This is a genomic window from Georgenia satyanarayanai, assembly GCF_009193135.1.
Classification (GTDB): Bacteria; Actinomycetota; Actinomycetes; order Actinomycetales; family Actinomycetaceae; genus Oceanitalea; species Oceanitalea satyanarayanai.
The window spans coordinates 165,547-277,069 of sequence record NZ_VUKC01000002.1; the positions used below are offsets into that span (position 1 = coordinate 165,547).

The window sequence follows — 111,523 nt, forward strand, 5'->3', positions numbered from 1 at the left end:
CTGAAGTTCTACCATTGAACTACACCCGCGTGACAGGGGCTGAGCCGCTGCCGGAGTCGAGTATAGCCACGGCTCTCACGGGTTCGGAAACCACGTCCGGTCACCACCGGTCCGGCGGGTGGAACACACCGCCGTCCCGTAGCGTTGTCGAACTGTGAGCACCTCGCATGACGACCCCCCGCCTGCCTCCCTCGTCGCTGCCGACGAGAGGGAGGCCGTCAGTCGTGCACGTCAGATCCTGCGCAGCACCACGCCGGGCACGGACATGGCAGCGGTCTTCGAGCTCGACGTCGACTCCGGCGAGCGCGAGCAGGCGCGGCGCCTTCTCGTCGCCGGCGTGGAGGAGCTGACGGGCCTGCGCCTGGGCGAGCTGCAGACCCTCACCGCCGTCGCCGAGGGCGCGGACCACTACCGCACCGTCGCACGGCTCACCGGCCAGGCCGACGCCGCCGCTGACGCCACGGTCACCGGACTCGTGGACCGCGGCATGCTCGCGCGCCACCACCACCCCAACGAGCGCAACCGCAAGGCCCGGCCCACCCTCGTCCACATCACCCCCAAGGGGGAGGCGGTGCTCGTCCAGTCGGAGGCGATCCGCTTCCGCCTTCTCGACACCGTGGCGCAGACGTTCAGCGGGCCCCAGCTCGAGCACATGCGCGTCGCGGCGGACACACTGCGCGTCGGCACCGGCGAGCAGCTGCGGCGTCAGATCGGCGGCACGCCCGCCGCCTCGTAGGTCAGCGCACGCCCAGCCCGCGGCCGGTGCGCACGCGGCGGCCGGGCGGGCGGGCCCGGTCGAGGACCGGGGCGAGGATCCGGGCCAGCTCGGGCACGTCGTGGGGCGCGATGGCGTCGAAGACCAGCTCCCGCACGTCCCGCACGTGCGCGGGCGCCGTCTGCTCGACCTTCCCCAGACCCTCGTCGGTGAGGGTGGCGATCCTGGCCCGCGGGTTGAGCGGGGACCGCTCCCGCACCACCCACCCGTGCCGCTCGAGGCGCGTGAGCACGTGGGACAGGCGCGACAGCGAGCCCGAGGTGAGCTCGGCGAGCTCACTGAGCTGGAGGGTGCGGTCGGCCTGCTCGGAGAGCATCGCCATGACCATGTACTCGTAGAACGTCACGCCCGCGTGCTGCTGCAGGCGGGTGTCGAGGGCTCCCTGTAGCGTGGTGACGAGCTCGGAGATGCTCAGCCAGGTCTCCCGTTCCACGGGGGACAGCCAGCGCGGATCGCTCATCGGACTCCACCTCTCATGGTTGATCGTTCAAGTATCGGCCGCCATCGGCCGTCTGTCAACGCACCAGCTCCCACAGCCGGCCGGCGGCGACCCAGCTCGACGCGGCCAGGACGACGGTGAAGGACAGCGCCCACAGCGCCGCCGGCACCCGGGTGAGGCGCGCGAGCACCGCCGGGTCCGAGCCGCGGTCCGGAGCCCGGAGCACGGCGCCGAGGTGGCGCCAGGCCCCGAGCAGCAGCACGACGCCCGCGGTGAGCAGCGCCAGGCCCCGGACCCGCTCGTCGGCCGCCCACCACAGCCACCCCGTGAGGCCGAGCGCCGCGACCATGACGAGCACGGTGTAGACCGACCGGGAGCGCAGCAGGGCGAGCAGGAGGAGGAGCGCGAGGACGAAGGTGGCCGGGCCGGACCACCCGCTCGTCCCCGCGAGGACGAGCGCGAGACCGACGAGTGCCGGGCCCGGGTAGCCGGCCCACGTCGTCGCCACCCGTCCGGGACCGCGCGAGCGCCCCACCGTGACGGCGTGGCCCGACATGTCCGGACGCAGCACCAGCCCGGTGAACGAGCGCCCGACGAGGACGCCGACGACGGCGTGGCCGAGCTCGTGGACCACGGTGACGGCCACCCGCAGCGCCCGCCACAGCGGGCGCACGCCGACGACGAGCAGCCCCGCCGCGAGCGCCGCCCACACCACCGGGTCCGGGACACCGAGCCCGGCGAGGGGCGGGCCCGGGCGCAGCCGCGCGATCAGCGCCGTGAGGTCCATCCCGCCATCGTGCCGTGGCGGGCGCGGCAGCGGTAGCGTGCTCGCCGTGCCCACCCACCCCCGGCCCACGCCCTCCCCCGCCGACAGCCGAGTGACCGACGCCGCGGCACCGGCGTGGCCCGGTCGTCTCGTCGTCGCCGCCGCGATCCTCGACGACGTCGCGCGGCCGGCCCACCTCCTCGCCGCCCGCCGGTCCGGGCCGGCCGAGCTCGCCGGCCGGTGGGAGCTGCCCGGGGGCAAGGTCGAGCCCGGGGAGGACCCGGTGGACGCGCTGCACCGGGAGCTGGGCGAGGAGCTCGACGTGCGGGTCTCCCTGGGCGCCCTCGTCACCGGGCCCCTCGCCGGGGACTGGCCGATCACCCCGACGCTGCGCCTGCGGGTGTGGCGGGCGGGGGTCCGCTCCGGGACCCCGCGTCCGCTCCTCGACCACGACGAGCTCCGGTGGGTGGGGGCGGACGGCTGGGCGGGGCTGCCCTGGCTACCGGCCGACCTGCCGGTCGTCGCGGCGCTGGGGCTGCGCGGCTGAGCTCACATGCGCCCGCGGCACCACAGCAGCTCGCCCGGCGGGAACCTGTCCCCGCAGGTGTCGCCGTACTCCTCGTACTCCGAGCCGACCGGGGACTCGAGGTAGAGGTCGTCGCACGCCAGCGCGTCCCCGGCGGCGCACGCGTCCCACAGCCGGTCCAGCTCGGCGTCCTCGCCGTACGCCCGCCCGCCGCCCACGATGCCGACGAGCGCGGCGACGACGAAGGCGAGCGCGGCCAGGACGACGACCGCACCGATCACGATCCCGACGACGAGCCCCGTCCGGCGGCGGGGCGCGGGCAGCTGGTAGGCGTACGCGTCGAGGGGCGACCCTGTCGGCCCCGGGGGCGACGGCTGGTACGGGACCGGGTAGCCGGCCGGTCGGTACGGCCCGGGGGGCGGACGGTACGGGTCCACGGGCGCACGGGAGGGGTCGGCGGGTGGCGTCCAGGGGTCCTGGGGCGCTCCGGTCGGCGGGGGCGGCTGGCTCATCGCGCCGCGTGCTCGTGGACGAGCCCGACGACGTCCCGCAGGCGCGCGACGTCGACCTGCCCCGGCGCCGAGGCGCGGTCGACCGCGCCGAAGGTGACGGCGGAGCCGAAGACCTCCCCGCACAGCCGGCTCACCAGCCCCACCGGGCCCATCGCCATCGTGACGACGGGGACGTCGAGCTCCCGGTCGGCCGTGCACGTCGCCTCGAGCAGGGCGATGACGTCGAGCGGGTTGCGGGCAGTGACCGCGATCTTGACGATGTCGGCACCGGCCGCGGCCATCGCGGCGAGCCGGTCGGCCATCTCGGCGGCGGGCGGGGTGCCCCCGAAGTCGTGGCTCGAGACGACCACCCGGGCACCCGTCTCCCGGGCCTGGTCGACGAGGGCGGGCAGCACGGTGCCGCGGGCGAGCTCGAGGTCCACGGCGTCGCCGACGCCGTCGGCGAGGAGGGCCCGCACGGCGGCGGCGTACGCGCCGTCGTCGAGGGTGACCTCACCGCCCTCCTCCGCGGTGCGCACGGTGAGGAGCAGGGGCGTGGCGCCCAGCCGGTCGCGCAGCGCCGCCGGCAGCTCACCGAGCGGCGCGTCGGGACGTGCCGCCAGGAGGTAGTCGGCACGCCACTCGGCGATGTCGACGCCGGCGGCGGTCACCCGCCCGGCCTCCTCGAGGAGGCCCTCGGGGGTCGGGGCGCACAGCGGGGCGGCGATCTTGACGCGCCCCTCACCCACCGCCACGTCACGCAGCCGCACGACGCCGCTCATCTCACCCTCTTCTCGCTCGGTCCGCAGGGCACCCTACCCGGGGCGGGACCGTGGCGGCGCCGGTGCCCGTGAGCCGCCGTCGGTCAGGGGGCCAGGGAGGGGACGGGCCGGCCGAAGCGCTGCCGCAGCGCCCGGCGGGCGGCGTGCCAGCCGTTCATGCCGTGGACGCCCGGGGCGGGTGGCGCCGAGGACGAGCACAGGTACACACCGGGGATCCCGAGGGAGTAGGGGTCCCAGCGCCCGGTGGGGCCCCCGAGGACGCGGCGCAGCGTCACGGCGCCGCCGGCGATGTCCCCGCCGGCGAGGTTGGCGTTGTGCTCGACCATCCGCGCGGCCGGCACGCCCACGCTGTCGACGACGACGTCGCGGAAGCCGGGCGCGAAGCGTTCGATCTGGCGGGTGATCGCCTCGGTCATGTCGACGTCGGAGCCGGCGGGCACGTGGGCGTAGGTCCACAGGGGGCGCAGCCCGCCCTGCTCGCGGCCGGGGTCGGCCACGGCGGGGTCCGACAGGAGGACGCTGGGGTGCTCGGGCATGATGCCGCGGGCGACCTTCGTCTCGGCGTCGGTGACCTGCTCGCGGCTGCCGCCGACGTGGACGGTGAAGGCCTGACCGACCTCGGGCACCGCCCACGGGACGGGTCCGTCGAGGACGAAGTCGACCTTCGCGGCGCCACCGCCGCGCGGGGCAGTGCGCAGCCGCCGGGCGATGGCCGCGGGCATGCGGTCCCCCCAGATGCCGGCGGCCACCCGGGGCGTCGTGTCGAGGAGGTAGGTGCGGGCGCGGGGCATGTCGCGCCACGAGCGCACCCGCACCTCGGTGCGCACCTGCCCACCGTGGGCCTCGAGGTCGGCGACGAGCGCGTCGACGATCGCCTGCGAGCCGCCCACGGGGATGCGCCAGCCGACGCCGTGGGCGAGCGTGCCGAGCATGAGCGCCACGCCCGCGGGGGCGAGGCCTGGCAGCGGCGCGATGGCGTGGCCGGCGACGCCGGTGACCATGGCCGGGGCGACGTCGCTGCGGAACGGGAGGTTCCACAGGTGGGTGCCCTGGGTGAGCACCCGCAGGCCGAAGGCGACGGCGGCGCGCATGCCGCTCACCGACCGCAGCTCCGGCGGGATGCTGCGCATGTCCCCGAGCGTGGCACCGACGACCGCCTCCGGCTCGCGCGTGAGCGGCCCGAAGAGCCGCTGCCACGCCGGGCCGTCGGCACCGAGGCCGTCGACCGTCCGCTCGAGGTCCCGCCACGCGAGGCCGGCGCGGCCGCCGTCGAGCGGGTGGGCGTAGGACAGCTCGGGGGTGACGAGCTCCACCCCGCGGGCGGGGAGGTCGAACTCGGCGAGGAAAGGGCTGGCCGTCGCGAGGGGGTGGACGGCGGAGCAGACGTCGTAGCGCAGGCCGTCCCCGCCGGGCAGGTCGAGCGTACGAGCCCCGCCCCCGACGGTGGGCTCGGCCTCGAGGACGACGACGCCGAGCCCGGCCCGCGCCATCGTCACCGCCGCGGCGAGCCCGTTGGGTCCGGAACCCACGACGACGACGTCGGTCGTCTCCCTCGGTGTCGGCACCACCTCAGTCTGCACCCCGGCCACGCGGTCCTCCACACGTCGGGCCGGAGGCGCACCAGAGGAACTACCAGTTCTGGCCGCCGCCGAACCCGCCGCCGCCTCGCTCCTGCTGCTCCTGGCGGTCCCTCTCGGCCTCGCGGTTACGCTCCTCGAGCTCGTCACGGCGGGGGTCGTCGCTCGGTTCGTCGGTGGGGTCCTGCTCGCCCGGGTCCTCGCTGGGCTCCTCGCTGGGTTGGTCGCTCGGCTCGTCCGTCGGCTCGTCGCTCGGCTCGTCGGTCGGCTCGTCGCCCGGCTCACCGGAGGGCTGGTCCGAGGGCTGCTCCTGCGGCTCCTGCTGGTCCTCCCGTGCCTGCTGCTCCTTGTCCTTCTGCCGCTCGGAGCTCTCCTCGTTGTCCTGGGAGCTCGTGCAGGGCGCGATGACCTCCTGCGCCTCGGCGTAGTAGACCTCGGCCATGCCGGGGTCCTCGTCGTCGGTGGCCGCGACGTCGCCCATCGCCTCGATCGCCAGGGACAGGTTCGTCCGCACCCGGCACTCGGGCGCCTCCGGCGCCTTGCTGCCCTCCGGCCCGTCCGGCAGCGGACCCGCCTCGGGGACCAGGTCGAGCGCCACCCGCAGGTCCTCGACGGCGAGGAAGTGCTCCTCGGCTCGGTACTGGGCGGTGCCGCTGTTGAACCACGCCTTCCACGGCTCGGCGACGCCGGTCCAGCGCTGCTGCGCCTGGTACTGGCGCGCCGCCTCCGGGAAGCGCAGCGCGTCGAACTCCCGCGAGCCCAGCGCGGCGCCGAGCACCGTGCCCACGAGCAGGGACCCCGTGACGAGGAAGGCCAGCACCACCGGGGCGGACCACGCGAGCAGCCGCCGGCGACGGCGCAGGTGGGCGGGCAGGGGCGGGCGCTCGGCGCGCGGGGCGTCCTCGGCGGTCATGCGGCGCTCCCTCCTCGACGGGACGCGAAGGGACGGGGGAACCGGCGGGCGAGGTACCACGCCTCCCAGGCGAGCAGCACGGCGAGCACCGCGGCGGCCGGCCAGTAGACGTCCTCGTAGACGGACACCTCGCGACGGCCGTCCTCCGCCGCGATCGTCTCCGCGTCGATGCCGGCCACGAGGCCCGCGAGGTCCGTCGGCGCGGTCCGGTGCGTGTAGTCGACGCCGAGCTGCTCGGCGACGCGCCGCAGCTGGGTCTCGTCGATCCGCGAGACGGCGGGCGGGGAGCCGGGCTGCGTCTCGTCGAGGATCCACGGGGCGTCGGTGCCCGGACCCGTCCCCTCCGTGCCGTCGTAGTACCGCATCTGCCCGCCCTCGGCCGTGCCGTACCCGAGGACCGCGCCGCCGTCGACGAGCGGGGCCAGCTCCGCGTAGGACTGCGGCTCGCTGGCGCCGGCCCCGTCACCGAGGGTGTTCTCGCCGTCGGACAGGAGGAAGACGAGCCGGACGTTCTCGGGGTTGCGCTCGGCGGCGCCCTCGAGCGCGCTGCGCAGCGCCGGCAGCGGCCGGTCGACCGCCGAACCCGCCGAGTAGTAGGTGATCTCCTGGACGAGGGTCTCGGCCCACGTGCTCACCGCCCGCGCGTCGGTCGTGAGCGGCAGCTGCCGTGCGGCCTGGGAGTCGAAGGTGATGACGGAGTAGCGGGAGCCGGGCATCGCCCCGACGAGCGACTCGACGTCGTGCCGCACGCCCTCCAGGCGGGGACGTCCGCCGTCGTAGTCCTCCGCCGCCATCGACCCGGTGCGGTCGACGACGAAGAACATCTCGACGTTGGTCGCGACCGTCGTCGTCGTGCTCGGCACGGCCGGGCCCAGCGCGATCGCGGCGAGCGCGAGGACCATGCCGCCGCGGCGCAGCCACGCGGCGAAGGAGCCGTCCTCGGTGCGCCGGGCGCGCACGGCGGCGAGGACGCAGACGACGAGGAGGGGCAGGAGGACGAGGGCGACGACCCACAGCGGCCACACGAGACGCAGCGTCATGAGCGCAGCCTCCACGCGGCGAGGACGAGCCCGGCGACACCGGCGACGGCGATCCACAGGACGGTCTCGGGCCGGTCGGTGATGACGACCTCCGGCTCCGCCTCGAGCTCCACGGCCTGCTGGGCGGCGATGTCATCGATGATCGCGTCGACGGCCCCGGGATCGTCGGCGTTGTAGACGAGCCCACCGTGCCCGGTGATCACCTCGCGGAACTCCTCCTCGTTCTCCGGCGTGTACGCCTCCCGGGAGGCGGCGAACAGGCCGTAGAGCCGGACGTCGCGCTCGGCGGCGAGGTCGGCGGCCTCCTGGAGGCCGTAGATCGGCTCACCGAGCACCTGGTTGTCCGTCGCGATGATGATCGAGCGGGAGCGCTCGGTGTCGGTCTCGTCGAAGGCGTACGCGCAGGTGGCCAGGCCGTCGCCGACGAGCGAGGAGGAGTTCGGGTCCAGCGACATCGTCCCGGCGACGAACTCCTCGAGCCGGTCCAGCGCCTCCGGGGCGTGGACGAGGGCGTCGAGGTCGAAGTCGAGTGCCCTGGCGGCCGCGTCGAGCTCCTCGGTGACGAGCGCGTAGTCGTCGGTGAGCGGGAAGACGGTGCGGGAGGTGGAGTTCCACACCGACAGCGCGATGCGCTCCCCGTCGAAGCTCTCGACCATCTCGGAGAAGGTCTGGACGATCTCGGTGTCGAACTCGATCATCGAGCCGGACACGTCCAGGCACAGGACGATGTCGCGGGTCGCGAGGACCTCGGCGCGCACGTCCCTCTCGGCCGGGCGGGCGAGGAGCAGCGCGGCGCCGAGGGCCGCGACGAGCGCGAAGACGCCCACCCCGCCCAGGGCCGCCTGGTAGAGCCGCATCCGCCGCCGGTAGGTGGGCAGACGGCGCAGGTAGGCGGAGTTGGCCACCCATCTCACCGACCGGGTCTCACGGGAGGTCCGCGGCCGGAACCAGCCGAGGACCGCGGCCAGGAGCACGAGGCCGAGGACCACGGGGATGAGCCATGCCATGAGCATCACCACCGGCGGATCACCTCCCGGGCGCGCTGCACGGCCGTGTCGGCCTCCGCGTCGCTGCGCCGCGCGAAGGACGGCTCCTCCCACAGGCGCAGGAGGTCACCGAGCTGGGCCGTCGGGTCGTGGTCGGCGATCTCACCGGCGGTCCACGAGCGCACGTCACGCCCGATCCGCTCGGAGGCGAAGGCGCGCATGATGCGCGCGAGGTCGAGGTGCAGCGCCCGCAGGTCGCGCTCCCCACTCCGGTAGGCGGCCAGGGCCGCCTCGACGTCCTCCTCGAAACGGGCGCGGCCGTCCGGGCTCAGCGGCCCCGGCTCGCGGGGGCGGGCCGGGCGGCGGGTGGAGAGCAGGACGAAGGCGTACCAGGCCGCGACGGCGAGCAGCAGCACGCCACCGACGACGGGCACCCACGTGGAGTAGGTCTCGGGGGGCAGGAGGGACTCAGCTCCGGACACGTCGCTGCCTCCGGAACAGGTCGATGAGGGCGTCGACGACGTCCTCGGAGCTGGTGGCGACGACGTGCTCGACGCCGCGACGCCGCAGCATGTCGCGCACCCGCTTCTTGCGGTTGGCGACGGCGGTGGTCGCCGCGGCGTGCAGGCGGCGGTCGCGCTGGAGGAAGGGCGGCAGCACGAGGCCACCCTCGACGTCGGCGACGGCGCCCAGGCCCGGCGTCGTCGGCACGGCGTCGGCCACGGAGATCACCATGACGTCGTGGCGGGTGCGCAGGCGGCGCAGCGCGTCCTCGTCGCTGAGGGCGGGCCGCGCCTCGTCGGTGATGAGGACGACGAGCGTGCGCCGCGTCGCCGAGGTGAGGATCCGGTCCAGGACGCGGGACAGGTCGGAGACGGGCGCGTCGCGGGTGAGCTCGCGCTCGAGCAGCCGCAGGAGCAGCTCCATGTGCCCGGTGCCGCCCCGGGCGGGGACCTGGGTGATGCGCCGCGAGTCGCCGGCCACCAGCCCGACGAGGTCACCGCGGGCGCGCGCGAGGTAGGCGACGACGTCGGCGGCGAAGAGGGCGATCTCGGACTTGCGCTCCCCGCTGGGCGCGGTGGCGGCCATCGAGCGGCCGGTGTCCACGGCGAGCACCATCGCGAGGTTGGACTCGTGGACGAAGCGGCGGATGACAGGGTGCCCCGTCCGGGCCGAGGCCTTCCAGTCGATGTCGCCGACGTCGTCGCCCGGGTGGTACTCGACCATGTCGTCGAAGTCCTGCCCGTGACCCGTGAAGATCGAGCGGTGGTGCCCGTCGAGCAGGCCCGAGGCGCGCCGGACCGTGGGAAGGTCCAGGCGCGCACGGACCTTCGCCAGCCGGGAGGCGCTCGTCATCCGGGGCCTACGGGGCGGGGACGGCGGCGAAGACGGCGTCGATGAGCGCCTCGGGCGCGACGTTGTTCGCCAGGGCGTCGTAGGTGCGCACGAGCCGGTGGCGCAGGACGCTGTGGCTCAGCGCCTTGACGTCGTCGGGCACGACGTAGGTGCGGCCCTGCTGGAGGGCGTGCGCCTGGGCCACCCGCATGAGCGCGATCGCGCCACGCGGGCTGGCGCCCACCCGCACGTGCTGGGAGAACTTCGCCAGCGGCCGGGGCCCCCCACCGCGCGTGGTGTTGACGATCGCGACGATGTACTGCTTGATCGACGCGTCGACGTACACCTGCGCGGCGAGGCGCTGGAGCAGCACGACGTCGTCCAGGCCGATCGGGTCGCTGCGCAGCGGCGCCTCGAAGGAGCCGGAGCTGATGCCGTCGAGGACGCTGATCTCCTCGGTGGGCGTGGGGTAGGTGAGGACCTCCTTGACGAGGAACCGGTCCATCTGGGCCTCGGGGAGCACGTAGGTGCCCTCCTCCTCGATGGGGTTCTGCGTCGCGAGCACCATGAAGGGCCGGGGCAGCGGGAAGACCTCGCCACCGATGGAGGTCTGCTTCTCCTGCATCGCCTCGAGCATCGCCGACTGCGTCTTGGCGCTGGAGCGGTTGATCTCGTCGAGGAGGACGAGGTTGGCGTGGACCGGGCCGAGCTGGGTGCTGAACTGCCCGGTCGCGTAGTTGAAGATCTGCGTGCCGACGATGTCGTTGGGCATGAGGTCGGGCGTGCACTGGATCCGGTGGAAGGTGCCGGAGACCGAGGAGGCCAGCGTCTGGGCCGCGGTCGTCTTGGCCAGCCCGGGAACCGACTCGAGGAGGATGTGCCCGCCGGCGAGCAGCGTGGACACGAGGGCCGTGCGCAGCGCCTCCTGGCCGATCACCCGCTGACCGAAGATGGCGTTGACCCGTCCGAGCAGCTCCGCGGAGCGCTGGAGGTCGCCGTGCTCGATCGTGGCCGTGCTGGGCGCCAGCCCAGCGCCGCTCGGTGTCGTCATGGTTCCCCTGTCCTGGGGGCGGCTGCTGCCGCCCGGTTCGCGCCGTGTACCCGCGCGAGTATGCCACCCGAGTCTGGATCTACCCTGGAGAGGTGTCCGCGCCCGTCTCCCCGCCCCGCCCCCGCCCGGCCCTCGCCCTCCTCGGGGCCGCGGTCGCGGCGCTGGTGCTCGCGGTCGCCGGGCTCCTGTTCTCCGGGGCGGCCGAGCCGTCGGCAGTGCTCGACCCGGGCGCCGTCGTCCGCTGGGGCGTGCCGCTGGTCACCGTGGTCGCCGACGGCGCCGCCGCCGTCACCATCGGCGCCCTCGCCATGTGCGCCCTCGTCCTCCCGTACGCCGGACGCGGGGACGAGCGACGCCGCCCGCGGATCGCCGTCGACGGCGCGGCCTGGTCGCTGGCCGCCCGGGCCGCCGCCGTCGCGGCGGTCGTGTGGACCCTCGCGAGCGTCGTGCGCATCGTCCTCACCTACGCGCGCACCTCCGGGCGCGGCCTGGCCGAGCCCACCTTCGGGGCCGAGCTCGCCCAGTTCGTCACCGACATCCCCATGGGGCAGGCCCACCTCGTCGCCACGGTCATGGCCGCCGTCCTCGCCACCGTCTGCGTGGCCGTCACGACACCGACGGCGGCCGCGCTCGCCGGCGTCCTCGCGCTCGCCGCCGTCATCCCCATCGCGCTCACCGGCCACGCTGCCGGCGCGGAGGGTCACAACCTCGCCGTCTCGGCGATGTGGCTGCACATCGGGTCGATCAGCGTGTGGGCGGGCGGCCTCGCGGTGCTCTGCCTCGTCGCCCGCCGCCTGGGGGCCGACCGCGGGCCGGCCGTGCGCCGCTTCTCCACCCTCGCCCTGTGGAGCTTCGCGCTCGTCGGCGTCTCCGGCCTCGTCAACGGCTGGGTGCGCGTGGGCGGACTCGCGGGCCTGAGCACCGACTACGGGCTGCTGCTCGTGGCCAAGACCGTGCTGTTCGTCGTCCTCGGGCTCATCGGCTGGGCGCACCGCCGCGCCACCGTGCCCGTGGCGGCGGACCGCCCCGCCGCGTTCTGGCGGCTGGCGGCGGGCGAGGTCGTCCTCATGGGCGCGGTCCTCGGCGTCTCCGTGGCGCTCGGTTCCTCGGCGCCCCCCGTCCCGCAGGACCCGGTGAGCCGCCCCTCCCCCGTCCAGGAGATCACCGGCTACCCCGCTCCCCCGGAGCCCAGCGCCCTCGCGTGGGTCACCGAGTGGCGGCCCGACGTGCTCTTCGGCATCCTCGCGCTCGCCGGCATCGGGGTCTACGTCGGCTGGGTCGTGCGGCTGCGCCGACGCGGCGACCACTGGTCCCTGCCGCGCACGGCGTCGTGGGTGACCGGGCTCGTCCTCTTCGCGTGGGTGACGTCCGGCGGGCCCTCGGTCTACGGCGTCGTCATGTTCAGCGCCCACATGATCCAGCACATGCTGCTCGCGATGGTCGTGCCGATCTTCCTCGTCGTCGGCGCACCGGTCACCCTCGCCGTCCGTGCGCTGCCGGCGCGCGACGACGGCTCGCGCGGCCCGCGCGAGTGGCTCCTCGCGACCGTCCACTCCCGCTGGGCGCGGTTCTTCGCCCACCCGGGGACGGCCGCGGTGAACTTCGCCGGCTCGATGATCGTCTTCTACTACTCCCCGCTCTTCGAGCTGGCGCTGAGCACCCACGTGGGGCACATCGTCATGGTCCTCCACTTCACGGCGGCGGGGTACCTGTTCGCGGGCGCCCTCATCGGCGTGGACCCGGGCCCGAGCCGCCCCCGCTACCCGATGCGGCTGCTCCTCCTCTTCGCGACCATGGCCTTCCACGCGTTCTTCGGCGTCTCGGTCATGCAGGCCACCACGCTCTTCGCCGGGGACCACTTCGGCCGCCTCGGCCTGCCGTGGGGCGTGGACGCGCTCGCCGACCAGGAGGCCGGCGGGGCGATCGCGTGGGGGATCGGGGAGCTGCCCACCCTCGCGCTCGCCGTCGCCGTCGCGATCGCGTGGGCGCGGGACGAGGACCGCGTCACCCGCCGCACCGACCGCCAGGCCGACCGCGACGACGACGCAGCGCTCGCCGAGTACAACGCCCGGCTCGCGGAGATGGCCGAGCGGGACGGCGCATCCCGCTAGCCCACCCACGCCCCGAGCTCGACGTCGCTGCCCTCCAGGCGCAGCTCGACGGCGTCCCGGCCGACCTCGAGCCGGGTGGGGACCAGCCCCTCGGGGAGGCCCGGGATCTCGACGCGGACGTCGCCGAGGAGGTCGTCGACGACGGTGACGAGATCGCGGGGGACGGTCCCCCCGCCGACCGAGACCTCCCCGAGCTCGAGACCGATCGCCCCGTCGGCGAGGACCGGCTCGAGCACGACGGCGAGGTCCAGGCCGGCCACCTCGACCCCGAGCTGGAGGAGGCCGCCGGCGACGTCGACGCGCAGCGGGTCACCGGGCAGCTCGAGGGCACCGGCGAGCGCCGACTCCAGGGTCGCGGCGGGCACCTCGGCGTTGATCTCGACGTGGTCGGCCGGGTAGGGCTCCTCCGGCGCGACGCCGCGCAGCGCCACCCGGACGTCGTGCAGCTCGAAGCCCTCGAGGACGAGCGTGGAGCTGGTGCCGCGCACCTCCGCGAGCCGCCCGGCGAGCACCTGGGTGAGGAAGGGGAACCCGTCGATCTCGATGTCGGCGTCCTGCGCCAGCTCGAGCTCCTGACGCGCCTCGGCGAGGAGCCGGTCCTCGGTGCGGGCCACGGCCACGCGGTCGACCACCGTCCCGCCGACCGCGAGCACGACGAGCAGGACGAGGACCACGGAGGCGAGGCGGCGCATGGTGACAACCGTACGGCGGGGCCCCGGCAGCGGGGCTCCCGCCCTGCGGGTGGAGTGTTCGACCGCTGACGTCGAGAACTCCACACCCTGGTCGGGGCCGCCGCGTGAACGCCAAGATCCGGCAAAGGGAACGAAACCTCCGCGTCACCTCGCGGCAACGCCTCCTCCGTAACGTCCGGTCTCCCAGACCATCTGGACAACTCAGGGGGCAGCACCATGCACCGACGCAGGACCACCACGACGATCGCCGCCGCGGCGATCGTCCCGACCGTCATCCTCACGCTGCTCGCCGGCCCGGCGAGCGCCGCACCACCACCACCCGACGACAGCCTCGTCACCGAGGCGACCATCGCCTCCATCCACGAGGCCTTCGCGGACGGTGACATGTCGTGCACCGACCTCGTGCAGGCGTACGTCGACCGGATCGAGACCTACGACGCCGAGACGACCAACGCCGTCCAGGTCGTCAACGAGGAGGCGCTCGCCACGGCCGCGGAGCTGGACGCCGCGTACGCCGAGGACGGACTGAGCGGACCGCTCCACTGCGTCCCCGTTCTCGTCAAGGACCAGGTGGAGACGGCCGACATGCCGACGACCTACGGGTCGGCGATCTTCTCCGGCTTCGAGTCGGGCCGTGACGCCACGATCGTCGCCCGGATGCGGGACGCCGGCGCCGTCATGCTCGCCAAGACGAACATGGGTGAGTACGCGAGCGGCTGGGCCGGCTCGGCCTTCGGCGTGTGCCGCAACCCCTACGACCTCACCCGCGCGGCGAGCAGCTCCTCGTGCGGGACCGGCGCGGCGGTGGCCGCCAACTACGGGGCCGTCGGGATCGCGGAGGACACCGGAGGCTCCACGCGAGGGCCGGCCGCCTGGAACAACGCCGTCGGACTGCGCCCCACGACCCCGCTCATCAGCCGGTACGGGATGATGCCGGCCAACCCGAGCTACGACACCCTGGGGCCGCTCACCCGCACGGTCGAGGACGCCGCGATCGTCACCAGCGTCATCGCCGGGCCCGACGCGAACGACCCCCTCACCGCCCAGGCGGAGGGTCACGTCGCGGAGGACTACGCCGCGGACCTCAGCACCGACGCCCTCGAGGGCACCCGCATCGGCGTCATCCGCGAGCCGCAGTCCGCTGACACGGACACCGGCGCCCCCGACTACGCCCGCGTCCGGGCCGTCGTCGACGCGGCCTACGCGGACATGGAGCGTCTCGGCGCGGAGGTCGTCGAGGTCGAGGTGCCGAACCTGCGCGCCCTGCTGGCGGCGTACTCGACGGGCGGCGCCGAGACCGAGGCGGCGACCAACGCCTACCTCGCCGCCCTCGCCGAGATCGCCGACCCGCCGGTCTCGACCTTCGAGGAGATCGCCACCTCCCCGCTCGTCACCCCGACCCGGCAGGCGAGCCTCCGCGCGCTCCTCGGCCGGACCACCGAGGACGCCGACTACGTCGAGGGTGAGCAGATGCGCCAGCAGCTGCGGGACGCCGTCACCGCCGTCATGGAGGAGAACGAGCTCGACGCCGTCGCCTACGCCACCTTCGACCACGAGGCGCCCGTCATCCCGGCCGACCAGCTGACCAACCCCGACGCCATGGCCGGCGTCCGCCAGGGCAGCAACCGCAGCCTCGCACCGGTCACCGGCTTCCCGGCGCTCGCGGTCCCCGCCGGTTTCACCACCACGGGCCTGCCCGTCGGCATCGACCTCCTCGGGCTGCCGTGGTCGGAGAAGTCCCTCTTCGAGCTGGCCTACGCCTACGAGCAGGGCACCGGGCACCGCACGGCGCCCGTGGACTTCCCCGCGCTCGACGGGGAGCCGGGCACGACCCCCGCGCCGCAACCGAGCCGCTCGCCCGTCTTCCACCTGAGCAACGACTGGCGCGGCACGACGGCCGTGTCCTTCCCCTACGGCCGGAGCACCGACGAGGTGCTCATCGGCGACTGGGACGGGGACGGCACGGACTCCGTCACCGTGCGGCGCGGCAACCGGTTCCACGTCTCCAACGCCGCGCGCGGCGGGGACGCCGACGTCGTCCTCACCTACGGCCGCCCGGGTGACGTCGTCCTCGTCGGTGACTGGGACGGCGACGGCACCGACACCTTCGCGGTGCGCCGCGGGGCGACGTACCACGTGAAGAACAGTCTCCGTGGGGGTGACGCCGACACGGTCCTCTCCTACGGCCGAACCACGGACGCGGTGACCGTCGGTGACTGGGACGGCGACGGCACCGACACCTTCGCGGTGCGCCGTGGGGCGACGTACCACGTGAAGAACTCCCTGCGCGGCGGCGACGCCGACACGGTGTTCACCTACGGCCGCGCTGCCGACGTCACGCTGACCGGTGACTGGGACGGTGACGGCCTGGACACCTTCGCGGTCCAGCGGGGCCGGACCTTCCACGTGAGCAACGCCCTGCGGGGCGGCTCAGCGGACGTGGCAGTGACCTTCGGTCGCCTGGGCGACGAGGTGTACGTCGGTGACTGGGACGGCAACGGGACCGACACCCTCGGCATCCGCCGGACGCCCGGCTCGGCGGGCTGACGTCCCACGACCACGGGGGCCTGCAGCCGCACGGCTGCGGGCCCCCGTTCCGCTCAGCCCGCCCAGGCGTGACGCAGCGGGGAGGAGTCGAGGTCCTCGAGGATCGCGGCGACCGAGCGGTAGACCGCCACGGCCCCGGCCTCACGCAGCTCGGCCTCGCTGACACCGCCGGTGAGCACGCCGACGCAGGGCACGCCCGCGCGGGCCGCCGCCTCGACGTCCCACACGGTGTCGCCGACGAAGACCGCGCGCTCGGCGGGGACGTCGACGGCGCCGAGCGCCTTCTGGACGAGGTCCGGGTCCGGCTTGGCCTCCTCGACGTCCTGGGCGGAGGTGATGGCGTCGACGTCGTCGGAGATCTCGAGCAGCCGCTCGAGGATCTCCAGCTCCGCGGGGGCGGCGGAGGTGGCGAGGACGACCTTCGCGCCGCGTTCCTTCAGGGCGGCGACGAGCTCGACGACGCCCGCGAAGCGGTGCACCTCGCCCGCGGCCTGCGCGTAGTACTCGGTGTGCTTCTCCTTGGCGGCCTCGCCCAGCTCCTCGACCCGGTCCCCGAGCAGCTCGGCGAGGAGCAGCTCCCCGCCCATGCCGATGGAGCGGTGGATGCGCCAGGCGTCGACCGGGTGCCCGACCTCCCGGAAGGCGCGTGCCCAGGTGAAGGTGTGGACGTAGTTCGAGTCGGCCAGGGTCCCGTCGATGTCGAGCAGGACGGCACCGGGCGTGTCAGTAGGCATGGACCGTTGGTACCTCAGGCCGGCGCGTGCCGCATCCGCGCGGCTACCCCGCCTCGTCGGCGGCGTCCAGCCGGGTGCTCATGTCGCTGTACCAGGCCAGCGCGTCCATCCCCTCCAGGCCGAGCTCGGCGGCGACGGCGAGGAGCACCTGCTCCCGCTCGGCCTCGAGCGCGTCCCCGAGGGTGACGTCGGGACCGGCGAGCGCCTGCTGCAGCCGCCGCGTGAACCACTCGGCCACCTCGACCGCGACCGGTGAGGTGTGCTGCGCGGCCATGTGCTCGCCCTCGACGAGCACGAGCTCGACCGCCTGCACCGCCCGCCGCATGAGCTCGTGGTCCTCCAGGCGGGCGCGCAGGTCCTCGGAGACTTCCTGCAGCGCACGGGCCCGGCTCTCCGCGCGGACGTGGTCGAGCAGCCCGGCGAGGTCTCCCTCGGGCGGGAGGCCCAGCCGCAGCTGGGCGCGGCGCACCTCCCCCAGGCCGGGGATCGCGGCGACGGCGGCGTCGAACACCGGCACGACGGCCTCGACGGCCGAGCGCGCCCGCGTGAGGTAGACCTCGCGCACCCCCTCCGTCAGCCGGTCCCAGGTGTCGCTGCCCGCCGCCTCCCGCAGTGCGAGACGTCGGGCGGCCTCGGGGACGGTCTGCTCGACGACGTCGGCGAGGAGGCTTGCCGGGTCGTCGGCGCGCTCCTCGCGCGGCTCGGCGGCGAGCTCGCCGCGCAGCCGGTCCCGCTCCTCCCGGAGCCAGTGGATCTGACGCTGTGCCGCGGACAGGGCGCGGGCGAGCTCCGCCTCGACCGAGCCCACCGGCTCGGCGAGGAGCTCCTCCGGCTCCGGTGCGCCGTCGTCGACCGCCACGACGCCCACGCTAGCGGGCACCGGTGCCCCGCCGCGCGGGTGCGGGCGCGGCGAGTCGTCTCCCCTGGGCCCGCCGTGCCGGTCACCGCTACTGTGCGAGGCAGCGCAGACGGCGCTGCCCCGGTGAGGGAGCCGGGGCCACGACATCCGAGGGGGCTCCCGTGATCGAAGGTTGGACTCAGACGCTGGGGGCGGGACCGCTGCTGCTCATCGCAGCCGGCGCGATCGCCCTCATCCTCGTCCTCGTCATCGTCTTCAAGCTGCACGCGTTCCTCACGCTCATCCTCGTCTCGCTGCTGACCGCGTTCGTCACGGGGATCCCGGCGGGGGAGATCGTGCCGGCGCTCGTGACGAACTTCGGCGGCACCCTGGGGAACGTCGCCCTCCTCATCGCGCTCGGCGCGATGCTCGGCAAGCTCGTCGAGCACAGCGGCGGCGCCCGCGTGCTCTCGGAGAAGATGGTCAGCGTCTTCGGTGAGAAGCGGGCCCCGCTCGGGCTCGGCGTCGCGTCCCTCGCCTTCGGCTTCCCGATCTTCTTCGACGCCGGCCTCATCGTCATGCTGCCGATCATCTTCGCCGTCGCGCGCCGGATGGGGAACAACGTCCTCCTGTACGGCATCCCCGCCGCCACCGCCTTCTCCGTCATGCACGTCTTCGTGCCCCCGCACCCCGGCCCGGTGGCCGCCTCCGAGCTCTACGGGGCCGACGTCGGCCTGGTCCTCGTCGTCGCCATCGTGCTCGCCTTCCCGGTCTGGTACCTGGCGGGCTACCTGTGGGGCACCTTCGTCGGCAGGCGAGTCATCCTGCCCGTGCCCGCGCTCTTCGGCAGCACCGACGACGACCGTCAGGTCAACCCGCCCAGTGTCGCGACCGTCGTCGGGATCCTCCTCCTCCCGCTCGTCCTCATCTTCTTCAACACCGGCCTGGACTTCCTCGGCACGGCAGGTGTCGTCGACGAGTCCGAGACCTGGGTCCAGGTCCTCGCGTCCATCGGCACCGCTCCCGTCGCGCTGCTCATCTCGGTGCTCGTCGCCCTCTTCGTCCTCGGCAACCGCCGCGGCGAGCACGGCACCGCGCTGGAGAAGATCGTCGACTCGGCCCTCGGTCCGGTCGCCTCCGTCATCCTCATCACCGGTGCCGGTGGCATGTTCGGCGGGATCCTGCGCCTGTCCGGCATCGGCGACGCGCTCGCCGACGTGCTGGGGGACACCGGCATCCCGGTCATCCTCGCCGTGTGGCTCATCGCCGTGGTCCTGCGCGTGGCGCAGGGCTCGGCGACCGTCGCCCTCGTCACGGCGGCCGGCCTCATGGCGCCGGCCGTGGCCGCCGGGGGCTTCACCGAGATGCAGGTCGTCGCGATCACCCTCGCGACGGCGGCCGGCTCGGTGTTCGCCAGCCACGTCAACGACTCCGGGTTCTGGCTCGTCGGGCGGCTCATGGGGATGGACGTCAAGACGACCCTCAAGACGTGGACGGTCCAGCAGACCCTCCAGTCCGTCGTCGGCTTCCTCTTCGCCCTCGTCGTCTTCGCGATCTTCTGAGCCGGCGGCGCTCGTCGCCGCCTCAGCGGCGAGCGCCGTCCCGCAGCATGGCCTCGACCGACTCGTCGGCGAAGGCGGTGTCCAGGGCGACCCGCGCCGCGCCGTGGACGCCGGCCCGGACGCCGTCCTGGCTCGGCGCGATCTCGAGGGACTCGGTCGTCGCCGGCAGGCACGAGGCGTAGATCGTCGAGGTCACCGCGGAGGTGAAGGCGGCGGCGCTGCTCACCTGCCCGGCGAGCACGAGCAGCGAGGGGTTGAAGAAGCTGACGACGGTGGCGAGCACCGCGCCGACCCGCTCCCCGGACTCCCGGAGAAGGTTCGTCGCCAGCGGGTCGGCGTCGCGGATGAGCCGGACGAGATCGTCGGCCGTCTCGACGTCCCGGCCCGCCTCGCGCAGCGCCTCCATGAGCGCCGAGCCGCTGGCGACGACGTCCAGGCACCCGGTGCGCCCGCACGAGCAGGGCACCGCGGGTGAGCCGGGCACCGCCGAGTGGCTGATGTCCCCGGCCATCCCCCCGGCCCCCCGGTAGAGCGCGCCGTCGACGACGACGCCGCACCCGATGCCCGAGTCGATCTTGACGGCGACGACCTGGCCGCCCGCGTGCGGCCGCAGGGCGAGCTCGCCGAGGGCGACGAGGTTGGCGTCGTTCTCGACGACCGTGGGCACGTGGAGCCGGGCCTCGAGGAGCGCGCTCACGTCGGTACCGTTCCAGCCGGGCATCCGGGCCGCCGAGACGACGACGTCGCGCCCGGGGGCGACCGGCCCCGGCACCCCGACGCAGGCGGCCAGGAGCGGGCCCATCGCCGGCTCCCGCATCCGCTCGAGGTGGGCGGCCACCGCGCTGATCGTCGCCTCGGGTCCGTCGACGAGGTCCACGTCCACCTCCGCGAAGGCGGTGACTGCCCCGCCGGCGTCGACGAGGCCGAGCGTCGCCTGGTGAGCACTGAGGTCGACGGCCGCGACGGTCCCGAGCCCCGGGTCGAGGACGATGCGGCGGGGCCGCCGCCCGCCGCTCGACGGCCCGTCACCCTCCTCGCGCACGAGCCGGCGCCGGAGCAGGGTGTCCACCCGCGCCGAGGCGGTCGACGGCGACAGCCCGGACAGGCGGGCGATGTCGGCGCGCGACGTCGCGGCCCGGGACCGGACCAGGTCGAGCACGTCGCCGTACCCGCCCGGCCGATGGGTGCGAGGTGCGGTCGGCACGGTCATCCTCCTCGAAGTTAGTTCGAAAGTGTACATAGTTTTCCGCTGTTTTGGGAAAAGTGAGGGCACTTCTTCCCATACCTTCCACTAGTGTGAGCCGCCGACAGGCAAAGCCCGATGACGTGGAGGCCCGATGAGCGACGCCGGCAGGACCGGCGTGCCCCCGATGGTGGGGATGCGCCAGGTGAACAAGCACTTCGGGGACCTGCACGTCCTCCGCGACATCGACCTCGAGGTGCAGCGGCAGGAGGTCGTCGTCATCGTCGGCCCCTCCGGCTCCGGCAAGTCGACGCTGTGCCGCACGATCAACCGGCTCGAGCCCGTCGACTCGGGCGAGATCACGATCGACGGCGAGCCGCTGCCGCTGGAGGGCAGGGAGCTGGCCCGGCTGCGTGCCGACGTCGGCATGGTCTTCCAGTCCTTCAACCTCTTCTCCCACCTCAGCGTGCTCGACAACGTCACGCTCGCCCCGACGACCGTCCACGGCACCAAGCGCGCCGCGGCCCGGGACGAGGCGATGGCCCTCCTCGAGCGGGTCGGTGTGGCGAACCAGGCCCACAAGCGGCCCGCCCAGCTCTCCGGCGGCCAGCAGCAGCGCGTGGCCATCGCCCGGGCGCTGGCGATGCGGCCGAAGGTCATGCTCTTCGACGAGCCGACCTCCGCCCTGGACCCGGAGATGATCAACGAGGTCCTCGACGTCATGACCTCCCTCGCCCGCGACGGCATGACGATGGTCGTCGTCACCCACGAGATGGGCTTCGCGCGCAAGGCCGCGGACCGCGTCGTCTTCATGGACGCCGGCCAGATCGTCGAGGACGCACCGCCCGAGCAGTTCTTCTCCCACGCCAGGAGCGGGCGCGCCCGCGCGTTCCTCGAGTCCGTCATGTCCCACTCATGAGATCCGGAAGGAAGACCCCCACGATGACCCGACTGACCCACCGAGCACGCACCGTTGCGTGCGTCGCGGCACTCGCCGCCACCTCCCTCGCCCTCGCCGCCTGCGGCTCGGACGACGCCCCCGAGGCCCCCGCCGAGCTCTCCGGCATCTTCGCCGACGCCCCGGTGGCCGACGACTCGCTCATCGCCGACGGCTCGACCATGGCGGAGATCCGCGAGGCCGGCACCCTGACGGTCGCGGCCGCGCTCGACGCCCCGCTGCTCTCGCAGCAGAACCCCACCGACCCCGACGAGGTCGAGGGCTTCGACATCACCCTCGCCAAGCTCCTCGCCACCTACATCCTCGGCGAGCCGACGGTCGAGATCGTCCCTCCCGCGTCGGAGACCCGTGAGGCGCTGCTGCAGAACGGCACCGTAGACGTCGTCTTCAACACCTACACGATCACCGAGGAGCGCGCCGAGCAGGTCTCCTTCGCCGGCCCGTACTTCATGTCCGGCCTCGCGGTCGCCGTCGCGGCCGACAACGAGGACATCGCCGGGATCGAGGACCTCGGGGGCAAGACGGTCATCGTCGGGGCGAACACCCCGGCCGTCGAGGCCGTCCCCGAGCACCAGCCGACCGCCGAGATCGTCACCTTCGGCACCGACCCGCAGGCCGTCCAGGCCCTCGGCCAGGGCCGCGGCGACGCCTACGTGCAGGACTACATCCTCCTCGCCACCAACGCCGCGGCGAACCCTGACCTCAAGGTCGTGGGCCAGCCCTTCACCGAGGAGCCCTACGGCATCGGCCTGCCGCCGGAGGACCAGGAGTTCAAGGACTTCGTCAACGACTGGCTGCGGGCGATCCAGGAGGGCGGCCAGTGGGAGCAGGCATGGGCCGACTCGATCGGCACCGCTGTCGACTCCGCCGCCCCGACGCCGCCCGAGATCGGCTCCGTCCCCGGCTCCTGACCGACGGCTAGAAAGGGGCGGGCGATGGACGCACTGCTCGACAACTCCGACCTCATCCTCGGCGCACTGGGCACCACCCTGTACATCACCGTGGTCTCTGCGGTCGGTGCCCTCGTCGTGGGGGTGCTGACGACGGTGGCGAGGATCAGTCCGGTGCGGATCCTGCGCACCGCGGCGGCGCTGTACGTCCAGTACTTCCTCAACGTCCCCCTCCTCGCCCTGCTCCTCCTCGCGGTCTTCGCCCTGCCCGACGCCGGGCTGCTGATGCCGCTGCGCACGACCGTCATCGTCGTCCTCGTCGTCTACGAGGGCGCCTACGTGGCGGAGGCCGTGCGCAGCGGCGTCAACACCGTGCCGCCGGGCCAGCTCGAGGCCGCCCGCGCCCTGGGCCTGCGCTTCTCCCAGGTGGTGCGCAAGGTCCTCGTGCCGCAGGCGCTGCGCGCCGTCGTCCAGCCGCTCGGCAACGTCCTCATCGCGCTGCTCATGAACACCGCCCTGGCCGCGACGGTCGGCGTCGTCGAGCTGACGAGCGCGGCGAACCGGGTGAACAACGTCGCGGCCCAGCCGATCACGATCTACGTGGCCGTCGGCCTGATGTACATGGTGCTGGCGCTGGGCATCGGTCTCCTCGCCGGCCGTCTGGAGAAGAAGGTGGCGATCACCCGGTGAAGCACCACGAGATGAGCTACCTCTACGACGCCCCCGGGCCCCGGGCCATCCGGATGACACGCCTGGCCTCCGCGCTCAGCGCCGTCGTCCTCCTCGGCGTCCTCGGGCTGGCCCTGTGGCAGTTCGCCTCCCACGGGCAGCTCGACGCCGACCGGTGGCTGCCGTTCCTGTCCTGGGACATCGGCCGCTACCTCCTCGTCGGCCTCCTCGGCACCCTCCAGGCCGCGGCCGCCTCCGCCGTCCTCGCCTTCCCCCTCGGGGTGCTCCTCGCCCTCGGGCGCACGAGCACCGTCCGCGTCCTCCGCTGGTTCGCGACGGCGTTCATCGAGGCGTTCCGGGCCATCCCGGTGCTCCTCCTCATCTACGTCATGCTCTTCGCCCTGCCGCGGTACGGCTTCAACCCCGACGTCCTGTGGAAGCTCGTCATCCCGCTGACCATCGCGAACTCGGCCGCCATCGCCGAGATCGTCCGCGCCGGCGTGCTCAGCCTGCCGCGCGGCCAGCTGGAGGCGGGCCTCAGCCTGGGCCTGCGCCGCTACCAGGTGACGCGGAGCGTGGTCCTGCCCCAGGCCCTGCGCAACGTCACGCCCTCGCTCGTGAGCCAGCTCGTCAGCCTGCTCAAGGACACCTCCCTCGGGTACGTCGTCGCCTTCACCGAGCTGCTGTACCGGGCGCAGGTCCTCACGTCCTTCAACCGGCTCCTCATCCAGACCTACATCGTCGTCACGGTCGTCTACCTCATCGTCAACGGGAGCCTGTCCCGCTTCGCCCGCCACCTGCGCGAGCGGGCCGACGCCGAGGACCCCGCCGCCGTCGTCCCCGGCGCGCCCGTCGCACCACCGACCACCGAGCCCCACCCGCCCGCCGCCGTCACCACCCAGGAGCGCTAGACCATGCCCGAGCTCGCAGCCGTCCGCCGCGGAGGTTTCACCGAGAGCCGTCACGTGGGGACCGTCGTCGTCCTCGGTCGTGACGGCGAGGACCTCCTCGTCCTCGGCGACGGCGGGACGGCGATCCTGCCGCGCTCCACCGTCAAGCCCGTCCAGGCACTCGCCTGCCTCACCGCCGGCGCCCCGCTCGCCGGGGAGGAGCTGGCCATCGCCGCCGGCAGCCACACCGGTGAGGACCGCCACGTCGCGGTCGTCCGGCGCCTCCTCGAGCGCGCGGGCCTGTCCGAGGAGCACCTCGGGTGCCCCGTCGACTGGCCCGAGCACGAGGCCACGCGCGAGCGGCTCCTCGCCGCGGGGGCCGGACGGACCCGGGTGCGGATGAACTGCTCGGGCAAGCACGCGGCCATGCTGCTCGCCTGCGTCACCAACGGCTGGAGCGTCGAGGGCTACCTCGACGCCGACCACCCGCTGCAGCGTCACGTCGCGCGCACCCTCGAGGAGCTGAGCGGCGAGCCGCTCGCCCACGTCACCGTCGACGGCTGCGGCGCCCCCCTGTTCGGTCTGTCCGTGCGCGGCCTCGCGCGGGCCTTCCACCGCCTCGCCACCTCCCCCGCCGGGTCGCCCGAGGCTCAGGTCGCCGAGGCGATGCGCACCCACCCCTTCTTCGTGGGCGGCGAGCCGCACTCCAACTCCGACGCCATGCGCCTGGTCCCCGGGCTCCTCGCCAAGGGTGGCGCCGAGGGCGTCATCGGCATGGCCGCACCCACCGGGGAGGCCGTCGCGCTCAAGGTCGACGACGGCAACCCGCGGGCCACCACACTCGTCGCGCTCCACGCGCTGGAGTCCGTCGGGGTCGACGTCTCCGGCGCCGCCGAGCTCCGCGACCTGCCGGTCCTCGGCGGTGGGGAGCGGGTCGGGGAGATCGTCGTCGGCGCGGACCTCCAGCGGGCCACGAGGTGACGCAGGTCGAGATCTGCCTCGAGGACGTCGGTGGCCCGGCGTCCGCCCGCGCCGGCGGTGCGGGTCGGGTCGAGCTGTGCGCCGGCCTGAGCGAGGGCGGGACGACGCCGACCCTCGGCTTCGTGACCCACGCCCGGCGCGCGGCGCCCGAGCTCGACATCCAGGTGCTCGTCCGGCCGCGGGCCGGGGACTTCGTCTACTCGGCCGCCGAGCTGGACGTCATGGTGGCCGACATCGAGGCCGTCCTCGCCCTTCCCGCAACGGGGACCGGGGTCCTCGGTTTCACGCTGGGGGCGCTCACCGCCGCGGGGACGGTGGACGAGGCCGCCACGGCACGCCTCGTCACCGCGTGCTCGGGCGCGCCCGTCACCTTCCACAAGGCCTTCGACGCGGTGCCCGACAAGCGCGCCGCCCTGGACCTGCTCACGGCGCTCGGCGTCGCCAAGGTCCTTACGGCCGGCGGACCGGGGGCCGCGCTCGGGCACCTCGACGTGCTGGCCGACCTCGTCGACCACGCCGGGCAGGACATCTCCGTCGTCGTCGGCGGCGGGGTGCGGCCCGGCAACGCCGCCCAGGTCGTCCGGGAGACCGGCGCCCGCGAGATCCACCTCCGCGCGCCCGTCGAGGTGCGCACGGGCAGCGCGGCCGGCCCTTCGGACTACGACGTCGGCACCCGGACCGTGACGTCCGCGGAGCTGGTGGCCGCCGTCGTCGCCGCCGTGGCTCCCGGGGAGGGGTCGGCGTGAGCCCGCACGAGGCCGTCGTCGCCGTCGACATCGGCGGCACGACCACCAAGTCCGCCCTCGTGGGCGTCGACGGGCGGATCCTCGCGACCGACGTCCGCGCCACCGAGCACGGCGAGGCGGCCCAGCGCGCGGTGAGTGCCGCGACGGCCACCCAGGCGTCCCGGGCCCGCACGCTCGGGGCCCGGGTCGTCGGGGCCGGGGTCGTGTCACCGGGCATCATCGACGAGGCCTCCGGCGTCGTCCGGTACGCCTCGAACCTCGGCTGGCGCGGCGTGTCCCTCCGGGACCTCCTCACCACGGTGCTCGACGCCCCCGTGGGCGTCGGGCACGACGCGCGGTCCGCCGGCATCGCCGAGGGCGTCTTCGGGGCGGTGCGCGGGCAGGCGAGCTACGTCCACGTCTCCATCGGCACGGGGATCGCCGCCAGCCTCGTCGTCGCGGGCCGGGCGGTGAGCGGCCACGAGGGCGGGGCCGGCGAGCTCGGCCACACGCCCGTCCACCCGGGCGGCGAGCCGTGCCCGTGCGGGCAGCGGGGGTGCCTGGAGGTCTACGCCTCGGGCGCCGGCCTGGCGCGCCGCTACGAGCAGCGGACGGGGACGGCGCGGACGGCCGCGCAGGTCGCGGCCCGCCTCGAGGAGGACCGGGCGGCCGGTGAGGTCTGGTCCGAGGGCGCCAGGGCGCTGGCCCTGGGGCTGGCGACCTGCACCCAGCTGCTCGACCCCCAGACGATCGTCATCGCCGGGGGCCTGGCCCAGGCGGGCGACCTCCTCCTCGCGCCGGTCCGTGCCGGCCTCGCGGAGCTGCTGCGCTGGCGGGAGGCTCCGACCCTCGTCGTGACGACCCTCGGCACGGATGCGGCGAGGCTGGGCGCGGCGCTCGTCGCGATGCAGGCGGCCGGTCTGGCCGACCGGGCGGCCGCGTGGGACCTCGGTGCGACCGGGGTGCCGGCCGGGGCGGGCGCTGCCGGGGGCTGACTCGCGCCGGGCGTGATAGGACGGCTCCATGAGCTCGCTCTTCGACCTCACCGGCAGGCTCGCCCTCGTCACCGGCTCCTCCCGCGGCCTCGGCCTCGCGCTGGCCACCGGCCTGGCCCAGCACGGCGCCCGGGTCGTCCTGCACGGGCGCGACGAGGAGGCGCTCGCCCGCGCCCGCGAGCAGGTCGCCGCGGCCGGTGACGGCACCGCGGTCCCGACCGTCAGCTTCGACGTCACCGACGCCGCCGCCGTCCGGGAGGGTGTCGGCGCGCTCCTCGCCGAGCACGGCACACCGGACATCCTCGTCAACAACGCCGGGATCCAGCGCCGGGCCGCCTTCAACGACTTCGACCCGGCCGACTGGGACGACATCGTCGCCGCCAACCTCAGCAGCGCGTTCTACGTCTCCCAGCAGATCACCCGGGGGATGGCCGAGCGCGGCTCGGGGAAGGTCGTCAACGTCGGCTCCGTCCAGTCCCAGCTCGCCCGGCAGACCATCGCGCCGTACTCGGCGACGAAGGGTGGCCTGGTCATGCTCACCAAGGGCATGGCGGCGGACCTCGCCCGCTTCAACATCCAGGTCAACGCCATCTCCCCCGGGTACTTCGCCACCGAGATGAACCGGGCGCTCGTCGAGGACGAGGACTTCACCCGCTGGGTGGTCGAGCGGACGCCCGCGCGTCGCTGGGGGCGGGTCGAGGAGCTCGTCGGGACCCTGGTCTACCTGTGCTCGGACGCCGCGAGCTTCGTCTCGGGCCAGAACGTGTTCGTCGACGGCGGCATGACCGCCGTCGTCTAGGAGGGAGCCTCGTGCGCGCCATCGTCATCCACGGCAAGGAGGACCTCGAGCTCGTCGAGGTCCCCACCCCGGAGCCCGCCGCGGGGCAGGTGCGGCTGCGGATGGCTTACGCCGGCATCTGCGGCTCGGACCTCCACTACTACTTCGACGGCGCGAACGGGGCCTTCGTCGTGCGCGAGCCGCTCGTCCCGGGCCACGAGGTCTCCGGGACGGTCGACCTCGACCCCTCCGGCGAGCTGGCGCCCGGCACACCGGTGACCGTCCACCCCGCCACCTTCGGGCAGGTCCGGCCCGGCGTGGAGGACCGGCCCCACCTGTGGCCGGGCGGCGCGTACCTCGGCAGCGCCTCGACGTGGCCGCACACCCAGGGCGGGATGAGCGAGTACCTCCTCGTCGACCGTTCGACGGTCCGGGTGCTGCCCGCCTCGCTGCCGCTGCGGCGCGCCGCCCTCGCCGAGCCGCTCGCCGTCGGCATGCACGGCATCGCCCTGGCCGGCGGTGTCCAGGGGAGCCGGGTCCTCGTCACCGGCGCCGGGCCGATCGGGCTGCTCACCGCCGCCGCGGCGCTCGCCGGCGGTGCCGCCGAGGTGACCGCGACCGACGTCCTGCCCGGCCCGCTCGAGCGCGCCCGCGCGCTGGGCGTCCACGCGACCATCGACGTCAGCAGCGAGGAGGTACCGGCCGAGGCCTACGACGTCGTCCTCGAGTGCTCTGGCGTGCCGGCCTCGATCAACACCGCCTTCCGCGCGGCCCGGCGGGCCGGGATCCACGTCCAGCTCGGGATGGTGCCGGACGAGCCCAAGGGCCTCAACCTCGCCCCCGTCATCTCCAAGGAGCTCACGGTTCACGGCTCCTTCCGCTTCCGGGACGAGATCGACGCCGCGGTCGCGCTGCTCGACGCCCAGCCGGGCATCGAACAGGTCGTCACCCACGAGCTGCCCGCCGACCAGGCGGTCGAGGCCTTCGCCGTCGCCCGTGACTCCCAGGCCTCCGGCAAGGTCCTCGTCACCCTCTGGCAGGAGTAGCGCCGGCCGCCCCGCCCGCCCGGGTGGCGCGGGTCACGTGATAGGACAGGTCCGTGAGCGACACTCCCTTCCACGACCTCGACGACTACATCGCCCTGCCCCGCCTCGGGGGACTGGCGATCTCCCCCGACGGGCGGCGGCTCGTCACCACGGTGAGCACCCTCAGCGAGGACCGCACCCGCCACCAGCCGGCCCTGTGGGAGGTCGACCCGGCGGGCGAGCGCCCGGCCCGCCGCCTCACCCACGGCCCGAGCGGGGAGTCGCAGCCGACCTTCACCGCCGACGGCGACCTCCTCTTCGTCGCCAAGCGCGGCACCGACGACGACGCCCGCCCCGCCGTGTGGTCCCTGCCCGCCGCCGGCGGGGAGGCGAGCATGGTCGCCACCCACCCCGGCGGGGTCTCGGGGGTGAGCGCGGCCGCGCGTGCCGCCGTCGTCGTCGTCATGGCGGACGCGCTGCCCTCCGCCGGTGACGTCGACGAGGACCACCGCCTGCGCAAGGACCGCACCGAGCGCAAGGTGAGCGCGATCCTCCACAGCGCCTACCCGGTGCGGTACTGGGACCACGACCTCGGCCCCGACCTGCCACGGCTCTACGCCGCCGAGCCCACCGACGCCGAGCCCGCGGACGACGCCGCACCGCGCGGCAGCCACGCCCTGCGCGACCTCGTGCCCGCCGCGGGCGCCGCGCTCACCGAGGCGTCCACGGACCTGGCCGCCGACGGCAGCTTCGTCGCGACGACGTGGAACGTCCCGCAGGAGAAGGGCGCCGTGCGCACCCGGCTGTGCCGGGTGGACCTCGCCGACGGTGCCCGCACCGTCCTCGTCGACGACGCCGACGCGGAGGTCGGCGGGCCCCGGGTGAGCCCCGACGGCCGGTACGTCGCCTACGTGCGCGAGGCGCTGAGCACGGCCGAGCAGGCGCCGCGGATGTGGGTCGAGGTCGTCGACGCCACCGGGGGCGAGCCACGTGCGATCACCAGCGGGTGGGACCGCTGGCCCGCGCAGCTGTGCTGGTTGCCCGACTCCTCCGGGCTGCTCGTCGTCGCCGACGACGACGGCCGCTCGCGCCTCTTCCACGCCGCCCTCGACACCGGGGCGGTCACCCGGCTCACCGACGAGGGTGCGCTCAGCGACGTCGTCGTCGCCCCGGACGGGACCGCCGCCTACGCGCTGCGCGCCTCCTACGAGTACCCGGCCGAGGTCGTCCGCATCGACCTCGGCGACCTCACCGGCCCCGCCGGGGTGACGGCGCTGCGCGGGCCGGCCGAGCGGCCCGCGCTGCCCGGCACGCTCACCGAGGTGGAGACCACCGCCGCGGACGGTGCCCGAGTGCGGGCCTGGCTCGCGCTGCCCGAGGGCGCGAGCGCCGACGCGCCGGCGCCCCTGCTGCTGTGGATCCACGGCGGGCCGCTGGGCTCGTGGAACTCGTGGTCGTGGCGGTGGAACCCGTGGATCATGGTCGCGCGCGGCTACGCCGTGCTCCTGCCGGACCCGGCGCTGTCCACCGGCTACGGGCAGGACTTCGTCCAGCGCGGCTGGGGCGCGTGGGGGGCGGCGCCCTACACCGACCTCATGGACATCACCGACGCCGTCGAGCAGCGCCCCGACGTCGACGCCTCACGGACCGCCGCGATGGGCGGCTCCTTCGGCGGGTACATGGCCAACTGGGTGGCCGGGCACACCGACCGCTTCCGCGCCGTCGTCACCCACGCGAGCCTGTGGGCGCTGGACGCCTTCGGCCCGACGACGGACGCCGCCTGGTACTGGGGCCGGGAGATGTCCCCGGAGATGGCCCTGGCCAACTCCCCGCACCTGCACGTGGGCAACATCCGCACCCCGACGCTCGTCATCCACGGTGACAAGGACTACCGGGTGCCGATCGGCGAGGGCCTGCGGCTCTGGTACGAGCTGCTGTCCAGGTCGGGGCTGCCGGCGGACGAGAACGGCGCGAGCCCGCACCGCTTCCTCTACTTCCCCGACGAGAACCACTGGATCCTCACCCCCCAGAACGCCAAGGTCTGGTACGACGTCAACCTCGCCTTCCTCGCCGAGCACGTGCTCGGGCAGGAGCCGGGAGACCTGCCCCACACCCTCGGCTGACTGTGGGCGGCTCCGTCCCCCAGCGCCGGAGCCGCGTAGGCTGCGGGCGTGAACCACGACGACCCGGACCAGGCAGCGCTGGCCTTCCTGACCACGCTCCTGGACGGGTCGCACCGCGCCACGCCCGACCAGCTCGCCGCCGTCGTCGCGGACGCGGGGCGGCTGCTCGGCTGGGACCTCAGCGCACACCTCGTGACCTTCGACCAGCGGCGGCTGGTCCCGTTCACCGGCGGGCGGGAGGAGCTCGGTCTCGACACCCCTGCCGGGCAAGCCTTCCGCACCATGCGGACGGTCCACGACGGTGACACCTCCTGGGTGCCGCTGCTCGACGGCGTGGAGCGGCTCGGGACGCTCACCGCCGTCCGGCAGCCCGGCGGGCGGCGGCCGGCCGACCACGCCGCCACGCTGCGCTGGGCGTCCCTGCTCATCGGGCACCTCGTGGCTGTCATGACCCCCTACGGCGACACCATCACCCGGACCCGCGGCGGGACGGCCCGCACCGTCGCGGCCGAGCTGCTGTGGAACCTGCTGCCGCCGCTCACCTACGCCTCGGACGACGTCGTCATCACCGGGCTCCTCGAGCCCAGCGAGCGCGTGGCCGGGGATGCCTTCGACTACGCGGTCCACGGCACGCGCGTCGACCTCGCCCTCTTCGACGGCGCCGGTCACGACCTCACCTCCGGGCTGCTCACCTCGGTGGTCCTCGCCACCTACCGCAACCAGCGACGACGCGGCGCGGACCTCGGTGACTGCGCCGACGAGATCGACCGGGTCCTCGCGGAGCAGACCGACTCGGCGGGGTACGCCACCGGCGTGCTCGCCCGGTTGGACACCACCACCGGGGTCCTCCACTACCTCAACGCCGGCCACCCCCACCCGCTGCTGCTTCGCGACGGCAAGGTGCTGGAGGTCCTCGACCACTCCGGCCGTCCCCTGTTCGGGCTCGGCGGGCAGGAGGCCACGGTCGGACGCGCCCAGCTGCGCCCCGGCGACCAGGTGGTCCTCTACACCGACGGCATCACCGAGGCCCGCGACCACGCCGGGGTGTTCTTCGGCCTCCAGCGGCTCATCGAGCTCATCGAGCAGCACGACTCCGTCGCCACGCCACCGCCGGAGACGCTGCGCCTGGTGCTCCGGGACGTCCTGGACCACCAGCGCGGCCGTCTCCAGGACGACGCCACCCTCCTCAAGCTCCAGTGGGCGCCGGGCGGCGGCGCAGAGCTGCTCCCCGCCTAGCGCTCACGCGCGGGCCCTCAGGACCAGACGAGGCCCATGTCGGGGTTCTCGAGCACCCGGGCGACGTCGGCCAGCACCCGGGCCCCGAGCTCGCCGTCGACGAGCCGGTGGTCGAAGGACAGCGCGAGCTGGGTGACCCACCGCGGCTTGACCTTGCCCTTGTGGACCCACGGCTGCTGCCGGATCGCGCCGAAGGCGAGGATCGCCGACTCCCCCGGGTTGAGGATCGGGGTGCCCGTGTCGATCCCGAAGACGCCGACGTTCGTGATCGTCACGGTGCCGTCGGTCATGTCGCGCGGGGTGGTCCGGCCGGCGCGAGCCGTCGCGGTGAGCTCGGCGATCGCGGTGGCCAGCTCGTGCAGGTCGAGCCGGTGGGCGTCCTTGACGTTGGGCACGACCAGTCCCCGGGGCGTGGCGGCCGCGATGCCGAGGTTGATGTAGTGCTTGTAGACGATCTCCTGCGCCTCGTCGTCCCAGGAGGCGTTGATCTCCGGGTGGCGGCGGACCGCGAGGAGCAGCGCCTTGGCCGCGAGGAGGAGCGGGGTGACGCGCACGTCGCTGAAGGCGCGGTCCTCCTTGAGCCGCGCGACGAGCTTCATCGAGCGGGTGACGTCGACCGTGTGGAACACCGTGACGTGCGGTGCGGTGAAGGCGGAGCTCACCATCGCCTCGGCGGTGCGCCGGCGGACCGAGCGCACCGGCACGCGGGTCTGGCGCCCGTTGGCGGAGACGACGCCGTCGGCGAGCCACGGCTTGTCGTCGCCCGGGTAGGTGGCCAGCTCCTCGGCCTCCGAGCGCTTGGCGTGGGCGAGCAGGTCCTCGCGGGTGACGATCCCGCCGGGCCCGGTCGCGGCGACGGCGCTGAGGTCGACGCCGAGGTCCTTGGCGAGCTTGCGCACCGGCGGCTTGGCCAGCACGACGGGTGAGACCTCCGGGCGGTTCGCGGGCGGTGTGCCCTCGGCGCGCGCTGGAGGTGCCGCGGGTGCGGCCGGGACCTCCGGGACGCCCGGGGCGGCCGAGGGGTCCTGGGCGGCCGGTGCGCCACCCGCGGGAACGGTCCGACGCCGACGGCGGGCGGTGGAGCCCTCCTTCGTCCCGGAGCCGACGAGGACGTTACCGCTGGTCGACGCCGCGGCGGGGGCGCCGTCGTCGGCCGCCGGCCCGCCCGGGTCGACGTCGACGACGACGATCGGGGTGCCCACCGCGACCGTCTCGCCCTCCCGGGCGAGGAGCTCGGTGACGACGCCCGCCCACGGGACGGGCAGCTCGACGAGGGACTTGGCGGTCTCGATCTCGACGATCACCTGGTTGACGTCGACGGTGTCGCCGACGGCGACGCGCCACTCCGCGACGTCGGCCTCGGTGAGGCCCTCACCGACGTCGGGCAGCTTGAACTGCTGGTACTTCGGCACCGGTCCTCCTAGAACGCCAGGGCGCGGTCGACGGCGTCGAGCACGCGGTCGAGCCCGGGGAGGAACTCCTCCTCGTGCGCCGAGGCCGGGTAGGGCGTGTGGAAGCCGCCGACGCGCAGCACCGGGGCCTGGAGGCTGTAGAAGCACTCCTCAGTGATGCGGGCGGCGAGCTCGGCGCCGGGGCCGAGGAAGGTCGTCGCCTCGTGGGCGACGACGAGGCGGCCGGTGCGGCGCACCGAGTCGGCGACGGTGGTGACGTCGAGCGGGGACAGGGAACGCAGGTCGACGACCTCGAGCTCCTGCCCGTCGCCGGCGGCCACCTCGGCGGCGCGCAGCAGCGTCTTGACGGTGGGGCCGTAGCCGACGAGCGTGGCGTCGCGGCCGGGGCGGACGACGCGGGCGCCGTGGAGGCCGGTCGTCACGCCGGTCGCGCTGAGGTCGACGGGCGCCTCGACGTCGACGTCCTCCTTGTCCCAGTACCGGGCCTTGGGCTCGAAGAAGAGGACGGGGTCCGGGGAGGCGATGGCCTGCTGGATCATCGCGAAGGCGTCGGAGCTGGTGGCGGGCGTGACGACCCGCAGCCCGGGGGTGTGGGCGAAGAGCGCCTCGGGGGACTCGCTGTGGTGCTCGATCGACCCGATCCCACCGCCGTAGGGCACCCGGATGACGACGGGCACCTCGACCCGGCCCCCGGAGCGGTAGCGGAGCTTGGCCAGCTGGGTGGTGATCTGGTCGAAGCCGGGGAAGATGAAGCCGTCGAACTGGATCTCGCACACGGGCCGGTAGCCGGCCATCGCCAGGCCGATCGCGGTACCGACGATCCCGGACTCCGCCAGCGGCGTGTCGACGACGCGCTGGGGGCCGAACTCGGCCTGCAGCCCGTCAGTCACCCGGAAGACCCCACCGAGGGCACCGATGTCCTCGCCCATGAGGAGGACCGTCGAGTCGCGGCGCATGGCCGCGCGCAGCCCGGCGTTGACGGCCTTGGCGAGCGGGAGGGGCCCGGCGGTCGCCGTCGCCGTCACCGGGCCTCCTCCGCGAAGGACTGCTGGTAGTCGCTGAACCACGCGCGCTCGGTCTCGACCTGCGCGTGGGCGACGCCGTAGACGTGGTCGAACATGGTCTCCGGGCCGGCGGGGGTGAGCGCCCGGCAGTACTCACGGGTCGACTCGCCGAGAGCGTCCGCCGCGGCCGCGACCTCGGTGAGGAAGTCGTCGTCGGCCTGCCCCTGCGCGGTGAGGTGGGCGCGCAGGCGCGCGATCGGGTCGCGCTCGCGCCAGTAGTCCTCCTCCGCGCTCGTGCGGTAGCGCGTGGGGTCGTCGGCGGTCGTGTGGGCGCCCATCCGGTAGGTGTAGGCCTCGATGAGGGTGGGGCCGCCGCCGGAGCGGGCGCGCTCTAGCGCCTCGGCGGTGACGGCGTAGCTCGCGAGGACGTCGTTGCCGTCCACGCGCACGGAGGGGATGCCGACGCCGGCGCCCCGGCGGGCGAGCGGCACGGTGGTCTGGCCGCTGGCGGGCACCGAGATCGCCCACTGGTTGTTCTGGCACACGAAGACGACCGGTGCCTTGGTCACCGCCGCGAAGACCATGGCCTCGTGGACGTCACCCTGGGAGGTGGCGCCGTCCCCAAAGTAGACGACGACGGCGCGGTCGCGCTCGGCGTCACCGGTGCCGACGTCACCGTCGCGCTGGGCGCCCATGGCGTAGCCGGTGGCGTGGAGCGTGTGGGAGCCGATGACGAAGGTGTAGAGGTGGAAGTTGTGGGCCGCGGGGTCCCAGCCGCCGTGCTCCACACCGCGGAAGACCCGCAGCAGCTCGCGCATGTCCATGCCGCGGGTGTGGGCGACGGCGTGCTCGCGGTAGGAGGGGAAGGCGAAGTCCTGGAGGCGCATGGCGCGGCCCGAGCCCACCTGGGCCGCCTCCTGGCCGAGGCTCGGGGGCCACAGGCTGAGCTCGCCCTGGCGCTGGAGCGCGGTGGCCTCGGCGTCGAAGCGGCGCGCCAGCACCATGTCGCGGTAGAGCCCGCGCAGCTCGGCGGGGCCCAGGTCAGCGACCCACCGGTCGTAACGGCTGTGGTCGAGGCGTCGACCCTCCGGGTCGAGAAGCTGGACGAGCGTGTCGGGATCTGCCGGGCTGCTCGCCTCAGGTCGCGGTGTCAGTGTGTCCATGGTGGTGACCACCTCCATCGGTCCTGCCTCCTCTGCGCCGGGGGTCGGCCCCGAACCTACGCCAGCGTAGGCTACGGAACCGTAACTTAGGCTTGTAGGGGCTCTACAGAACCGGCCGCCGGCACTTGTGCGGCACCGGCCACCCGTTGCCGGAAGCCACAGCCCCACCCGCGCCGACAGCCGACTTCTCGCCGACAGCCGAGTTACCGCCGACAGCCGACTTCTCGCCGACAGCCGACTTCTCGCCGACAGCCGAGATACCGCCGACTGCACCGAGACCGAGAGCCGGGCAGATCTACGAGGCGCGGGTGCCGAGGAGGTCGAGCCACTCCCGCGCGAGGCTCAGGACGACGTCGTTGCCCTCGATCTCCCCGACGCTCACCCGCACGCCCTCGCCGTCGAAGGCACGCACCATCGCGCCGGCGCCGGCCGCCTCGCGGGCGAAGGCGGCGGTGTGACGGCCGATGGGGAGCCAGTAGAAGTTCCCGTGGGACTCGGGGACGCTCCAGCCCATCTCACGCAGCGCGGTCAGGACACGGCTGCGCTCGGCGACCACGCGGTCGCAGCGCTCGGCCACGGCGTCGGCCTCTCGCAGGGCGGCGAGGGCGGCGGCCTGGGCGAGGGCGTTGACCCCGAAGGGGGTGGAGGCGGTCCGCAGGCCGCGGGCGAGACGCGGCCGGGCGACGGCGTAGCCGACCCTCAGCCCCGCCAGGCCGTAGGCCTTGGAGAAGGTGCGCAGGACGAGGACGTTCTTGAGCTCGGCCGCGAGCGCCAACCCGTCCACGGCCTCGCCGTCGCGGACGTACTCGACGTAGGCCTCGTCGACGACGACGAGCACCTCGCGCGGCACCCGGGCGAGGAAGGCCCGCATCTCCTCCTCGTGGACGACGGTGCCGGTGGGGTTGTTGGGGGTGCACACGAGCACGACCCGGGTGCGGTCGGTGATGGCATCGGCCATGGCCTGGAGGTCGTGGCTGCCGTCCTCGCGCAGCGGCACCGGGACGCTGCGCGCGCCGGCGACCTGGACGGCGATCGGGTAGGCCTCGAAGGACCGCCACGCGTGGACGACCTCGTCACCGGGACGGCACGCGGCCTGGAGCACCGTCTCGAGGACGGCGACCGACCCGTTACCGACGACGACCCGCTCGGCGTCGACCCCGACGTGCTCGGCGATGGCGGCGGTGAGCGCGGTGGCCCCCAGGTCCGGGTAGCGGTTGAGGTCGGCGGCCGCGTCGATGACGGCGCTGAGGACCGCCGCGGACGGCGGGAAGGGGTTCTCGTTGGACGAGAGCTTGTACGCGGACCGTCCCGCTGGCGGGCGCTGGCCGGGGACGTAGGCCGGCAGGGAGTCGATGTCCGCGCGGAAGCGGAACGCTGGAGCCATGGCGCCATGATCGCACTCCCGCGGAGGCGCCCGGCGTGACACCATCGCCGCATGCGTTTTCTCGTGCGGCTCGTCGTCAGCTCCGTCGCCATCTGGCTCACCTCCCTCCTCCTCGACGGGGTGTCCCTCACCGAGGCCGAGGGGTGGGACCAGGTGCTCGTCGTGGGCGCCGTCGGCCTCGTCTTCACCCTGGTCAACCTCGTGGTCAAGCCGGTGGCCCACGTCCTCGCCCTGCCGCTGACCATCCTCACCCTCGGCCTGTTCGCCCTGGTCGTCAACGCCCTCATGCTCCTGCTCACGAGCTGGCTGACGAGCTTCACCGACTGGGGCCTGTTCGTCGACGGCTTCTGGTGGGCGCTGCTGGCGGCGCTCGTCATCTCGATCGTCAGTGGCATCCTCAACGCGCTCCTGCCCGGCAAGGACTGACTCATCCCCTCTCCAGGGTGAAGCGGGTGGCCGTCACGCGGTCGCCGGGCCCGCCCGTGACGGCCGCGAGCCGCTCCGCGAGGTGCGTGACCGACCGCTCGTCGGCCTCCAGCGCCAGCCGCGCCGTGCGGGTGTACTCGGTGATCGAGTGCGAGTCCGCCGGCGGCACCTCCAGGCGTGTCTTCCCCGTGGTTCCGGTGGCGAGCGAGCGGCTGACGGTCGTGCGCGCCTCCTCGGCGGGGTTGGAGGTGCCGTCGAGCCCGACGAACGGGTCCTCCAGGTGCTCGAGGTGGAGCACCTCGGTGCCTGCCGGCGTCGGCAGGTGGCCCACCGGTGAGCCCGCGGTGACGACGGTCGTGATGGTGAAGCGCTGCCGCACGAGCGGGTCGCTCGCCAGCCGCATGCCGGTGAGCCCGCCCTGGCTGAAGCCGATGACGGCGACCGCCTCGCCGGGCCGCACGCCCGCCAGCCGCAGCGCCTCCACGGCCCCGATCTCGACGTCGCTCACCAGACCGCCGTAGGTCTCGGCGTTCGTGAGGTTGTCCACGGGGTTGCTCCCGCCGGGGACCATCGCCTGGGTGCTCGGCAGCAGCAGGGTCCACGAGCGCGTGCCGTCGGCATGGTCCACGCGCCGCACCTCGAGCGTCCCCGGGGCGGCGCCGTGGTCCTGGTGGACGGCGCGGAGGCTGTCGACGACACCCGGAAGGTCGGCGGCCGGCTCCACCTCCCGGGAGCGGGAGACCGTGAGCGTGAGGTCGGCGGTGCCCGGACGGCGGCCGGTGAGGGCGTGGAAGGCGGCGACGACCGGGACGACGAGCCGCTGGGCCCCGGTGAGGGCGGCGGGGTCGATCTCCCGGCCGTCGTAGGTGAACGGCCCGGGGCGCAGGAACCACGGGACGACGTTCTGCCCGTGCGCCCCCAGCTCGCGGACCGCGACGTCCAGCGCGATCCCGTCCGGCGGGAGGTCGTCGTCGCCGTGGACGAGGTTGACGATCTCGCCGAGCGCGTCGAGGGCCTGACCGACCACGTTCGTGGGCTCGAAGCCCGGCAGCCGGCCCACGAGCGTGAGCCGGTCCGCGACGGAGAGGACGGCGTGCTGCGGTGAGAGGAGCAGACGCAGGAACCCCGTCCACGAGGGACGCGGCGCGGCGGCCCGGGACGCGAGCTCGGCCTCCTCGTACAGGAGCCGCGCGTAGCGCAGGGACAGGAGGAGCTCGAGGACCTCCTCGTCGAGGCGGCGCACGCCCCACCCGCCGTCGAGCGCCTCGGCGACGGCGGACTCGGCGGCGGCGGCGAGCGCCGGGGACCAAGAGGCGTCCAGGGCGAGCTCGCGCCGGGCGGCGGTGAGCGCGCTCTCCAGATGGCCGACGTCCCCGCGCACCGCGTCGAGGAGCGCGTCGATGGCCCGGAGCTCCTCGACGTCCACGCGCGTGGCCCCGACCCCGCCGCGCACGTGGACGGAGGTGCGGTGCCGGGTGTCTGCCACTGCGCCGTCGGCGTCGTGGCTGTGCAGCCGAGCGGTCACAGGTCCCACGCCTCGGCGACGGCCGCGGAGAGGGCGGCGGCCCTGTCCTGCGCCGTCGCGAGGAGCTCCTCCAGCCGGTGGGCGTGGTGGAGCAGGTCCCCGAGGCGGGCGGCGAACTCGTCCGCGGCGGGCGAGTGCCACCGCTCGGGGTAGGCCCCGCGCAGCGTGTCCTCGATGGCGGCGAGGACGCCCGCGGCGCTCATGACGCTCGCGCACCCGTCCCCGGCCCCGCCCCACCCGTCCACGACGACGGGGGTGCAGCTGCTCGTGCTCATCTCGCCCCTCCTGCGGTCGTCCTGCCCCGAAGCTAGGGCCGGCCGGTGACGACAGGACGGGCCGCCGTCGTGCGCTGGGGACGCACCGGCCCCGGCGGGGGGCTGTGGCGCACGCGGTGGCTTTCGCCCGGGGACCGGGTGAGAATGCGGTGATGTCCACCTTCACCGTGTCCTTCGTGTGCACCGGGAACATCTGCCGCTCCCCCATGGGCGAGGTCATCCTCCGCGACCTCCTCGAGCGGGAGGGCCTGGCCGACGAGGTGCGTGTCGTGTCGGCGGGGACGGGTGACTGGCACATCGGCGGGCCGGCCGACCCACGTGCCCTCAGCACGCTCAAGCAGTACGGGCTCGACGGCGAGAGCCACCGCGCCCAGCAGTTCGTCCGGGAGAGCTTCGCCGACGTCGACCTCGTGCTCGCGCTCGACCGGGGGCACGAGCGGGCCCTGCGCACCCTCGCCCCCACCCCCGAGGACGCCGAGAAGGTCCGGCTGCTGCGCAGCTTCGACGCGAGCGCCGTCGCCGCCGGTGAGCTTGAGGTGGACGACCCCTACTTCGGGGAGGACGGCGACTTCGTCACCACCTACGACGAGGTTCTGCCCGCCTGCGAGGGCGTCGTCGCCCACCTCAGTGAGCGTCTGGCCGCCACCCGCTGACCGCCGGCCGGGACGCCGCGTGGACGAGGCGGCTCCCGGCGCCCGGGCTCTGGGAGACTGAGGACCATGAGCGAGCAGCCCAGCACCACGTCGTCCGCCAGCCTGTCGGCCGGAGCCGCTCCGGGCCGACACCGCGTGTCCCTCGCGGACCTCGAGCCGCCCATCGCGCTCGGCCCGCTCGACGGCCGCTACCGGGGCGTCGTCGCCCCGCTCGTCGACCACCTCTCCGAGTCGGCCCTCAACCGGGCGCGACTCGACGTCGAGGTGTCCTGGCTCGTCCACCTCACCACCTCCGGTGCGCTGCCGGGGGCGCCGCAGCTGAGCGACGCGGACGTCGCCTACCTGCGCGGGGTCGTCGACTCGTTCGGGGCGGAGGAGATCGCCGAGCTCGCGGAGATCGAGCGCGAGACCCGGCACGACGTCAAGGCCGTGGAGTACTTCCTCAAGAAGCGCCTCGCCTCCGCCGCCGAGGCCGTCGGTCCGGACAGCCCCCTGCCCGCGGTCGGCGAGATCGTCCACATCTTCTGCACGAGCGAGGACGTCAACAACCTCTCCTACGCGGTGACCATCCGCGACGCCGTCCGCCAGGTGTGGCTGCCCGCCGCCATCGCGCTCGTCGGTGACCTCGCCGACCTCGCCCGTGAGACGGCCGAGGTCCCCATGCTCTCGCGTACCCACGGCCAGACGGCCACCCCGACGACGCTGGGCAAGGAGGTGGCGGTGCTCACCGCCCGCCTGCGCCGTCAGCTGCGGCGGGTCTCCGCGGCCGAGTTCATGGGCAAGATCAACGGCGCGACGGGGACCTACGGCGCGCACGCCGTCTCGGTGCCGCAGACCGACTGGCAGGCCGTCTCGCGCTCCTTCGTCGAGGGCCTGGGGCTCACGTGGAACCCGCTGACGACGCAGATCGAGCCGCACGACTGGCAGGCCGAGCTCTACGCCGACATCGCCCGCTTCAACCGGGTGCTGCACAACCTGTGCACGGACGTGTGGACCTACATCTCCCTCGGCTACTTCCGCCAGCGCCTCGCCGCTCAGGGCTCGACCGGCTCCTCGACGATGCCGCACAAGGTCAACCCCATCCGCTTCGAGAACGCCGAGGCGAACCTCGAGATCTCCTCCGCGCTCCTCGACACCCTCGGCGCCACGCTCGTCACCTCCCGGCTCCAGCGCGACCTCACCGACTCGACGACGCAGCGCAACATCGGCGTCGCGCTCGGGCACTCGTTGCTCGCGGTCGACAACGTCCGCCGCGGCCTGGCCGGGCTCGACGTCGACGCCGCCGCCATGGAGCGCGACCTCGACGACTCGTGGGAGGTGCTGGGCGAAGCCGTCCAGTCCGCCATGCGGGCGGCGTCCGTCGCGGGCGCCGAGGGCATGGCCGACCCCTACGAGCGGCTCAAGGAGCTCACCCGCGGGCGCCGCGTCGACGCCGAGGGCATGCGTGGCCTCATCGCCGGACTCGGGCTGCCCGCGGACGTCGAGCAGCGGCTCCTCGCCCTCACGCCGGCGACGTACACGGGCCTCGCGGCCTCTCTCGTCGCGCACCTCGACGACCTCGGCTGAGCGAGCGCCCCGCCGGCGTCGGTAAGTCGGCTGTCGGCGGTAAGTCGGCTGTCGGCGGTAAGTCGGCTGTCGGCGGGCGGGGGGCGGGGCGACCCGGGGACCTTGGTCCGTGGGACTTGTCCGGTTCGCGCCCGACGATGAGCGGGTGAACCTCACCGAGACGCGGCCGAGCCTGCGCCAGATCCGGCACACCGACGGCTGGATCTTCGGCACCATGCTCCTGTCGGCCTGCCTCAGCCTGACGGCCTCCTTCGTGCTGTCCATCGACGCCGTCGCCCTCGCGGCCGACCCGAACGCCCAGCTGACCTGCAACATCAGCTCCGCGCTGTCCTGCGGCGCGGTGGGCGTCTCCTCCCAGGCGAGCCTCTTCGGCTTCCCCAACGCCTTCCTCGGCCTCGTCGCCGAGCCGGTCGTCATCACGATCGCCGTCGCGGGTCTCGGCGGGGTCCGCTTCCCACGCTGGTTCATGTTCGCCGCGCAGGTCGTCTACGCGCTCGGCGTGATCTTCGCGTACTGGCTCTTCTACCAGTCGATGTTCCACATCGGCGCCCTGTGCCCGTGGTGCCTGCTCGTCACGCTCTCCACGACCCTCGTCTTCGCCACGCTCCTGCACTACAACCTGCGCGAGAACAACCTCTTCCTCACCCCGCGCGCCCACGAGCGTGCACTGGCCCTCATCCGCGCGGGCTGGGACGGGGCCGTCGTCCTGGCCTGGGTGGGCGCCGTCGTCGTCGCCATCATCCTCAAGTACGGCGCGGACCTGCTCCCGTAGACTCCTCCGCCGTAGCGGGAATACCCCTAGGGGGTATACCGTTGACGACGACGGAAGGGAGCACACATGGCCGGCTACAGCGGAACGAAAGAGGACTACGCCCGGCGCCTGCGGCGCATCGAGGGCCAGGTCCGCGGGATCGCCCGCATGGTCGACGAGGACACCTACTGCATCGACGTCCTCACCCAGATCTCCGCCGTCACCAAGGCGCTCCAGGCGGTCGGCATCGGCCTGGTCGAGGACCACCTCGGCCACTGCGTCGTCGACGCCGCCCGCTCCTCCCACGAGGAGGGCGCCGAGAAGGTCCGCGAGGCCAGCGAGGCCATCGCGCGGCTCGTCCGTTCCTAGCTCCCACCCACCCCAGGAGAACCCATGAGCACCGACCCGTCGCCCGTCGACCGCACCACCGTCCTCGAGGTCGAGGGCATGACCTGTGGGCACTGCGTGTCCGCCGTGACGCGCGAGCTCGAGGACGTCAAGGACGTCTCCAAGGTCAGCGTCATCCTCCGCAACGGCGGCACCTCCGAGGTCACCGTCGTCTCCGACGCCGTCCTCGACGAGGGCGCCCTGCGTGCCGCGGTCGACGAGGCCGGCTACGCCGTCACCGCCGTCCACGTCGACAACTAGGAGGCCACCGTGTCATCCCCCACCACCGGCACACCGTTCGCTGAGATCGACCTCGCCGTCGAGGGGATGACCTGCGCCTCGTGCGTCGCGCGCGTCGAGAAGAAGCTCAACGCGGTCCCCGGGGTCAGCGCCACCGTCAACCTCGCCACGGAGAGTGCGCACCTCACCCTCGACGAGCGGGTGCCCGACGGCGACCTGCTCGGCGCCGTCGAGCGGGCCGGGTACGCGGCCACCGTCACCCGCCGTCGCACCGCCGACGACGACGCCGACCACCACGGCGGCGAGCACGACGACGACGGTGAGCACGCGCTCGCCGGGCACAGCCACGGCGCCGGGGAGGACACCTCCTCCCCGGCCGAGCGGCGCCAGGCCGACCTGCGCCGGCGGCTGCGGGTCTCGGCCGTCCTCACCGTGCCGGTCGTCGCGCTGTCCATGGTCCCGCCCCTCCAGTTCGCGGGGTGGCAGTGGGTCGTCGCGCTCCTGTCGCTGCCGGTGGTCACCTGGGCCGCGTGGCCCTTCCACCGCTCGGCGGCCAAGGCCGCCCGGCACGGCGCCTCGACGATGGACACCCTCGTCTCCGTCGGGGTCATCGCCGCCACGCTGTGGTCGCTGTGGGCGCTGCTCCTCGGCGGCGCCGGGGAGATCGGGATGCGGATGACCCCGCACCTGTTCCCCGCCCAGGGCGCGCTGGGCGAGGTCGGGATGCCCGAGCTCTACTTCGAGGTCGCCGCCGTCGTCACGACCTTCCTCCTCGCGGGACGCTACGCCGAGTCGCGCTCACGCCGCCGGGCCGGTGACGCGCTGCGCTCCCTGCTCGCCCTCGGCGCCAAGGACGTCGCGCGCCTGTCCGTGGACGGCACCGGGCGGCGCACCGAGGAACGCGTGCCCGTCGAGCATCTCGCCGCCGGGGACCTCTTCGTCGTCCGCCCCGGGGAGAAGGTCGCCACCGACGGCGTCGTCGTCGAGGGCAGCTCGGCGGTGGACGCCTCGATGCTCACCGGGGAGCCCGTCCCGGTGGACGTCGGCCCCGGGGACACCGTGACCGGCGCGACCGTCAACGCCTCCGGGCGCCTGGTCGTCCGGGCCACCCGCGTGGGCGAGGAGACGACCCTGGCCCAGATCGGCCGGCTGGTCACCCGGGCCCAGACCGGCAAGGCCCCCGTCCAGCGGCTCGCGGACCGCATCTCGGCCGTCTTCGTCCCGGTGGTCTTCGTCATCGCGGTCGGCACCTTCGCGGTGTGGATGCTGTCGGGGGCCAACCTCCAGGCGGCCTTCACCGCCGCCGTCGCGGTCCTCATCATCGCCTGCCCGTGCGCGCTCGGACTGGCGACCCCGACGGCCCTGCTCGTCGGCTCCGGCCGCGCCGCGCAGCTCGGGATCGTCATCAAGGGCCCGGAGATCCTCGAGTCCACCCGCCGCATCGACACCATGGTGCTCGACAAGACCGGCACGGTGACCGAGGGCCGCATGGAGCTGGCCGACGTCAGCGCCGCGGACCGCGGCCAGGTCCTGCGGCTCGCCGGAGCGGTCGAGGCGGCCAGCGAGCACCCCATCGCCCAGGCCGTCGCGGCCGGTGCCCGCGCCGAGCTCGGCGACCTGCCCGAGGCCACCGGCTTCACGGCCCACGCCGGCCGCGGGGTCAGCGGCACGGTCGGCGGCCACGAGGTCCTCGTCGGCCGGCCCGCCTGGCTCGCCGAGCAGGGCGTCACCGTTCCCGACGGCGTGGCCCGCGACCACCGGGACGCCGAGCGGACCGGCGCGACCGCCGTCGTCGTCGCATGGGACGGCACCGCCCACGGCGTCCTCGCCGTCCGCGACACCGTCAAGGCCACCTCGGGCGCGGCCGTCGCGCGGCTGCGGGAGCTCGGGGTGCGGCCGATGCTCCTCACCGGTGACAACCGGGCCACCGCCGAGGCCGTCGCCGGCGAGGTCGGGATCCCGGCCGGGGACGTGATCGCGCAGGTGCTGCCGGAGGACAAGCTCGACGTCGTCGCCCGCCTCCAGCGTGAGGGCCGGGTCGTCGCGATGGTCGGGGACGGCGTGAACGACGCCGCGGCCCTCGCGCAGGCCGGGCAGCAGGGTCTGGGCCTGGCCATGGGCACCGGCACGGACGTCGCGATCGAGGCCAGCGACATCACGCTCGTCACCGGGGACCTGCGCGCCGCGCCGACCTCGATCGCGGTCTCCCGCGCCACCCTGCGGGTCATCAAGCAGAACCTCTTCTGGGCCTTCGCCTACAACGTCGCCGCGATCCCCCTGGCGGCTCTCGGGCTGCTCAACCCGATGATCGCCGGTGCCGCGATGGCCGCCAGCTCGGTCATCGTCGTGGGCAACTCCCTGCGCCTGCGCCGCGCCGGCTGACACCCCACCCGCCGAGTAGCGCCGACAGCCGGATTCCTCGTCGAGGAATCCGGCTGTCGGCGTATGCGGTGCGCCTCAGAAGGCGGGGATGATCTCGCCGGCGGGCCAGCGCTCGGTGATGAAGTCGCGGACCTCCTGGGAGTGCAGCGCCTCGTCCAGGGCGAGGATCGCCTCGCTCTCGGCGTCCTCGGAGCGCACGGCGAGGAGGTTGGCGTAGGGGTTGTCCTCGCCGGACTCGAGGACGATGGCGTCCTCGGCCGGGTTGAGGTCCGCCTCGAGGGCGTAGTTGCCGTTGATGACGGCGGCGTCGAAGTCCTGGAGGCTGCGGACGAGCTGGGCGGCCTCGAGCTCGGCGAGCTCGATGTTCTTCGGGTTGTCCGCGACGTCGAAGATCGTCGGGTCCTCGACGTCCTCGGCGAGGGTGAAGACACCCTCGGCGGCGAGCAGCTCCAGGGCGCGGGCCTGGTTGGCCGGGTCGTTCGGCACGCCGACCTGGGCGCCGTCGGGCAGCTCGTCGAGGGAGGTGAGGGAGTCGGAGTAGACGCCGTAGGGCTCGATGTGGACACCCTCGAAGTGGGCGAAGTCGTAGCCCTTCTCCGCGACCTCGGCCTCGAAGTAGGGCAGGTGCTGGAAGAAGTTCGCGTCGAGCTCGCCCTCGGCCAGCTGGACGTTGGGCTGGACGTAGTCGGTGTACTCGACGATCTCGAGGGTGAAGCCGGCGTCCTCGGCGAGGTTGTCCTGGACGAACTCGAGGATCTCGGCGTGCGGCGTGGGGCTGGCGCCGACGACGATCGTCGCCGCCTCGCCGTCGGCGGCCGGGCTCGTGCCCTCCGTGGCGTCGTCGGCGGCGTCGCCGCAGGCGGCGAGGGTGAGGGCGGCGACGCCGGCGAGGACGGCGATCCGCGTGGCGGTGCGGGTGGTGGTCATGGGGGTTCCTTTCGGGGGGACGCTCAGCGGTGGTCGACGAGTCGGGAGACCCGGTCTCCGAGCATCTGGACGAGCTGGACGAGGACGATGATGACGACGACGGTCACGACCATGACGTCGGTCTGGAAGCGGTTGTAGCCGTGGTTGATGGCGAGGGCGCCGAGGCCGCCGGCGCCGAGCGCACCGGCCATCGCGGAGTAGCCGATGAGCGTGATGACGGTGACGGTGATCCCGCCGACGATCGCGGGCAGCGCCTCGCGGACGAGCACCCCGCCGACGATCGCGAGCCGGGAGGCGCCGACCATCTGCGCGGCCTCGACCTTCCCGGCGCTCACGTCCCGCACGGCCGTCTCGACGAGCCGCGCGAAGAACGGGATGGCACCGAGGGTCAGCGGGACGACCGCGGACTGCCACCCGAAGGTGGTCCCGGTAAGCAGCCGGGTCAGCGGGAGGATCGCGATCATGAGGATGATGAAGGGGAACGAGCGCCCGACGTTGACGACGACGGCGAGCGCCGCGTTGACCACGCGGCTGGGACGCAGGCCCCCGGGCGCCGTCGCGACGAGCGCCAGGCCGAGCGGCAGCCCGAGGAGCACGGTGAGCAGCGAGGACAGCCCGCTCATGGAGAGGGTCTCGAGCGTGGCCTCCGGCAGCTGCTCGGTGATGACCCGGTTGGACAGCGCGTCCTGGAGCCAGCTCATGCCGCGACCTCCTCGACGTGGACCCCGACGGCGCGCAACCGGGCCGCGGCGTCGCCCGCGAGTCCCGCGGGGACGACGACGCGCAAGCGACCGACGCGGCTGCCGGCGAGCGTCTCGATGGTGGCGGAGGAGACGTCGACGTCCTCGAGGGCGGCGACGGCGGCGAGCACCCGGCCGACCGGCACCTCACCGGCGAAGGACACCTCGAGGGTGACCCGGCCGGTGGTCGGCGGCTCCGGCGGCAGGGAGACGAGGGCACGGGCGAGGCGGGAGCCGTGCTCCCCCGCGACCTCCGCGATGCTCCCGCTCTGCGCGACGCGCCCGCGGTCGAGGAGCGTCACCGAGTCGCACACCTCCCGGACCACCGACATCTCGTGGGTGATGATGAGGACGGTGATGCCGAGCCGGTCCCGCACGTCCCTGATGAGACCGAGGATCTGGCGGGTGGTGTCGGAGTCGAGGGCCGAGGTCGGCTCGTCGCACAGGAGGACGGCCGGGTCGGCGGCGAGCGCCCGGGCGATCCCCACGCGCTGCTTCTGCCCGCCGGAGAGCTGGGCGGGGTAGGCGTCGGCGCGGCCGGTGAGGCCGACGAGCTCGAGCAGCTCGCGCACCCGCCGGTCCCGCTCCGCGCGGGGGACGCCGGCCACCCGCAGCGGGTAGGCGACGTTCTGCGCCGTCGTGCGCGCCTCGAGCAGGTTGACGTGCTGGAAGACCATGCCGATGCGCCGGCGCTGGCGGCGCAGCGCGCGCTCGCCGAGGCCGCTCAGCGCGACCCCGTCGATGGCGACCGTCCCGGACGTCGGCCGCTCGAGGGCGGTGAGGCAGCGGATGAGCGTGGACTTCCCGGCGCCGGACTCACCGACGATCCCGTGGACGGCGCCGCGCGGCACCTCGAGGTCGATCCCGTCGAGCGCGACGACCTGCTGCCCACCCCGGCCGGGGTAGACCTTGCGCAGGCCGGTCAGACTGATCACGGGATCCTCCATCGGTCCTGGCGGGAGCACCCGTTGGAGCGGGTTGCTGCAGCGTCGACGAGCCAGGTCTCTCGGCTGCTCTGGATGGTTCGCCCATCGTAGGTTCCCGCGCCCGGGACGGGCGGTCCGCCGTCCGCATCGTGAGACGCCGCGCGGGGGGTGCGGCAGCGCCGGCTGCTATAACCGGCCCATGGAGACCACGCCCCGCCGGCTGCGCGCGGAGGTGTGGATCGTGCTGGGCCTGTCGCTGGGCCAGTCGGCCGTCTACGCCGTCGTCAACCTCCTCGCCCGGCTCACCGCCGAGACGCCGCTGCGGGACCAGGCCACCGCGCTCAACCCCTCCCGCTCCCCGCGGCCCTACCTCGACCTCACCTACCAGCTGCTCAGCCTCGGCTTCGCGCTCGTGCCGGTGGGCCTGGCCCTCCTCCTGCTCAGCGAGCCGGGCCGCCGCGCCACCACCCGCATCGGTCTCACCCTCAGCCGCCCGGGCCGTGACCTCGCCGTCGGCGCCGGTCTCGCCGCCCTCATCGGGATCCCCGGCCTGGGCCTGTACGCGCTCGGTCGGGCGCTCGGTGTCACGGTCGAGGTCCAGGCCGCGACCCTGGACGCCACGTGGTGGGCGGTGCCCGTGCTCGTCCTCGCAGCGCTGAAGAACGCCCTGCTCGAGGAGGTCGTCGCCGCCGGGTACCTCGTCGAACGGCTCGAGCAGCTCGGCTGGCGCGCCCCGTCCGTCGTCGCCGCGAGCGCGCTCCTGCGCGGTGCCTACCACCTCTACCAGGGCATCGGTCCCGGGCTCGCGAACGTCGCGATGGGCGTCGTCTTCGCGGAGTACTACCGGCGACGACGGCGCACCATGCCGCTCGTCGTCGCCCACACCTTCCTGGACGTCGTCGCGTTCGTCGGCTACGCCCTCCTGCCGACCGAGCTCCTCGCCGGCCTCGGGCTCACCTGAGCGCGGCTCCGGGGAGCGACCCCGGGGCACCGCCTACACTCGGGCGCATGACGGATCGGCCCGGTGAGCGCGCACCCGTGGCCGAGACCCCCACCCGGCAGTCGCCCCGCCGCAAGGTGCTGCTCGTCGACGTCCCGCAGGCGCGGGTGCACCGGCCCCGTGACCTCCTCGAGCTCGTCCTGTCCGTGCTCGGCATCGGCGTCGTCCTGCTCCTCGCGGTGTACGCCCACGCGACGGCCATCGGCGTCACCGAGGACGTCCAGTCCGCGGCCGCGCTGGTCCTGCGCGAGATCCTCCTCCTGCCCGTGACGGTCCTCGAGGGGGTCGTCACCTTCTTCCTGCCGCTGTTCGTCATCGTCATGCAGCTCGTGCGCCGCCGGTGGCGGGCGGTCGCCGAGGCCATCGCGGCCGCCGTCGTCGCCTGGGGACTGACGACCGCCGCAGTCCTGCTCCTCGACACCTACGGGCCCACCGCGCTGTCCGTGGGCCTGACGATCACCTCCGAGGGCGACGCGGTCATCGCGATGAACCCCCTCGTCGCGGCGCTCGCCGCCCTCCTGACGACCGTCGGCACCCGCGCCCACCGACCTACCGTGCGCTGGTCGTGGAACCTCCTGTGGATCGTCCTCGTGCTCACCGTCATCCGCGGCGCGCTCACCCTGCCCGGCGCCGTCGTCACCGTCCTCATCGGCCGTGCGATCGGCCTGGCGGGGCGCTACGCCGTCGGCGTCTACAACGAGCGCGCCGAGGGCATCGCGCTGGTCCAGGGGCTGCGGCGCGCCGGCCTCGACCCGGCCCGCGTCGTGCGCCTGGACAGCGCTGGCCAGGACGTCCAGGCGTGGACCGTGGCGACCAGCTCGCCGATCGGCTACACCGAGCGGCCCGGGGAGCCGTTGGACCCCGCCACCGTCCCCAGCTGGCCCGGCGCCTCCGGGCGCCCGGTCGACTCGATCGTCCCCGACGTGCTCACCGACCCGCGCGCCGTCGTCAGCGCCTCCGCCAGCCCCGACGGCGTCATCCTCGACCCCGTCGGCGCCCACCGCGTGTACTCGGTGTGGGACGAGGCGGGCCGGCGCTGGTACGTCACCGTGCTCGACGGCGACCGCCAGGTCGTCGGCTACCTCGCCTCCCTGTGGGCGCGGCTGCGCGTGCGCGGCCTGCACCGGCGCCGCGCGACGACGCTGCGGGACGCCGCCGACCGCGCGGCGCTCCTCGCCTACGCGACCGAGCGCGCCGGCGTCCACACCGCACCGCTCGCCGGGATGGCCGAGTCCCGCGACTCGGTGCTCATGGTGAGCGCCCACCTGCCCGGCGCACGCCGGCTCAGCAGCATCCCTGCCGAGGAGGTGAGCGACGAGCTCCTCGACGAGGTGTGGCGCCAGCTCTGCACGGCCCACGCCGCGGGCATCGCCCACCTCGACCTCAGTACCGACGCCGTCCTCGTCACGACCGACGGCACGGTCCTCCTCCTCGACTGGGAGGACGGGGAGATCGCCTCCTCCGAGCTCTCCCGCCGCCTCGACCTCGCCCAGCTCCTCGCAGCCACCGCGGCGCACGTCGGTGAGGACCGGGCGCTGGCCAGCGCCGCGCGCTCCCTCGACACCGAGGAGCTCGCGTCCGTGGCGCCGCTCCTCCAGCCCGTCGTCCTCACCGCGCACACGCGCGCGGCGGCGGAGCGGCCCCGCGAGCTGCTCAACTCGCTGCGGGACCGCCTCGTCGACCAGAACCCGGCGGCCGACGTCGAGCCGATGCGCCTGGCGCGGTTCAGCATGCGCACCGTCGTCATGGTGACGATCGCCGTCGTCGCCGTGTGGCTGCTGCTCGGCACGCTGAACTTCGAGCAGGTCGTCGACGCCACCCGGAACGCCAACCCGTGGTGGCTGCTCGCCACCCTCGTCTTCGGGGTCGTCACCTTCCTCGGCAGCGCCATGGGCCTGGTGGCCTTCGCACCGGAGAAGCTCGGGCTGTGGCGCACCACGCTCGTCCAGGTCGCAGCCGGCGTCGTCTCGCTCGTCGCGCCCGCGGGGGTGGGGCCCGCGGCCCTCAACCTCCGGTTCCTCAACCGCCAGCGCGTCGCCACCCCGCTGGCCGTCGCGACCGTCGCGCTCGTCCAGGTGTCCCAGTTCGTCACCACCGTGCTGCTCCTCGTGACGATGGCGCTGCTCACCGGCAGCGCCGGCACGCTGTCGGTGCCCTCGGGAGCCGTCAACGGGGTGGCGATCACCGCCGTCCTCATCATCGTCGTCGTCCTCGTCGTGCCGCCGGCGCGGACGTGGCTGTGGACGAGGCTCGGGCCGACCCTGCGCCAGGTGTGGCCCCGGGTGCTGTGGGTGATCGGCAGCCCGCGCCGACTGCTCGTCGGGCTGAGCGGCAACGTCATCATGACGCTCGGCTACGTCGCGGCCTTCGGCTGCGCGCTCGCCGCCTTCGGCTACACCCTGCCGCTGACGACGCTGTCGATCACCTACCTCACCTCCAACACCGTCGGGGCGGCCGTCCCCTCCCCCGGCGGCATCGGCCCCGTCGAGGCGGCCCTCACCGGTGGGCTCACCGTCGCCGGCATCCCCGCCGGCGTCGCCTTCTCCGTGGCGCTCGTCTTCCGGGTGCTCACCTTCTGGGTCCGGGTGCCCCTCGGGTGGGTGGCGCTGCGCCACCTCCAGCGCAAGGGAGCGGTGTGACGGCGACGGTCGCCACCAGCCGACGGGCACGGCTGCGGCAGCCGGAGGCGTGGGTGGTGGCGGGGGCCGCCGCTGTGCTCTACGTGCTCGTCGCGGTCCTCCAGTGGCGCCGGCTGGAGGCCCCCTCGTGGGACCTGGCGATCTTCACCCAGCTCGCCAAGGCGTACGCGAGCCTCGACGCGCCGATCGTGCCCATCAAGGGCGACGGCTTCAACCTCCTCGGCGACCACTTCCACCCGCTCCTCGTGCTCCTCGGGCCGGTGTACGCCGTCGCCCCGTCGGGACTGAGCCTGCTCGTGGTCCAGGCGCTGCTCGTCGCGGTGTCCGCGTGGCCGTTGACGGCGCTGGCCGTGCGCCGGCTCGGGCGGTGGCCAGGTGTCGCGGTCGGCGCCGCCTACGTCCTGTCCCACGGCATCCAGGGCGCGGTCCGCAGCCAGTTCCACGAGATCGCCTTCGCGCTGCCGCTCCTCGCTCTCGGGCTGTGCGCGCTGCTCGAGAGACGGTGGCGGGCGAGCGTCCTGTGGCTTGCGCCGCTCGTCCTCGTCAAGGAGGACCTGGGCCTGCTCGTCGCCGTCCTCGGGCTCGTCATCTGGTGGCGGGGCGCGCGCCGGGCGGGCCTCGCACTGGCCGGCTGGGGCCTGGCGTGGTTCGTCCTCGCGACGGCCGTCATCCTGCCCGCGCTCAACCCGCGCGGCCGGTACGACTACACCGACAGGCTCACGGTCGGCGACGTCCTCGGCGACCCGCTCGCCGCGCTCGCCGGCGTCCTGGGACCCGGGGAGAAGGTCGTGACGGTGCTCCTGCTCGTCCTCGCGGCGGGCGTGGTCGGCGTCCGCTCCCCGATCCTCCTCGCCGCCGTCCCCACCCTGGCGTGGCGCTTCCTCGGCGAGGTGTCGTTCTACTGGACGTGGGTCTGGCACTACGACGCCGTCCTCATGCCGCTCGCCACCGCCGCCCTGCTCGACGCGCTCGGACCGCGCCCCGTGGAGCCGGACCGGCGCCGGCCGCTGCGGACCGGCCTCGCGCTCGGCGCCGCGGGTCTCGCCGTCGTCCTCACCGCCCCGGACCTGCCCGTCGTGCGCCTCACCGACCCCGCGACGTGGCAGGCCGCACCGCGCACGGAGGCCGCCCGGGAGGCCGTCGACACGGTGCCGGAGGGCGCCGTCGTCGCCAGCGACATCTCCCTCCTCGCGCGTCTCGTGCCGACGACGACGGCGCTGTGGTCGGGCACGCCTGACAACCCGGTCGCGGACTACTACGTCATCGACCGGGAGGGCGGGGCGTGGGGTGACAACCCGCCGCAGGACGCCGCGCGGTACGCCGAGGAGAAGCACCCGGGGACCGACTACGAGCTCGTCCTGGACCGCGAGGGCTACCAGGTGGCGCGCCGCGTCGGCTGACCGGGACCCTGTCGGCCGCAGCCGGTCGTGTCGGCACCGAGGGCCACGTCGGTCACGCGGCCGACCAGATGGCAGTGGCGAGACCGAGCCCGGCCCAGGCGGCACCCAGACCGGCGGCGAGGCTGAGGAGGACGTTGCCCAGGGCGTAGAGGCGTGAGCCGCTCTCCGCCAGGCGCACGGTCTCGTACCCGAAGGTGCTGTAGGTCGTCAGCGCGCCACAGAACCCCACCCCGGCGCCGGTGACGACGGCGGGGGGCAGTCCTTCGACCGCCGCTGCACCGACCAGCACCCCGAAGAGCAGCGAGCCGATGACGTTGACGGTGAGAGTGCCCCAGGGGAAGACGGAGTCGTGGCGGGTCTGGACCGCCCGGTCGGTGTAGTAGCGCAGCGGTGCCCCGACGGCGGCACCGAGCGCGACCAGGACGACCGTCATGCCGGCTCCGGGGAGTCCCCGAAGTGGCGCACGACCTCGACCTCGTCGACGACGGCTACTCCTTCGCTGACGATCCCGTCGAGCTCGGGCAGGAACGCGCGGATCTTGTCCGCCTCGTCGATGATGACGATGCTGAGCGGGAGGTCCTCACTGAGGCTGAGCAGGCGGCTGGTGTGGATCGTGTGGAACCGGCCGAAGCCCTCCAGCCCGCGGAAGACCGACGCGCCGGCCAGGCCGGCGTCGCGGGCGCGGCGGACGATCTCGGTGTAGACGGGCCGGTGGTGCCACTGGTCGGTCTCGCCGACCAGCACCGTCAGGCGCAGGACCCTGCTTCCCTCTCTCATCGGTCACTCCCCTTCCTCGCGGCGCTGCGGACGGCCAAGCGGGTCGTCGCCATGCCGACCTCGACCGCGACGAGGGCCGCGGCCAGGGTGGCGAACAGGTACACCAGCGCGGTGTGGGGCGCGCCGGCCTGGAGCATCTGGTGGATGTCCACCGTGTAGGTGGAGAAGGTGGTGAAGCCACCGAGGACCCCCACCCCGAGGAAGGGGCGGACGAGCCGGTGGGGACGGCCGCCGAGCTCGGTGAGGAGAACCATGAGGACGCCGATCACCAGGCACCCGCTGACGTTGGCGGCGATCGTCGCCCACGGGAACGCACCGGGGACGTGCGGGACCCACAGGGCGATGCCGTAGCGGGCGACCGCACCGAGCGCGCCCCCCGCGGCGATGACCAGCGGCACGTCCAGCCCGGCCTTTGGCCGACGCCGGCGGCCGGCGGTGGCCTCTGCAACGCCGCTGTCGGCGGCGAGCCGCTCTCTGGGCCGGGGCATCGGTGGTCCTCCGATCTGGGTGCTGCAGGGACCGTTGGCGGAGGACCGCGGTTGGGGCCGGCGAGCCCCACCGCCGGATCCCGGCAGCCTAGTACCGCCGGGCCTGCCCGCCAACCGCGCCCCCCACGCGTCGGGCGACCTCGCCTGGACCCCGGCGCGGCGGCTCGACCGCCCCCGGTACGGGCGGTGGCGCCCCGCCGCCGGGCATCTGCCTAGCATGGGCCCATGACCACGATCGTTGCCGCTCGCCGTCGCGCCCGCTCCACCGCCCTCGTCCTGCTCGTCCTCCTCGGGACGATCGGGCTCGGGACGGCGGCCCAGGCCCACGACATGCTCGTCGCCTCCGACCCCGCCGAGGGGGCGGTGCTCGAGGCGCCGCCGGAGTCGATCACGCTGAGCTTCAACAACCCGCCGCTCGAGGTGGGCTCGGCGATCACCGTCGTCGACGCGGACGGCACGACCGTCGTCGAGGGTGAGGGCACGGTCGAGGGGACCGACGTCGTCCTCGCCCTCGACACCGCGCTGCCGGCCGGGCCGCTCGAGGTGCGCTGGCGCGTGGCCTCCAGCGACGGCCACCCGATCGACGGCGTCATCCCCTTCGAGGTCACCGCACCCGCCGAGCCGACCGAGCCCGCCACCACCGAGCCCGCCACCACCGAGCCCACCGAGCCCACCGAGCCCACGAGCGAGACGGTGACGAGCGAGCCGGCGGAGACGGTCGGTGACGTGTCCGGGCTGCCCACGGCCGCCAAGGTGGCCATCGCCGTCGCGGCGCTCGGCGCGGTCGCCGCGCTCATCGTCCTCATCGTCAAGCGGCAGCGCACCGACCGTCTGTGAGCAACCTCTCGCGACGTTCCGCCACGCCTGTCGCGGAGCTGTGCAGCGCGGGAGATCCGCGGAACGGCGCGGATCGGCGGCCGTCCGGACGCCGTCCGCAGCCATCGGGGACCTCCCGCGCGCAGGCATAACGTGGCCCGTATGACACGTCGACTCATCCTTCCCGCGGTCCTCCTGCTCGGCCTGACCGGCTGCAGCTCCAGCACGTCCGGCGAGGAGTCCGCCCCGGCCGCCTCCGCGTCGCAGAGCCCCGAGCAGGTCACCTGCGAGGCCTTCTACGAGGGCACCGGGACGCCGCTCGCCGAGCGCGCCGAGAACGCCCGCGCCGCCCTGTCCGGCGGCGAGGTGGTGGACGACGCCACCTACGTCGAGATCAACGCGCTGGAGCAGCGCCTCACCGAGCTGGGCCGCAACGCCCCGGCCGAGATCACCACGCTCCTCGAGGACGTCAACGCCCCGTTCACCGAGGCCGTCGCCGCCGTCAACGAGGCCCGCTCCCAGGCCGACCCCGAGACCGGCGAGGTCACCTTCCCCGACCTCACGCAGGTCGACGTCGCCGCCTCCGAGGCCGCGCAGGGTGAGATCGACAGCGCCTGCTCCGCCGCCGGCTACGAGGCCTGAGCCGCCCCGCCCGCACGCGCCGCTGCCGCCTCGAGGACGTCCTCCCGCAGCCCACCGGGCTCGCTGGGGTGGGCGATCGTCCAGGCGGCAGCGGTCGCTGCGTACTCCATGGCGGTGCGCGCGTCGCAGCCGCGCGCGAAGACGTAGTGGGCCAGGGTGGCGGCGTAGGTCGCGCCCAGCCCCGCCGGCCGCGGCCCCTCGCCCAAACGCCGGGCGGGTACGTGCAGCAGCTCCTCGGAGTGCTGGACCATCCCCACGGCCCCCCGGGCGCCGAGGGTGAGGACGACGAGCCGGGCCGCTGACCGGCGGCGCCAGGTCTGGACGAGGTGCTCCTCGTCGTGCCCGTCGTGGCCCATGACGAGCAGCTCGGCGCCGAGGTAGGGCTGCTGCTCGAGAAGCGGCGGCTGGCTCACCGTGCCGAGCGCCGCCGCCACCGGCACGCCCGTCGCCTGGGCCGAGGAGATGAGCGCGGCCGTGGGCAGCACGCCGTCGACCATGACGAGATCGGACGTCGCCAGCGCCCCGAGGTCGAGGTCGACACGGGCGCTGCGCGCGTCCCCGAGGTCGCGGCTGATGTGCCGCCGGCCGTCGCCCTCGAGGACGACGGCGCGGGGTGAGCGGGGCAGCGACCGCGGACACATCGCCGAGTTGACGCCGTAGCGGTACGCGGCGACGTCGACGGCCACGGCCTCGGCGTCCTCCCCGAGCGGCGCGGCGAGGTAGACCTCGTCGCCCAGGGCTGCGAGCGTGCGCGCCGCGGCGAAGCCCGACCCGCCGACGGAGGCGGAGATCGGGACGTCGCGCACCGCCCGGTACGCGACCGGGAAGGTGTCGACGGGCAGCGTGACGACGGCATAGGCCATGCCGACGACGACCACTCTCATCACGTCCCCCCTCATCCCGCGACTCTGCGGACCTCCAGCGAGCCTACCGCCGCGCCCCGCCGCGCACCTCGGACGGAGGGACGATCGGGCAACCCGGAGGACGGACCGGCCGGGACCGGGAGGGGGAGGACCGGTACCTCTCAGGTACCGCCCTGCGCAGCGATCGCGGCGGCCTCCGCCGCGGCCAGCCGCGGGTCGAGGTAGCGCCCTCCGCGGACGCGGGGGACGAGGCCGGGGGCGAGCTCGTACAGGAGCGGACGGGCGTTGGGGAGGTTGAGCTCGCGAAGCTCGGCGGGGCTGAGGTCGTCGACGAGCGCGCACAGGGCGCGCAGGGAGTTGCCGTGGGCGACGACGAGGACGTGACGTCCGGCGCGCAGCGCGTCACCGAGTGTCCCCTCCCAGAGCGGGCGCACCCGCTCGACGACGTCGGCGAGCGACTCCGTGGGCGCCAGCGCCTCGGCGGGCAGGCCGGCGAAGGGCGGCAGGGAGCGCCACAGCGCGACGGTGCGCTCGGGCAGGGGCTCGGGTCGACCGTCGAGGGAGCGGCGCCAGTGGACGAAGAGCTCCTGGCCGTGCCGCTCGGCGACCTCGCGCTTGCCGAAGCCGGTGAGGGCTCCGTAGCTGCGCTCGCCCAGCCGCCAGTCCCGCACGACCTCTCCCCCGACGGCGCCCGCGACGATGTCGGCGGTGTGCCAGGACCGGGTCAGCACGGAGGCGAGGACGAGGTCCGGGCGCCAGCCGGTGGCGTGCAGCCGGGCGGCGGCGTCGTGGCAGCTCCGCTCCCCGCGCGGGGTGAGCCCGACGTCCAGCACCCCGGTGAACAGGCCGAGGGCGTTGGCGGCGCTCTCGCCGTGGCGGACGAGGACGAGGGACCCGGGGGCTCCGGTCATGGGCGAGGGCGCGCGCGTCAGCTGGGCAGGCCGAGCTGGTTCGTGCCGAACTCGGTGAGGAAGCGCGGCCCGCTCGCCTCGAGCTCCCGGCCGTAGGCGGCGCTCCAGTGGCTGTAGGGGCTGGTGGCGAGGGCGTCGTTGGCGAACCGTGGGTCGTCGGTGACCTCGCTCAGGCAGAAGTCGGGGATCGCGAGGTCCGTCACGGGGCCACCGCGCTCGCACTCGGCGACGACGAGCGGCTCGTTGCGTCCGAGGAAGGAGTCGATGACCCAGCCGTCGGCGCCCAGCCACAGGGAGTAGCGCAGTTTGGCGACGAGGTCCCCGCCCAGCCGGACCATCGCCAGACCGGCGGTGATGTCCAGCTCCCGCTCGGCCTCGTAGCGGGTGCCGCCCACGGAGGGGCCCTTGGCGGTGAGGGCGCAGAAGGTGAAGGCGTCGGCCGCGGCCGCGAGGAGCTCGCGCTCGTCACCCCACGTCGGCAGCGACCCGGCGGGGGCAGGGCCCTGGAGCCGGATGCGCAGGGCGTAGCCGTCGGCCGCCAGGAAGTAGCTCTGGACGATGAGGACCGGGTGCGGCTCACGCAGGGCCGCGGTCGGCAGCTCGGGCACGAAGAACTTCCGCTCGAACTCGAAGTCGCCGTCGCTCATGCCCCGACCGTAGCGCGAGCCGCCCCGCGAGCCCAGCATTTGGCACGGGGGCGCGGCAGTGGCCTGCCGCGCCCCGTCGCCGCCCCGGTCAGCGGGGCGTGATGGTCGCGAGGTCGATGCCCGGCAGGTAGCCGGCGTCGCCGCCGTACGTCGCGGTGAGGATCGTGAGGAAGCGGACCGGCGGGAGCTGCACGGTCGCGGCACCGGCCGCGTCGAGCCTGACCCGGTCGACGACGCGGAAGCCCGCGGTCACCGTGACCGAGCCCGTCGGCACGGGGGCACCGCCCCGGCCGAGCACCTCGACACCGATCTGCGGGGAGCTGCCCCTCGGCACGCGGGAGTCGGCGTCGATGTCGACGCGCGGCAGCGCCGGGAGCACGACGTACGTCGCGGCGCGGCTCGTCGAGCCCGCGACGTCGGCGTTGCCGGTGAAGACCGCGGTGATCCGGTGGGCACCGGCGGCGACGTCGCGGGGCAGGGTGACCGTGGCGGTCCCGCTGCTCCCCTCCGCGGCGAGCTCGGCCGCGGCGAGGACCTCACCGTCCCGGCGGATCTCGACCGTGCCCGACGGCGCCGCACCGGCGGCGTCGACCGTCACCGTCGCCGTCGTCTCGGTGCCGTAGGTCGCGAGGGTGCGGGAGAGGCGGAGCGAGGTCGTCGACGCGGCCTGGCCCACGTCGACGGTGAGGGACGCGGAGACGGACGCCTCCCACTGCGGGGCGTCCGGCGTGAACGCGGCGCTCAGCGTGTGGGTGCCGGCCCCGAGGGTGACGACGGCGCTGGCGGTGCCGCCCTCGACGGTCGCGGTGGCGAGCTCGGTGTCCCCGTCACGGAAGCTCACCGTGCCGGTGGCGGCGGCGGGCTCCACGGCGGCGGTGAGGGTGACCTCGGAGCCGGCGGCCGGCTCCCCGTCGACCGTGAGGGTCGTCGTCGTCGGGGCGGCGACCACCTCGGGGACGGTGACGTCCACGACCTGGGCCCGGGCGCCGTCGGCGTTGTGGGAGTGCAGGACGAGCAGCGGCCCGGCGTCGCTGGCCTCCGGCGAGCGGTGGACGGTGATGTCCGTGCCCGAGGGGTCGAAGACGTCGTTGAGCACCCCGCCGCTGGTCCACAGGTCCGGGGCGAAGGGGTCGTAGGTGAAGGGCTCGACGCCGTCGACGATGTTGAGGCCGTTCGGGGCGTACCCGGAGAAGGTCCACACGCTGAAGGTCGGGACGACGCCCGGCCGGAAGAGGCGCAGCGGGATCGGGGCGACGAGGACGTTGTTGTCGTAGACGGTCGTGTCGACGTCGCCCCACGCGCCGTTCACGGCGCTCTGCGAGTAGGGCTGGCCGGTCCAGTAGTCGTAGGTGTAGGCGATCGTCACGTCGAGCGTCGGGTCGAGCTTCTGGACGGCGGTCTGGATGTCCGGGATGCCGTCACCGGTGACGTCGGTGTCGATGACCGGGACGGTCGTGGTGCCGAGCGTGGGCCACTGCCCCTGGACGGCGATGCCGATGCCGAGGTAGCCGAGTGCCGGGTCGTAGCCGGCCTCCGCGAGGCGTGGGCCCGTCGACATCGCGCCGACGTACCGGATGTCACCGGCGGCCACCTGGGTCGGTGAGGTGAGGTCGGCGTCGGCGTCCTCGAGCCGCGGGCTCGTCGCGACGAGCTCCAGCACCGAGGTGAGCGAGGTCCAGCCGCCGGAGTCGACGTGGCGCCCGGTGAGCTCCAGCGGCGCGGTGAGGGCGTCCGCCGAGGCGAACTCCACGGGCTGCGCCGTGAGCTCGGAGACGAGACGCGGGGCCGCGTGGACGGGGACGTGCAGGGTGGGCCCGGTGCCCGGGCGCGGCGGCTGGAGGACGAGCTGGCCCGACAGTGCCGCGACGTACTCGCGGGGCACACCGACACCGGAGTCGGCCGACTGGGTGGGGTCGATGTCGCGGGCGAGAGTCTCGGGGTCGGCCGTCAGCGTCACCGTGACGGTCCGGCTGCGGCCGGGCGGGACGGTGATCGAGGACGGCGTGGTCGTGATCGTCGCGCCGCCGGCGGTCGTCGCCGCCTCGAAGGTGGGGCGGAAGACGACAGGGCCGCGGTTCGCGAGGTTCTCCACGGTCACCGTGCGGCGCAGGGCGACGGTCTCGGCGCCGACGTCGACGACCCCGAAGGCCACCGAGACGGCGTCCGGCGCGCCGGAGTCGTAGGCGATGACACCGGTGCCCACGGCGGCGACCGCGTCGACACGTCCCGCGCCCACCCGCTCGGGGCCGTACACCGGGCCGCCGGGACCGGGCTGGGAGTACACCGGGTTGGTGGCCGTGTTCATGATGCCGGCCTTGACCTGCTCCGGGCTCCAGCCCGGGTGGGTGGCGCGGACGAGGGCGGCGATACCGGCGACGTGCGGGGAGGCCATCGAGGTGCCCGACAGCGTGTGCGCCGTCGTGCCGGCGCCGGCCGCGGCCGAGGAGATCCGGGTGCCGGGAGCCGCGACGTCGGGCTTGACGACCCCGAGCGAGCCGTGGGCGCCGCGGGAGGAGCCGGGGTTGAGGAGGTCGGCGACGGACTCGTCGGTGACGAAGGTGGCGTCGCGGTAGGACGGGCCCAGGCGCACGCTCAGCGTGCCGGCCTGGACCTCGGGCAGGAGGCGGTCGGTGGCGGCGGCGGTGAGCTGGGCGCCGGGGGTCTCGGCGTCACCGGCGATGCCCGCGGTGAAGATCGCGTTCTCGGTGCCGATGAGGACGCCGGCCGCGCCGGCGGCCGTCGCGTTCGCCCAGCGGACGCCGCTGCCGCACGCGCGGGTGTTGTCGTTGTCGTCCCAGTCCAGCCACACGATGGTGCCGGCGATCTGCTCGGCGTAGTCGGTGAGGGGCTGGCAGCCGTCGACACCGTCGCCGAGGTAGACGACCGGGCCCTCGGCGTCCTCACTGCCGGCGTAGGAGACGGTGTTCTGCGCGGCGTGGCGGCCGAGGAGGGACTCGTCCGCGGCGCCGGTGACCTCGACGGCGTCGTAGGTCATCGTGTCCGCGACGGAGTTCGCGACGGACAGCGCACTGCTCGCGTTGCCCGGCGAGCCGCCGATGTCGGTGACGTCACCGGCGTTGCCGGCGGCCATGACCGACAGGGTGCCGAGGTCGCTGAGCCGGTTGACGAAGAGGTTCTCGGGGTCGTCGACGGGCGCGGCGTCACCGCCGAGGGAGAGGTTGACGATGTCGAGGCGGTCGTCGAAGTCGAAGTCACCGTTGGGGTCGGCCGCCCACTCCAGCGCGTTGATCGTCACGCTCGTGGACCCGCCGTAGTCACCGAAGACCTTGAGGGCGTAGATGCCGGCCTCCGGGGCGGCGCCCGGGCCGACCTTCCAGTCGCTGATGTCCTCGAGCTCGCCGTAGTCCCCGCGGAAGGTCTCACCCTCCGCGGTAACGCCGTAGCCGGCCGCGCTGCCCGCGACGTGTGTGCCGTGACCGCCGTGGTCGCGGGTGTAGAGACCGTCGATGGGGTTCGGGTCGGGCTGCGGCACGGTGGTCGAGCCGGGCAGGTCGCCGGAGGCGTCGTAGTAGGTGCCGGCGAAGTCGTGGCCGCCGAGGAACTTCACGCCGTCGAAGGTGCCCTCGGGCGGGGGCGCGGTGCCGTCCTCTCCGTAGGCGGCGGCGTAGGCCTCCTCGGTGCCCGGGCCGCCGAAGTCCGCGTGGGTGTAGTCGACGCCGGTGTCGATGATGCCGATGCGCACGCCCTCACCCGTCTCGCCGTAGGACTCCCACACCTCCGCCGCGCGGGTGAAGAGGTCCACGCCCTTGTTCCTCGGCTCCTTGAGCGGGACGAGCGCCACGGAGACGACGTCGTCGGACTCCGCGAGCTCCCGCACCTGGGCGGCGTCGCCGGTGACGATGGTGCCGGCGACGAGGGTGCTCGTCACCGACAGCCGCTGCGGCCCGGCGCTGCGGGCGCGGGCACCGGCCTCGACGGGGACGACGTCCTCGGCGAGGCTCTCGACGTCCTGCGCCGCCTCGCCGGCATCCGCGCTGGACCCGCCGGACTCGACGACGTCGAGCGCCGCGGGCGCGTCGAGCCGGACGAAGGCGGTGACGGTCCCCTCGGCCACCTTGAGCGTCTCGCCCACCTTGTCGGTGAGCTCGAGGCTCGGCAGCGGTTCCGGCGCAGCGGGGTCGGCGCCGGCGGGGACGGCCCCCAGCACCCCGACCGCCCCGAGGACGAGGGCACTGGTGGCTGCGGTCAGTGATCGACGCATCGTCGCTCTCATTTCGTCGTTACCACCCGCGACGACGTCGTCACGGGAGCACCGGTGTGGTGGCGTGGGAAACGGTAGCGTCCGGCGCCGACATCGTCACCCAGCAGGTGGCGCGACCGCCTCGTCGCCGTCCCCGCCCGGGCGCGGTGTCACGGGTCGCGCGCCACTCGTCGCCCCGGCGGTCGCGACCGCGACGAGCCCGATCCCGACCAGCTCCGTCCCGCCCAGCCGCTGCCCGAGGACCAGCCAGCCCGCCAGGGCGGCGATGACCGGGTAGAGACTCATCATGACGGCGAAGTTCCCGGCCGTGACCCGCCGCATCGCGGCCATCTCGAGGGAGTAGGGGATGACCGAGGAGAGCAGCGCGACGGCCCCGCCGAGGGCGAGCACACGCGGGTCGAGCAGTGCGCTGCCCGAGGTGACCGCACCGAGGGGGACGGCGACGACCGACCCCACTGCCAGGGCCAGCGCCAGCCCCTGCGCGCCCGTGAACGCCCGCGCCACCCGCGCCCCGACGACGACGTACGCCGCCCACGCGGCGGCCGCGCCGAGCGCGAGGCCGACGCCGACGGGGTCGAGCCGCTCGACGCTCCCGCCGCCGAGCGCGGCGACCCCGGCGAGCGCCAGAACGGCCCACAGGAGGTTGCGCAGGCGGCGGCCGAGGACGACGTACAGGGTGAGCGGGCCGAGCACCTCCAGCGTCACCGCCGGCCCCAGCGGGATCCGGTCGATGGCGTGGTAGAGCAGGCTGTTCATCGCGACGAGTGCGAGCCCGAAGGCGACGACGAGCGCCCAGTCCCGCCGCGTGCGACCGCGCAGCGGGGGACGCAGGACGGCGAGCAGGATGAGGGCGGCGAACGCCAGGCGCAGCGCGACGACACCGGAGGGCCCCGCCGCGGGGAACACGAGGGCCGCCACGGCCGAGCCGAACTGCACCGACACGGCGGCCCCGAGGACGAGCGGGGCGGCCGGTCCGGGCAGCAGAGGACCGCGCGACTCGCTCACCGCTGCACCGTACTCCTCGCTCCGCGGGCCACGTCGACGCGGAGGAGCGGGTGTGCTCAGCGCCGAGCTCCGCCGGGCGCGTCCCGATCTGACCGAGGGCCGGTCAGCTCCGGCGCTCGTGGCGACGCGGCTTGAGCCGGTCCGGCGCGTCGGTCACCGGCGCTCGATCGGCGCGGCGATCGCTGTCTCGACGTCGATGCCGCGCGTCGTCACGCCTGCATGCTAACCAGGACCCGACGCGTCGGGGCCGGCCGCCCGCGCCAGGCGTGCCGACACCTCCAGGAGGTGGTGGCGCAGCGCGTCTGGTGCCTCGACGACGAAGTCGGCCTCGAGCTGGGCGAGGGCGGAGGCGAGCCACTGGACGCTGTCGCCGTCGAGGAGCAGCCGGCAGCTCGTCGCGTCGACGGGCCGGACCTCCCCCTCGGCCGCCCAGCGCCGCATGAGGTCGCTGTCGGCCGGCTCGTGGACGAGGACGACGGCCTTCTCGCGCCACAGGTCGCGCACCCGGCCGATGAGGTAGGACCCGGCGTCGTCCCCCGGCAGCTGGCGCGGGGTGAAGCGGCGACCGAGGGGGATGCGCGGGCGGAGCCGGTCGACGCGGAAGGTCCGCCAGTCCTCCCGGTGCACGTCCCAGGCGACGAGGTACCAGCGGCCGCTCCACGTCACCAGACCGTAGGGCTCGACCTCGCGCAGCGACTCGGTCCCGTCGCCGCGCACGTAGTCGAAGCGCAGGCACACGTGGTCGCGGCACGCCCCGGCGACCGTCATGAGGACCTCGGGCTCGACGAGGGAGGGCCCGGGGAGGTGGACGACGCTCGCCCCCAGCCGCTCCACGCGCCCCCGGAGCCGGGAGGGCAGCACCTGCTCGAGCTTGCCCAGCGCCCGCTGCGCCGCCTCGCCGACGCCGTGGACGTTGCTGCTCGCGGCGGTCGTGAGCGCGATCGCGGCCGCCACCGCCTCGTCACTGAGGAACTGCAGCGGAGGGAGCCGGCCCCCGTCACCCAGCCGGTAGCCGCCACCCCTGCCCTTGACGGCGTGCACCGGGTAGTCGAGCTCGCGGAGCTTGTCGACGTCCCGGCGCAGGGTGCGGTCGCTGACGCCGAGACGCTCGGCGAGCTCCCTGCCGGGCCACTCGCGCCGCAGCTGGAGGAGGCTCAGGAGCTCGAGCATGCGCCGGGAGGAGTCCACGTCCACATCATGGCCGGAGCAGCGGACACTCCGTGTCCGGTACGCCTCCTAGCGTGAGAGATGTCCGGTTCACCTGGAGGGACGTCCCATGGAACAGCACCTGCTCGACAGCTTCGCCGCCCACAGCGTCGGCACGACACTCGACGACTTCACCCGCCGCCAGCGCGTCCCGGCCGACCGCGTCCGTCGACCACCGGCTCGCCGTCACCGGGCCACCCTGGCGGTGAGCACCACGCTGGGCGTGGCCGCCCCGACCCTCACCGCCCTCGCCCTCGTCACCCGGTAGCGCGACGGGCACACGGCTCCTTGCGCAAGGGACGCTTAGGGTGGCCCCATGGCATCGCGCGAGCAGCAGCTCATCAACGAGCCCGAGCGCATCCGCGCCCTCTCCCACCCCCTGCGCCTGCGCCTGCTCGACATCCTCGGGGAGCGGGGCGAGCTCACCGCCACCCAGTGCGCCGAGCTCACCGGGGAGTCGGTGGCGAGCTGCTCCTTCCACCTGCGCATGCTCGAGAAGTACGGCTTCATCGAGCGGGCCGAGGCGCGCGGCCGGGAGAAGCCGTGGCGGACGGTGTCCCGTGGCGGCTACGCCACCGAGGTCGACCCCGAGGTCCCGGGTTCCGTCCAGGCGACCGCCGAGCTCGCGCGTCTCACCTTCCAGCAGCGCGCCCAGGGGCTGTGGGCGGCGGTGGAGCGGCTCGGTGACGAGCCCCCGGAGTGGATCGGCGCCACCCGCCTCATGGGCGGCAGCTTCTGGGCCACCGCGGAGGAGGCCGCGGAGGTGGCCGACCAGATCCAGGAGCTGCTCGGGCGCTTCGAGGAGCGCGACGACCCCGCGCTGCGTCCCGAGGGGGCGCGCCGGGTCCGCGTCATGTCGACGATCCACTCCGAGCCGCCCGCCCCGTCCGGCGCCTGAGCGCGCCCGCCCGAACTCCCGCCGCCTGCGGCCGGGAGCCTCTGCCATGCCGTCGCGCGTACACAACACACCTTGCACAAGATCCCTTGTGCAAGGTTCCTTTAGGGTCTAAAGTCGGTCGTGCCGGATCAAGAGAGAAGGACGGACCGATGGTCGAGCTCGCCAGCCCGCAGCGTCAGCGCGGCCCCGCAGCGCTGCGTCGGCCCGGCTTCCGGCAGCTCACGGTCGCGTGGGTCTTCACCAACGCCGCCGACAGCGCGCTGTGGCTCGTGCTCGCCGTGTGGGTCAAGGACCTCACCGGCTCCGACGGCGCCGCCGCCTCGGTCTTCGTCGCCCTCGGGCTGCCGACGCTCCTCGCCCCCTTCATCGGGCATCTCGCGGACCGCGTCTCCCGCAAGGCCCTGCTCGCCGCGGGCAACGGCCTCATGGTCCCGGCGGTCCTCGCCCTCCTCCTCGTCGGCGACGCCGGTGACGTCTGGCTCGTCTACGTCGTCACCTTCCTCTACGGGGCGATGGGCTACGTCACCGCCTCCGCCCAGTCCGGGCTCGTGCGCGACCTCCTGGACGACGACGAGCTCGCCGGTGGCAACGGTCTCCTCTCGACGGTGGACCAGGCCTTCCGTCTCGTCTCCCCGCTCCTCGGCACCGCGCTGTACGTCGTGGCCGGCCCGCTCGCCGTCATCGCACTCACCGGGACGTGCTTCGCGATCACCGCCGCGCTCCTCACCCGGGTCGAGGTCGTCGAGACGCCACCCGAGCCGACGACGGACACCCGGTTCTGGTCGGAGCTGGCAGGCGGCCTGCGCCACCTGCTCGCCACCGCGCCGCTCGGTGCGCTCACCGTCGCCCTCGCCGTCGCCACGGGTGCGACTGGGCTCGTCAACGTCGCCGTCTTCCCGCTCATGGAGCAGGGACTGGGCGTGGACCCGGCCCTGCTCGGGATCTTCGTCAGCCTCCAGGGGGTCGGCGCCGTCGTCGGTGGACTCACCGCCGCGCGGGTCCTCGGCCGCGTCGGCGAGGCGCGGGCCGTGGCCGGCGGGCTCGCCACCATGGCACTGGGCATGGCGCCGCTGCTCCTCGTCGGCGGCCTCGACGCCCCCGCGGTGGTGACGCTCACCGTCGCAGCCGCCGGCCTCGCCGTGCTCGGGCTCGGTGTCCCGTGGGCGATCGTCGCCTTCATCACCCTGCGTCAGCGGATGACGCCGGCCCGTCTCCAGGGCCGGGTGTCCGCCGCGACGAACATCGCGCTCAACCTGCCCCAGACCCTCGTCACGCTCGGCGCGGCGGCGGTGGTCGGTGCCGTCGACTACCGCGTCCTCGTCGCCGTGACCGTCGCCGGCGTCCTCGCCGCCTCTGCGCTCGCCCTGCGCGCCGCCCGCCCCACCCCCTGAGAGGAACTCGTCATGAACCCCCACCTGCTCCACGACCTCGCCGCCCACAGCTCGGGCCGGACGATGGCGGACTTCGCCCTCGTCCAGCACCTCGCCCCGAGCCGGCCCCGCAAGCCGCGCACGACCATCGGCTGGCCGGGCCGTCGGCGCCGCTGACGAAAATCCGTCATCCGGGCTCGCACCCGGCCACCACCCTGGCACCTCGGCCCGGACGACACCCTGAGGGCGCTCCAGGGTCGGACCAGGGTCACCCCGGATACCGACCACCGCCCACTCACGATTCGCTGGGACCATGCCGGACCTCATCACCGCGCTGCCCGAGGCGTTCAGCCCCACGCTCCTCGCCCTCGGCGCCCTGCTCGCCCTGGCCGAGTCCGTTCTCGGCCTGGGGGTGCTCGTGCCGGGCGAGCTCGGCGTGCTCGTGCTCGGCGCGGCGGCGCGGACACCGGTCCAGGTGCTCCTCGCGCTCGTCGTCGTCACGCTCGCCGCCTCCCTCGCCGACCACGTCGGCTACGTCGTCGGGCGGCGCTACGGCACCCGGCTGCGCGGCTCGCGCGCGGTGCGCCGGATCGGCACCGCGCACTGGGACGGCGCGGCACGGCTGGCACGGAGACGCGGTGCGAGCGCGCTCGTCGTCAGCCGGCTGCTCCCCCTCGTCCGGACGCTGATGCCGGCCGCGGCGGGTGCCGCCCAGATGCGCTACCACCGCTTCCTCGCCGGGTCGCTCGCCGGCAGCCTCCTGTGGGCCGCCCTGTGGCTGGGCGCCGGTGGGCTGGCCGGCCAGGCGCTGCCGGCGGTCGCGACCTCCCTCGGCACAGCGGGCTGGGTCGTGCTCGCGGCGATCGTCCTCACCGCGGGGCTGCTCGTGCTGCACCGCCGGACCCGCGCTCGTGTCCGTGCCCGTGCTGCGACGGTCACCGCGCCCGATCCGTGCCCGGCCGAGCCGGTGCCGGCCGAGCGGGTGCTCGAGGGAGCCTGCTGAGCTCAGCCGAGCTCGCGGACGAGGAGCAGCCCCGCACCGTCGGCGACGGCCCGCCGCGCACCGGTCCCGCGGTAGCCGAGGCGCTCGTAGAGGCGGCAGGCGTCGCGGTTGTCCCCCGCCACGACGATCGCGGCCGCGGTGCCACCGCGCTCGCGCACCCGTTGCTCGGCGGCCGCGACGAGCCGGCTGCCGATGCCCTCGCCGCGCCGCGTCGGCACGACCTCGAGCGAGCCGATCTCCGCGACGGGGCCGCGACCGTCGACGGGCAGCCCGGTCCAGCGGACGACGGCGGTCCCCACCGGCTCCTCCCCGTCCCAGGCCGCGAGGAAGGTCCGCCGCCCGGCAGCGGCGTTGGCGAGCTGGCGCGCGTGGTCACCGGGCAGCGCCCGCTCGAGCAGAGGCACGTCCGCGGGCATGACGTCGCGGACCTTCACGCGCTCCACGCCCGACTCGTTGTCCACAGGGACAGTGTGCCGGGCCTCGTCCACCGTTCGCACCGCCACCCCGCGTCCCCGGAGGACGACGTTGCCACCGTGGTGGGCATGGTGGCCAGCGAACCGACCGTGCCCTTCGACGAACAGGTCGGCCTGGCCCTGCGGAGCTACCGCCGGGAGCATGGCCTGAGCCAGCGCGCGTTCGCCGAGAAGATCGACGTAGCACCGGCGACGCTCGCCCGCCTCGAACGCTCGGCGCTCTCGTGCTCGCTCGAGACGCTCGTCCGCCTGCTGGCGGCGACCGGCCACTCGCTGGCCGTCGTCGACGCCGACGGACAGACGGTCACCACGTGGGACGAGACCGACCTGCGCGCCCGGGACCGCTCGGGTCGCCGCTTCCCCGCGAACCGGAAGGTCAAGCCGCTACGCGTGCAGTCAGCCGGCGGTCCCCAGTGGTGGCTCTACCACGAGTTCTTCGGCACCGGGGAGTGCGGTCCGCAGCCCCGGTGGACCGCCGAGGGCCTCAGCTCCAGCGCACGGTTCGGCAGGAAGCCACGACCCAGGGCGCCGGGCGAGGAGCCACGCTGGCGATGACCCGTCGCCGCGCCCAGGTCATCCAGCCCTGAGACGGCCTCCGGGACGGGGAGAGGGAGACGTGGTCGCGAGACGTGAGATTGCTCCGCCTCATGGTGCAATCTCACGTCTCCGGACAACGTCACCCCCGCGGGTAGCGCATGGCCGCCGCCGTGGTCTGCAGCGCGGCCGCGCGGGACGCCGAACTCGCGGCGCAGCGGGTCAGGCAGCACCGGGCGACCGGCACCCGGCGTCGGGGCCGGGCGTCGGGCGTCGGGCGCCCCTAGCGGGTGACGGCGTAGCGGGCGGTCATGGCGTGCCGCTCGCCCGGCGCGAGGGTGATCGCGGCGTCGAGGGCGTTGGCCGTCTCGACGCACACCATCGTCGGCCACTCGTCGTCGCCGTAGTCGGGCATCGTGGCGGCCTTCTCCGCCCACGGGTTCCACACGACGGTGTGGGCCGAACCGTCCTTGTCGATCCCGATGCGGCGGCCGGCGGGCTCGTCGACGACGACGGCGGTCCCCGCGCTGTCGTAGACGCGGTCCGTCTCGGCGGTGAAGGTGACGTCCCCGTGCTGGGTGACGAGCTCGGGGCCGCCGCCGGCCGCCTTGTCGAGGTAGGTGGCGCCGTCCACCCCCTGGACCGTCGTCGTCCGCGCGTCCGCGACGGCGAGGTAGGTGTGCAGCGCCTCCTCGTAGGAGATCTCGCTCTCGCCGGTGTTCTCCACGGTCAGCGCGAGGGTGAGCTCGCGGCCGAAGGTGACGGCGTAGGTGGCGGTGAAGGGGTGCGGCCAGGCCGCGGCGGCGGGGACGTCAGCGACGTCGGCGGCGGTGAGCTCGAAGGTGAGGGTGACCACGCCGCCGTCGTGCTCCTCGGCGCCGACGAGCCGCCACGGTGCCAGCCGCGCGAAGCCGTGCGCGGGCGGGGCGAGTCCCGGCTCGCGCCCGGTCCCGAACCACGGGAAGCAGATCGGCACACCGCCACGGATGGCCTGACCGGGCGTGAAGCGGGAGGAGCCGCTCACCCACAGGACGGGGTCGGCACCGGCGGGCGTCCACGCGGTGACGTGGGCGCCGTGGAGGTACACCTCTCCGGTGACGAGGGCGGTGGCCACCCGCAGGACGGGCAGGCCCCCCTCCCCATCGGCGGCGGTGACGGAGTCGGGCAGCGCGATGCTCATGGCCTGACGCTACCGGGCTCCTCCGTGCAGAAGCCCACGAGCTTGTGGCTGCCGTCGCACAGCGGCTTGATCGTCGAGGCCCCGCAGCGGCACAGCGCCACGGTCTTGCGGGTCCGCGGCATCGCCCGGCCCTCGACGTCGAGGATCGTCGCGTCCCCGCGCACGATGAGCGGTCCGTTGGGGTAGGCGGTGATCGTCACCTCGTCGTGCCCGTCGCGGTCACTCACGCGGCCGCCTCCCCGGCGAGCGGGCGGACGAGGGAGGACGCGCCGGCCTTCCAGGACCGGAGGATGTGCTCGCCCATCGCACCGTCGACGGCGAGGCATGCCGCGGCGCCGAACATGATGTCGGCGGTGAGCTCGGGCCGGTCCTCGGCCAGTGCCCCCGCGAGGTCGCGGGCGGCGATCTGCTCGTGGACGGCGTCGGCCTCCACGTGCTCGTCGAAGTAGTGGGAGACCTCCTCCGGGATGCCGTGGCGGCGCATGCCGTCGGCGTACAGGCGGCAGGGGATCGAGGCGGTCATCTCGTAGGCGGCGAGGTGCCCGACGATCGCGCCGAGGAAGCGGCGGCTGAGCCCGAACATCGACATGAGGTTGAAGGAGGCGAGGGTGATCGCCGGGACATGGTCGACGTAGGTGCCGTACTCCGCGCTCAGGCCCATCCCGCGCAGGGTGCGGGCGTAGAGGTGCTGGTGGACGCGCTCGGGGTGCCCGCCGCCGTACTCGTCGGCCTGGATCTCCACGAGCGCCGCCTTGGCGCGGCCGGTGAGCCGCGGGATCGCCCACGTGTGGGGGTCGGCCTCGCGCAGCGTGTAGACGCTGCGCTGGACGAGCATCTCGACGACCTGCTCGCGGCTCGCTCTCTTCGCCACGAACTTCGCCAGCGAGGGCCCGCTCGGCTCCGCGGTGAGGGCGAAGAGCGCGTCGGCGACGGCGGGGACCGTCGGCTCGGGGGTCGGTGGCACGGGGACCTGCTCGCGCAGCGCCGCCTCGAAGGCCGCCTCGAGGTCGCCGCGCAGGCGCACGAGCTCGGGGCTCCACTCGTGCTCGGCGCCGAGCTGGTCGAAGGTGCCGTAGCTCAGCGCGTAGAGGATGAGGAGGCTGAGCTGGATGTCGTCGTCACGCACGGCGTCGGTGGTGCGTGCGGCAGCCGCCCGGCCGAGGTTCTCCAGCGCCCCCGGGTCAGCCCCGCGCAGGAGCACGTCGAGGAGCGTCGCACTCACCGTGCCGCGGGGCGTGACGGGCAGGGCCGACGCCTCCGTCGCGGGCTCGGCGGGGGCGTACGACGTGACGGCGCTGTTCACCAGTGGGCTCTCCTTCGCGGGTCCACCGGGATCCGTCCCGGTGCGACCCGAGAGTGCCACCGGTGCCAGGTGCCTGCATCTTGTCAGCGGCCCGCCGCCCGGGCGGCCTCCCTCGCCACGGTCGCGGCGTCCAGGTCCGGCCGGCCACCGAGCCGGGTCACGGTGAGCGCGGCCGCGGCCGACGCCCACCACCCGGCGGTCTCCGGGTCAGCGCCGTCGAGCAGCGCACGCAGCAGCCCGGCGACGAAGGCGTCACCGCCGCCCGTCGCGTCGACCGGGTCCGCTCCCAGCCGCGGGAAGAGACGCACCCCGCCGTGCCAGGCGACGACGTTCCCCGCCGACCCCGCCCCGAGGGCGACGACGTCCGGCCCGCCGGCGACCAGCTCGCGCGCCGCGTCGGCGACGGCGTCGGTCCCCTCGGGCACGCTGCCGACGTAGGCGGCGATCTCGTCGTCGTCCGCGCGCAGGACCGAGACCCCGTCCCAGACGTCGGCGAGCGCGTCCGGGTCCTCCGGTGCGCCGTCGAGGACCACCAGGGCGCCCGCCGCGGCGCCGAGACGGACCGTCTCGGCGACGGCGTCGTCGGGCTGCTGGAGGTCGGCGACGACCGCGCGGGCGGCGCCGAGGAGCGGGGCGCCGGCGCGGACGTCGGCCGGGGTGAGGAGTGCCTCCGCGGGGACGTGCTCGAGGAGGCGGTGGGTGGCGTCGGCCTCGACGACGCCGACGACGAGGGGCGTGGTCGCGCCCGCCCGGCGGACGACGGCGGAGACGTCGATCCCGTCCCGGCGCGCCCGGTCGAGAACGAGGTCCGCCGCGGCGTCATGCCCCACGACGCCGACCAGGCCGGCGGACAGACCGAGCTGCCGCGCCGCGACGGCCTGGTTGGCGGCACCGCCGAGCGTCTCGATCCGCGTGCGCACCGGCACGGAACCGCTCGCCGGCAGCTCCTCCACGGCGACGACGATGTCCCGGCAGACCAGCCCCACGACGACGACGTCGACCATCTCGCACCCTTCTCCTCGCTCCGTCCGCCCGGCCAGGGTGCGGCACCGCGGACGCTGCCGCCAGCCCGCGGGTGTCTGTCGCGAATCTCACAGGCGTCGCGGGCCCTGCCGTGGAATCCCGGTGCGGGTCCCGCCGTTATGTCAGGTGACAGCAGGACCCGTACCCGGGAGGAGAACCGTGGCCCGCCGCAAGCATGTCGAGTTCGAGGACGACGAGGGCACGACGCTGCGCTACGTCCAGCACCCCAACGGAGGGGGGCTCGTCGAGCGCGGCGCCAAGGTGCACCCGACGGCCTGGGTCTCCCCCACCGCCTACGTCGACCCCGGCGCCCGTGTCGGTGCCGAGGCGCACCTCGACGACGGTGCCTGGGTGGACCGGGAGGCCGTCGTCGCCGCGCGCGCCAGGCTCGGCAAGAACACCCACGTCGGCCCGCGGGCGGTCGTCGGGCGCGGGGCGCGGCTGCGCGACGGCGCCAAGGTGGCCGGAGACGTGCGCGTTCCGGACTTCGCCGTCGTCGGCCCCGACGCCATCGTCCGCGCCGCCTGACCAGAAGGGACGTCCGTCGTCCGTCAGGCGCGCGCAACGCGGCCCGGTGACGGACCATTCCGCCGTGGCCCCCGCCCGGCGGGGGTGGTCGGCCCCCACTCCCGCTCGTGCACGCAGCGACGGCCCGCGCTCCAATGGGAGCCATGGCCCCACCCGAGCACGACCCGCGCGTCGGCGTCGTCGTCATCACCCACAACCGGCGCACCGAGCTCGACCGCACGCTGCGGCTGCTGCGCGAGCTGCCCGAGGCGCCGCCGGTCGTCGTCGTCGACAACGGCTCGAGCGACGGGACGGCGCAGGCGGTGCGGCGCGACCACCCGTGGGTGACGCTGCTCGCGAGCCGGCGCAACCTCGGCGCGGTGGGCCGCAACCTCGGCGTCCAGCTCCTCGACACCCCGTACGTCGCCTTCTGCGACGACGACACCTGGTGGGACCCGGGCAGCCTCACCGCCGCGGCCGACGCCCTGGACGCCCACCCGGACGTCGCCGTGCTCACCGCACGGATCGTCGTCGAACCCGCCGGGACGGAGGACCCGATCGTCGCCGAGCTGCGCGACTCCCCCGTCCAGGGCCGCCCGGGTCTGCCCGGACCGGCGCTCGGCAGCTTCCTCGCCGGCGCCTCCGTCGTCCGGCGCAGCGCGTTCACCGGCGTCGGCGGCTTCCACCCGCGCCTGTGGCTGGGCGGGGAGGAGGAGCTCCTCGCCGCGGACCTCGCCGCCGTCGGGTGGGAGCTGTGCTACCTGCCCACCGCCACCGTCCACCACCACGCCTCCACGGCGCGCGACACGGCCAAGCGCCTGCGCGACGGTGTCCGCAACACCCTGTGGTTCACCTGGCTCCGCCGCCCGCTGCCCGCCGCGCTGCGCCGCACCGCGGTGGTGCTTGGCCAGCTGCGCTCACGCCCGGCGCTCGAGGGGGCGCTCGCCGCGGTGCGGGGGGCGCCCTGGGTGCTCACGGAGCGGCGGGTGCTGCCGGCCTCCGCCGAGGCACGCTTCCGTGCCCTCGAGGACGCCCAGCGCGCGTCGACCGCCCGCCGGTACGGCTGACCGTCTGCCGCGCGACGGGCGCGGTCAGCCGAGGATCGCGCGCGTGACGGCGAGCTGCTCGGCAAGGACACCCCCGATGGTCGTCTGGGTGTCGTCGACACGCTCGACGACCGCCGAGATCTCGGCGATCGAGGCGATCACCTGACGCACCTGGCACTGGATCGCCCGCACCTTCTCGTCCACCTCTGTCGTGGCACGCGCGGTCTCCCCGGCCAGCTCCTTGACCTCACCCGCGACGACGGCGAAGCCCTTGCCGGCCTCGCCCGCCCGGGCTGCCTCGATGGTGGCGTTGAGCGCGAGGAGGTTCGTCTGCGCCGCGATGTCCTGGATCGTCTTGACGACCTTCCCGATGCTCGCGCTGGACTCCCCGAGCCCGGCGACCTCGACGTTGACACTGTCGGCGAGGTGCCGTCCCTCCCCGACGACCGAGGTCGCTGCCAGGACGTTCTGCTCGACCTCACCGATCGAGGTGAGCAGGTCCTGCCCGGCCCGGCGCAGGCGGTCCGCCCCGGCGAAGCGCTCGAGCGCCTGGCCGAGGAGGAACGCCGTGTTGCGCAGCGCCGCCTCACGCCCGGGCGAGAGTGCGATCGTCGTGGTCGTGAAGAAGTCCATCGTGCCGACGATGTCGCCGCCGACGAGGATCGGCAGGCACACCCCGGACCGCACGCCGGCACGCTTCGCGGCGGGCGCGCGCACACAGTCGGTGAGCTCGGCGAGGTCCTCGACGAAGACGAGGTCCCGCGAGCGCCACGCCCGCCCGGACAGGCCGACCCCCTCCCGGAAGGACGCCGCCAGGGTGACCTCGCGGAACTCCTGGCCCGCGGTGCCCGACTCCTGGGCGAACCGCAGGACGCCCTCCGTCGCGTCGACCCGCCAGAACGAGCCGTACACCCAGCCGAAGCCCGTCCGGATCGCGTCCAGTGCGCGGCTCAGCGCCTCCTCCTGGGTCGTGGCGGCGGACACGCCCTGCAGCACGCTCCGGACAGCCTCGATGTCCTTGAGGTCCTCCTCCTGCCGCTCCGCGGCCCGCACCCGCTCGATCGCCTGGGAGACGAGGACACCGATGGTCCGCAGCGTGTCGAGTCGCTGCGCGGACAGCTCGAGCCGTTCGGTGGCGAAGAAGTCCATCGTGCCGGTGACGACGCCACCCTCGAGGAGGGGGAAGCACACGCCGCTGCGGACCCCGGCCCGCTGTGCGGCGGGAGCCCGCACACAGTCGGGCAGGTCACCGAGGTCGTCGACGAAGACGAGACTGCGCGCGCGCCAGGCTCGCCCGGACAGGCCGACCCCCTCCCGGAAGGACGCGGACAGCGTGACGCTCCGGAACTCCGCCCCAGCGTCCCCGGACTCCTGGGCGAAGCGGAGCACGCCGGCGGACTCGTCGATACGCCAGTGGGAGCCGTACGCCCACCCGAACTGCTCGCGGACCGCGTCGAGAGCCGAGCTCACGGCCGCTGCCGACGTCGTTGCCTGCGCGAGGGCCGACACGACGGCGGTGACCGCCGCGACGTTGGCACGGGCCTCCTCGAGCTCGGGTGACACCGGGGCGATGTGGGGGCGGCGAGCCAGGCCGAGCACCATGTGATCCTCCGAAAGTAGAGCTAGACTCCTACTTCGGTAGGAATGTGCGCAACGTACGGCCCTGTCGGGTGGCGCGCACTCCCACGTGACGAATCTCACACGGTGGGAGTCGGCCGTCAGGCGACCGGCGCCTCGAGGTGCACCGTCTTGAGGACGGTCATCTCCGTGAGCAGGTCCGGCCCGTAGCCGGCGCCCGTGCCGCTGTCGCGCCGCGGGTCGGCCGAGCCGCCCGGCGCGCCACCGAAGACGCCGTTGACCTTGACGGTTCCGACCTCCAGCTCCTCCGCGGCGCGCAGCGCGCGGCCGAGGTCGGGTGTGAGCACGGTCGCGGCGAGCCCGTACCGGCTCTGCCCCGCGAGGGACAGCGCGGTGTCGAAGTCCGGCACCCGGACGATCGCGGCCACCGGCCCGAAGGTCTCCTCGGTGACGGCGTCCGCCCCCGGGGGGCAGCCGTCGAGCACCGTGGGCGGGTAGAAGCTGCCCGGCCGGTCGAGCGGCGCGCCGCCGGTCACCGCCCGGGCACCGGCGTTCACCGCCGCGCGCACGTGGGCGTCGACGACGGCGAGCTGGTCGGCGTCGACGAGCGGCCCGAGCGTCGTCGCCGGCTCCGCGGGGTCACCCACGACGAGCCCGTCGGCGACCTCCACGAGCGCCGCCACGACGGCGTCGGCGACGTCGTCGTGGACGTACACGCGCTCGACGGAGGTGCAGATCTGGCCGGTGTTGGTGAAGGCGCCCGTCGCGATCTGCTCCGCTGCCCAGCGCGGGTCGACACCGGAGTCGACGACGATCGCGTCGGCGCCGCCGTTCTCGAGCAGCACCTTCGCGCCGCGCGCACCGGCGACGGCGGCGATGCGCCGGCCGGCCGCCGTGGACCCGACGTGCGCGACGAGCGCGACCCGCTCGTCGGCGACGAGCGCGGCCCCCGTCTCGCCGTCGCCGTTGACGACGTTCAGCACCCCGGCGGGCAGCGCCCCGGCCACGAGCCGGGCCATCTCCCACCCGGGCAGCGCCGAGCGCTCCGAGGGCTTGTGGACGACCGTGTTGCCGGTGACGAGGGCCGCGGCGAGCAGGCCCGCGGCCGCCGGGAAGGGGTCGTTCCAGGGCGTGATGACGGCGACGACGCCACGTGGCTCGCGACGCACGACGTCCAGCGCCGAGGTCGCGCCGGCGAGCGTGCGGCCAGCCGCGCCGAGGCCCGTCGTCGCGGCCTCCTCGAGGAGGTCGGCGGCCACGGTGGCCGACTCGACCGACTGGCCCAGCAGCCGCCCGGTCGCGCCGGTGAGGAGCTCACCGAGACGCTCGGCGTCGGCGCGGACCGCGGCCGCGGCCGCCCGCAGCGCTGCGGCACGCTCCGCCGGTGCCGTCCGGCGCCAGGCGGTGCGTGCTGCCCACGCGGTGTCGACGGCGGCGGTGACCTCCTCCCCCGTCGCCGGCACGAGCGTCGTCACCGTCCCCGAGCCGCTCGGGTCCTCACGGTGCAGCCGCCGTGTCCCCGACGCCGGCGCGACCCGTCCACCCACGAGGTGGACGGCGAGCTCTGCGGTGCGGACGGACGCGGTCTCGGTGGTTGTCACGTGTGGGCCTCCTTGTCGACGTGCGAGAAGTGCTTCTCTCGGGCAGCGTGAGCAGCGAATCACCTATAGGTGACCTGGACCACTCGGAGGTCAGGCATGCGAGTTCTCGGCGTCAACGCCCTGTTCCACGACCCCTCGGCCACCCTCGTCATCGACGGGAAGGTGGTCGCCGCGGCCGAGGAGGAGCGCTTCAGCCGGCGCAAGCACGGCAAGCGCCCGGTGCCCTTCTCGGCGTGGGAGCTGCCCGAGCTGTCGATGCGGTGGTGCCTCGCGCAGGCCGGGATCGAGCCCAGGGACCTCGACGCCGTCGCCTACTCCTTCGACCCCTCCCTCGCGCGGCCCGCGCACGAGATGGGCCTGGACGACCCGTGGGACCACCTGCGCCTCACCTACGCCGAGCGCGCCCCGCAGTTCCTCGCCGCCGCACTGCCGGGTCTGGACCCCGAGAAGGTCGTCTTCGTCCCCCACCACGTGGCCCACGCCGCCTCCGGCGCCCTCGCCTCCCCGCACGCGAGCTCCAGCGTCCTCGTCCTCGACGGCCGCGGCGAGCACGCCTCCCACCTCGCCGGCCGCTACACCAGGGGACGTCTCGAGACCCTCGCCGGGCAGCAGCTGCCCCACTCCCTGGGCCTGCTCTACGAGTCGCTGACCGAGCACCTCGGCTTCCTGCGCTCCTCCGACGAGTACAAGGTCATGGCCCTCGCCTCCTACGGCAAGCCCCGCTTCCTCGAGGAGCTGCGCGAGACGATCCACGCCACCGAGGACGGCGGCTTCCGCGCCCCGGTCCCCGACTGGTCGCTCTGGGTCGAGCCGCGCATCGACGACGGCACCTGGGGCGGCCCCCACGCCGACCTCGCCTGCTCGGTCCAGGCGCGCCTCGAGGAGGTCCTCGTCGACCTCGCGAGCTGGCTGCACGCGCAGACCGGTGACACCGCACTGACGATGGCGGGCGGCACCGCGCTCAACTGCGTGGCCAACTCCCGCATCTGGCGCGAGACCCCCTTCGAGGACGTGTGGGTCCAGCCCGCCGCCGGTGACGCCGGCACCTCCCTCGGCGCGGCCCTCCAGGTGGCCGCGGACCGCGGCGCCGAGCCGCGTCCCATCGCGGGGGCGGACCTCGGCCGCGGCTGGTCCGACGACGACCTCGCCCAGTGGCTCACGACGGCGAAGGTCCCCTTCACCACCCCCGACGACCTTCCCGAGCAGGTGGCCGAGGTGCTCGCCGGCAACGGCGTCGTCGCGTGGTTCGACGGCCGCAGCGAGTTCGGGCCGCGCGCGCTGGGCCACCGCTCCCTGCTCGCCCACCCGGGCCTGGAGGAGAACCTCGAGCGCATCAACGACGTCAAGGGCCGCGAGCAGTTCCGTCCCGTCGCGCCGATGGTCCTCGCCGACCGCGCCGAGGAGATCTTCACCGACGGCCCGATCCCCAGCCCGTACATGCTCTTCGTCCACAGCGTCCGTCCGGAGTGGCGCGACCGGATCCCGGCCGCCGTCCACGTCGACGGGACCGCGCGCATCCAGACCGTCGACCCCGAGCGCCAGCCGCGTCTCGGCGCGACGATCGCGGCCTTCGCCGAGCGCACCGGCCTGCCCGTCGTCATCAACACGAGCCTCAACACCGCCGGCCGCCCCATGGTCGACGACCCCCGCGACGCCCTCGAGCTCTTCGGCTCCGCGCCGGTCGACCTCCTCGTCCTCGGGCCCCACCTCGTGCGCCGCTCCCAGCTCTTCGCCGCGCGCGAGGCGGCCGGGGATGCGGTGGCGCACGACGCCGCGGTGGCGGTCGCGTGAGCGACTACACCGTCGTCCTGCCGACGGTCGGCCGCCCCTCCCTCCGGGAGGTCCTCGTCGACCTGCTCGGCCAGGACGGGCCAGCCCCCGAGCGGGTCGTGCTCGTCGACGACCGCCCCCTCGACCAGGCCGAGCCCCTCGACCTGCCCGCGGGCGACGTGCCCGTCGACGTCGTCCGTTCCGGCGGCCGTGGCCCCGCCGCCGCCCGCAACGTCGGCTGGCGCGCCGCCACCACCGAGTGGGTCGCCTTCCTCGACGACGACGTGCGCCTCCCCGCGGAGTGGACCACCCGGCTGGCCGCGGACCTCGCGGCCGCCGGCCCGGACGTCGGCGCGACCCAGGGCCGCATCACCGTCCCGCTGCCCGAGCACCGGCGCCCCACCGACTGGGAACGCAACACCGCGGGCCTCGAGACCGCGCTGTGGGCGACGGCGGACATGGCCTACCGCCGCGCCGCCCTCGCCGCCGTGCACGGCTTCGACGAGCGCTTCCCGCGCGCCTACCGGGAGGACGCCGACCTCGCCCTGCGGGTGACGCAGGCCGGCTGGCAGCTGGTCCGCGGCGAGCGGGAGATCACCCATCCCGTCCGGCCCGCCGACGACGCCGTGAGCCTGCGCATGCAGGCCGGCGCGGCCTCCGATGCGCTCATGCGAGCCCTCCACGGGCCGGGCTGGCGGGAGATCGGCGGCACCGGGCGCGGCCGCTTCCGCTGGCACGTGGCGACGGTGGCCGCCGGGACCGCCGCGGCGGTCCTCGCCGTCGGGGGGCGGCGCAGCGCGGCCGGCGCGGCCGCCGCCACGTGGGCGGGGCTCACCGCCGACTTCGCGGTGCGCCGCATCGCGCCCGGCCCCCGGCCCGGGGAGGAGGGGTGGGCGGTCGAGTGGCGCCGGATGGCGTGGACGAGCGTGGCGATCCCCTGGTCGGCGGTGTGGCACCGGGTGCGCGGGGCGGTCAGGTTCCGCGACGTGCCCGCGTGGCCGCCGCCCGTGCGCGCCGCCCTCCTCGACCGGGACGGCACGATCGTCGAGGACGTGCCCTACAACGGCGACCCGGCCCGGGTGCGCACCGTGGCGGGTGCCGCGGAGTCCCTGCGCCGCCTGCGCGCGGCCGGCCTGCGCATCGGGATGGTGACCAACCAGTCCGGCGTCGCCCGCGGCCTCATCGGCGCCGACGACGTCACCCGCGTCAACGACCGCGTCCAGGACCTCCTCGGCTCCTTCGACGTCGTCGAGCACTGCCCGCACGGCCCGGAGGACGGCTGCACGTGCCGCAAGCCCGGTCCCGGCATGGTGCTGCGTGCCGCGCGCACCCTGGGTGTGGAGCCGCACGAGTGCGTCGTCGTCGGGGACATCGGCGCCGACGTCGGCGCCGCCCGGGCCGCCGGTGCCCGCGCCGTCCTCGTCCCCACGCCGGTCACCCGCACGGAGGAGGTCGAGCGGGCCGAGCACGTCGCCGCGGACCTCGCCTCCGCCGTCGACCTCGTCCTCGCGATGACGGGGGAGCCGCGATGACGACCCTCGCCGTCCGCCTCGACAACGACGGCGACGTCCTCCTCACCGGGCCCGCCGTGCGGGCCCTCGCCGCCCACGACGACGTCGACCTCCTCGCCGCGCCCACCGGCGCCGCGGCCGCGCGGCTGCTGCCCGGGGTGCGCGACGTGCTCGTCGTCGACGCGCCGTGGTCCGGCTACCGGCCGCCCGCCGTCGACCCGGCGGCGATCGACGGGCTCGTCGCCACCCTCGCGGACCGCCGCTACGACCGGGCCGTCATCTTCACCTCCTTCCACCAGAGCCCGCTGCCTATGGCGCTGCTCGCGAAGATGGCCGGGATCGGGCACGTCGCCGCGACGAGCGTCGACTACCCCGGCTCCCTCCTCGACGTCCGCCACCAGCGTCCCGAGGGGCTCCACGAGGTCGAGGCCGCCCTCGACCTCGCCCGCGCCGCCGGCGCCGGGCTCCCCGCCGGTGACGGCGGCCGCCTCGCCCTCCGCCGCCCCCTCCCCGACGTCACCCCCCTCCTCCGTGACAGCCGAGCCCCCGGTGGGGGCGCCCGGGGTCGGGCGGGGCGGCCGTACGTCGTGCTGCACCCCGGGGCGTCGGTGCCGGCCCGGGCGATCGCGCCGCAGCACGCGCGGGCGATCGCGGACGCGCTCGTCGCGGCCGGGTGGGAGGTCGTCGTCACCGGCGGGCCGGGCGAGCCGGCGCCCGCCGCCCGCCCGGGCGTCCACGACCTCACCGGCCGGACCGACCTGCCCCAGCTGGCCGCCGTGCTCGACGGCGCCGCGTGCGTCGTCGTCGGCAACACGGGCCCGGCGCACCTGGCGGCCGCCGTCGGCACACCGGTCGTCTCCCTCTTCTCCCCGGTCGTGCCCGCCGAGCGGTGGGCGCCGTACGGGGTGCCGACCGTCGTGCTCGGTGACCAGCTCGCCGCCTGCGCCGGCACCCGCGCCCGGGAGTGCCCGGTGCCCGGCCACCCGTGCCTCACCGGCATCCGTCCCGACCAGGTCGTGGACGCCGTCGTGTCCCTCGTCCCCCAGGAGGTCATGGCGTGAAGGTCGCCGTCTGGCACGTCCACGGGTCCTGGCTGACCCCGTTCGTCACCGGCCCCGACGAGTACCTCATCCCCGTGCTCCCCGACCGCGGGCCCGACGGCCTGGGCCGTGCCCGCACGTGGGACTGGCCCGCGAACGCACGCGAGCTCAGCCCGGCGCAGCTGCGGGAGGAGGGCTGCGACGTCGTCGTCCTCCAGCGGCCCCACGAGATCGCTCTCTTCGAGGAGTGGACCGGCCTGCGCCCGGGCCGGGACGTGCCGGCCGTCTACGTCGAGCACAACACCCCGAACGGCGACGCCGTGCGCACCCGCCACCCGCTCGCGGACCGCGACGACATCCCCGTCGTCCACGTCACCCACTTCAACGCGCTCGTGTGGGACTGCGGCCGGGCGCCGACGACGGTCATCGACCACGGTGTCCTCGACCCCGGCCCCCTGTACACGGGCGAGGAGGAGCGGGTCGGCGTCGTCGTCAACGAGCCGGTGCGCCGGTGGCGGGTGGCGGGCACCGATGTCGTCCTCGACCTGTCGCGCACCGTCCCGCTGTCCGTGTACGGGATGGGGATGGCCGCGCTCGCGGAGCACGCACCGCACCTGGCCGGCCACCTCCACGAGGACGTGCGCCAGTCCGAGATGCACCCGCTGCTCGGACGCCAGCGCGCCTACCTGCACCCCTACCGGTGGACCTCGCTGGGCCTCTCGCTCATCGAGGCGATGATGATCGGCCTGCCCGTCCTCGCCCTCGCGACCACGGCCGCTCCCGAGGCCGTCCCACCGGACGCGGGAGTCGTGTCGGCCGACCCGCGGGTTCTCGAGGCGGCCGCGCGGCGCTGGCTCGCCGACCCCGCCGAGGCTCGTGAACGCGGGCAGGCCGCCCGCCGCCACGCCACCGAGGCGTTTTCCGCCATCCGCTTCCTCGCGGACTGGCAGTCGTTGCTGAAGGAGGTCGTCCGATGAGGATCGCGATGGTGTCGGAGCACGCCAGCCCCCTGGCGGTGCTCGGTGGTGAGGACGCGGGCGGGCAGAACGTCCACGTGGCCGCTCTCGCGGCGGCGCTCGCCCGGCGGGGGCACGACGTCGCCGTCTACACCCGGCGGGACGGTCCCGACCTGCCCGAGCAGGTCGAGATGCTGCCCGGTGTCCAGGTGGTCCACGTCCCGGCGGGGCCGGCTCGGGTGCTGCCCAAGGACCGGCTGCTGCCCTACATGCCCGAGTTCGGCCGCTGGCTCGCCGAGCGCTGGGCACGGGGCCAGATCCCCGACGTCGTCCACTCACACTTCTGGATGTCCGGCCTCGCGGCGCTGGAGGCGGCCGAGCGGGTGCCGGTCCCGGTCGTCCACACCTTCCACGCCCTGGGCACCGTCAAGCGTCGCCACCAGGGCGACAGGGACACCAGCCCTGCCGGCCGGGTCGAGGCCGAGACACGCGTGGGGACCGCGGCGGACCTCGTCGTGGCGACGTGCAGCGACGAGGTCGCCGAGCTCGGGGCGATGGGCATCGACCGGTCCCGGGTGCGCGTGGTGCCCTGCGGGGTGGACGTGCAGCTCTTCAGCCCCGACGGCGAGGTGCACCCCCCGCCGGGCGACCAGCCCTTCCGGCTGCTCTCCATCGGGCGGCTCGTCGAGCGCAAGGGCGTGGAGACGGTCGTCGCGGCCCTCCCACTGCTGCCCGACGTCGAGCTGCTCGTCGCCGGCGGACCCGACCAGGCCCACATCCGCACCCACCCGGAGGCCAGGCGCCTGCACGCCCTCGCCGAGGAGCTCGGTGTGGAGGACCGGGTCCGGTTCGTCGGATCCGTGTCCCGCACCGACGTGCCGGCGCTCATCCGCTCGGCGGACATCGTCGTCGCGGCGCCCTGGTACGAGCCCTTCGGGATCGTGCCGCTCGAGGCCGCCGCCTGCGGACGCCCGCTCGTGGGCAGCGCCGTCGGGGGACTGCTCGACTCCGTCGCGGACGGCCGCACCGGCGCCCTCGTCCCCCCGCGCGACCCCGACGCGCTCGCCGCGGCCATCACCCGCCTCCTCGTCGACCCGCAGCTGCGGGCCCGCTACGGTGAGGCCGCCCGGGCCCGCGCGGAGGAGCGCTTCAGCTGGGAACGGGTGTCGGCCGCGACCGAGGCCGCCTACGCCGAGGTCCGCGTCGCCCGCACCGGGACCTCCCGGAAGGCGGCGACCGCATGAGCGCCCGGGACTGGATGGGCGAGCACCGGGCCGAGCTCGACTCCGCCCTCACCTTCCTCCAGGACCACGCCGGCACGGTCGAGCAGTGGGCGGCCGAGCTCGCCGGGCGGCTGCCCGGCGGCGCGCGGCTGCTCGCGGCGGGCAACGGGGGCAGCGCCGCGGAGGCGCAGCACCTCACGTCCGAGCTCGTCGGCCGCTTCCTCCACGACCGCCGCTCCTTCTCGGCGATCTCGCTGTGCTCGGAGTCCTCGAGCGTGAGCGCGATCGTCAACGACTACGGCGCCGAGGAGATGTTCGCCCGGCAGGTCGAGGGCCACGGGCGCCCCGGGGACGTCCTCGTGCTCCTGTCCACGTCCGGCACGAGCCCCAACGTCCTGCGCGCCGCCGAGCGCGGCCGGGCGCTCGGGCTCACCGTCTGGGGCCTGACCGGCCCGGCGCCGAACCCGCTGGCCGAGCTCTGCGACGACGCGCTGTGCGTCGCCGCGCCCTCGACCGCGGCGATCCAGGAGGGCCACCTCGTGGCCATCCACGCGCTGTGCGCCGCCCTCGACCGCCACCTCGGCGTCGGTAGGTCCGGGGCGGAGGAGTCCGCGGACTCCCGTTCCCGGCGGGAGGGGCAGCGTGCTCGCCGAGAGCCGGACTCCTCGCCGCACGTCGTCGTGGTCGGGGACGTCGTCCTCGACGCGGACGTCGACGGCGAGGTCACGCGCCTGTCCCCCGACGCCCCCGTCCCCGTCCTCGACGTGAGCACCACCCGCCACAGTCCCGGAGGGGCGGGCCTCGCGGCGCTCCTGTGCACGGGGCGCGTCACCCTCGTCGCCCCGATCGCCGACGACGAGCACGGCGACCGCCTCGTCGCCGAGCTCGAGGAGCACGTGACGGTCCTGCGCCTGCCCCACGAGGGCGCCACCCGCCGCAAGACCCGGGTCCGCAGCGGCGGCCAGTCCCTCGTCCGGGTGGACGACGGCGGCCCCGGCACCCCGGGCGACGACCTCCCGCTCGCCGAGATCGCGCAGGCGCTGGCGAGCGCCGACGCGGTCCTCGTCTCCGACTACGGCGCCGGCACCACCCGTCACCCCGAGCTGCGGCGCCTCCTCACCGACGCCGCGCGCCGCACCCGCGTCGTGTGGGACCCCCACCCGAGGGGTGGCAGTCCCGTCCCCGGCGCCGTGCTCGTCACGCCCAACCTCGGCGAGGCACGCGACGCCCTCGAGCGGCCCGACGCACCGGCCGACGTCGCCGCCGCGGCGCTGCGCACCACCTGGCAGGCCCGCGGGGTGTGCGTGACGGCCGGTGCGGAGGGCGCGTTCCTCGCCGCGCACGACGACGAGACGAGCTACGTCCCCGCCGTCGCCGCCCACGGCGGTGACCCCTGCGGGGCCGGTGACCGCTTCGCCGCGAGCGCCGCCAGCGCGCTGGCCTCCGGGGCGCTGCTGTCCGAGGCCGTCGAGTCGGCCGTCGTGGACGCGTCCGCCTGGGTGGCCGCCGGCGGGGCCGAGGGCTTCCGCGGCCGCCGCGAGCCGGTGGGCGCCGAGCCCCACGAGACCCCTGCCGGGCCCACCGACAGCGCCGGTGTCCTCACGGCCGAGCCGCACGCCCTGCGCGAGCTCGCCACCCGGCTGCGGGGCGACGGCGCGACGGTCGTCGCGACCGGCGGCTGCTTCGACATCGTCCACGCCGGCCACGTCGCGACCCTCCAGGCCGCGCGCCGGCTCGGTGACCGCCTCGTCGTCCTCATGAACTCCGACGCGTCGGTCACCCGCCTCAAGGGGCCGGGCCGGCCGGTCGTTCCCGCGGCCGACCGCGCCAAGGTGCTCGAGGCGCTGGACTGCGTGGACGCCGTCGTCGTCTTCGACGACGACGACCCCCGCGGCACGCTCACCCACCTGCGGCCCGACATCTGGGCCAAGGGCGGGGACTACGGCGGCAGGCCGCTGCCAGAGACGGAGGTCGTCCAGGAGCACGGCGGCCGGGTCGTCCTGCTGCCCTACCTGGGCGGCCGGTCGACGACATCGATCATCAACCGCTCCGAGCAGGCCGCCCAGGCCGCGGAGCACGCACGGTCAACCGGAGGAGCAGGGTGAACGACGCACGCGAGGTAGGAACGGTCTACGTCACCGGAGGCGCGGGTGGCCTGGGGGCCGCCGTCGTCGAGGCGGTGGCGGCGGCGGGCGGGCGCCCGGCCGTCATCGACCGGGTCGCGCCCGCCGGGGACGTGCCGCACGTCGTCGCGGACCTCAGCGACTGGGACGCCGCGACGGCGGCGGTCGCCTCACTCGTCGAGCAGGTCGGCCCGCCGACGGCGGTCGTCACGGCGGCCGGGACCGACGCGTGCGGGCCGATCCTCGAGATCGACCCGGCGGACTGGCGGCGCGTCATCGACGTCAACCTCCTCGGGACCGTCGCCGTCGTGCGCGCCGCGCTGCCCCACCTCGAGGAGAGCCGCGGCACGGTGGTCACCGTGTCCTCCACCCTCGGCCTCAGGGGCGCCGACGCCGCGACCGCCTACTCGGCCTCGAAGTTCGCGATCCGCGGCTTCTCCCAGGCGCTGGCCGCCGAGTACGCCGGGCGCGTGGGCGTCACCTGCCTCGTCCCGGGCGGGATGCGCACCGCGTTCTTCGACGGCCGCGACGAGCGCTTCAGGCCCGCCCCGGACCAGGACCTCAACGACCCGCGCCACACCGCGGGCACCGTGATCACCGCGCTGCGCCAGCCGGTGGGCTGCGAGATCCGCGAGATGCTCGTCATGGCCTCCGGCGAGCCGTCGTGGCCTTAGCCGGCCTCGGGCCCGGCGACGTCCTCGTCCTGCGGGCCCTCGGCCTCGGTGACGCGCTCACCGGGGTCGCGGCGCTGCGCGGAGTGCGCAGGGCGTGGCCGGGCCGGCGTGTCGTCCTGGCCGGCCCCGCGGCGGTCGGCGGGTGGTTCGTCCGTCTCGGGGTCGTCGACGCCGTCGTGCCCACCGTGGGGCTGGACCAGCCGCTCGCGGTGGGCGGGGCCGGCGGGCACGTGGCCGTCAACCTCCACGGCCGCGGGCCGCAGAGCCACCGGCTGCTCGCCGCGACCGCGCCCTCGCAGCTGGTCGCCTTCGCGTGCGCGGAGGCCGGGCACCCGGCGTCCGTCGCCCCGGAGTACCGCGCCGACGAGCACGAGGTGGCGCGCTGGTGCCGGCTCCTCGCCTCCGCGGGCGGGGAGTGCGGACCGGAGGACCTGCGTCTGCCGGTCGAGGCGGCCACCGACTCCGCGGACGCCGTCGTCCTCCATCCCGGGGCGGCCTCCGGGTCGCGCCGGTGGCCGGTGGAGCGCTGGCACGACCTGGCCCGGCGGCTGAGCGCGGCCGGGCACCGGCTGCTCGTCACGGGCTCCCCCGCGGAGGCGCAGCTGTGCGCGGAGGTCGCCGGCGACGTCGCGCGGTCGGTGGCCGGCGAGTGCGACGTCCCGGGGCTGGCGGCCCTCGTGGCCGGGGCACGCCTGCTCGTGTGCGGGGACACCGGGGTGGCGCACGTGGCCACGGGCGTCGGCACGCCCTCGGTGCTCCTCTTCGGCCCGACCGCGCCGACGACGTGGGGCCCGGCGCTCGACGAGGACCGGCACGTCGTCCTGTGGCACGGCGACGGCACGGGCGACCCGCACGCCGACGAGCTCGATCCCGCCCTGGCCGCCATCACGGTGGCGGAGGTGGAGCAGGCGGTCACCGCTCTCGTGGCCCGCCAGCCCGCTCGCTGACCTTCCCGGGACCGAGCGGGCGTGGGGCTGCGCGTGCTCAGCAGCAGGCGGCGGGACTGCTGCCGTCGTGGTGGGTGCGCAGGACGTCACCCAGCGTGTCGAGCGCCTGCGGGACGACGGCGTAATAGGCCCACTTGCCGCGCTTGTCGCGGGTGAGGAGGCCGGCGTCGGTGAGGACCTTGAGGTGGTGGGAGACGGTGGGCTGGGACAGGCCGACCGGCTCGGTGAGGTCGCAGACGCACGCCTCGCCTCCCGCGTGGGAGGCGATGAGGGAGAGCAGGCGCAGGCGGGCAGGGTCGGCCAGGGCCTTGAACATCGTCGCGAGGTCGCGGGCCTCCCCCTCGGCGAGCGGCTCGCGGGTGAGCGGGGCACAGCACGCCGCCCCACGGTCGGGGGCCTGCGGAATCACCGTCATGTCACCAGTGTCACCCACCGATTGACATCTGTCGATCCGTCCTGCCATGCTGCGGTCGTCTCATCGAGAATCATCAATGCGAGGGTGTGCTCACACCCTCCAGGGAGGGGTCAGCCATGTCCTCGACGACAACGACGTCATTACCGGTGGTCGTGATCGGTGCCGGACCGGTGGGCCTGGCAGCCGCCGCGCACCTCGTGGAGCGGGGCCTGGACCCGCTCGTGCTCGAGGCCGGTGACTCGGTCGGCGCGGCGGTGCGGCAGTGGGCCCACGTCCGCCTGTTCTCGCCCTGGCAGTTCAACGTCGACGGCGCCGCGCGCCGCCTCCTGGAGGCGGAGGGCTGGCAGGAGCCGGGGCCCAAGCGCCTGCCGACCGGCGGTGAGCTCGTCAGCGACTACCTCGAGCCGCTGGCCGCCACGGCCGCGCTTCGCGGGCGGATCGTCACCGGCGTGCGCGTGGTGGCGGTGAGCCGTGACGGCCTGGACAAGACCCACGGCCGCGGCCGCGCCGAGCGCCCGTTCCTCGTGCGAGCCTCGGTCGACGGCGAGGTCGTGGACTATCGCGCCAGGGCCGTGATCGACGCGTCGGGAACCTGGACGCAGCGCAACCCGCTGGGCACGGCCGGGCTGCCCGCCCCCGGCGAGGCCGACGCCGCACCCTTCCTCCTCGGCCCCCTGCCCGACGTGCTCGGGCGTGACCGGGAGCGGGCGGCGGACCGGCACGTCGTGGTCGTGGGCGCGGGGCACTCGGCGGCGAACACGCTGCTGTCCCTGGCCCGGCTGCGTCGTTCCGCGCCGGGCACCCGGGTGACCTGGCTGGTGCGCGGCCCCTCGGTCGAGCGGGCCTACGGCGGGGGTGACGCCGACGGCCTGCCGGCGCGTGGCATGCTCGGCTCCCAGCTGCGGCGGGCGGTGGAGGCGGGCGAGGTCGATCTCGTGCTCTCCACCACGATCACCGCCCTGCGACCGGTCGAGGACCGGCTGGAGCTGACGGTCGCCACCCCCCAGGGCTCGCGCCTCCTGGTGGCGGACGGGGTCGCGGGTGCGACGGGCTTCCGGCCGGACCTGGGGATGCTGCGCGAGCTGCGCCTGGGCCTCGACCCGGCGGTGGAGGCGCCCAGCCGACTCGCTCCGCTCATCGACCCCGAGCTCCACTCCTGCGGGACGGTTCCCGCCCACGGGGCCGACGTCCTGGCCCACCCGGAATCCGACTTCTACATCGCCGGCATGAAGTCCTACGGCCGCGCCCCGACGTTCCTGCTGGCCACCGGCTACGAGCAGGTCCGCTCGATCGTCGCCCAGCTGGCCGGTGACACGGCCGCGGCGAGCGCGCTCGAGCTCGAGCTGCCCGAGACCGGGGTGTGCTCCACCGCCGCCCCGGTCGTGGAGGCCGACGGCAGCGTGAGCATCGCCCCGGAGGCGGCCGGTGACTGCTGTGGGGCTCCGGCGGAGCCCGCGCTCCTCGGCTTCCCGACCGGCTTCGCCCACGGCCGCACCGCCCGCTGACACACGACACCACGACACCACACCAGCGAGCCCTGCCCTCCCTCACGACGGCGGGGCTCGCCCGCGCCACGGAAGGACACCAGACGGTGGCACCCTCACCCGACGCCAGACACGAGACCCTCGGCGCTCAGCCAGCGGCTCCCTCCTGCTCCACGGTCGGGGGTGCGCCGTGCTGCTAGCCGTCGGGATCTTCCTCGCCACCCTCGTCCTGGTGATCTGGCAGCCCAGAGGCCTGGGCATCGGGTGGAGCGCCCTGGGTGGCGCCGTCGCCGCGCTCGTCGCCGGGGTGGTCCAGCCCGGTGACATCCCGGTGGTGTGGGACATCGTCTGGAACGCGACGCTGACCTTCGTCGCGGTCATCATCATCTGCTCGATCCTGGACGAGGCGGGCTTCTTCGAGTGGGCCGCCCTGCACGTGTCCAGGTGGGCGCGCGGCAACGGCAGCGCCCTGTTCACCCTCATCGTCGTCCTCGGTGCCGCGGTCGCAGCCGTGTTCGCCAACGACGGCGCGGCCCTCGTGATGACCCCGATCGTCTTCCAGATGATCCTGGCGCTGCGGTTCACCCCCGCGGTGGCCTTCGGGCTGGTCATCGCCACCGGCTTCATCGCCGACACCACGAGCCTGCCCTTCGTCGTGTCCAACCTCGTCAACATCGTCATCGCCGACTTCTTCGGCATCGGTTTCGCCCGCTACGCCCTCGTCATGGTGCCGGTGACCCTGGTGTCGCTGGCCGCGAGCCTGGTAGTGCTGCGCCTGTTCTTCCGCAGGTCCATCCCCGGCCGCTACGACGTGAGCGCGCTGCGTCGCCCGGCCGAGGCGGTGACCGACCCGACGACGTTCCGCGCGGGTGTCGCCGTCCTGGGGGCGCTGCTGGTCGGTTACTTTGCCGCCGACGCGATCGGGATTCCCGTGGCCGCGGTCGCCTCCCTGTGCGCGGCCGTCCTGGCACTCGTCGCCGCCCGCCGTCCGCGCACGTTCTTCCGGCGCGCCGAGGTCCGTCCCGTCGCGACCGGCGACGACCTGGTGGGGGTGAGCGGTGGCGGCCGGCCGGTGGCCGGGTCCGCCCCGTCTCCGGGCACCGGGGCCGCCCGGACCGGAACCCTCACCACCGCCGAACCGACGATCGCGGTGTGGTCGGTGATCAGGTCCGCGCCGTGGCAGGTCGTGCTGTTCAGCCTGGGGATGTACCTGGTGGTCTACGGCCTGCGCAACGAGGGCCTCACCGACTCCCTCGGCCAGCTCCTCGCGGGGATCGCGGAGCACGGGAACCTGGCCACCGTGACCGGGACCGGGTTCCTCGTGGCCGGCATGTCCTCGGTGATGAACAACATGCCCACCACCCTCATCGCCGCCCTGGGCATCGAGGCCGCGGGGACCAGCGGGCTGACCGAGCAGATGATGGCCTACGCCGCCGTCATCGGCGCGGACCTCGGCCCCAAGATCACCCCCATCGGCTCCCTGGCCACCCTGCTGTGGCTCTCGGTGCTGGACCGCAAGGGCATGCACATCGGCTGGGGCACCTACTTCAAGGTCGGCATCGTCCTGACCATCCCCGTCCTGGCGGTCACCCTGCTCGCGCTCGCGGGCTGGCTCACCCTCCTCGGGCCGTGAGCCGCACTGGACAGGACGGCACTCGATCAGTCATCATTGAGTCAATGGCCACTGACCGGATCGACCTGGAGAGGCGGGCACGGCTGCACGCCGCGCTGGCCGACCCTGCCCGGTTGCGGATCGTGGACGTGCTGAGCCTGGGGGACGCCTCCCCCTCCGAGCTCGCGGAGATCCTCACCGCGCCCTCGAACCTCCTCGCCCACCACCTTGGCGTCCTCGAGCGCGAGGGCATCATCAGCCGCAAGAGGTCCGAGGCCGACCGACGCCGCAACTACGTCCGGCTCGTCCCCGGCGCCCTGGACCACCTCACCCCGCGCGACGAGCGCGCGGTGGCCCGCGTCGTGTTCGTCTGCACCCGCAACTCCGCCCGCTCCCACCTCGCCGCGGCCCTGTGGCGCCGCGCGAGTGCGGTGCCTGCCACCTCGGCCGGGACCCACCCCGCCGAGGCGATCCACCCGGTCGCCCTCGAGGTGGCCCGCCGCCACCGCCTGGACCTGCCCCGGGTCGCCCCCCAGCACGTCGACGGGGTGCTGGGCGCGGGCGACCTCGTCATCAGCGTCTGCGACCGTGCCCACGAGGAGCTCACCACGCCCATCGACATCCACTGGTCGGTGCCCGACCCCGTCCCCGCCGGCAACGCCGAGGCCTTCGACGCGGCACTGGACGACCTGACCCGCCGCGTCGCGGCCCTCGCCCCCCGCCTCACCCACGCCCCCTGAAGGAGACCCCCGTGTCCGACCGTCCCAGTGTCATGTTCGTCTGCGTCCACAACGCCGGCCGTTCCCAGATGGCCGCCGGCTTCCTCACCGCCCTGTCCGACGGCCAGGTCGAGGTGCGCTCCTCCGGCTCCGCGCCCGCGGGGACGATCAACCCGGTCGCCGTCGAGGCGATGGCCGAGGTCGGCATCGACATCTCCGACCAGCGGCCCAAGATCCTCACCCCCGAGGCCGTCCAGGCCTCCGACGTCGTCATCACCATGGGCTGCGGGGACGCGTGCCCCTTCTTCCCCGGCGTGCGCTACGAGGACTGGTCGCTCACCGACCCCGCCGGCAAGGGCATCGAGACCGTCCGCCAGGTCCGCGACGACATCCGCGGCCGAGTCGAGGCACTGCTGGCCGACCTGCTCCCCGCGAGGGCGGGATCCCGATGATCGAGCTGACCCCCCTCACCACGGCCAGCAAGCCCAGCGACCCGGGCCGGGTGCACGAGGTTGTCATCGTCGGTTCCGGCCCTGCCGGGTACACGGCCGCGATCTACGCCGCGCGCGCGAACCTCGCCCCGGTCGTCATCGCCGGCGCGGTCACCGCCGGCGGCGCGCTGATGAACACCACCGAGGTGGAGAACTTCCCCGGCTTCCCCCAGGGCGTCATGGGCCCCGAGCTCATGGACAAGATGCAGACCCAGGCCGAGAAGTTCGGCGCCACCGTCATCTACGACGACGCCACCTCCGTCGACCTCACCGGCGAGGTCAAGACCGTGACAACGGCCGAGGGCGAGACCTACCGGGCCCGGGCCGTCATCCTCGCCAACGGCTCGGCGTACAAGGAGCTCGGCCTGGAAGGGGAGAAGACCCTCGGCGGACGCGGGGTGTCCTACTGCGCCACCTGCGACGGCTTCTTCTTCCGCGACCAGCACATCGTCGTCGCCGGCGGCGGGGACTCCGCCATGGAGGAAGCCACCTTCCTCACCAAGTTCGCCTCACGGGTGACGGTCGTCCACCGCCGCGACGAGCTGCGCGCCTCCAAGATCATGGCCGACCGCGCCATGGCCAACCCCAAGATCGACTTCGCGTGGAACAGCGAGATCACCGCCATCCACGGCACCGACAAGGTCACCGGCCTCACCCTGCGCGACACCCTCACCGGCGCCGAGCGCGAGATGGACGCCACCGGCCTGTTCGTCGCCATCGGCCACGTCCCGCGCACCGACATCCTCACCGGCCAGGTCGACCTCGACGACAACGGCTACATCATCGTCACCCACCCCTCCACCGCCACCAACATCCCCGGCGTCTTCGCCTGCGGCGACGCCGTGGACCACACCTACCGCCAAGCCATCACCGCCGCCGGCACCGGCTGCGCCGCCGCCCTGGACGCCGAACGCTACCTCGCCGCCCTCGGCGAAGCCGCCGAACCCGCCACCGACGCCTCCCAAACCCCCCAGGGCGCCGTCTCCCTGTGAACGGGCCGGCGCGGGGAACGCGGTGACGTGCTCGGTGGAGCGCTCAGGCGGACCGGCTCAGGGCCCCGGCGAACCAGTCGACGGTCCTGCGCAGGCCCTCCTCCCACGAGACCCGCGGCTGCCAGCCCAGCTCGGTGCGGGCGAGCGTCGTGTCCGGGCGCCGCACCTCGGGGTCGTCGACCGGCCGCTCGACGAACTCGATGCGCGAGCGCCCGCCCGTGGCGGCGACGACCGCCTCGGCGATCTCAAGGACCGTCCGCTCCTGCGGGTTGCCGATGTTGACCGGTCCGGGGTGACCGCTGCGCGCCAGGGCGAGGATCCCGGCGACGAGGTCGTCGACGTAGCAGACCGAACGGGTCTGGCTGCCGTCGCCCGCCACGGTGAGCGGCTCGCCGGCGAGACCCTGGCGGATGAAGGTGGGGATCGCCCGCCCGTCGTAGGGGCGCATCCGCGGGCCGTAGGTGTTGAAGATCCGCACGATCCCGGTGTCCACGTCGTGCGCGCCGCGGTAGGCGGTGACGATGGCCTCGGCGTACCGCTTGGCCTCGTCATACACCCCGCGCGGCCCGATCGGGTTGACGTGCCCCCAGTAGCTCTCCGGCTGCGGGTGGACCTGCGGGTCCCCGTACACCTCGGAGGTCGAGGCCAGGACGAAGCGTGCGCCCTTGTCCCGGGCCAGGCGCAGCGCCCGCTCGGTCCCTACCGAGCCGACGCGCAGCGTCTCGATCGGCAGCTCGAGGTAGTCCACCGGTGAGGCCGGGGAGGCGAAGTGGAGGACGAGGTCGACGTCGCCCCTCACGTGCATGTTCTCGGTGACGTCGCAGTGGACGAGCTCGAAGCCGGGCCGCCGCGCGAGGTGCGCGACGTTCCCGGCCGCGCCGGTGAGGAAGTTGTCCAGCGCCACGACCTGCCAGCCGTCCTCGAGCAGGGCCTCGCACAGGTGGCTGCCGAGGAACCCGGCCCCGCCCGTGACGACCGCACGGCCGCCTCGCTGCACTGCTCTCATCGCTGTCCTCCGTCTCGGTGAGCTCGTCGAGCCGGCACGGGCGCGCGTCGCAGCAGCTCCGCCTGCGCGGCCACCCGGTGGGAGACCGTGCGACGACGGCGCAGGGCCCCCGGCAGGTCGGCGAGCGCGTCCCTGGCCCCGGCGCGCTGGACGGGGCCCGCGGCCACCGTCCGCCGGACCCGGGCGAGCGCGTCACGCGCGGGCAGACGCATGGTGCCGGTGAGGACGGCGGAACGGGCGAGGGCACGGCGGCGGGCGTCGGCGGACCCGCGCACCGGGGAGGGGTGGTGGTGCGCGACGACGTCGTCGAGGTAGCTCAGCTGCCAGCCGCGGTCGGCGAGGTCGAGCGCCAGGCGCTCCTCCTCCCCGGGGAAGCGCACGACGTCGTCGAAGCCGCCGGCCTCGAGGAAGGCGTCCACCCGCACGACCGCACCGCAGGCGATGAAGCCGAGGAGCGGGGCGCCCGGCACGTCCGGGGCACCGGGCAGCGGTGAGCCGGCCATGTCGGCGCACGTCGGGTCGAGCCGCTCCTCGGGGCCGACGAGGATCCGTGCCTGGACCAGCCCGAGCCGCGGGTGCGTGGCGAAGTGGTCGGCGGCGGCCGCGAGCGCCCCGGGCGCCCACCACGAGTCGTCGTCGGCGAACGCGACGAACGGGGTCCGCGCCCGCCTCACGCCGATCGTGCGTCCGTAGGCACCGGCGTTCCGGGCCAGCCGCACGACCTCGACGTCGGGGAAGCTGGCGCTCACGGCGTCGGCGCTGCCGTCCGTGGAGGCGTTGTCGACGTAGACGACGGGGGCCCGGTGGCGGGCGATCGAGCGCAGCAGCTCCTCGCGGCGGTTGTGGCTCACGACGACGACGCTCACGCGCTCGTCCTCGGACTCGCGCCCGGTGGTGGGATCCGTCACGCCGTCTCCTCTCGACGCCCCTCAGCATGGGGCGGCCGGGCGGGAGACGCACGCCGAGCGGCTCAGCCCTCCTGGGGTCCGCGGCGGAGGAGCGCCAGCGGCAGGGTGAGGAGCGAGACGGCCCCGGCGACGAGCAGCGCCGTGGTGAACGAGCTCCCCGCTGCCACCACCCCGACGGCGACGGCGCCCAGCCCGGTGCCGGCGTCGAAGCCGATGTTCCAGACCGCGCTGGCCGAGCCGTAGTGCGGCCGGCTCACCGTGCGGAAGGCGAGGACGAGCGTGAGGTTCTGCAGGCCGCCGTAGCTGACACCGACGAGGCCGGCGCCGAGCAGGAGCGGGAGCACGGCGGTGGCCTGCGGGTCGCGCACGGCCCAGGCGACCACGGCCATCCCGGCGGCGGTGAGGAGGACGAGGGGCCACAGGAAGGGCCGCGGCCCGAAGCGGTCGGCCAGGGCGCCCACCCGCCAGCGGGCGACCGCGGCCGCCACGGTGAGGAGGAGCAGCGCCACGGTGCTGAGGGCGGCGCTGCTGCTCATCGGCGCCATGAACGTGATGAGCGCGCCGCCGGCGAGCGTCACGGCGAGCAGGAGGCCCATGGGGTGCAGCAGCCGCCCGTAAGGGGCACGCTCCCGCGCCTCTGGGACGTGGTCGAGCCGCCGCGCGAGGAGGACGGCGGGCACGACGCCGAGCGCGGGCAGCAGCCCAAGGGAGAAGACCACCCGGTAGCCGAGCTGCTCGACGATCCACGGCCCGGCGGACAGGAGGAGGACCTGCGGGCCGGCGATCGCCAGCCCGTAGGCACCGATGGCCGCCCCCCGCCGCCGCGGCTCCACGAGCTCGGCGACGAGCGCGCTGCCCGTCACGGTGACGACCCCGAAGCCGAGCCCCCGGACCGCGGAGAGGACGAGGACGGGCAGGAGTCCGTCGCTCAGGGCCAGGGCCGCCGAGGGCAGCCCGAGCAGGAGCATGCCCGCCGCGAGCACCGGCGCCCAGCCGATCCGCCGCAGCGCCGTGGGCACGACGAGCTGGGTGAGCACCGTGACCAGCATGAGGACGCCGTTGACCAGCCCGGCGCCGACGGAGCCGGCGCCGCCGTGCACGGCCCACAGCGGGGCGACGGGCAGCAGGGCGGCGTAGCCGGAGAACGCGAGGACGGTCATCGCGACGAGCAGCGGCACGCCCGGTGCACGCCAGACCGAGCCGCTCACGGGCTCCCGCGGCGAACGTGACGGGGGCGGCGCGGCCGGGAGGGTGGACATGCTCGCAGGCTAACCGGACCGTCGTGCCCCGCCGGTCCCCGCGCGCCCCGGCCGCGGGGCACCTCCGGTGGCAGGCGGCACCCGCCGCTGGTAGGCAGGACGTCCACCCGTCACCGACCTCCAGGAGGTACGAGATGAGCCAGGTCCAAGAGTCGATCGACGTCGAAGTCCCGGTCAGCACCGCCTACAACCAGTGGACCCAGTTCGAGTCCTTTCCCCAGTTCATGGAGGGCGTCGAGTCGATCACCCAGGTGAGCGACACGCTCAACCGCTGGGTGACGACAGTCGGCGGCCAGCGGCGTGAGTTCAACACCGAGATCACCGAGCAGCACCCCGACGAGCGCATCGCGTGGCGCAGCGTCGGTGGGGACGTCCACCAGGCCGGCGTCGTCACCTTCCACCGGCTCAGCGACACGACCACCCGGGTGATGATCCAGATCGACTGGGAGCCCTCGGACGCCAAGGAGAAGGTCGGCTCCGCCCTCGGCTTCGACACCCGTCAGGTCAAGGCGGACGCCGCCCGCTTCAAGGAGTTCATCGAGAAGCGTGGCGTCGAGAGCGGCGCCTGGCGCGGCGACGTCGAGAACCCCAGCTAGCCACGTCTCCGACGCACCGACAGCCGGACCTCTCCTGGAGGAATCCGGCTGTCGGTGCGTCGGAGAGGGGTCTACAGCGCGGCGACGGCGTCCACGAGGGCCTCGTCGACGTGGGCGAGCTCGTCACGGTCGTAGGTGGACGTCGAGACCATGACCTCGTCGGCCCCGGTGCGCTCGGCGAGCGCCGCCAGCGACACCCCGACGGCGGTCGGTGTGCCGTACAGGGCCGCGGACAGGAAGCCCGCGATGGTCGCCCGCTGTTTGTCCGTGGGCTGGCGCCGTCGCACCGCCTCGACGGGCTCGAGCGGCGGGAAGGCCCCGGTGGTGCGCGACTCGGCCATCGCCCACGCCTCGGGGAGCAGGAGGTCGCGCGCGTGCGTGGTCGTCCGCGCGACCATGACCTCGAGGCTGACGACGACGTACGGTTCGGGGCAGGCCTCGCTCGGCCGGAACTCGCGCCGGTAGCGGGCGATCGCGCCGTCGTCGTCGGCCAGGGCCGGCCCGCCGACGACGACGGGCAGCCCGGCCCTGGCCGCGACCTCCAGGCCGCTGCCGGTGGCGAGGACGAAGACGGGCGGCGGGCAGGCCACGACCGGCATCGCCGTCACGGGTCCACGCCCGGTGAGGTAGTCGCGCACGGCCGCGAGATCGGCGGCGAAGGCCTCCGGCTCGTCCCGCGTCGTGCCGAGCGCCTCGCGGACCGGCGCCGTGAACCCGAGGGAGCGCCCCACGCCCAGGTCGATCCGACCGGGGTGCAGCGCCTCGAGCATGGCGAACTGCTCGGCGACGACGAGCGGCCGGTGGTTGGGGAGCATGACACCTCCCGAGCCCACCCGGACGCGGCTCGTGGCCGCGGCGACCGCCGCCGCCAGGACGGCCGGGGCGCCGCTCGCGATGCCGGGCACGGCGTGGTGCTCGGCGACCCAGAACCGGTGGTAGCCCAGCTCCTCGGCCCGGCGCGCCCGCTCGACCGTGGCCCGCAGCGCCACCGCGTGCTCCTCACCGGCGCGGGTGCGGGAACGGTCGAGGAGGGACAGGCGCAGACGACTCACCCATAGAGGCTAAGGCGGCCGGCCCTCACCGTCGCGGGATGCCGCCGCCGCCGAGCGACCGCACAGTAGGGGGATGGCCGATGCCTCCACCGCCCCCGGGTCCCGCGACGTCGTCGTCATCGGCGCCGGGCCGGCGGGCCTGTCCGCCGCCCTCGTCCTGGGCCGAGCCCGCCGCTCGGTCACGGTCGTGGACGCCGGCAGCCCCCGCAACGCCTGCTCCCCCGCCGTCCACGGCTTCCTCACCCGCGACGGCTCCACGCCGGCCGACTTCCTCGCCGCCGCCCGTCAGGAGGTGAGCGGCTACGGGGTGGAGCTCGTCGCGGACGAGGCGAGCGCCGTCGTCGTCGTCGAGGACCCCACGGCGCCCACCCTGCGGGTGGAGCTGGCCGGTGGCCGGCGCCTGCGGGCGCGGCGGGTGGTCGTGGCGAGCGGGATCGTCGACGAGCTGCCCGACGTCGCCGGCCTCGCCGAGCGCTGGGGCCGCGACGTCCTGCACTGCCCGTACTGCCACGGCTACGAGGTGCGTGACCGCCCGCTCGTCGTCCTCGCGGACAGCATCGAGGGCACCGTCCACCAGGCGCTGCTGCTGCGGCAGTGGACCGAGGACGTCACCGTCGTCGTCCACGACGCCGGCCCGGTCGACGAGGACGACGCCACGCTCCTGGCCGCCCGCGGGGTGCGGGTGGTGCCCGGGCAGGCACGCGAGGTGGTCGACGGTGAGGACGGACCCGTCGCCGTCGTCCTCGCCGACGGCCCCCGGGTCGAGGGCGGGGCCGTCTTCGTCGCCCCGCGCTTCCGGCTCAACAGCGCCGTCCTGGACGGCCTGGGCGCGCGCACCGTCACCGGCGACATGGGCACCGCCCTGGAGACCGACGACGAGGGCCGCACGTCCGTGCCGGGGGTGTGGGCGGCGGGGAACGTCGTCGACCTGTCGTGCCAGGTGCTCGGCGCCGCCGAGCTCGGCGCGCGCGCCGCGATCGGCATCAACGGCGAGCTGGCGCTCGTCGACGCGCACGCGGCCCGCGAGGCGGCTCAGCGCCGCCAGTAGGCGCAGCAGTCCACCTGGGACCTCGGCAGCCCGGCGACGGGCGACTGGGATGCGGCACCGGTGGCGGAAAGGCGCCGGATACGGTGGAATGACGGGCACTTCCGTGGAGGGAGTGCCATGCCGCGCTACGTCATCGGGGCCGACGTCGCACTGGAGCTCGGCCTGCGAGGGGTCCGCCCGGGCAAGGGCGCGCAGCTGGTGGCGCCCACGCTCCTGCGCTCGGAGCTGCTCTCGCTCCTGTACCGCTGCACGCGCGCCGGGGAGGTGAGCCGGGAGCAGGCGCAGGCGTGCTTCGACCACGTCCGCAGCCTCCGGATCCGGGTGCTCGGCGACCGGGTGCTGCTGCGGGCGGCATGGGAGGTCGCCGAGCGGATGGCGTGGGAGGACACGGGGACGGCGGAGTACGTCGCGCTCACCCGGCTGCAGGCCGACGCCTTCGTCACGCTCGATGAGCACGTGGCGCGGGAGGCCGCACGGGAGGTGCGGGTCGCCCCGTTCGAGGAGCTCCTGGGGCCCTGAGCCTCAGAGGTGCTCCTCGGGGTCCTCGGCGATGAGGACCCGGAGTCGGGCCTGGTCGATCTCGTGCTGCGCGAGGACCTTGTCGCGCCACGAGCCGGGGCGGTGCGCGGGTGCCTGCTGGTTCACCGTTGCGCTCACGCCGCCGCCTCCGTCCGGTCCGCCGGCGGTCTGCTGCCGGCTGTTGTCCAGACCATCGGCCGGACCGGACGGGATGTGAGGGACCGGGCGCTACACGTCCCGGGAGCGCGTGGCGGCGGCCAGCGCGTCCTCGACGACCGCGGCAGGCGCGGGCTCGGCGGTCCAGTCCGGGTAGGTGGTGCCGGGTGTCACGTAGACCATCCCGTAGGCGGGGGTGTCGCGCTGGAAGCGCCAGCCCTCGGCGAGCGGGCCCGCGTCGACGACGTCGAACCCGAGGGAGTCGAGGAGGACGGTGACCTGGCCCTTGGCGGCGGTGTCGTCGCCCGCGATCGGGAGCGCCGAGCGGTCGGGGCTGCCGGTGGGGCGCGCCAGCGGGGGGATGTGGGCGAAGTTGATGTTGTTGAAGGCCTTGACGACGTGCGACTCCGGCAGGTGCTCCTGGAGCAGCTCGCTGACGGTCGTCGACTCGTCGTCGAGCTCGGGGATGTGGCCGTCGCGCTCGTGGTAGTAGTTGTTCGTGTCGGTGACGACCTTGCCGCGCAGCGGCTCGACCGGCACCTGCCGGTAGGCGGTGAAGGGGACCGTCACGACGACGATCTCGCCCGCCGCTGCCGCCTCCTGCGCCGTCGCCGCCCGCGCGTTCGGCCCGAGCTCGGCGACGAGGTCGGCGAGGGTCTCCGGCCCGCGGCTGTTGCTCAGCACCACCTCGTGCCCCGCGGCGACCGCGAGTCGCGCGATGGCGCTGCCGATGTGTCCACTGCCGATGAGTCCGATCGTTGTCATGGGCGCTGCAACCGCGGCGCCGGTCGGGGCATTCCCCGCCGGCGCCGGCCGCGCGTGAGGCTGATCTGCGCACACGTCTCCGCAACGGCCCCGTCCACGACAGGTGTCCCGGCGTGTCGCGCGCGTGTCGCGGACATGTGCGCAGGACGGCGTCAGCCGGTGGCCTGCTGCCCGATCCGCTCGGCGCCGCGCGTGACGCTGATCTGCGCACAAGTCTTCGCAACGGCCTCGTCCACGACAGGTGTCCCGGCGTGTCGCGCGCGTGTCGCGGACATGTGCGCAGGACGGCGTCAGCCGGCGGGCTCCTGCCCGATCCGCTCGGAGATCAGCTCGTGGACGACGGCGAGCTGCTCGCGGGTGGAGGGGACCCACACCGTGCGACCGTCGCGCAGCTCCAGCTCGAGGCGGGTGCTCCAGTCGATCCGGCTGGGGATGTCGCCCCTCACGGTCGCGATCTCCTCGTACGGGATGCGCCGGGTGCGCGCGGCGGAGCGCAGCACGAGCTCGGTGTCGCGCAGCTCGACCCGCTTGGGCCGCAGCAGCGTGAGGACGAAGACCGCAAAGAAGACGGTGGCCGGCAGCATCGACAGGAGGCTGCCCGGCCGGTTCCTGGTCCCGATCCACCACACGACGGCGACCGCGGCGATCACCAGCACCGCCAGCATCACTGCCTCCCAGCGCCGCACCTCCTCACGCAGGAGGATGCGCGGCTGCTCCTCGCGCGGGTCGTGCTGCATGCCCGCAGCCTCTCAGGAGGCCCGGTGCCCTGTCCGCCGCACGGGCCGGTCAGCCGTCGAGCGCGTCGAGCCGCTCGAGGGCCGACTCCCACCGGTGACGACGCTCGTCCTCGTCCTGCTCCCACCACGGGGTGCCGCGCTCGCCGAGCCCGTGCTTGGCCAGGCCCACCCGCTCGCGAGCGGGGGCCGGGTCCTGCCCGGCCTTCTTCAGCGCCCGGACGCCCGAGCGTCCCCGGCCGAGGTGGGACAGCAGACGCTCGGCGACCTCCGGCGGCAGCGCCGGGTCCTGCCGCCGCCACCGCCGCCCGGCCACGACGAGCCAACGCTCGTCGTCGGTCGAGGAGTCCTCCTCCGCGTTCCGCGATCCCGTCATGATCGCCTCCTTGCACCACCCGCCGGTCCTCAGCACCCTAGACACCCGCCGACCCGGGCGCGCGGCGGCTTCCGCCGAGCAGGGCGCTCAGCCCAGCCTCGATCGGGTGGGACCTGGCAAGGCCGGGGAAGGCGGCGAAGCTCGCGTCGAGGGTCCGCACCTCGTCGATCCCCCCGTGCCGGCCGAGGAGCTGTCGGGCGACCTCGCCCGCGGGTCCCGGCTTGACGTACCGGGTCCCGGGCCATCTCCAGGCAGCAGCAGCACGCCGCCCGTGCCGGCGCGCGCCGGTGACGGAGCCGACGCGGCGGGCCGTCCCGGGCCGGCCCGGGGCGGCAGTGGCCGCCGGTGCGATGCTCAGCCGCCAGTCGAGCTCCGCGGTGAAGAACTCCAGGTGGCGCGCCTTGAGCGCGTGAACGAGCCGCGACAGCTCCGCGAGCCGAGGGTCCAGGTGGGCGAGCCGGCGGTGGAGCAGGCCGGTCGTCGCCGCGTCGAGCCAGCCGGCGGACAGGTGCCCGCTCGTGACGTCCGCGCCGAGGAGGTTGCTGCGCACGGCTCCGACCGTCGGGGCCACCCGCTCGTCCCACACTCGTCGCACGCGGCCCTGCCGCGAGTCCGGCGGTGGCTGGACGGCACGCCCGTTGACGGCGAGCACGCCGGCCAGGCGCTCGGCGAGGGCGTGCTGCTCGAAGGTCCACGTGATGAGGAAGGCGGTGACCCGGGCGTCGGCATGGGTCGGCGTCACGAGGACGTCACGGACCCGGTCGAGTGCGGCCCGCTCGACCGACCAGAGGTAGGCGACGGCGTCGACGGCGGCCTTCCGGAGCCCCGGCGGCTCGGGTGTACCCGACTCGCGCAGGTCGAGAGGGTCCCGCGTGTACGCCCGCACGTCGAAGGCGCTCATGCGGCCACCGTCCCGCGTGCGTCGACCGCGTCCGACACCAGACGCAGCCCGTCCAGGCCGGGCAGCCGGGAGAGGTGCCGGTCGATGGCCTCGACCTCCTTGCGGCCGTCCGGGCCCGAGAACAGGTGGGTGAGCACGAAGTCGACGTCCTCCTCCCGGGAGATGCCCGACCCGACGGGCTCCCACGCCGTACGGAGGGCCAGCCGCACGAGGCGCTGGGCCTTGACGTTGTCCTCGAGCCTCGCCCTGGCCTGCGTCGTGTAGAACGCGATGTGCTTGCTCTCCTGTGCGGCGATACGGCGCAGGAGCGTCTCGAGCACGGGGTGGGGCGTGAGAGCGGCGAGGCGCTTGTACCCCGCCGCGGTGGACCACTCGTTGAGAGCGCCCCAGGTCATGTGGACCGCGATGAAGTCCTTGCCGACGATGTTCGACAGCACCGACTGCCGCACGGGCGCGAGCCTGTCCCGCCAGCCCACCTTGATCCGCCGCGCCTTCACCTCGTCGAACTCGATGGTGATGCCGTGGAGCGCGAGCACGCGGGACAGCGCCTCCCCGTGCCAGAACTCCTCCCGGTTCCAGATCGTCATGAAGGTGCTCACCTCCCCGTCGCGACGAGAGGGGGTCACGAGCATGTCGCGGAGGTAGCACACCGTGTGGAACTCGACGTCGCACATGTACCGCAGCACCCGGAGGGTCTCGGGCGGGAGCGGGTCGCGCCGGAAGGCGTCCAGGTCGAGGTCCTCCCAGCGCAGGGCTTGTGACTCACGGGCGTAACGGTCGATGTCGAAGGCCATGGCCTCTCCCTCCGGTCGGTCGGGCGGCCTGTGCCACCACGACCGGGGTTCGGAGCCGGTCGCTCGGCGGATGGGTCGGCACACCAGCAGGCGTCTCCGCGGGCCGCACCGGATGATGGCGGCCATGACCGCTCTGCTGTGGCTGCGTCGGGACCTGCGCCTGCACGACCTGCCCGCCCTGCTCGCCGCCCACGAGGCGGGTGGGGAGGTGCTGCCTGTGTTCGTCGCGGACCCGGTGCTGCTCGCGTCGGCGGGGGCGGTGCGCCGGGCCCACCTCGCCGCCGCCCTGGCCGAGCTCGACGAGTCCTACGACGGTGCGGTCGTCGTCCGCGTCGGACGGCCGGAGGAGGAGATCCCCCGGCTCGTGCGCGAGGTCGGTGCCGGCAGCGTCCACGTCAGCCGGGAGACGACCCCCTACGGCCGCAACCGCGACGAGCGGGTCGGCCGCACCCTGGACGAGGTGCCGCTCGTCGCGACCGGCACGCCCTACGCCGTCGGGCCGGGGCTCGTGCGCAAGGCCGACGGCGGTCCCTTCCAGGTCTTCACCCCGTTCTCCCGCGCCTGGCGCGAGCACGGCTGGCCACGGCCCGCACCGCTGCCCGACGGCCTGCGCTGGCACCGCGGCGTCGAGTCCTCCCCCGTCCCCTGGGACGAGGAGGCGGACGTGCGCTGCGGCGAGGCGACGGCGCTGGCGCGGTGGGCGGACTTCCTCGAGAACGACCTGGCCGACTACGGCCGGGACCGTGACCGTCCCGACCTCGATGCGACGTCGCAGCTGTCCGTCCACCTCAAGTACGGCACCATCCACCCGCGCACCATGCTCGCCGACATCGCCGCCCACCCCGCCGGCCGGGGCGAGGGGGCCCGGCGCTTCGTCACCGAGCTGTGCTGGCGCGAGTTCTACGCCGACGTCCTGTGGCACCGCCCGGAGTCCGCCTGGGCGGACCTGCGGGAGGACCTGCGCGGCATGGAGTACGCCGACCCGGACGGCGACGCGTCCGACCACGTGCACGCGTGGCAGGAGGGGCGCACGGGGTACCCCTTCGTCGACGCCGGCATGCGCCAGCTCCTCACCGAGGGCTGGATGCACAACCGGGTGCGGATGGTCGTCGCGAGCTTCCTCGTCAAGGACCTGCACGTGTGGTGGGGCCACGGGGCCCGGTACTTCCTCGAGCACCTGCGGGACGGCGACGTCGCGTCCAACAACCACGGCTGGCAGTGGGTGGCCGGGACCGGCACGGACCCCGCTCCCTACTTCCGCGTCTTCAATCCCATCACCCAGGGGGAGCGCTTCGACCCCGACGGCGCGTACGTGCGCCGCTACGTGCCCGAGCTGGCCCACGTGCCCGGCCGCGCGGTGCACCAGCCGTGGACGGTGCCGGACGGGCTCTCGAACGGCTACCCCGAGCGCATCGTCGACCACGCCGCCGAGCGGCTCGAGGCGCTGCGCCGCTACGAGGCCGCCAAGGCGAGCAACGGCCCCGGGGGGTGACCGGCTGGCGGAGCCCGTAGCGTTGCCCCGACGCCGACACCGCCCCGCGAGGGGCAGAGGAAAGGACCCCCGTGACGATGCGCAGCGTGCCCCTGGGACCCACCGACACCCGTGTCCCCAACATCGTCGCCGGGATGATGCGCATCCGCGACAAGTCCGACGACGAGATCCGCGACCTCTACCGGGCCGCCCGCGACGCCGGTGTCACCTTCTTCGACCACGCCGACATCTACGGCGGGCAGATGCACGCCTGCGAGGAGCGCTTCGGCTCGGCGCTCGCCCTGAGGCCGGCGGAGCGGGAGGAGGTCGTCCTCCAGACGAAGGCCGGCATCGTGCCCGCGGAGGGGTCCTACGACTCCTCCCACGCGCACATCGTCTCCTCGGTGGAGGGCTCGCTGCGGGCGCTGCGCACCGACTACGTCGACGTCCTGCTCATCCACCGCCCCGACGCGCTCGTCGAGCCGGAGGAGGTGGCGCGGGCCTTCGACGAGCTCGCGCAGTCGGGCAAGGTGCGCGCCTTCGGGGTGTCCAACCACACGCCCCGCCAGATCGACCTCCTGCGGACCGCAGTGCGCCAGCCGATCGTCGCCAACCAGCTCCAGCTGTCCCTCTCGCACTCGTCGATCGTCACCCAGGGCCTCGCCGCGAACATGGCGGCGGAGGACGCCGTCGTCCGCGACGGCGGTGGCGTCCTCGACTACTGCCGCCTCCACGGGATCACCGTCCAGGCGTGGTCGCCGTTCCAGAGGAGCGACGGCAACGGCGTCCTCCTCGGGGCGGAGGACCTCCCGGACCTCACCGCCGAGCTGGACCGGCTCGCGGCGCGCCACGACGTCACGCCCACGGCGATCGCGACGGCGTGGATCACCCGGCACCCGGCCGGTATGCAGGTGGTCCTGGGGACGACGACGCCGGAGCGCGTCACCGCGGCCGCGGCCGGCTCGGACATCCCGCTCACGCGCGCCGAGTGGTACGGCCTGGTCCGCGCGGCGGGGCACGCCGTCCCCTGACCGACGCGCCACTCCCCGGGCGCTCACCGACCACGATCCCTATCCGCGCGTCGTGACCGGGGATATACTCGGGCGCTGCCTCTAGCGCAGCCGGCACGCCACTCCTTCGCGCGCTGCACCGTGAAAGGACCCGCCGGACGTGTCATCCCCCAGTCAGGGTCGTGGCGTGCGCCGTGGCTTTGTCCCCCTCCTAGCTCTGCTTCTCGCCGTCGTGGATCTCGCCGTCCCTGCCTCCGCCCTCGGTCGTACCGCTGACGACGTGGAAGCCGAGCTGAGCCAGGCGGTCTACGAACGCCTCGGCGCCGTGCGCGCCGAGAACTACAGCCCTCGTCTCGACCGGCTGGCGGAGCTCGACGCCGTCGCGCGGGGGTGGTCGCTCAGTCACGCCGCCGACGACGGCATCGGAACGAGCCCCGTCGCCCCACCGCCGTGGCCCGAGGAGCTGTGCTGGGGATCGTGGTGGATCTTCTCCGCCAGCGGCTCCAGCATCGACGAGGCATTCCAGAGCTGGCTCGACGACCCGTTCGACCGACGCCGGCTCCTCGACCTGGGCTACAAGCAGGTCGGTGTCGGTGTCGTCTCCACGGACTCCGGCCGCGTCTACGTCAATCTCGCCTTCGGGTACTGCCAGGAGACGAGCGACGAGCCCGTCGCGCCGATCTTCGAGGACAACGAGGGCAGCGAGAACGACTTCATCACGATCCCGGACGTGCGGGGTGTGCGCTACCGAACGCCCGGGGACCGGTGGTCCGCCGGGCGCTACCCAGCGGAGTACTTCTTCCTGCCCGGCGGCCGCGTCGTCATCCAGGCGGTCGGCTCGGACGACAGCTTCACGCTTCCGGGCGGCGAGCCGTTCGTCGAGTGGGAGCTCGACTTCGAGACAGACCTCGCCACCCCCGCCGACCCGGTGTTCCGCTTCGACGGGAACATCGAGATTCCCGAGGCGCCGGGCGTGAGGTACTTCCTCAACGATGTCGCGGTGTCCGCAGGCATCCACGAGATCGAGGGGTGCGAGGGCCTGGCGATGATCACCGTCGAGGCCACCGAGGGGTACACCCTCAGGCGGCGTCGGCCCAGCGTTCCCCCCACCTGGTACTGGGGCCGCTGGCTGACGAAGGAGTCGTGCTACCCCCCGGACGTCCCTGCGCCTCTCCCCGACCCGGCTCCGACACCCGGCCCGTCCCCCACCCCCACGCCCGCGCCTCCCTCCGCGGGGCATGCCATCCCTCACGACGACGGCTCGAGCACCGCGACCATCGACGACGGCGGCACCGGCGGCACCGGTCGGACGTACCACCTCAGCGACGGCAACCCGTCCGTCCCGGCGCGGGTCCTCCAGTACGGCAACGACGGAGGCCGCGTCTACGTCGGGGACTGGGACGGCGATGGCACCGACACCCTCGCCTACCGCATCGGGGCCACCTTCTACGTCACCAACACCAACGTCTCCGGTGGCGCCCACCGCGCCCTCACGTACGGCAAGCCCGGTGACAGGGTGCTCGTCGGGGACTGGGACGGAGACGGCAGGGACACCTTCGCGGTTCGGCGCGGAAAGGTCTACCACGTGCGCAACAGCCTCGGAGGCGGTGCGGCCGACCTCGTCGTCGCGTACGGCCGCGCCGCTGACGACGTCCTCGTCGGCGACTGGGACGGGGACCGGCGCGACACCCTCGCGGTACGCCGCGGGCGCGTGTACCACGTGAAGAACAGCATCTCGGGAGGCGCAGCGGACACGGTCCTCGCGTACGGCCGCGCCTCCGACGACGTGTACGTCGGCGACTGGGACGGCGACCGGCGCGACACCTTCGCCGTGCGCCGCGGGAACACCTACTACGTCACCAACACCACCCGGGGCGGGGCCGCCGACCGGGTGCTCACCTATGGTCGCACGACCGACACCGCCCTCGTCGGTGACTGGAACGGCGACTCGCGCGACTCGCTGGGGATCCGGCGCACCGTCCCCTGATTACAAGGACAGCAGCTGCCTGTCAGTGCGCCATGTCGTGGAAGCGCGAGTAGTGGCCCTGGAAGGCCACAGTGATGGTGTCGGTGGGACCGTTGCGGTGCTTGGCGACGATGATGTCGGCCTCGCCGGGGCGGGTCTCCCTGTCGTAGGCGTCCTCGCGGTGGAGGAGCATGACCATGTCGGCGTCCTGCTCCAGCGAGCCGGACTCCCGGAGGTCGCTCATCATCGGCTTCTTGTCGGTGCGCTGCTCGGGGCCACGGTTGAGCTGGGCGACGGCGATGACCGGCACCTCGAGCTCCTTGGCGAGGAGCTTGAGCGCACGGGAGAACTCCGAGACCTCCTGCTGGCGTGACTCCACCCGCTTGCCGGAGGACATGAGCTGGAGGTAGTCGACGACGATGAGGCGCAGGTCGTGACGCTGCTTGAGGCGCCGCGCCTTGGCGCGGATCTCCATGAGGGACATGTTGGGGCTGTCGTCGATGAACAGCGGCGCCTCGGACACCCGGCTCATCGCCGCGGCGACCTTGGTCCAGTCCTCGTCGCGCATGGTGCCCTTGCGCATGTTCTGCAGCGGCACGCCGGCCTCGGCCGAGAGCAGACGCATCGTCAGCTCGGTGCGGCCCATCTCGAGGGAGAAGATCACCGACGTGAGCCCGTGCTTGATGGAGGCGGAGCGGCACATGTCCAGCGACAGCGTCGACTTACCGATGGCTGGTCGCGCCGCGATGATGATCATCTGCCCGCCGTGCAGGCCGTTGGTGAGCGCGTCGAGGTCGTTAAAGCCGGTGGGGACACCGACCATGCCCTCGCCGCGGTTGGCGGCGTTCTCGATCTCCTCCATCGTGAGGTTGATCGTGTCGCGCAGCGGGACGTAGTCCTCGCTCGTGCGCCGCTCGGTGACGGCGTAGACCTCCGCCTGCGCGGAGTTGACAAGATCGTCGACGTCCCCGCCGTCGGTCGCGTACCCGAGCTGGGCGATGCGGGTGCCGGCCTCGACGAGCCGCCGCAGCACCGCCTGGTCCCGCACGAGCCGGGCGTAGTACCCGGCGTTCGCGGCGGTGGGCACCGAGGCGATGAGCGTGTGGAGGTAGGCCGCCCCGCCCACCCGACCCAGCTCCCCGCGCCGGCCCAGCTCGGCGGCCACGGTGACGGCGTCGGCCGGCTCCCCGCGGCCGTAGAGGTCGATGACGGCGTCGTACACGAGCTCGTGCGCGGGCCGGTAGAAGTCCGGTCCCCGCAGCTCCTCGACGACATCGGCGATGGCGTCCTTGGACAGCAGCATGCCGCCGAGCACACTCTGCTCCGCGGCGAGGTCCTGCGGCGGGGTGCGGTCGTAGAGCTCGCGCCCACCCGTACAGGACTCGAGAACCCGCTCGTCCAGATCAGTCATCGTCTTCCTCCTGCTCCTGGTCTACCGCGGACCTCCGACATTCCCCGGTCCGCGTTCGACCCGACGGGCCGGCGGCGCACCCGGGGGCGCGCCACGCGCGCGATGACCTGCTGGGTCACCGTACGGTGCTCCCGGCGCACGGAGCCATCCACGGGTGTGGACAAACCTGGGGACACATGGTGGATAGGGGTGGTCCCTCCGTGCACAGGCCGTGGACAATCATGTGGATAACACCCATGCAACTTCCGTCGAGCCCCGGAATCTCGCGGGTCGACTCGTGCACACAGTGTGGAAGGAAATTGGTCGGCACATTGGTGGACAACGCGGCGCGGACTGGGGACAGTGGGCGATCCCTCGACCGGCAGATCCTCTCCCTGGCCGTCCCGGCCCTCGGGGCACTCGTCGCCGAACCGCTCTTCGTCCTCATCGACTCCGTCATGGTCGGCCGCCTCGGCACCGGCGAGCTCGCGGGCCTGTCCCTGTCCTCCACGCTCCTCGTCTCCACCGTCGGCGTCTTCGTCTTCCTCGCCTACGCGACGACGGCGGCAACGGCCCGGCGCATCGGCGCGGGTGACCGTGCGGGCGCCGTCGGTGCCGGCGTCGACGGCATGTGGCTCGCCTTCGGCCTCGGCGCCCTCACCGCGGTGCTCCTCGGTGTCGGTGCGCCCTGGGTCGTCGGCGCCCTCGGCGCCGGGGACACCGTCGCGCCGCACGCCGTCGCCTACCTGCGCTGGTCGGCCGGTGGTCTGCCCGGCATGTTCGTCGTCCTGGCCGCCACGGGCACGCTGCGCGGCCTGCTCGACACGCGGACCCCGCTCGTCGTCGCGACGGTCGGGGCCGCCCTCAACGTCGCGCTCAACGCCACGTTCATCTACGGGCTCGACATGGGCGTGGCCGGCTCCGGGCTCGGCACCGCGGTCGCCCAGACGCTCATGGGCCTCGTCCTCGCCGTCGTCGTCCTGCGTGGCGCCCGCGGCCTGTCGGTCTCCCTCCGACCGCGCCCGGCCGGGATCTGGTCCAACGCCCGCGCCGGCACGCCGCTGCTCGTGCGTACGGTGAGCCTGCGCGTGGCCATCCTCCTCACGGTCGTCACCGCCACCGCCCTCGGGGCCGTCCCGCTCGCGGCCCACCAGGTCGTCAACTCGCTGTGGGGGCTGGCGGCCTTCGCCATGGACGCCCTCGCCATCGCCGCCCAGGCGATGGTCGGTCAGGGGCTCGGCGCGGGGAACACCGCCCGGGTCCGGGCGGTGCTGCGCCGCACGCTCCAGTGGGGGGTCGGAGCGGGCGCCGTCATCGGCGTCGCTGTCGCCGCCGGAGGGTGGTGGATCACCACCCTCTTCACCACCGACCCCGAGGTCCGGTCGGCCGCCGCGCTCGCGCTCGTCGTCACCGGCCTGCTCATGCCGATGGCGGGCTGGGTGTTCGTGCTCGACGGCGTGCTCATCGGGGCGGGTGACGGCACCTTCCTCGCGTGGGCCGGCGTCCTCACGCTCGTCGTCTACGTCCCGCTGCTCGCCGCGGTGTGGACGTGGGCCCCGCACGACGGCGTGGGCCTGGCCTGGCTGTGGGCCGCCTTCGCGGGGGGCTTCATGGCCGCCCGCGCGGTCACCACCGGCCTGCGCGCCCGCGGCGAGCGGTGGATGGTCCTCGGCGCCTGACCCGAGCCGGGTTTCCCTCCGTGTGGACCTTTCGACCTCCACGGCCGAGAAGTCCACACACAAGCACGAGGCGCCGGCCGGTGGTCTCCCACCGGCCGGCGCCTCGTCCAGCTAGGGCCTGGTCAGGCCTCGACGACCTGGACCGTGAGGTTGGCCTGGACGTCGGCGTGCAGGCGGACCTGCACGCGGTGCTCGCCGAGCGACTTGATCGGGTTGGTGACCTCGATCTTGCGCTTGTCGATGGACGGGCCGCCGGCGGCCTTGACCGCGTCGGCGATCTCGCCGGTGGTCACGGAGCCGAAGAGACGGCCGCCGGAGCCGGCGCGCACGGCGACGACGACCGACTTGGACTGCAGCGAGTCGCGAGCCGCGCGGGCGTCCTCGACCGTGGCGATCTCGCGGGCCTTGCGGGCCTTGCGGATCTGGTCGATCTGCTTCTGCGCGCCCTTGGTCCAGGCGGTCGCCAGGCCACGGGGCACGAGGTAGTTGCGGGCGTAGCCGTCCTTGACCTCGACGACGTCGCCTGCCTCGCCGAGGCCGGAGACCTCGTGGGTGAGAATGAGCTTGGCCATTGTGTGTCTCCCTTAGGTCAGCGAGCGGAGCTCGCGTAGGGCAGCAGGGCCATCTCGCGGGCGTTCTTGACTGCCTTGGCGATGGCGCGCTGCTCCTGGACGGACACACCGGTCACGCGACGCGCGCGGATCTTCCCGCGGTCGGAGATGAACTTGCGCAGCAGCGCGGTGTCCTTGTAGTCGATGCCCTCGACCTTGGCCGACTTCAGCGGGTTGGCCTTCTTCTTGCCGGGCTTGCGAAGTACGGGCTTCGCCATGATGTGCTCCTTGGGTTCTTCATGCGCAGCTCACGCCGCGCTGTACGTCTGATCAGAAGGGGGGCTCGTCACCGAACGAGCTCGACCCACCCGTGGCCCACGGGTCGTCGGCCTGGCCGCCGGCCGGCTGGCCGAAGCCGCCGCCCTGCTGGCCGCCGCCGAAGCCGCCGCTCTGCTGGCCACCGAAACCGCCACCCTGCTGGCCGCCACCGCCGAAGCCGCCGCCGCCGCCACCGCGCTGCGTGCGCGTGACCTTGGCCGTGGCGTAGCGGAGGGACGGAGCGACCTCGTCGACCTGCATCTCGACGACGGTGCGCTTCTCGCCCTCACGGGTCTCGAAGGACCGCTGGACGAGGCGCCCCTGGACGATGACGCGGTTGCCCTTGGCGAGGGACTCGGCGACGTTCTCCGCCGCCTCCCGCCACACCGAGCAGCGCATGAACAGCGTCTCGCCGTCCTTCCACTCGTTGGACTGCCGGTCGAACGTCCGCGGCGTCGAGGCCACGGTGAAGCTCGCGACGGCCGCACCGGAGGGGGTGAAGCGCAGCTCGGGGTCAGCCGTGAGGTTGCCCACCACGGTGATGACGGTCTCGCCT

111 protein-coding genes and 1 tRNA gene (2 of these 112 running past the window's edge) are annotated in these 111,523 nt (G+C 74.4%); 56 read left to right on the plus strand and 56 right to left on the minus strand.

Annotated elements, in window-relative coordinates; translation table 11 throughout:
• Positions 1–29: transfer RNA gene (locus GD632_RS03345), tRNA-Gly, on the minus strand; it reaches 42 nt to the left of the window's first position.
• A gap of 125 nt (positions 30–154) precedes the next feature.
• Between GD632_RS03345 and GD632_RS03350 the strand changes: the two genes are divergently transcribed.
• Positions 155–736 carry a MarR family winged helix-turn-helix transcriptional regulator gene (locus tag GD632_RS03350; protein ID WP_152188709.1) on the plus strand — a complete coding sequence of 194 codons (582 nt, stop codon included), beginning with the start codon at positions 155–157 and terminating at the stop codon, positions 734–736.
• Between the two features lies 1 nt (position 737).
• On the opposite strand, the gene GD632_RS03355 is transcribed toward GD632_RS03350, so the two are convergent.
• Positions 738–1,235, minus strand: a complete 498-nt coding sequence (locus tag GD632_RS03355; protein ID WP_152188711.1) for a MarR family winged helix-turn-helix transcriptional regulator — start codon at positions 1,233–1,235, stop codon at positions 738–740.
• A 55-nt stretch (positions 1,236–1,290) separates the two neighbouring features.
• The gene (locus GD632_RS03360) at positions 1,291–2,001 is read right to left on the minus strand and encodes a M50 family metallopeptidase (RefSeq protein WP_152188713.1); all 711 of its coding nucleotides are present in this window, start codon (positions 1,999–2,001) and stop codon (positions 1,291–1,293) included.
• Between the two features lie 46 nt (positions 2,002–2,047).
• Here GD632_RS03360 and GD632_RS03365 point away from each other — a divergent pair, with 46 nt between their 5' ends.
• Complete coding sequence (locus tag GD632_RS03365; RefSeq protein ID WP_226924499.1) at positions 2,048–2,527, plus strand: (deoxy)nucleoside triphosphate pyrophosphohydrolase; 480 nt, start codon at positions 2,048–2,050, stop codon at positions 2,525–2,527.
• A gap of 2 nt (positions 2,528–2,529) precedes the next feature.
• Here the strand turns inward: GD632_RS03365 and GD632_RS03370 are convergent, their stop codons facing one another.
• The 9 genes from GD632_RS03370 to GD632_RS03410 form a co-directional block, all read right to left on the minus strand.
• Positions 2,530–2,943: a hypothetical protein gene (locus tag GD632_RS03370; RefSeq protein ID WP_152188715.1), complete on the minus strand. Its 414-nt coding sequence runs from the start codon at positions 2,941–2,943 to the stop codon at positions 2,530–2,532.
• Between the two features lie 71 nt (positions 2,944–3,014).
• Positions 3,015–3,779, minus strand: a complete 765-nt coding sequence (aroD, locus tag GD632_RS03375) for a type I 3-dehydroquinate dehydratase (RefSeq protein WP_152188719.1) — start codon at positions 3,777–3,779, stop codon at positions 3,015–3,017.
• Positions 3,780–3,862: 83 nt separating this feature from the next.
• A complete protein-coding gene (locus GD632_RS03380; protein ID WP_405002520.1) occupies positions 3,863–5,347 on the minus strand; it encodes a phytoene desaturase family protein in 1,485 nt (494 codons plus the stop codon).
• 61 nt (positions 5,348–5,408) lie between these two features.
• Entirely contained in the window at positions 5,409–6,269 is an 861-nt protein-coding gene (locus tag GD632_RS03385) for a PT domain-containing protein (protein ID WP_152188723.1), read from the minus strand.
• Complete coding sequence (locus tag GD632_RS03390; RefSeq protein WP_152188726.1) at positions 6,266–7,309, minus strand: vWA domain-containing protein; 1,044 nt, start codon at positions 7,307–7,309, stop codon at positions 6,266–6,268. The genes GD632_RS03385 and GD632_RS03390 overlap by 4 nt, the downstream gene beginning before the upstream one ends.
• Positions 7,306–8,316: a VWA domain-containing protein gene (locus GD632_RS03395; protein WP_193311320.1), complete on the minus strand. Its 1,011-nt coding sequence runs from the start codon at positions 8,314–8,316 to the stop codon at positions 7,306–7,308. The genes GD632_RS03390 and GD632_RS03395 overlap by 4 nt, the downstream gene beginning before the upstream one ends.
• A gap of 5 nt (positions 8,317–8,321) precedes the next feature.
• Positions 8,322–8,777 carry a cytochrome c-type biogenesis protein gene (locus GD632_RS03400; protein ID WP_152188730.1) on the minus strand — a complete coding sequence of 152 codons (456 nt, stop codon included), beginning with the start codon at positions 8,775–8,777 and terminating at the stop codon, positions 8,322–8,324.
• Positions 8,764–9,651: a DUF58 domain-containing protein gene (locus GD632_RS03405; RefSeq protein WP_152188732.1), complete on the minus strand. Its 888-nt coding sequence runs from the start codon at positions 9,649–9,651 to the stop codon at positions 8,764–8,766. Before GD632_RS03405 ends, GD632_RS03400 begins: the two co-directional genes overlap by 14 nt.
• 7 nt (positions 9,652–9,658) lie before the next feature.
• Complete coding sequence (locus GD632_RS03410) at positions 9,659–10,681, minus strand: AAA family ATPase (RefSeq protein ID WP_152188734.1); 1,023 nt, start codon at positions 10,679–10,681, stop codon at positions 9,659–9,661.
• 92 nt (positions 10,682–10,773) lie between these two features.
• Here GD632_RS03410 and GD632_RS03415 point away from each other — a divergent pair, with 92 nt between their 5' ends.
• Positions 10,774–12,792, plus strand: coding sequence for a cytochrome c oxidase assembly protein (locus tag GD632_RS03415; RefSeq protein ID WP_152188737.1), 2,019 nt, complete (start codon positions 10,774–10,776; stop codon positions 12,790–12,792).
• Here the strand turns inward: GD632_RS03415 and GD632_RS03420 are convergent.
• Complete coding sequence (locus tag GD632_RS03420; protein ID WP_152188739.1) at positions 12,789–13,484, minus strand: LmeA family phospholipid-binding protein; 696 nt, start codon at positions 13,482–13,484, stop codon at positions 12,789–12,791. The genes GD632_RS03415 and GD632_RS03420 overlap by 4 nt on opposite strands.
• A gap of 216 nt (positions 13,485–13,700) precedes the next feature.
• Between GD632_RS03420 and GD632_RS03425 the strand changes: the two genes are divergently transcribed.
• A complete protein-coding gene (locus tag GD632_RS03425) occupies positions 13,701–16,031 on the plus strand; it encodes an amidase (RefSeq protein WP_152188741.1) in 2,331 nt (776 codons plus the stop codon).
• A 53-nt stretch (positions 16,032–16,084) separates the two neighbouring features.
• On the opposite strand, the gene GD632_RS03430 is transcribed toward GD632_RS03425, so the two are convergent.
• Positions 16,085–16,765 carry an HAD family hydrolase gene (locus GD632_RS03430; RefSeq protein ID WP_152188743.1) on the minus strand — a complete coding sequence of 227 codons (681 nt, stop codon included), beginning with the start codon at positions 16,763–16,765 and terminating at the stop codon, positions 16,085–16,087.
• Between the two features lie 43 nt (positions 16,766–16,808).
• Complete coding sequence (locus GD632_RS03435) at positions 16,809–17,624, minus strand: serine/threonine-protein kinase (protein WP_152188745.1); 816 nt, start codon at positions 17,622–17,624, stop codon at positions 16,809–16,811.
• 164 nt (positions 17,625–17,788) lie between these two features.
• Here GD632_RS03435 and GD632_RS03440 point away from each other — a divergent pair, with 164 nt between their 5' ends.
• On the plus strand, positions 17,789–19,165 hold the full coding sequence (locus GD632_RS03440; protein ID WP_152189300.1) for a GntP family permease: 1,377 nt from the start codon (positions 17,789–17,791) through the stop codon (positions 19,163–19,165).
• A 22-nt stretch (positions 19,166–19,187) separates the two neighbouring features.
• Here GD632_RS03440 and GD632_RS03445 read toward each other — a convergent pair whose 3' ends face one another.
• Positions 19,188–20,369, minus strand: coding sequence for an ROK family transcriptional regulator (locus GD632_RS03445; RefSeq protein WP_193311321.1), 1,182 nt, complete (start codon positions 20,367–20,369; stop codon positions 19,188–19,190).
• A gap of 133 nt (positions 20,370–20,502) precedes the next feature.
• On the opposite strand from GD632_RS03445, the gene GD632_RS03450 reads away from it, so the two are divergent.
• From GD632_RS03450 to GD632_RS03500, 11 genes are read left to right on the plus strand one after another with little or no spacing between them, the layout of a single operon-like run.
• On the plus strand, positions 20,503–21,267 hold the full coding sequence (locus tag GD632_RS03450) for an amino acid ABC transporter ATP-binding protein (protein WP_319633098.1): 765 nt from the start codon (positions 20,503–20,505) through the stop codon (positions 21,265–21,267).
• Positions 21,268–21,290: 23 nt separating this feature from the next.
• Positions 21,291–22,217, plus strand: coding sequence for a glutamate ABC transporter substrate-binding protein (locus GD632_RS03455; RefSeq protein WP_152188750.1), 927 nt, complete (start codon positions 21,291–21,293; stop codon positions 22,215–22,217).
• Between the two features lie 24 nt (positions 22,218–22,241).
• Positions 22,242–22,886 (plus strand): amino acid ABC transporter permease, encoded by a 645-nt coding sequence (locus tag GD632_RS03460; RefSeq protein ID WP_152188751.1) that lies wholly within the window; start codon positions 22,242–22,244, stop codon positions 22,884–22,886.
• Complete coding sequence (locus tag GD632_RS03465) at positions 22,883–23,776, plus strand: amino acid ABC transporter permease (protein ID WP_226924501.1); 894 nt, start codon at positions 22,883–22,885, stop codon at positions 23,774–23,776. Before GD632_RS03460 ends, GD632_RS03465 begins: the two co-directional genes overlap by 4 nt.
• A 3-nt stretch (positions 23,777–23,779) precedes the next feature.
• On the plus strand, positions 23,780–24,736 hold the full coding sequence (locus tag GD632_RS03470) for an asparaginase (protein WP_152188753.1): 957 nt from the start codon (positions 23,780–23,782) through the stop codon (positions 24,734–24,736).
• Complete coding sequence (locus GD632_RS03475; RefSeq protein ID WP_152188755.1) at positions 24,733–25,482, plus strand: copper homeostasis protein CutC; 750 nt, start codon at positions 24,733–24,735, stop codon at positions 25,480–25,482. Before GD632_RS03470 ends, GD632_RS03475 begins: the two co-directional genes overlap by 4 nt.
• Positions 25,479–26,456 (plus strand): ROK family protein, encoded by a 978-nt coding sequence (locus GD632_RS03480; RefSeq protein WP_152188758.1) that lies wholly within the window; start codon positions 25,479–25,481, stop codon positions 26,454–26,456. The genes GD632_RS03475 and GD632_RS03480 overlap by 4 nt, the downstream gene beginning before the upstream one ends.
• 28 nt (positions 26,457–26,484) lie before the next feature.
• Positions 26,485–27,255 carry a glucose 1-dehydrogenase gene (locus GD632_RS03485; RefSeq protein WP_152188760.1) on the plus strand — a complete coding sequence of 257 codons (771 nt, stop codon included), beginning with the start codon at positions 26,485–26,487 and terminating at the stop codon, positions 27,253–27,255.
• A gap of 11 nt (positions 27,256–27,266) precedes the next feature.
• Complete coding sequence (locus GD632_RS03490; protein WP_152188762.1) at positions 27,267–28,280, plus strand: L-idonate 5-dehydrogenase; 1,014 nt, start codon at positions 27,267–27,269, stop codon at positions 28,278–28,280.
• A gap of 53 nt (positions 28,281–28,333) precedes the next feature.
• Complete coding sequence (locus tag GD632_RS03495; RefSeq protein ID WP_152188765.1) at positions 28,334–30,382, plus strand: S9 family peptidase; 2,049 nt, start codon at positions 28,334–28,336, stop codon at positions 30,380–30,382.
• A gap of 48 nt (positions 30,383–30,430) precedes the next feature.
• Positions 30,431–31,618, plus strand: a complete 1,188-nt coding sequence (locus tag GD632_RS03500) for a PP2C family protein-serine/threonine phosphatase (RefSeq protein ID WP_152188767.1) — start codon at positions 30,431–30,433, stop codon at positions 31,616–31,618.
• Between the two features lie 17 nt (positions 31,619–31,635).
• Here the strand turns inward: GD632_RS03500 and GD632_RS03505 are convergent, their stop codons facing one another.
• From GD632_RS03505 to hisC, 4 genes are all read right to left on the minus strand, one after another.
• Positions 31,636–33,030, minus strand: a complete 1,395-nt coding sequence (locus GD632_RS03505) for a dihydrolipoamide acetyltransferase family protein (RefSeq protein ID WP_152188769.1) — start codon at positions 33,028–33,030, stop codon at positions 31,636–31,638.
• An 8-nt stretch (positions 33,031–33,038) separates the two neighbouring features.
• Positions 33,039–34,055: an alpha-ketoacid dehydrogenase subunit beta gene (locus tag GD632_RS03510; RefSeq protein ID WP_152188771.1), complete on the minus strand. Its 1,017-nt coding sequence runs from the start codon at positions 34,053–34,055 to the stop codon at positions 33,039–33,041.
• Positions 34,052–35,197, minus strand: a complete 1,146-nt coding sequence (gene pdhA, locus GD632_RS03515) for a pyruvate dehydrogenase (acetyl-transferring) E1 component subunit alpha (protein WP_152188773.1) — start codon at positions 35,195–35,197, stop codon at positions 34,052–34,054. Before pdhA ends, GD632_RS03510 begins: the two co-directional genes overlap by 4 nt.
• A gap of 295 nt (positions 35,198–35,492) precedes the next feature.
• Positions 35,493–36,581, minus strand: coding sequence for a histidinol-phosphate transaminase (gene hisC / locus GD632_RS03520; RefSeq protein ID WP_152188775.1), 1,089 nt, complete (start codon positions 36,579–36,581; stop codon positions 35,493–35,495).
• A gap of 51 nt (positions 36,582–36,632) precedes the next feature.
• Here hisC and GD632_RS03525 point away from each other — a divergent pair, with 51 nt between their 5' ends.
• The gene (locus GD632_RS03525; protein ID WP_152188777.1) at positions 36,633–37,007 is read left to right on the plus strand and encodes a phage holin family protein; all 375 of its coding nucleotides are present in this window, start codon (positions 36,633–36,635) and stop codon (positions 37,005–37,007) included.
• A 1-nt stretch (position 37,008) separates the two neighbouring features.
• Here GD632_RS03525 and GD632_RS03530 read toward each other — a convergent pair whose 3' ends face one another.
• Positions 37,009–38,532 (minus strand): hypothetical protein, encoded by a 1,524-nt coding sequence (locus GD632_RS03530; RefSeq protein ID WP_152188780.1) that lies wholly within the window; start codon positions 38,530–38,532, stop codon positions 37,009–37,011.
• Complete coding sequence (locus tag GD632_RS03535; protein ID WP_152188782.1) at positions 38,529–38,807, minus strand: hypothetical protein; 279 nt, start codon at positions 38,805–38,807, stop codon at positions 38,529–38,531. Before GD632_RS03535 ends, GD632_RS03530 begins: the two co-directional genes overlap by 4 nt.
• A gap of 152 nt (positions 38,808–38,959) precedes the next feature.
• Between GD632_RS03535 and GD632_RS03540 the strand changes: the two genes are divergently transcribed.
• The 6 genes from GD632_RS03540 to GD632_RS03565 all read left to right on the plus strand — a co-directional run bounded on the left by GD632_RS03540 (position 38,960) and on the right by GD632_RS03565 (position 44,786).
• Positions 38,960–39,460 carry a low molecular weight protein-tyrosine-phosphatase gene (locus GD632_RS03540; protein WP_152188784.1) on the plus strand — a complete coding sequence of 167 codons (501 nt, stop codon included), beginning with the start codon at positions 38,960–38,962 and terminating at the stop codon, positions 39,458–39,460.
• Positions 39,461–39,526: 66 nt separating this feature from the next.
• Complete coding sequence (purB, locus tag GD632_RS03545) at positions 39,527–41,026, plus strand: adenylosuccinate lyase (protein WP_152188787.1); 1,500 nt, start codon at positions 39,527–39,529, stop codon at positions 41,024–41,026.
• Positions 41,027–41,171: 145 nt separating this feature from the next.
• The gene (locus GD632_RS03550; RefSeq protein ID WP_226924503.1) at positions 41,172–41,798 is read left to right on the plus strand and encodes a vitamin K epoxide reductase family protein; all 627 of its coding nucleotides are present in this window, start codon (positions 41,172–41,174) and stop codon (positions 41,796–41,798) included.
• Positions 41,799–41,864: 66 nt separating this feature from the next.
• On the plus strand, positions 41,865–42,146 hold the full coding sequence (locus tag GD632_RS03555; protein WP_152188789.1) for a metal-sensitive transcriptional regulator: 282 nt from the start codon (positions 41,865–41,867) through the stop codon (positions 42,144–42,146).
• A gap of 24 nt (positions 42,147–42,170) precedes the next feature.
• Positions 42,171–42,425, plus strand: coding sequence for a heavy-metal-associated domain-containing protein (locus tag GD632_RS03560; protein ID WP_152188791.1), 255 nt, complete (start codon positions 42,171–42,173; stop codon positions 42,423–42,425).
• A 66-nt stretch (positions 42,426–42,491) separates the two neighbouring features.
• Positions 42,492–44,786 carry a heavy metal translocating P-type ATPase gene (locus GD632_RS03565; protein ID WP_152189308.1) on the plus strand — a complete coding sequence of 765 codons (2,295 nt, stop codon included), beginning with the start codon at positions 42,492–42,494 and terminating at the stop codon, positions 44,784–44,786.
• Positions 44,787–44,861: 75 nt separating this feature from the next.
• Here GD632_RS03565 and GD632_RS03570 read toward each other — a convergent pair whose 3' ends face one another.
• The 3 genes from GD632_RS03570 to GD632_RS03580 are packed head-to-tail and all read right to left on the minus strand — an operon-like array spanning position 44,862 to position 47,388.
• Positions 44,862–45,713 carry a MetQ/NlpA family ABC transporter substrate-binding protein gene (locus GD632_RS03570; RefSeq protein ID WP_152188793.1) on the minus strand — a complete coding sequence of 284 codons (852 nt, stop codon included), beginning with the start codon at positions 45,711–45,713 and terminating at the stop codon, positions 44,862–44,864.
• Between the two features lie 23 nt (positions 45,714–45,736).
• On the minus strand, positions 45,737–46,414 hold the full coding sequence (locus GD632_RS03575) for a methionine ABC transporter permease (RefSeq protein WP_152188795.1): 678 nt from the start codon (positions 46,412–46,414) through the stop codon (positions 45,737–45,739).
• Entirely contained in the window at positions 46,411–47,388 is a 978-nt protein-coding gene (locus tag GD632_RS03580; RefSeq protein WP_152188798.1) for a methionine ABC transporter ATP-binding protein, read from the minus strand. Before GD632_RS03580 ends, GD632_RS03575 begins: the two co-directional genes overlap by 4 nt.
• Positions 47,389–47,578: 190 nt before the next feature.
• Between GD632_RS03580 and GD632_RS03585 the strand changes: the two genes are divergently transcribed.
• Genes GD632_RS03585 through GD632_RS03595 form a run of 3 tightly spaced genes read left to right on the plus strand, consistent with a single transcriptional unit; the run spans position 47,579 to position 52,418 of the window.
• Complete coding sequence (locus GD632_RS03585) at positions 47,579–48,340, plus strand: CPBP family intramembrane glutamic endopeptidase (protein WP_152188800.1); 762 nt, start codon at positions 47,579–47,581, stop codon at positions 48,338–48,340.
• A gap of 47 nt (positions 48,341–48,387) precedes the next feature.
• On the plus strand, positions 48,388–51,018 hold the full coding sequence (locus tag GD632_RS03590) for a lysylphosphatidylglycerol synthase transmembrane domain-containing protein (protein ID WP_152188803.1): 2,631 nt from the start codon (positions 48,388–48,390) through the stop codon (positions 51,016–51,018).
• Positions 51,015–52,418, plus strand: coding sequence for a DUF2079 domain-containing protein (locus GD632_RS03595; protein WP_226924504.1), 1,404 nt, complete (start codon positions 51,015–51,017; stop codon positions 52,416–52,418). The genes GD632_RS03590 and GD632_RS03595 overlap by 4 nt, the downstream gene beginning before the upstream one ends.
• Before the next feature lie 52 nt (positions 52,419–52,470).
• Here GD632_RS03595 and crcB read toward each other — a convergent pair whose 3' ends face one another.
• Genes crcB through GD632_RS03610 form a run of 3 tightly spaced genes read right to left on the minus strand, consistent with a single transcriptional unit; the run spans position 52,471 to position 53,683 of the window.
• Positions 52,471–52,851 carry a fluoride efflux transporter CrcB gene (crcB, locus tag GD632_RS03600; protein ID WP_152188805.1) on the minus strand — a complete coding sequence of 127 codons (381 nt, stop codon included), beginning with the start codon at positions 52,849–52,851 and terminating at the stop codon, positions 52,471–52,473.
• A complete protein-coding gene (locus GD632_RS03605) occupies positions 52,848–53,195 on the minus strand; it encodes a DUF190 domain-containing protein (RefSeq protein WP_152188807.1) in 348 nt (115 codons plus the stop codon). The genes crcB and GD632_RS03605 overlap by 4 nt, the downstream gene beginning before the upstream one ends.
• Positions 53,192–53,683: a FluC/FEX family fluoride channel gene (locus GD632_RS03610; RefSeq protein ID WP_193311322.1), complete on the minus strand. Its 492-nt coding sequence runs from the start codon at positions 53,681–53,683 to the stop codon at positions 53,192–53,194. The genes GD632_RS03605 and GD632_RS03610 overlap by 4 nt, the downstream gene beginning before the upstream one ends.
• Positions 53,684–53,908: 225 nt before the next feature.
• Here GD632_RS03610 and GD632_RS03615 point away from each other — a divergent pair, with 225 nt between their 5' ends.
• Positions 53,909–54,520, plus strand: a complete 612-nt coding sequence (locus GD632_RS03615; protein WP_152188810.1) for a copper resistance CopC family protein — start codon at positions 53,909–53,911, stop codon at positions 54,518–54,520.
• A 141-nt stretch (positions 54,521–54,661) separates the two neighbouring features.
• On the plus strand, positions 54,662–55,141 hold the full coding sequence (locus GD632_RS03620) for a hypothetical protein (protein ID WP_152188812.1): 480 nt from the start codon (positions 54,662–54,664) through the stop codon (positions 55,139–55,141).
• On the opposite strand, the gene GD632_RS03625 is transcribed toward GD632_RS03620, so the two are convergent.
• The 6 genes from GD632_RS03625 to GD632_RS03650 all read right to left on the minus strand — a co-directional run bounded on the left by GD632_RS03625 (position 55,129) and on the right by GD632_RS03650 (position 63,959).
• A complete protein-coding gene (locus GD632_RS03625; RefSeq protein WP_152188814.1) occupies positions 55,129–56,040 on the minus strand; it encodes a carbohydrate kinase family protein in 912 nt (303 codons plus the stop codon). The two genes, GD632_RS03620 and GD632_RS03625, sit on opposite strands and share 13 nt — an antisense overlap.
• 125 nt (positions 56,041–56,165) lie before the next feature.
• Positions 56,166–56,915 carry a 2,3-bisphosphoglycerate-dependent phosphoglycerate mutase gene (locus GD632_RS03630; RefSeq protein ID WP_152188816.1) on the minus strand — a complete coding sequence of 250 codons (750 nt, stop codon included), beginning with the start codon at positions 56,913–56,915 and terminating at the stop codon, positions 56,166–56,168.
• Positions 56,916–56,932: 17 nt separating this feature from the next.
• Positions 56,933–57,562, minus strand: coding sequence for a CYTH domain-containing protein (locus GD632_RS03635; protein ID WP_152188818.1), 630 nt, complete (start codon positions 57,560–57,562; stop codon positions 56,933–56,935).
• Between the two features lie 88 nt (positions 57,563–57,650).
• Positions 57,651–61,784: a S8 family serine peptidase gene (locus GD632_RS16445; protein WP_152188821.1), complete on the minus strand. Its 4,134-nt coding sequence runs from the start codon at positions 61,782–61,784 to the stop codon at positions 57,651–57,653.
• A gap of 96 nt (positions 61,785–61,880) precedes the next feature.
• Positions 61,881–62,789 carry an EamA family transporter gene (locus GD632_RS03645; protein ID WP_226924505.1) on the minus strand — a complete coding sequence of 303 codons (909 nt, stop codon included), beginning with the start codon at positions 62,787–62,789 and terminating at the stop codon, positions 61,881–61,883.
• A 222-nt stretch (positions 62,790–63,011) separates the two neighbouring features.
• A complete protein-coding gene (locus GD632_RS03650; protein WP_152189314.1) occupies positions 63,012–63,959 on the minus strand; it encodes a WYL domain-containing protein in 948 nt (315 codons plus the stop codon).
• A gap of 106 nt (positions 63,960–64,065) precedes the next feature.
• Between GD632_RS03650 and GD632_RS03655 the strand changes: the two genes are divergently transcribed.
• The 5 genes from GD632_RS03655 (at position 64,066) to GD632_RS03670 (ending at position 67,266) form a co-directional block, all read left to right on the plus strand.
• Positions 64,066–64,263 carry a hypothetical protein gene (locus GD632_RS03655; RefSeq protein ID WP_152188826.1) on the plus strand — a complete coding sequence of 66 codons (198 nt, stop codon included), beginning with the start codon at positions 64,066–64,068 and terminating at the stop codon, positions 64,261–64,263.
• 48 nt (positions 64,264–64,311) lie between these two features.
• Positions 64,312–64,893: an ArsR/SmtB family transcription factor gene (locus GD632_RS03660; RefSeq protein WP_152188829.1), complete on the plus strand. Its 582-nt coding sequence runs from the start codon at positions 64,312–64,314 to the stop codon at positions 64,891–64,893.
• Positions 64,894–65,042: 149 nt separating this feature from the next.
• Positions 65,043–66,284, plus strand: a complete 1,242-nt coding sequence (locus GD632_RS03665; RefSeq protein WP_152188831.1) for an MFS transporter — start codon at positions 65,043–65,045, stop codon at positions 66,282–66,284.
• Positions 66,285–66,296: 12 nt separating this feature from the next.
• Positions 66,297–66,440, plus strand: a complete 144-nt coding sequence (locus GD632_RS15885; protein ID WP_193311323.1) for a hypothetical protein — start codon at positions 66,297–66,299, stop codon at positions 66,438–66,440.
• Between the two features lie 136 nt (positions 66,441–66,576).
• Entirely contained in the window at positions 66,577–67,266 is a 690-nt protein-coding gene (locus GD632_RS03670) for a DedA family protein (protein WP_152188833.1), read from the plus strand.
• Between the two features lie 2 nt (positions 67,267–67,268).
• Here the strand turns inward: GD632_RS03670 and GD632_RS03675 are convergent, their stop codons facing one another.
• Positions 67,269–67,727: a GNAT family N-acetyltransferase gene (locus GD632_RS03675; protein ID WP_193311324.1), complete on the minus strand. Its 459-nt coding sequence runs from the start codon at positions 67,725–67,727 to the stop codon at positions 67,269–67,271.
• Between the two features lie 81 nt (positions 67,728–67,808).
• Here GD632_RS03675 and GD632_RS03680 point away from each other — a divergent pair, with 81 nt between their 5' ends.
• Complete coding sequence (locus GD632_RS03680) at positions 67,809–68,294, plus strand: helix-turn-helix domain-containing protein (protein WP_152188838.1); 486 nt, start codon at positions 67,809–67,811, stop codon at positions 68,292–68,294.
• A 262-nt stretch (positions 68,295–68,556) separates the two neighbouring features.
• On the opposite strand, the gene GD632_RS03685 is transcribed toward GD632_RS03680, so the two are convergent.
• From GD632_RS03685 to GD632_RS03700, 4 genes are all read right to left on the minus strand, one after another.
• On the minus strand, positions 68,557–69,453 hold the full coding sequence (locus GD632_RS03685) for a D-hexose-6-phosphate mutarotase (RefSeq protein ID WP_152188840.1): 897 nt from the start codon (positions 69,451–69,453) through the stop codon (positions 68,557–68,559).
• A complete protein-coding gene (locus GD632_RS03690) occupies positions 69,450–69,680 on the minus strand; it encodes a CDGSH iron-sulfur domain-containing protein (RefSeq protein WP_226924509.1) in 231 nt (76 codons plus the stop codon). Before GD632_RS03690 ends, GD632_RS03685 begins: the two co-directional genes overlap by 4 nt.
• Entirely contained in the window at positions 69,677–70,759 is a 1,083-nt protein-coding gene (locus tag GD632_RS03695; RefSeq protein ID WP_405002521.1) for an iron-containing redox enzyme family protein, read from the minus strand. The genes GD632_RS03690 and GD632_RS03695 overlap by 4 nt, the downstream gene beginning before the upstream one ends.
• An 80-nt stretch (positions 70,760–70,839) precedes the next feature.
• Positions 70,840–71,760 carry a PfkB family carbohydrate kinase gene (locus tag GD632_RS03700; RefSeq protein WP_152188845.1) on the minus strand — a complete coding sequence of 307 codons (921 nt, stop codon included), beginning with the start codon at positions 71,758–71,760 and terminating at the stop codon, positions 70,840–70,842.
• 178 nt (positions 71,761–71,938) lie between these two features.
• Here GD632_RS03700 and GD632_RS03705 point away from each other — a divergent pair, with 178 nt between their 5' ends.
• Both GD632_RS03705 and GD632_RS03710 read left to right on the plus strand, forming a co-directional pair.
• Complete coding sequence (locus GD632_RS03705) at positions 71,939–72,307, plus strand: transferase (RefSeq protein ID WP_152188848.1); 369 nt, start codon at positions 71,939–71,941, stop codon at positions 72,305–72,307.
• 134 nt (positions 72,308–72,441) lie between these two features.
• A complete protein-coding gene (locus GD632_RS03710; RefSeq protein WP_152188850.1) occupies positions 72,442–73,353 on the plus strand; it encodes a glycosyltransferase in 912 nt (303 codons plus the stop codon).
• 24 nt (positions 73,354–73,377) lie between these two features.
• On the opposite strand, the gene GD632_RS03715 is transcribed toward GD632_RS03710, so the two are convergent.
• On the minus strand, positions 73,378–74,931 hold the full coding sequence (locus tag GD632_RS03715) for a GAF domain-containing protein (protein WP_319633099.1): 1,554 nt from the start codon (positions 74,929–74,931) through the stop codon (positions 73,378–73,380).
• Positions 74,932–75,050: 119 nt separating this feature from the next.
• Positions 75,051–76,511, minus strand: a complete 1,461-nt coding sequence (locus GD632_RS03720) for an aldehyde dehydrogenase family protein (RefSeq protein WP_193311325.1) — start codon at positions 76,509–76,511, stop codon at positions 75,051–75,053.
• A gap of 96 nt (positions 76,512–76,607) precedes the next feature.
• Between GD632_RS03720 and GD632_RS03725 the strand changes: the two genes are divergently transcribed.
• Genes GD632_RS03725 through GD632_RS03760 form a run of 8 tightly spaced genes read left to right on the plus strand, consistent with a single transcriptional unit; the run spans position 76,608 to position 86,755 of the window.
• Positions 76,608–78,302 carry a carbamoyltransferase family protein gene (locus tag GD632_RS03725; RefSeq protein ID WP_152188854.1) on the plus strand — a complete coding sequence of 565 codons (1,695 nt, stop codon included), beginning with the start codon at positions 76,608–76,610 and terminating at the stop codon, positions 78,300–78,302.
• Positions 78,299–79,813: an HAD-IIIA family hydrolase gene (locus tag GD632_RS03730; RefSeq protein WP_152188859.1), complete on the plus strand. Its 1,515-nt coding sequence runs from the start codon at positions 78,299–78,301 to the stop codon at positions 79,811–79,813. Before GD632_RS03725 ends, GD632_RS03730 begins: the two co-directional genes overlap by 4 nt.
• Positions 79,810–80,853 carry a glycosyltransferase family 9 protein gene (locus tag GD632_RS03735; RefSeq protein WP_152188861.1) on the plus strand — a complete coding sequence of 348 codons (1,044 nt, stop codon included), beginning with the start codon at positions 79,810–79,812 and terminating at the stop codon, positions 80,851–80,853. The genes GD632_RS03730 and GD632_RS03735 overlap by 4 nt, the downstream gene beginning before the upstream one ends.
• Positions 80,850–81,809, plus strand: a complete 960-nt coding sequence (locus GD632_RS03740; RefSeq protein WP_152188863.1) for a glycosyltransferase — start codon at positions 80,850–80,852, stop codon at positions 81,807–81,809. Before GD632_RS03735 ends, GD632_RS03740 begins: the two co-directional genes overlap by 4 nt.
• Positions 81,806–83,032, plus strand: coding sequence for a glycosyltransferase (locus GD632_RS03745; RefSeq protein ID WP_152188865.1), 1,227 nt, complete (start codon positions 81,806–81,808; stop codon positions 83,030–83,032). The genes GD632_RS03740 and GD632_RS03745 overlap by 4 nt, the downstream gene beginning before the upstream one ends.
• On the plus strand, positions 83,029–85,116 hold the full coding sequence (locus GD632_RS03750; RefSeq protein ID WP_193311326.1) for a PfkB family carbohydrate kinase: 2,088 nt from the start codon (positions 83,029–83,031) through the stop codon (positions 85,114–85,116). Before GD632_RS03745 ends, GD632_RS03750 begins: the two co-directional genes overlap by 4 nt.
• Positions 85,113–85,808, plus strand: coding sequence for an SDR family oxidoreductase (locus tag GD632_RS03755; RefSeq protein ID WP_152188867.1), 696 nt, complete (start codon positions 85,113–85,115; stop codon positions 85,806–85,808). The genes GD632_RS03750 and GD632_RS03755 overlap by 4 nt, the downstream gene beginning before the upstream one ends.
• Positions 85,799–86,755: a glycosyltransferase family 9 protein gene (locus GD632_RS03760; protein WP_152188870.1), complete on the plus strand. Its 957-nt coding sequence runs from the start codon at positions 85,799–85,801 to the stop codon at positions 86,753–86,755. Before GD632_RS03755 ends, GD632_RS03760 begins: the two co-directional genes overlap by 10 nt.
• Positions 86,756–86,792: 37 nt before the next feature.
• Here GD632_RS03760 and GD632_RS03765 read toward each other — a convergent pair whose 3' ends face one another.
• Positions 86,793–87,170, minus strand: a complete 378-nt coding sequence (locus GD632_RS03765) for an ArsR/SmtB family transcription factor (protein WP_226924515.1) — start codon at positions 87,168–87,170, stop codon at positions 86,793–86,795.
• Positions 87,171–87,286: 116 nt separating this feature from the next.
• On the opposite strand from GD632_RS03765, the gene GD632_RS03770 reads away from it, so the two are divergent.
• The 5 genes from GD632_RS03770 to trxB all read left to right on the plus strand — a co-directional run bounded on the left by GD632_RS03770 (position 87,287) and on the right by trxB (position 92,468).
• Entirely contained in the window at positions 87,287–88,675 is a 1,389-nt protein-coding gene (locus tag GD632_RS03770) for an FAD-dependent oxidoreductase (RefSeq protein ID WP_152188875.1), read from the plus strand.
• Positions 88,676–88,844: 169 nt separating this feature from the next.
• Positions 88,845–90,287, plus strand: a complete 1,443-nt coding sequence (locus tag GD632_RS03775; RefSeq protein WP_152188877.1) for an arsenic transporter — start codon at positions 88,845–88,847, stop codon at positions 90,285–90,287.
• A gap of 44 nt (positions 90,288–90,331) precedes the next feature.
• Entirely contained in the window at positions 90,332–91,006 is a 675-nt protein-coding gene (locus GD632_RS03780) for an arsenate reductase/protein-tyrosine-phosphatase family protein (RefSeq protein ID WP_152188879.1), read from the plus strand.
• A 32-nt stretch (positions 91,007–91,038) separates the two neighbouring features.
• Positions 91,039–91,437: an arsenate reductase ArsC gene (locus tag GD632_RS03785; protein ID WP_152189323.1), complete on the plus strand. Its 399-nt coding sequence runs from the start codon at positions 91,039–91,041 to the stop codon at positions 91,435–91,437.
• Positions 91,434–92,468 (plus strand): thioredoxin-disulfide reductase, encoded by a 1,035-nt coding sequence (trxB, locus tag GD632_RS03790; RefSeq protein ID WP_152188881.1) that lies wholly within the window; start codon positions 91,434–91,436, stop codon positions 92,466–92,468. The genes GD632_RS03785 and trxB overlap by 4 nt, the downstream gene beginning before the upstream one ends.
• Positions 92,469–92,511: 43 nt before the next feature.
• On the opposite strand, the gene GD632_RS03795 is transcribed toward trxB, so the two are convergent.
• From GD632_RS03795 to GD632_RS03805, 3 genes are all read right to left on the minus strand, one after another.
• Positions 92,512–93,474 (minus strand): UDP-glucuronic acid decarboxylase family protein, encoded by a 963-nt coding sequence (locus GD632_RS03795; RefSeq protein ID WP_152188883.1) that lies wholly within the window; start codon positions 93,472–93,474, stop codon positions 92,512–92,514.
• Positions 93,471–94,382 carry a glycosyltransferase family 2 protein gene (locus GD632_RS03800; RefSeq protein WP_152188885.1) on the minus strand — a complete coding sequence of 304 codons (912 nt, stop codon included), beginning with the start codon at positions 94,380–94,382 and terminating at the stop codon, positions 93,471–93,473. Before GD632_RS03800 ends, GD632_RS03795 begins: the two co-directional genes overlap by 4 nt.
• Positions 94,383–94,444: 62 nt before the next feature.
• The gene (locus GD632_RS03805; protein WP_152188887.1) at positions 94,445–95,641 is read right to left on the minus strand and encodes an MFS transporter; all 1,197 of its coding nucleotides are present in this window, start codon (positions 95,639–95,641) and stop codon (positions 94,445–94,447) included.
• 134 nt (positions 95,642–95,775) lie between these two features.
• On the opposite strand from GD632_RS03805, the gene GD632_RS03810 reads away from it, so the two are divergent.
• The gene (locus GD632_RS03810) at positions 95,776–96,237 is read left to right on the plus strand and encodes an SRPBCC family protein (protein ID WP_152188889.1); all 462 of its coding nucleotides are present in this window, start codon (positions 95,776–95,778) and stop codon (positions 96,235–96,237) included.
• 71 nt (positions 96,238–96,308) lie between these two features.
• Here the strand turns inward: GD632_RS03810 and GD632_RS03815 are convergent, their stop codons facing one another.
• On the minus strand, positions 96,309–97,280 hold the full coding sequence (locus tag GD632_RS03815) for an MsnO8 family LLM class oxidoreductase (RefSeq protein WP_152189325.1): 972 nt from the start codon (positions 97,278–97,280) through the stop codon (positions 96,309–96,311).
• An 82-nt stretch (positions 97,281–97,362) separates the two neighbouring features.
• Between GD632_RS03815 and GD632_RS03820 the strand changes: the two genes are divergently transcribed.
• Both GD632_RS03820 and GD632_RS03825 read left to right on the plus strand, forming a co-directional pair.
• Entirely contained in the window at positions 97,363–98,337 is a 975-nt protein-coding gene (locus GD632_RS03820; RefSeq protein WP_152188891.1) for an NAD(P)/FAD-dependent oxidoreductase, read from the plus strand.
• Between the two features lie 117 nt (positions 98,338–98,454).
• Entirely contained in the window at positions 98,455–98,856 is a 402-nt protein-coding gene (locus GD632_RS03825; RefSeq protein WP_152188893.1) for a hypothetical protein, read from the plus strand.
• A gap of 3 nt (positions 98,857–98,859) precedes the next feature.
• On the opposite strand, the gene GD632_RS16355 is transcribed toward GD632_RS03825, so the two are convergent.
• The 6 genes from GD632_RS16355 to GD632_RS03850 all read right to left on the minus strand — a co-directional run bounded on the left by GD632_RS16355 (position 98,860) and on the right by GD632_RS03850 (position 102,582).
• On the minus strand, positions 98,860–98,994 hold the full coding sequence (locus GD632_RS16355) for a hypothetical protein (RefSeq protein WP_264371875.1): 135 nt from the start codon (positions 98,992–98,994) through the stop codon (positions 98,860–98,862).
• Positions 98,995–99,084: 90 nt separating this feature from the next.
• A complete protein-coding gene (locus GD632_RS03830; RefSeq protein ID WP_152188896.1) occupies positions 99,085–99,777 on the minus strand; it encodes an NADPH-dependent F420 reductase in 693 nt (230 codons plus the stop codon).
• Positions 99,778–100,067: 290 nt separating this feature from the next.
• Positions 100,068–100,514: a PH domain-containing protein gene (locus GD632_RS03835; RefSeq protein ID WP_152188898.1), complete on the minus strand. Its 447-nt coding sequence runs from the start codon at positions 100,512–100,514 to the stop codon at positions 100,068–100,070.
• A 49-nt stretch (positions 100,515–100,563) separates the two neighbouring features.
• Entirely contained in the window at positions 100,564–100,887 is a 324-nt protein-coding gene (locus GD632_RS03840) for a 2-polyprenylphenol hydroxylase (protein ID WP_152188901.1), read from the minus strand.
• Positions 100,888–100,924: 37 nt separating this feature from the next.
• Complete coding sequence (locus tag GD632_RS03845; protein WP_152188903.1) at positions 100,925–101,788, minus strand: hypothetical protein; 864 nt, start codon at positions 101,786–101,788, stop codon at positions 100,925–100,927.
• Positions 101,785–102,582 carry a ferritin-like domain-containing protein gene (locus GD632_RS03850; protein WP_152188905.1) on the minus strand — a complete coding sequence of 266 codons (798 nt, stop codon included), beginning with the start codon at positions 102,580–102,582 and terminating at the stop codon, positions 101,785–101,787. Before GD632_RS03850 ends, GD632_RS03845 begins: the two co-directional genes overlap by 4 nt.
• Positions 102,583–102,706: 124 nt before the next feature.
• Between GD632_RS03850 and GD632_RS03855 the strand changes: the two genes are divergently transcribed.
• The 3 genes from GD632_RS03855 (at position 102,707) to GD632_RS03865 (ending at position 107,050) form a co-directional block, all read left to right on the plus strand.
• Positions 102,707–104,074: a cryptochrome/photolyase family protein gene (locus GD632_RS03855; protein ID WP_152188908.1), complete on the plus strand. Its 1,368-nt coding sequence runs from the start codon at positions 102,707–102,709 to the stop codon at positions 104,072–104,074.
• A 77-nt stretch (positions 104,075–104,151) separates the two neighbouring features.
• Positions 104,152–105,084 carry an aldo/keto reductase gene (locus tag GD632_RS03860; protein WP_152189327.1) on the plus strand — a complete coding sequence of 311 codons (933 nt, stop codon included), beginning with the start codon at positions 104,152–104,154 and terminating at the stop codon, positions 105,082–105,084.
• A 259-nt stretch (positions 105,085–105,343) separates the two neighbouring features.
• Complete coding sequence (locus GD632_RS03865; protein ID WP_193311327.1) at positions 105,344–107,050, plus strand: CAP domain-containing protein; 1,707 nt, start codon at positions 105,344–105,346, stop codon at positions 107,048–107,050.
• A 22-nt stretch (positions 107,051–107,072) separates the two neighbouring features.
• Here the strand turns inward: GD632_RS03865 and dnaB are convergent, their stop codons facing one another.
• A complete protein-coding gene (gene dnaB, locus GD632_RS03870; protein WP_152188912.1) occupies positions 107,073–108,440 on the minus strand; it encodes a replicative DNA helicase in 1,368 nt (455 codons plus the stop codon).
• Between the two features lie 311 nt (positions 108,441–108,751).
• On the opposite strand from dnaB, the gene GD632_RS03875 reads away from it, so the two are divergent.
• Complete coding sequence (locus tag GD632_RS03875; protein ID WP_226924519.1) at positions 108,752–110,098, plus strand: MATE family efflux transporter; 1,347 nt, start codon at positions 108,752–108,754, stop codon at positions 110,096–110,098.
• A gap of 122 nt (positions 110,099–110,220) precedes the next feature.
• On the opposite strand, the gene rplI is transcribed toward GD632_RS03875, so the two are convergent.
• The 3 genes in view from rplI to GD632_RS03890 are tightly spaced (at most 52 nt apart) and all read right to left on the minus strand, a layout consistent with a single transcriptional unit that may run on beyond the window.
• Complete coding sequence (rplI, locus tag GD632_RS03880) at positions 110,221–110,670, minus strand: 50S ribosomal protein L9 (RefSeq protein ID WP_152188916.1); 450 nt, start codon at positions 110,668–110,670, stop codon at positions 110,221–110,223.
• A 17-nt stretch (positions 110,671–110,687) separates the two neighbouring features.
• Positions 110,688–110,927: a 30S ribosomal protein S18 gene (gene rpsR / locus GD632_RS03885; protein ID WP_110853882.1), complete on the minus strand. Its 240-nt coding sequence runs from the start codon at positions 110,925–110,927 to the stop codon at positions 110,688–110,690.
• Between the two features lie 52 nt (positions 110,928–110,979).
• Positions 110,980–111,523: the 3' portion of a single-stranded DNA-binding protein gene (locus GD632_RS03890; RefSeq protein WP_152188918.1), read on the minus strand. The gene runs 5 nt beyond the window's last position; 544 of the gene's 549 nt are visible here — the last part of the coding sequence; the start codon falls outside the window, past its right edge; the stop codon is at positions 110,980–110,982.

Excerpts from the sequence above, each read along its gene's own strand:
- GD632_RS03845 (WP_152188903.1), bottom strand. The coding sequence starts at position 101,788 with ATGAGCGCCTTCGACGTGCGGGCGTACACGCGGGACCCTCTCGACCTG.
- GD632_RS03605 (WP_152188807.1), bottom strand. The coding sequence starts at position 53,195 with ATGAGAGAGGGAAGCAGGGTCCTGCGCCTGACGGTGCTGGTCGGCGAG.
- GD632_RS03565 (WP_152189308.1), top strand. The coding sequence starts at position 42,492 with ATGACCTGCGCCTCGTGCGTCGCGCGCGTCGAGAAGAAGCTCAACGCG.
- GD632_RS03610 (WP_193311322.1), bottom strand. The coding sequence starts at position 53,683 with ATGCCCCGGCCCAGAGAGCGGCTCGCCGCCGACAGCGGCGTTGCAGAG.
- GD632_RS03750 (WP_193311326.1), top strand. The coding sequence starts at position 83,029 with ATGAGCGCCCGGGACTGGATGGGCGAGCACCGGGCCGAGCTCGACTCC.
- GD632_RS03830 (WP_152188896.1), bottom strand. The coding sequence starts at position 99,777 with ATGACAACGATCGGACTCATCGGCAGTGGACACATCGGCAGCGCCATC.
- rplI (WP_152188916.1), bottom strand. The coding sequence starts at position 110,670 with ATGGCCAAGCTCATTCTCACCCACGAGGTCTCCGGCCTCGGCGAGGCA.
- GD632_RS03660 (WP_152188829.1), top strand. The coding sequence starts at position 64,312 with ATGGCATCGCGCGAGCAGCAGCTCATCAACGAGCCCGAGCGCATCCGC.
- GD632_RS03540 (WP_152188784.1), top strand. The coding sequence starts at position 38,960 with ATGTCCACCTTCACCGTGTCCTTCGTGTGCACCGGGAACATCTGCCGC.
- GD632_RS03470 (WP_152188753.1), top strand. The coding sequence starts at position 23,780 with ATGCCCGAGCTCGCAGCCGTCCGCCGCGGAGGTTTCACCGAGAGCCGT.
- GD632_RS03770 (WP_152188875.1), top strand. The coding sequence starts at position 87,287 with ATGTCCTCGACGACAACGACGTCATTACCGGTGGTCGTGATCGGTGCC.
- GD632_RS03735 (WP_152188861.1), top strand. The coding sequence starts at position 79,810 with ATGACGACCCTCGCCGTCCGCCTCGACAACGACGGCGACGTCCTCCTC.
- GD632_RS03425 (WP_152188741.1), top strand. The coding sequence starts at position 13,701 with ATGCACCGACGCAGGACCACCACGACGATCGCCGCCGCGGCGATCGTC.
- GD632_RS03395 (WP_193311320.1), bottom strand. The coding sequence starts at position 8,316 with ATGGCATGGCTCATCCCCGTGGTCCTCGGCCTCGTGCTCCTGGCCGCG.
- GD632_RS03410 (WP_152188734.1), bottom strand. The coding sequence starts at position 10,681 with ATGACGACACCGAGCGGCGCTGGGCTGGCGCCCAGCACGGCCACGATC.
- purB (WP_152188787.1), top strand. The coding sequence starts at position 39,527 with ATGAGCGAGCAGCCCAGCACCACGTCGTCCGCCAGCCTGTCGGCCGGA.
- GD632_RS03590 (WP_152188803.1), top strand. The coding sequence starts at position 48,388 with ATGACGGATCGGCCCGGTGAGCGCGCACCCGTGGCCGAGACCCCCACC.
- GD632_RS03560 (WP_152188791.1), top strand. The coding sequence starts at position 42,171 with ATGAGCACCGACCCGTCGCCCGTCGACCGCACCACCGTCCTCGAGGTC.
- GD632_RS03615 (WP_152188810.1), top strand. The coding sequence starts at position 53,909 with ATGACCACGATCGTTGCCGCTCGCCGTCGCGCCCGCTCCACCGCCCTC.
- dnaB (WP_152188912.1), bottom strand. The coding sequence starts at position 108,440 with ATGACTGATCTGGACGAGCGGGTTCTCGAGTCCTGTACGGGTGGGCGC.
- GD632_RS03405 (WP_152188732.1), bottom strand. The coding sequence starts at position 9,651 with ATGACGAGCGCCTCCCGGCTGGCGAAGGTCCGTGCGCGCCTGGACCTT.
- GD632_RS03785 (WP_152189323.1), top strand. The coding sequence starts at position 91,039 with ATGTTCGTCTGCGTCCACAACGCCGGCCGTTCCCAGATGGCCGCCGGC.
- GD632_RS03585 (WP_152188800.1), top strand. The coding sequence starts at position 47,579 with ATGGAGACCACGCCCCGCCGGCTGCGCGCGGAGGTGTGGATCGTGCTG.
- GD632_RS03635 (WP_152188818.1), bottom strand. The coding sequence starts at position 57,562 with ATGAGCGACGGCGACTTCGAGTTCGAGCGGAAGTTCTTCGTGCCCGAG.
- trxB (WP_152188881.1), top strand. The coding sequence starts at position 91,434 with ATGATCGAGCTGACCCCCCTCACCACGGCCAGCAAGCCCAGCGACCCG.
- GD632_RS16445 (WP_152188821.1), bottom strand. The coding sequence starts at position 61,784 with ATGCGTCGATCACTGACCGCAGCCACCAGTGCCCTCGTCCTCGGGGCG.
- GD632_RS03620 (WP_152188812.1), top strand. The coding sequence starts at position 54,662 with ATGACACGTCGACTCATCCTTCCCGCGGTCCTCCTGCTCGGCCTGACC.
- GD632_RS03700 (WP_152188845.1), bottom strand. The coding sequence starts at position 71,760 with ATGGTCGACGTCGTCGTCGTGGGGCTGGTCTGCCGGGACATCGTCGTC.
- GD632_RS03630 (WP_152188816.1), bottom strand. The coding sequence starts at position 56,915 with ATGACCGGAGCCCCCGGGTCCCTCGTCCTCGTCCGCCACGGCGAGAGC.
- GD632_RS03765 (WP_226924515.1), bottom strand. The coding sequence starts at position 87,170 with ATGACGGTGATTCCGCAGGCCCCCGACCGTGGGGCGGCGTGCTGTGCC.
- GD632_RS03835 (WP_152188898.1), bottom strand. The coding sequence starts at position 100,514 with ATGCAGCACGACCCGCGCGAGGAGCAGCCGCGCATCCTCCTGCGTGAG.
- GD632_RS03525 (WP_152188777.1), top strand. The coding sequence starts at position 36,633 with ATGCGTTTTCTCGTGCGGCTCGTCGTCAGCTCCGTCGCCATCTGGCTC.
- pdhA (WP_152188773.1), bottom strand. The coding sequence starts at position 35,197 with ATGGACACACTGACACCGCGACCTGAGGCGAGCAGCCCGGCAGATCCC.
- GD632_RS03535 (WP_152188782.1), bottom strand. The coding sequence starts at position 38,807 with ATGAGCACGAGCAGCTGCACCCCCGTCGTCGTGGACGGGTGGGGCGGG.
- GD632_RS03450 (WP_319633098.1), top strand. The coding sequence starts at position 20,503 with ATGAGCGACGCCGGCAGGACCGGCGTGCCCCCGATGGTGGGGATGCGC.
- GD632_RS03810 (WP_152188889.1), top strand. The coding sequence starts at position 95,776 with ATGAGCCAGGTCCAAGAGTCGATCGACGTCGAAGTCCCGGTCAGCACC.
- GD632_RS03355 (WP_152188711.1), bottom strand. The coding sequence starts at position 1,235 with ATGAGCGATCCGCGCTGGCTGTCCCCCGTGGAACGGGAGACCTGGCTG.
- hisC (WP_152188775.1), bottom strand. The coding sequence starts at position 36,581 with ATGGCTCCAGCGTTCCGCTTCCGCGCGGACATCGACTCCCTGCCGGCC.
- GD632_RS03655 (WP_152188826.1), top strand. The coding sequence starts at position 64,066 with ATGGAACAGCACCTGCTCGACAGCTTCGCCGCCCACAGCGTCGGCACG.
- GD632_RS03555 (WP_152188789.1), top strand. The coding sequence starts at position 41,865 with ATGGCCGGCTACAGCGGAACGAAAGAGGACTACGCCCGGCGCCTGCGG.
- crcB (WP_152188805.1), bottom strand. The coding sequence starts at position 52,851 with ATGACGGTCGTCCTGGTCGCGCTCGGTGCCGCCGTCGGGGCACCGCTG.
- GD632_RS03840 (WP_152188901.1), bottom strand. The coding sequence starts at position 100,887 with ATGACGGGATCGCGGAACGCGGAGGAGGACTCCTCGACCGACGACGAG.
- GD632_RS03685 (WP_152188840.1), bottom strand. The coding sequence starts at position 69,453 with ATGAGCATCGCGCTGCCCGACTCCGTCACCGCCGCCGATGGGGAGGGG.
- GD632_RS03420 (WP_152188739.1), bottom strand. The coding sequence starts at position 13,484 with ATGCGCCGCCTCGCCTCCGTGGTCCTCGTCCTGCTCGTCGTGCTCGCG.
- GD632_RS03805 (WP_152188887.1), bottom strand. The coding sequence starts at position 95,641 with ATGTCCACCCTCCCGGCCGCGCCGCCCCCGTCACGTTCGCCGCGGGAG.
- GD632_RS03855 (WP_152188908.1), top strand. The coding sequence starts at position 102,707 with ATGACCGCTCTGCTGTGGCTGCGTCGGGACCTGCGCCTGCACGACCTG.
- GD632_RS03385 (WP_152188723.1), bottom strand. The coding sequence starts at position 6,269 with ATGACCGCCGAGGACGCCCCGCGCGCCGAGCGCCCGCCCCTGCCCGCC.
- GD632_RS03460 (WP_152188751.1), top strand. The coding sequence starts at position 22,242 with ATGGACGCACTGCTCGACAACTCCGACCTCATCCTCGGCGCACTGGGC.
- GD632_RS03795 (WP_152188883.1), bottom strand. The coding sequence starts at position 93,474 with ATGAGAGCAGTGCAGCGAGGCGGCCGTGCGGTCGTCACGGGCGGGGCC.
- GD632_RS03745 (WP_152188865.1), top strand. The coding sequence starts at position 81,806 with ATGAGGATCGCGATGGTGTCGGAGCACGCCAGCCCCCTGGCGGTGCTC.
- GD632_RS03455 (WP_152188750.1), top strand. The coding sequence starts at position 21,291 with ATGACCCGACTGACCCACCGAGCACGCACCGTTGCGTGCGTCGCGGCA.
- GD632_RS03820 (WP_152188891.1), top strand. The coding sequence starts at position 97,363 with ATGGCCGATGCCTCCACCGCCCCCGGGTCCCGCGACGTCGTCGTCATC.
- GD632_RS03710 (WP_152188850.1), top strand. The coding sequence starts at position 72,442 with ATGGGAGCCATGGCCCCACCCGAGCACGACCCGCGCGTCGGCGTCGTC.
- aroD (WP_152188719.1), bottom strand. The coding sequence starts at position 3,779 with ATGAGCGGCGTCGTGCGGCTGCGTGACGTGGCGGTGGGTGAGGGGCGC.
- GD632_RS03360 (WP_152188713.1), bottom strand. The coding sequence starts at position 2,001 with ATGGACCTCACGGCGCTGATCGCGCGGCTGCGCCCGGGCCCGCCCCTC.
- GD632_RS03825 (WP_152188893.1), top strand. The coding sequence starts at position 98,455 with ATGCCGCGCTACGTCATCGGGGCCGACGTCGCACTGGAGCTCGGCCTG.
- rpsR (WP_110853882.1), bottom strand. The coding sequence starts at position 110,927 with ATGGCGAAGCCCGTACTTCGCAAGCCCGGCAAGAAGAAGGCCAACCCG.
- GD632_RS03680 (WP_152188838.1), top strand. The coding sequence starts at position 67,809 with ATGGTGGCCAGCGAACCGACCGTGCCCTTCGACGAACAGGTCGGCCTG.
- GD632_RS03575 (WP_152188795.1), bottom strand. The coding sequence starts at position 46,414 with ATGAGCTGGCTCCAGGACGCGCTGTCCAACCGGGTCATCACCGAGCAG.
- GD632_RS03860 (WP_152189327.1), top strand. The coding sequence starts at position 104,152 with ATGCGCAGCGTGCCCCTGGGACCCACCGACACCCGTGTCCCCAACATC.
- GD632_RS03650 (WP_152189314.1), bottom strand. The coding sequence starts at position 63,959 with ATGCTCGAGCTCCTGAGCCTCCTCCAGCTGCGGCGCGAGTGGCCCGGC.
- GD632_RS03570 (WP_152188793.1), bottom strand. The coding sequence starts at position 45,713 with ATGACCACCACCCGCACCGCCACGCGGATCGCCGTCCTCGCCGGCGTC.
- GD632_RS03430 (WP_152188743.1), bottom strand. The coding sequence starts at position 16,765 with ATGCCTACTGACACGCCCGGTGCCGTCCTGCTCGACATCGACGGGACC.
- GD632_RS03485 (WP_152188760.1), top strand. The coding sequence starts at position 26,485 with ATGAGCTCGCTCTTCGACCTCACCGGCAGGCTCGCCCTCGTCACCGGC.
- GD632_RS03780 (WP_152188879.1), top strand. The coding sequence starts at position 90,332 with ATGGCCACTGACCGGATCGACCTGGAGAGGCGGGCACGGCTGCACGCC.
- GD632_RS03725 (WP_152188854.1), top strand. The coding sequence starts at position 76,608 with ATGCGAGTTCTCGGCGTCAACGCCCTGTTCCACGACCCCTCGGCCACC.
- GD632_RS03390 (WP_152188726.1), bottom strand. The coding sequence starts at position 7,309 with ATGACGCTGCGTCTCGTGTGGCCGCTGTGGGTCGTCGCCCTCGTCCTC.
- GD632_RS03665 (WP_152188831.1), top strand. The coding sequence starts at position 65,043 with ATGGTCGAGCTCGCCAGCCCGCAGCGTCAGCGCGGCCCCGCAGCGCTG.
- GD632_RS03670 (WP_152188833.1), top strand. The coding sequence starts at position 66,577 with ATGCCGGACCTCATCACCGCGCTGCCCGAGGCGTTCAGCCCCACGCTC.
- GD632_RS03625 (WP_152188814.1), bottom strand. The coding sequence starts at position 56,040 with ATGAGGGGGGACGTGATGAGAGTGGTCGTCGTCGGCATGGCCTATGCC.
- GD632_RS03850 (WP_152188905.1), bottom strand. The coding sequence starts at position 102,582 with ATGGCCTTCGACATCGACCGTTACGCCCGTGAGTCACAAGCCCTGCGC.
- GD632_RS15885 (WP_193311323.1), top strand. The coding sequence starts at position 66,297 with ATGAACCCCCACCTGCTCCACGACCTCGCCGCCCACAGCTCGGGCCGG.